General features: G+C 36.3%; 89 protein-coding genes and 1 tRNA gene (1 of these 90 running past the window's edge). 38 read left to right on the forward strand and 52 right to left on the reverse strand.

Going from position 1 to position 90,221, the window contains the following annotated elements; all coding sequences use genetic code 11:
• A protein-coding gene (locus AN34_RS18880; RefSeq protein ID WP_029288093.1) for a lipopolysaccharide assembly protein LapA domain-containing protein crosses the window boundary here: on the forward strand, nucleotides 1-5 show its final stretch. It extends 277 nt beyond the left edge of the window; the window shows 5 of its 282 coding nt (coding positions 278-282); the start codon falls outside the window, past its left edge; it ends in the stop codon at nucleotides 3-5.
• Between the two features lie 134 nt (nucleotides 6-139).
• Here the strand turns inward: AN34_RS18880 and AN34_RS18885 are convergent, their stop codons facing one another.
• From AN34_RS18885 to ispE, 5 genes are all read right to left on the reverse strand, one after another.
• Nucleotides 140-436, reverse strand: coding sequence for a hypothetical protein (locus tag AN34_RS18885; protein ID WP_029288096.1), 297 nt, complete (start codon nucleotides 434-436; stop codon nucleotides 140-142).
• Nucleotides 437-524: 88 nt separating this feature from the next.
• The gene (locus AN34_RS18890) at nucleotides 525-1,244 is read right to left on the reverse strand and encodes a pirin family protein (protein ID WP_029288098.1); all 720 of its coding nucleotides are present in this window, start codon (nucleotides 1,242-1,244) and stop codon (nucleotides 525-527) included.
• Between the two features lie 168 nt (nucleotides 1,245-1,412).
• A complete protein-coding gene (locus tag AN34_RS18895; protein ID WP_029288100.1) occupies nucleotides 1,413-2,582 on the reverse strand; it encodes a PLP-dependent aspartate aminotransferase family protein in 1,170 nt (389 codons plus the stop codon).
• Nucleotides 2,583-2,755: 173 nt separating this feature from the next.
• Complete coding sequence (locus AN34_RS18900; protein ID WP_029288102.1) at nucleotides 2,756-3,172, reverse strand: OsmC family protein; 417 nt, start codon at nucleotides 3,170-3,172, stop codon at nucleotides 2,756-2,758.
• A 124-nt stretch (nucleotides 3,173-3,296) separates the two neighbouring features.
• Entirely contained in the window at nucleotides 3,297-4,100 is an 804-nt protein-coding gene (gene ispE / locus AN34_RS18905) for a 4-(cytidine 5'-diphospho)-2-C-methyl-D-erythritol kinase (RefSeq protein WP_029288104.1), read from the reverse strand.
• Between the two features lie 189 nt (nucleotides 4,101-4,289).
• Between ispE and AN34_RS18910 the strand changes: the two genes are divergently transcribed.
• The 7 genes from AN34_RS18910 to AN34_RS18940 all read left to right on the forward strand — a co-directional run bounded on the left by AN34_RS18910 (nucleotide 4,290) and on the right by AN34_RS18940 (nucleotide 11,908).
• Nucleotides 4,290-5,084: a thymidylate synthase gene (locus AN34_RS18910; protein WP_029288106.1), complete on the forward strand. Its 795-nt coding sequence runs from the start codon at nucleotides 4,290-4,292 to the stop codon at nucleotides 5,082-5,084.
• Between the two features lie 44 nt (nucleotides 5,085-5,128).
• Nucleotides 5,129-5,332, forward strand: a complete 204-nt coding sequence (locus AN34_RS18915) for a hypothetical protein (protein WP_029288108.1) — start codon at nucleotides 5,129-5,131, stop codon at nucleotides 5,330-5,332.
• A gap of 1 nt (nucleotide 5,333) precedes the next feature.
• Nucleotides 5,334-5,606, forward strand: a complete 273-nt coding sequence (locus AN34_RS18920; protein WP_029288111.1) for a type II toxin-antitoxin system YafQ family toxin — start codon at nucleotides 5,334-5,336, stop codon at nucleotides 5,604-5,606.
• A 24-nt stretch (nucleotides 5,607-5,630) separates the two neighbouring features.
• On the forward strand, nucleotides 5,631-6,122 hold the full coding sequence (locus tag AN34_RS18925) for a dihydrofolate reductase (RefSeq protein WP_029288114.1): 492 nt from the start codon (nucleotides 5,631-5,633) through the stop codon (nucleotides 6,120-6,122).
• A 363-nt stretch (nucleotides 6,123-6,485) separates the two neighbouring features.
• Nucleotides 6,486-9,467: a protein translocase subunit SecDF gene (secDF, locus tag AN34_RS18930; RefSeq protein WP_029288116.1), complete on the forward strand. Its 2,982-nt coding sequence runs from the start codon at nucleotides 6,486-6,488 to the stop codon at nucleotides 9,465-9,467.
• Nucleotides 9,468-9,626: 159 nt separating this feature from the next.
• The gene (locus AN34_RS18935) at nucleotides 9,627-10,958 is read left to right on the forward strand and encodes an NAD(P)/FAD-dependent oxidoreductase (protein ID WP_029288118.1); all 1,332 of its coding nucleotides are present in this window, start codon (nucleotides 9,627-9,629) and stop codon (nucleotides 10,956-10,958) included.
• A gap of 89 nt (nucleotides 10,959-11,047) precedes the next feature.
• Nucleotides 11,048-11,908, forward strand: coding sequence for a hydroxymethylglutaryl-CoA lyase (locus AN34_RS18940; RefSeq protein ID WP_029288121.1), 861 nt, complete (start codon nucleotides 11,048-11,050; stop codon nucleotides 11,906-11,908).
• A gap of 290 nt (nucleotides 11,909-12,198) precedes the next feature.
• Here the strand turns inward: AN34_RS18940 and AN34_RS18945 are convergent, their stop codons facing one another.
• From AN34_RS18945 to fbaA, 3 genes are all read right to left on the reverse strand, one after another.
• Nucleotides 12,199-12,621 (reverse strand): GNAT family N-acetyltransferase, encoded by a 423-nt coding sequence (locus tag AN34_RS18945; RefSeq protein WP_029288122.1) that lies wholly within the window; start codon nucleotides 12,619-12,621, stop codon nucleotides 12,199-12,201.
• Complete coding sequence (locus AN34_RS18950; protein ID WP_029288124.1) at nucleotides 12,621-13,103, reverse strand: low affinity iron permease family protein; 483 nt, start codon at nucleotides 13,101-13,103, stop codon at nucleotides 12,621-12,623. Before AN34_RS18950 ends, AN34_RS18945 begins: the two co-directional genes overlap by 1 nt.
• Before the next feature lie 104 nt (nucleotides 13,104-13,207).
• The gene (gene fbaA, locus AN34_RS18955) at nucleotides 13,208-14,287 is read right to left on the reverse strand and encodes a class II fructose-bisphosphate aldolase (protein WP_029288126.1); all 1,080 of its coding nucleotides are present in this window, start codon (nucleotides 14,285-14,287) and stop codon (nucleotides 13,208-13,210) included.
• Between the two features lie 320 nt (nucleotides 14,288-14,607).
• Here fbaA and accD point away from each other — a divergent pair, with 320 nt between their 5' ends.
• Both accD and AN34_RS18965 read left to right on the forward strand, forming a co-directional pair.
• A complete protein-coding gene (gene accD, locus AN34_RS18960) occupies nucleotides 14,608-15,453 on the forward strand; it encodes an acetyl-CoA carboxylase, carboxyltransferase subunit beta (protein WP_029288129.1) in 846 nt (281 codons plus the stop codon).
• A gap of 246 nt (nucleotides 15,454-15,699) precedes the next feature.
• Entirely contained in the window at nucleotides 15,700-17,247 is a 1,548-nt protein-coding gene (locus AN34_RS18965; protein WP_029288130.1) for a M20/M25/M40 family metallo-hydrolase, read from the forward strand.
• A 148-nt stretch (nucleotides 17,248-17,395) separates the two neighbouring features.
• Here the strand turns inward: AN34_RS18965 and AN34_RS18970 are convergent, their stop codons facing one another.
• The 7 genes from AN34_RS18970 to glmM form a co-directional block, all read right to left on the reverse strand.
• The gene (locus AN34_RS18970) at nucleotides 17,396-18,400 is read right to left on the reverse strand and encodes a cytochrome d ubiquinol oxidase subunit II (protein ID WP_029288132.1); all 1,005 of its coding nucleotides are present in this window, start codon (nucleotides 18,398-18,400) and stop codon (nucleotides 17,396-17,398) included.
• Between the two features lie 2 nt (nucleotides 18,401-18,402).
• Nucleotides 18,403-19,734 carry a cytochrome ubiquinol oxidase subunit I gene (locus tag AN34_RS18975; protein ID WP_029288135.1) on the reverse strand — a complete coding sequence of 444 codons (1,332 nt, stop codon included), beginning with the start codon at nucleotides 19,732-19,734 and terminating at the stop codon, nucleotides 18,403-18,405.
• 184 nt (nucleotides 19,735-19,918) lie between these two features.
• Nucleotides 19,919-20,632, reverse strand: a complete 714-nt coding sequence (locus AN34_RS18980) for an MBL fold metallo-hydrolase (RefSeq protein WP_369818099.1) — start codon at nucleotides 20,630-20,632, stop codon at nucleotides 19,919-19,921.
• Between the two features lie 42 nt (nucleotides 20,633-20,674).
• Nucleotides 20,675-20,812 (reverse strand): hypothetical protein, encoded by a 138-nt coding sequence (locus tag AN34_RS21825; protein ID WP_197285560.1) that lies wholly within the window; start codon nucleotides 20,810-20,812, stop codon nucleotides 20,675-20,677.
• Between the two features lie 73 nt (nucleotides 20,813-20,885).
• On the reverse strand, nucleotides 20,886-21,089 hold the full coding sequence (locus AN34_RS18985; RefSeq protein WP_029288137.1) for a hypothetical protein: 204 nt from the start codon (nucleotides 21,087-21,089) through the stop codon (nucleotides 20,886-20,888).
• A gap of 157 nt (nucleotides 21,090-21,246) precedes the next feature.
• Nucleotides 21,247-22,395: a cysteine desulfurase family protein gene (locus AN34_RS18990; protein ID WP_029288140.1), complete on the reverse strand. Its 1,149-nt coding sequence runs from the start codon at nucleotides 22,393-22,395 to the stop codon at nucleotides 21,247-21,249.
• Between the two features lie 87 nt (nucleotides 22,396-22,482).
• A complete protein-coding gene (gene glmM / locus AN34_RS18995; RefSeq protein WP_029288142.1) occupies nucleotides 22,483-23,868 on the reverse strand; it encodes a phosphoglucosamine mutase in 1,386 nt (461 codons plus the stop codon).
• 388 nt (nucleotides 23,869-24,256) lie between these two features.
• Between glmM and AN34_RS19000 the strand changes: the two genes are divergently transcribed.
• Genes AN34_RS19000 through AN34_RS19015 form a run of 4 tightly spaced genes read left to right on the forward strand, consistent with a single transcriptional unit; the run spans nucleotide 24,257 to nucleotide 26,955 of the window.
• The gene (locus tag AN34_RS19000) at nucleotides 24,257-24,988 is read left to right on the forward strand and encodes a bifunctional 2-polyprenyl-6-hydroxyphenol methylase/3-demethylubiquinol 3-O-methyltransferase UbiG (protein WP_029288145.1); all 732 of its coding nucleotides are present in this window, start codon (nucleotides 24,257-24,259) and stop codon (nucleotides 24,986-24,988) included.
• Nucleotides 24,985-25,548: a phosphatase PAP2 family protein gene (locus AN34_RS19005; RefSeq protein ID WP_029288147.1), complete on the forward strand. Its 564-nt coding sequence runs from the start codon at nucleotides 24,985-24,987 to the stop codon at nucleotides 25,546-25,548. Before AN34_RS19000 ends, AN34_RS19005 begins: the two co-directional genes overlap by 4 nt.
• Before the next feature lie 3 nt (nucleotides 25,549-25,551).
• Entirely contained in the window at nucleotides 25,552-26,271 is a 720-nt protein-coding gene (locus AN34_RS19010; protein WP_029288149.1) for a ZIP family metal transporter, read from the forward strand.
• Nucleotides 26,272-26,328: 57 nt separating this feature from the next.
• Entirely contained in the window at nucleotides 26,329-26,955 is a 627-nt protein-coding gene (locus AN34_RS19015; protein ID WP_029288152.1) for a Uma2 family endonuclease, read from the forward strand.
• Between the two features lie 34 nt (nucleotides 26,956-26,989).
• On the opposite strand, the gene AN34_RS21830 is transcribed toward AN34_RS19015, so the two are convergent.
• The 8 genes from AN34_RS21830 to AN34_RS19050 form a co-directional block, all read right to left on the reverse strand.
• Nucleotides 26,990-27,133 (reverse strand): DUF5522 domain-containing protein, encoded by a 144-nt coding sequence (locus AN34_RS21830; protein WP_197285561.1) that lies wholly within the window; start codon nucleotides 27,131-27,133, stop codon nucleotides 26,990-26,992.
• Between the two features lie 113 nt (nucleotides 27,134-27,246).
• Nucleotides 27,247-28,188: an exonuclease gene (locus AN34_RS19020; protein WP_029288154.1), complete on the reverse strand. Its 942-nt coding sequence runs from the start codon at nucleotides 28,186-28,188 to the stop codon at nucleotides 27,247-27,249.
• A 75-nt stretch (nucleotides 28,189-28,263) separates the two neighbouring features.
• Complete coding sequence (gene coaE / locus AN34_RS19025; RefSeq protein ID WP_029288157.1) at nucleotides 28,264-28,866, reverse strand: dephospho-CoA kinase; 603 nt, start codon at nucleotides 28,864-28,866, stop codon at nucleotides 28,264-28,266.
• On the reverse strand, nucleotides 28,866-29,813 hold the full coding sequence (locus AN34_RS19030; RefSeq protein WP_029288159.1) for a CdaR family protein: 948 nt from the start codon (nucleotides 29,811-29,813) through the stop codon (nucleotides 28,866-28,868). The genes coaE and AN34_RS19030 overlap by 1 nt, the downstream gene beginning before the upstream one ends.
• Before the next feature lie 192 nt (nucleotides 29,814-30,005).
• On the reverse strand, nucleotides 30,006-30,329 hold the full coding sequence (gene yajC / locus AN34_RS19035; RefSeq protein WP_029288161.1) for a preprotein translocase subunit YajC: 324 nt from the start codon (nucleotides 30,327-30,329) through the stop codon (nucleotides 30,006-30,008).
• 59 nt (nucleotides 30,330-30,388) lie between these two features.
• The gene (locus tag AN34_RS19040; RefSeq protein WP_369818100.1) at nucleotides 30,389-30,826 is read right to left on the reverse strand and encodes a DUF1573 domain-containing protein; all 438 of its coding nucleotides are present in this window, start codon (nucleotides 30,824-30,826) and stop codon (nucleotides 30,389-30,391) included.
• On the reverse strand, nucleotides 30,826-31,776 hold the full coding sequence (gene nusB / locus AN34_RS19045; protein ID WP_029288166.1) for a transcription antitermination factor NusB: 951 nt from the start codon (nucleotides 31,774-31,776) through the stop codon (nucleotides 30,826-30,828). The genes AN34_RS19040 and nusB overlap by 1 nt, the downstream gene beginning before the upstream one ends.
• A gap of 46 nt (nucleotides 31,777-31,822) precedes the next feature.
• Nucleotides 31,823-32,911: a Glu/Leu/Phe/Val dehydrogenase gene (locus tag AN34_RS19050; RefSeq protein WP_029288169.1), complete on the reverse strand. Its 1,089-nt coding sequence runs from the start codon at nucleotides 32,909-32,911 to the stop codon at nucleotides 31,823-31,825.
• Nucleotides 32,912-33,098: 187 nt separating this feature from the next.
• Between AN34_RS19050 and AN34_RS19055 the strand changes: the two genes are divergently transcribed.
• Nucleotides 33,099-34,889, forward strand: a complete 1,791-nt coding sequence (locus AN34_RS19055) for an ABC transporter ATP-binding protein (protein ID WP_029288171.1) — start codon at nucleotides 33,099-33,101, stop codon at nucleotides 34,887-34,889.
• Between the two features lie 67 nt (nucleotides 34,890-34,956).
• Nucleotides 34,957-35,280: a DUF3276 family protein gene (locus AN34_RS19060; RefSeq protein WP_029288173.1), complete on the forward strand. Its 324-nt coding sequence runs from the start codon at nucleotides 34,957-34,959 to the stop codon at nucleotides 35,278-35,280.
• Nucleotides 35,281-35,365: 85 nt separating this feature from the next.
• On the opposite strand, the gene AN34_RS19065 is transcribed toward AN34_RS19060, so the two are convergent.
• Entirely contained in the window at nucleotides 35,366-35,827 is a 462-nt protein-coding gene (locus AN34_RS19065) for a DUF5362 family protein (RefSeq protein ID WP_029288175.1), read from the reverse strand.
• A gap of 187 nt (nucleotides 35,828-36,014) precedes the next feature.
• Here AN34_RS19065 and ychF point away from each other — a divergent pair, with 187 nt between their 5' ends.
• Nucleotides 36,015-37,115: a redox-regulated ATPase YchF gene (ychF, locus tag AN34_RS19070; protein ID WP_029288178.1), complete on the forward strand. Its 1,101-nt coding sequence runs from the start codon at nucleotides 36,015-36,017 to the stop codon at nucleotides 37,113-37,115.
• A 181-nt stretch (nucleotides 37,116-37,296) separates the two neighbouring features.
• Here ychF and AN34_RS19075 read toward each other — a convergent pair whose 3' ends face one another.
• Nucleotides 37,297-37,914, reverse strand: coding sequence for an HAD hydrolase-like protein (locus AN34_RS19075; RefSeq protein ID WP_036677535.1), 618 nt, complete (start codon nucleotides 37,912-37,914; stop codon nucleotides 37,297-37,299).
• Nucleotides 37,915-37,919: 5 nt separating this feature from the next.
• Nucleotides 37,920-39,296 (reverse strand): magnesium transporter, encoded by a 1,377-nt coding sequence (gene mgtE, locus AN34_RS19080; RefSeq protein ID WP_029288182.1) that lies wholly within the window; start codon nucleotides 39,294-39,296, stop codon nucleotides 37,920-37,922.
• Nucleotides 39,297-39,810: 514 nt separating this feature from the next.
• Here mgtE and AN34_RS19085 point away from each other — a divergent pair.
• A complete protein-coding gene (locus tag AN34_RS19085; protein ID WP_051666723.1) occupies nucleotides 39,811-42,822 on the forward strand; it encodes a SusC/RagA family TonB-linked outer membrane protein in 3,012 nt (1,003 codons plus the stop codon).
• 22 nt (nucleotides 42,823-42,844) lie between these two features.
• On the forward strand, nucleotides 42,845-44,242 hold the full coding sequence (locus AN34_RS19090; RefSeq protein ID WP_029288186.1) for a SusD/RagB family nutrient-binding outer membrane lipoprotein: 1,398 nt from the start codon (nucleotides 42,845-42,847) through the stop codon (nucleotides 44,240-44,242).
• 225 nt (nucleotides 44,243-44,467) lie between these two features.
• On the opposite strand, the gene AN34_RS19095 is transcribed toward AN34_RS19090, so the two are convergent.
• Nucleotides 44,468-44,539 (reverse strand) — tRNA-Arg (locus AN34_RS19095).
• A 264-nt stretch (nucleotides 44,540-44,803) separates the two neighbouring features.
• On the opposite strand from AN34_RS19095, the gene AN34_RS19100 reads away from it, so the two are divergent.
• From AN34_RS19100 to AN34_RS19110, 3 genes are all read left to right on the forward strand, one after another.
• A complete protein-coding gene (locus tag AN34_RS19100; RefSeq protein WP_029288189.1) occupies nucleotides 44,804-46,333 on the forward strand; it encodes a GAF domain-containing protein in 1,530 nt (509 codons plus the stop codon).
• Between the two features lie 6 nt (nucleotides 46,334-46,339).
• Nucleotides 46,340-51,175: a chemotaxis protein CheB gene (locus AN34_RS19105; RefSeq protein ID WP_029288191.1), complete on the forward strand. Its 4,836-nt coding sequence runs from the start codon at nucleotides 46,340-46,342 to the stop codon at nucleotides 51,173-51,175.
• 195 nt (nucleotides 51,176-51,370) lie between these two features.
• Nucleotides 51,371-53,062 (forward strand): glycosyltransferase family 39 protein, encoded by a 1,692-nt coding sequence (locus AN34_RS19110; RefSeq protein ID WP_029288194.1) that lies wholly within the window; start codon nucleotides 51,371-51,373, stop codon nucleotides 53,060-53,062.
• Between the two features lie 47 nt (nucleotides 53,063-53,109).
• Here the strand turns inward: AN34_RS19110 and AN34_RS19115 are convergent, their stop codons facing one another.
• The 10 genes from AN34_RS19115 to AN34_RS19160 all read right to left on the reverse strand — a co-directional run bounded on the left by AN34_RS19115 (nucleotide 53,110) and on the right by AN34_RS19160 (nucleotide 61,738).
• Nucleotides 53,110-53,553, reverse strand: coding sequence for a hypothetical protein (locus tag AN34_RS19115; RefSeq protein WP_029288196.1), 444 nt, complete (start codon nucleotides 53,551-53,553; stop codon nucleotides 53,110-53,112).
• Nucleotides 53,554-53,727: 174 nt separating this feature from the next.
• Nucleotides 53,728-54,093, reverse strand: coding sequence for a hypothetical protein (locus tag AN34_RS19120; protein ID WP_029288198.1), 366 nt, complete (start codon nucleotides 54,091-54,093; stop codon nucleotides 53,728-53,730).
• 107 nt (nucleotides 54,094-54,200) lie between these two features.
• Nucleotides 54,201-54,665 (reverse strand): suppressor of fused domain protein, encoded by a 465-nt coding sequence (locus AN34_RS19125; RefSeq protein ID WP_369818101.1) that lies wholly within the window; start codon nucleotides 54,663-54,665, stop codon nucleotides 54,201-54,203.
• Between the two features lie 284 nt (nucleotides 54,666-54,949).
• Complete coding sequence (locus tag AN34_RS19130; RefSeq protein WP_051666725.1) at nucleotides 54,950-55,900, reverse strand: hypothetical protein; 951 nt, start codon at nucleotides 55,898-55,900, stop codon at nucleotides 54,950-54,952.
• A gap of 23 nt (nucleotides 55,901-55,923) precedes the next feature.
• Nucleotides 55,924-56,325, reverse strand: a complete 402-nt coding sequence (locus AN34_RS19135; protein WP_029288206.1) for a hypothetical protein — start codon at nucleotides 56,323-56,325, stop codon at nucleotides 55,924-55,926.
• Nucleotides 56,326-56,493: 168 nt separating this feature from the next.
• Entirely contained in the window at nucleotides 56,494-56,973 is a 480-nt protein-coding gene (locus tag AN34_RS19140) for a YrhA family protein (RefSeq protein ID WP_029288209.1), read from the reverse strand.
• Nucleotides 56,974-57,062: 89 nt separating this feature from the next.
• A complete protein-coding gene (locus AN34_RS19145) occupies nucleotides 57,063-57,515 on the reverse strand; it encodes an SMI1/KNR4 family protein (protein WP_051666726.1) in 453 nt (150 codons plus the stop codon).
• 20 nt (nucleotides 57,516-57,535) lie between these two features.
• Nucleotides 57,536-58,930, reverse strand: a complete 1,395-nt coding sequence (locus tag AN34_RS19150; protein ID WP_051666727.1) for a PAAR-like protein — start codon at nucleotides 58,928-58,930, stop codon at nucleotides 57,536-57,538.
• Nucleotides 58,923-59,858, reverse strand: coding sequence for a hypothetical protein (locus AN34_RS19155; RefSeq protein WP_029288216.1), 936 nt, complete (start codon nucleotides 59,856-59,858; stop codon nucleotides 58,923-58,925). Before AN34_RS19155 ends, AN34_RS19150 begins: the two co-directional genes overlap by 8 nt.
• Nucleotides 59,859-59,860: 2 nt before the next feature.
• Nucleotides 59,861-61,738 carry a type VI secretion system Vgr family protein gene (locus AN34_RS19160; RefSeq protein ID WP_051666730.1) on the reverse strand — a complete coding sequence of 626 codons (1,878 nt, stop codon included), beginning with the start codon at nucleotides 61,736-61,738 and terminating at the stop codon, nucleotides 59,861-59,863.
• Between the two features lie 796 nt (nucleotides 61,739-62,534).
• Here AN34_RS19160 and AN34_RS19165 point away from each other — a divergent pair.
• Nucleotides 62,535-63,023 (forward strand): hypothetical protein, encoded by a 489-nt coding sequence (locus AN34_RS19165; protein WP_029288221.1) that lies wholly within the window; start codon nucleotides 62,535-62,537, stop codon nucleotides 63,021-63,023.
• A 56-nt stretch (nucleotides 63,024-63,079) separates the two neighbouring features.
• Here AN34_RS19165 and AN34_RS19170 read toward each other — a convergent pair whose 3' ends face one another.
• Nucleotides 63,080-63,271: a twin-arginine translocase TatA/TatE family subunit gene (locus AN34_RS19170; protein WP_029288223.1), complete on the reverse strand. Its 192-nt coding sequence runs from the start codon at nucleotides 63,269-63,271 to the stop codon at nucleotides 63,080-63,082.
• A 211-nt stretch (nucleotides 63,272-63,482) separates the two neighbouring features.
• Here AN34_RS19170 and AN34_RS19175 point away from each other — a divergent pair, with 211 nt between their 5' ends.
• Nucleotides 63,483-64,013 (forward strand): OmpA family protein, encoded by a 531-nt coding sequence (locus AN34_RS19175; protein ID WP_029288225.1) that lies wholly within the window; start codon nucleotides 63,483-63,485, stop codon nucleotides 64,011-64,013.
• A 156-nt stretch (nucleotides 64,014-64,169) separates the two neighbouring features.
• On the opposite strand, the gene AN34_RS19180 is transcribed toward AN34_RS19175, so the two are convergent.
• A complete protein-coding gene (locus tag AN34_RS19180; RefSeq protein WP_029288227.1) occupies nucleotides 64,170-64,553 on the reverse strand; it encodes a hypothetical protein in 384 nt (127 codons plus the stop codon).
• Between the two features lie 332 nt (nucleotides 64,554-64,885).
• Between AN34_RS19180 and AN34_RS19185 the strand changes: the two genes are divergently transcribed.
• The 6 genes from AN34_RS19185 to AN34_RS19210 all read left to right on the forward strand — a co-directional run bounded on the left by AN34_RS19185 (nucleotide 64,886) and on the right by AN34_RS19210 (nucleotide 71,412).
• A complete protein-coding gene (locus AN34_RS19185) occupies nucleotides 64,886-65,512 on the forward strand; it encodes an insulinase family protein (protein ID WP_029288230.1) in 627 nt (208 codons plus the stop codon).
• A gap of 134 nt (nucleotides 65,513-65,646) precedes the next feature.
• The gene (locus AN34_RS19190) at nucleotides 65,647-66,996 is read left to right on the forward strand and encodes a M28 family metallopeptidase (protein ID WP_029288233.1); all 1,350 of its coding nucleotides are present in this window, start codon (nucleotides 65,647-65,649) and stop codon (nucleotides 66,994-66,996) included.
• Between the two features lie 45 nt (nucleotides 66,997-67,041).
• Complete coding sequence (locus AN34_RS19195) at nucleotides 67,042-67,515, forward strand: TspO/MBR family protein (protein WP_029288235.1); 474 nt, start codon at nucleotides 67,042-67,044, stop codon at nucleotides 67,513-67,515.
• 49 nt (nucleotides 67,516-67,564) lie between these two features.
• Nucleotides 67,565-69,862, forward strand: coding sequence for a patatin-like phospholipase family protein (locus AN34_RS19200; protein WP_231625584.1), 2,298 nt, complete (start codon nucleotides 67,565-67,567; stop codon nucleotides 69,860-69,862).
• Nucleotides 69,859-70,389, forward strand: a complete 531-nt coding sequence (locus AN34_RS19205; protein ID WP_029288240.1) for a hypothetical protein — start codon at nucleotides 69,859-69,861, stop codon at nucleotides 70,387-70,389. The genes AN34_RS19200 and AN34_RS19205 overlap by 4 nt, the downstream gene beginning before the upstream one ends.
• Nucleotides 70,390-70,494: 105 nt before the next feature.
• A complete protein-coding gene (locus AN34_RS19210) occupies nucleotides 70,495-71,412 on the forward strand; it encodes an exopolyphosphatase (protein WP_029288242.1) in 918 nt (305 codons plus the stop codon).
• Here the strand turns inward: AN34_RS19210 and AN34_RS19215 are convergent.
• On the reverse strand, nucleotides 71,405-72,085 hold the full coding sequence (locus AN34_RS19215; RefSeq protein WP_029288245.1) for a carboxypeptidase-like regulatory domain-containing protein: 681 nt from the start codon (nucleotides 72,083-72,085) through the stop codon (nucleotides 71,405-71,407). The genes AN34_RS19210 and AN34_RS19215 overlap by 8 nt on opposite strands.
• Before the next feature lie 123 nt (nucleotides 72,086-72,208).
• Here AN34_RS19215 and AN34_RS19220 point away from each other — a divergent pair, with 123 nt between their 5' ends.
• The gene (locus AN34_RS19220; RefSeq protein ID WP_029288247.1) at nucleotides 72,209-72,463 is read left to right on the forward strand and encodes a type II toxin-antitoxin system HicA family toxin; all 255 of its coding nucleotides are present in this window, start codon (nucleotides 72,209-72,211) and stop codon (nucleotides 72,461-72,463) included.
• 2 nt (nucleotides 72,464-72,465) lie between these two features.
• Nucleotides 72,466-72,831 carry a type II toxin-antitoxin system HicB family antitoxin gene (locus tag AN34_RS19225; protein ID WP_029288249.1) on the forward strand — a complete coding sequence of 122 codons (366 nt, stop codon included), beginning with the start codon at nucleotides 72,466-72,468 and terminating at the stop codon, nucleotides 72,829-72,831.
• A 56-nt stretch (nucleotides 72,832-72,887) separates the two neighbouring features.
• Here AN34_RS19225 and AN34_RS19230 read toward each other — a convergent pair whose 3' ends face one another.
• The 8 genes from AN34_RS19230 to AN34_RS19265 all read right to left on the reverse strand — a co-directional run bounded on the left by AN34_RS19230 (nucleotide 72,888) and on the right by AN34_RS19265 (nucleotide 79,233).
• Nucleotides 72,888-73,460, reverse strand: coding sequence for a nucleoside triphosphate pyrophosphatase (locus AN34_RS19230; RefSeq protein ID WP_029288251.1), 573 nt, complete (start codon nucleotides 73,458-73,460; stop codon nucleotides 72,888-72,890).
• Nucleotides 73,461-73,529: 69 nt separating this feature from the next.
• A complete protein-coding gene (locus AN34_RS19235) occupies nucleotides 73,530-73,919 on the reverse strand; it encodes a hypothetical protein (RefSeq protein WP_029288253.1) in 390 nt (129 codons plus the stop codon).
• A gap of 280 nt (nucleotides 73,920-74,199) precedes the next feature.
• Nucleotides 74,200-74,727, reverse strand: coding sequence for an HAD family hydrolase (locus tag AN34_RS19240; RefSeq protein ID WP_029288255.1), 528 nt, complete (start codon nucleotides 74,725-74,727; stop codon nucleotides 74,200-74,202).
• 67 nt (nucleotides 74,728-74,794) lie between these two features.
• Nucleotides 74,795-75,040 (reverse strand): Fe-S cluster assembly protein IscX, encoded by a 246-nt coding sequence (gene iscX / locus AN34_RS19245; RefSeq protein ID WP_029288258.1) that lies wholly within the window; start codon nucleotides 75,038-75,040, stop codon nucleotides 74,795-74,797.
• 143 nt (nucleotides 75,041-75,183) lie between these two features.
• Nucleotides 75,184-75,516, reverse strand: a complete 333-nt coding sequence (locus AN34_RS19250; RefSeq protein WP_029288260.1) for a 2Fe-2S iron-sulfur cluster-binding protein — start codon at nucleotides 75,514-75,516, stop codon at nucleotides 75,184-75,186.
• 40 nt (nucleotides 75,517-75,556) lie between these two features.
• Complete coding sequence (locus AN34_RS19255) at nucleotides 75,557-76,321, reverse strand: Rossmann-like and DUF2520 domain-containing protein (protein ID WP_029288262.1); 765 nt, start codon at nucleotides 76,319-76,321, stop codon at nucleotides 75,557-75,559.
• A 3-nt stretch (nucleotides 76,322-76,324) separates the two neighbouring features.
• Nucleotides 76,325-78,793 carry a cytochrome c biogenesis protein CcsA gene (gene ccsA / locus AN34_RS19260; protein ID WP_029288264.1) on the reverse strand — a complete coding sequence of 823 codons (2,469 nt, stop codon included), beginning with the start codon at nucleotides 78,791-78,793 and terminating at the stop codon, nucleotides 76,325-76,327.
• 5 nt (nucleotides 78,794-78,798) lie between these two features.
• Nucleotides 78,799-79,233, reverse strand: a complete 435-nt coding sequence (locus tag AN34_RS19265; RefSeq protein ID WP_029288267.1) for a cytochrome c maturation protein CcmE — start codon at nucleotides 79,231-79,233, stop codon at nucleotides 78,799-78,801.
• Nucleotides 79,234-79,527: 294 nt separating this feature from the next.
• On the opposite strand from AN34_RS19265, the gene AN34_RS19270 reads away from it, so the two are divergent.
• The 4 genes from AN34_RS19270 to AN34_RS19285 all read left to right on the forward strand — a co-directional run bounded on the left by AN34_RS19270 (nucleotide 79,528) and on the right by AN34_RS19285 (nucleotide 85,399).
• Nucleotides 79,528-80,208, forward strand: coding sequence for a hypothetical protein (locus AN34_RS19270; RefSeq protein WP_029288269.1), 681 nt, complete (start codon nucleotides 79,528-79,530; stop codon nucleotides 80,206-80,208).
• Nucleotides 80,209-80,299: 91 nt separating this feature from the next.
• Nucleotides 80,300-82,309 carry a hypothetical protein gene (locus AN34_RS19275; protein WP_029288271.1) on the forward strand — a complete coding sequence of 670 codons (2,010 nt, stop codon included), beginning with the start codon at nucleotides 80,300-80,302 and terminating at the stop codon, nucleotides 82,307-82,309.
• A gap of 67 nt (nucleotides 82,310-82,376) precedes the next feature.
• On the forward strand, nucleotides 82,377-83,723 hold the full coding sequence (locus AN34_RS19280; protein ID WP_029288273.1) for a hypothetical protein: 1,347 nt from the start codon (nucleotides 82,377-82,379) through the stop codon (nucleotides 83,721-83,723).
• A gap of 71 nt (nucleotides 83,724-83,794) precedes the next feature.
• A complete protein-coding gene (locus tag AN34_RS19285; RefSeq protein ID WP_029288276.1) occupies nucleotides 83,795-85,399 on the forward strand; it encodes a Na+/H+ antiporter in 1,605 nt (534 codons plus the stop codon).
• Between the two features lie 232 nt (nucleotides 85,400-85,631).
• On the opposite strand, the gene AN34_RS19290 is transcribed toward AN34_RS19285, so the two are convergent.
• From AN34_RS19290 to AN34_RS19305, 4 genes are all read right to left on the reverse strand, one after another.
• Nucleotides 85,632-87,053 (reverse strand): Glu/Leu/Phe/Val dehydrogenase, encoded by a 1,422-nt coding sequence (locus tag AN34_RS19290; protein ID WP_029288278.1) that lies wholly within the window; start codon nucleotides 87,051-87,053, stop codon nucleotides 85,632-85,634.
• A 133-nt stretch (nucleotides 87,054-87,186) separates the two neighbouring features.
• Entirely contained in the window at nucleotides 87,187-87,405 is a 219-nt protein-coding gene (locus tag AN34_RS19295) for a CcmD family protein (RefSeq protein WP_029288280.1), read from the reverse strand.
• A gap of 1 nt (nucleotide 87,406) precedes the next feature.
• Complete coding sequence (ccsA, locus tag AN34_RS19300) at nucleotides 87,407-88,069, reverse strand: cytochrome c biogenesis protein CcsA (protein ID WP_029288282.1); 663 nt, start codon at nucleotides 88,067-88,069, stop codon at nucleotides 87,407-87,409.
• Nucleotides 88,070-88,256: 187 nt separating this feature from the next.
• Nucleotides 88,257-88,922, reverse strand: a complete 666-nt coding sequence (locus tag AN34_RS19305) for a heme exporter protein CcmB (protein ID WP_029288283.1) — start codon at nucleotides 88,920-88,922, stop codon at nucleotides 88,257-88,259.
• A 146-nt stretch (nucleotides 88,923-89,068) separates the two neighbouring features.
• Between AN34_RS19305 and AN34_RS19310 the strand changes: the two genes are divergently transcribed.
• Nucleotides 89,069-89,554, forward strand: a complete 486-nt coding sequence (locus tag AN34_RS19310; RefSeq protein WP_029288284.1) for a methylated-DNA--[protein]-cysteine S-methyltransferase — start codon at nucleotides 89,069-89,071, stop codon at nucleotides 89,552-89,554.
• Nucleotides 89,555-89,569: 15 nt separating this feature from the next.
• Nucleotides 89,570-89,956 carry a hypothetical protein gene (locus AN34_RS19315; RefSeq protein WP_029288285.1) on the forward strand — a complete coding sequence of 129 codons (387 nt, stop codon included), beginning with the start codon at nucleotides 89,570-89,572 and terminating at the stop codon, nucleotides 89,954-89,956.
• The last annotated feature ends 265 nt before the right edge of the window (nucleotides 89,957-90,221 follow it).

The following is a 90,221-nucleotide window of genomic DNA, read 5'->3' on the forward strand; positions in this document are numbered from 1 at the left end:
CCTAGAATTTATCAGGGTTGCAGGATATTGAGATTTAAGTAGCTAAGCTTTGATCTCTTAATATGTTGTACTTTGATATTTTTTTCATAGAACATCAGATGCGCTATAAAAAAAAACTCTAATACTTCTGGATTATGAATTAGCTAAGCGCAGTCATAATTTCTCCATACAACAAACCACTTCCACCACCATAGTGCTGAATGATCTTGATACCTGGTTTAATTGCTTCTAATTTTAACTTCAAAGCTTGCTCACATTCCTGATCAATACCATTACCAAGTAATACCAGATCAACAGTCTGTTCTTTAAACACTGAAACGGCTTCTTCATCTGTACAAACACAAATCCCTTTCCATTCTGGTCGAGCGTTAAGTAAGCGATTCATGACGATGGTAATTTCTGTATCTCTGCCGATGTAAAGTATGGTCGTTTGCATATTTTTTTTTAAGTTAAGAGTTACGTGTTAAAAGTCGCAAGCCAAGGTTATAGACCTGTAACCCACAACTTTCAACATATAACTTAAATTATAATTCCATCGGAACATCCATCAGCAATACTTCGGCATCAGCTGTATTTGCTTTAAAACTGATGTGATCTGTATCCCAGATACCAATGGCATCTCTCTTGCTTAATATTTGCCCATTAATCGTTACTTCACCACTAATCACAAAAGCGTAAACACCGTTGCCTGCTTTTTTGATTTTATATTCAGTTTCAAAACTTTCATCAAATTTACCTAATGAAAACCAGGCATCCTGATGAATCCACACATTATCATCTTCACTATTTGGAGATAAAATCTGCTGGAAGTTATTATGGCGGGCAGTAACATCTAAAGCCCTTTGATCATAACGCGGTGTTACATTCTTTTTATTTGGGAATAACCAGATTTGCAATAAGTTTAACTGCACATCAGGTAAAGCATTAAATTCACTATGACTCACCCCTGTACCTGCACTCATCACCTGAATTTCACCAGCTTTAATTTCTGCAGTATTGCCCATACTATCTTTATGCGCAATAGCGCCTGCTAATGGAATGGTAATGATCTCCATGTTATCATGTGGATGTGCGCCGAAACCCATTCCACCGTCAATTAAGTCATCATTTAAAACTCTTAAAACGCCAAAATGCATTCTCTCAGGATTATAATAGTTCGCAAAGCTGAATGAGTGGTGAGCGTCTAACCATCCATGATTGGCATGGCCTCTGGTGTTTTCTTTGTACAAAATAAATTGTGACATAAATTTCCTTTCTTGTTTATGATACAAATTTACATCAGGCCTGGCAGCTGTGCATTGATGTAGGGTAAGAAAGATTTCAGTCTGGAGTCCATAGCTTTTATAAAATTCAGCAACAAAAAAAGCGGCATAAATATAAATTTATACCGCTTTGATTATTTTAATCAGCCATTATGCTTCCAGAGCCTGTTCAATATCAGCTAAAATATCATTTATATGCTCTAAACCTATTGACAAGCGAATAGATCCCTGCTCAATACCAACTATATTCCTTTCTTCCTCAGTCAATTTGCTGTGTGTACTCGTAGCTGGATGTGTAGCAATGGAACGGGTATCTGCAAGGTTTGCAGAGATTGAAAACATTTTTAGTTTATCCATAAAATTACGTGCACCTTCTACACCACCATCAACAACAATGGTTACAATACCTCCGCCCTGCTTCATTTGCTTTTTGGCTATTTCATATTGTGGATGCGACGGTAGAAAAGGATATTTAACCAATTTGATTTTTGGATGTTTCTCTAAATATTCGGCAACTTTCAAAGCATTTTCGCAATGACGATCCATCCGTACAGCTAACGTTTCTAAGCTTTTAGATAAAATCCAGGCATTAAATGGTGATAAAGCCGGACCACTGTGCCGTGCGAACCCTATAACTTCTGCAATCAGTTCCTTATAGCCTAATATGATACCACCCAATACACGTCCCTGTCCATCAATGTATTTTGTAGCCGAATGGATAGAAATATGTGCACCTAATGCAATTGGCTGTTGTAAATAAGGCGTAGCAAAACAGTTATCAACCACCAGAAGCTGATTGTGCTTTTTAGCTAAACCGCCTAAAAAGGCCAGGTCGATAATATCAATACCTGGATTAGATGGTGTTTCCACAAAAATCATTTTGGTATTTGGCTTAATTAAGCTTTCCCAATCTTGTGGCTTATCTAAATCAGCATAATCAAAGGTTACCCCCCATTTAGAAAAAACATTGGTTAACAACTGGTGTGTAGATCCAAAAACAGAACGACTGGAAACAATATGATCGCCAGCTTTTAAGAAAGCACCAAATGTGGTGAAAATAGCCGCCATGCCCGTTGCCGTAGCAAAACCATCTTCTGCACCTTCCAGCAGACACATTTTTTCTATAAACTCCGAAGTGTTCGGGTTAGAGTATCGGCTATAAACATTCCCTTCTTTTTCATTGGCGAATAATGCCCGCATTTCTTCAGCATCATCAAACTTATAACTGGAAGTAAGATAAATTGGTGCCGAATGCTCCTTATGTAAACTTCGTTCAGTTTGTGTGCGGATGGCTATGGTTTCAAAATTTTCTGATTTCATTTTTTGTTAGTATCAAGATTTTAGTATTGATTTTGGGTATCGAAATTTTAGTATCAAGTATTAAGATTTTAGTATCAAGATTTTGTATGGAGTATAGATTTGATATCACGCATTTTCGGCTTTCGTACTTGATACTCGCTACTTGATACTCGCTGCTCTATACTCACCTCTCACTATTTGTTTATTACGTATGTAAAGTTAATTTTTGCTGAACGGCCTAAAATATTAGAAACAGAGCAATACTTTTCAAAAGTAAGGGCTAAAGCACGTTCTACTTTAGCTGTGCTTAAATTGCCATATAAATCAAAATGAATATTGATCTCATCAAAAATAGGCGGCATCTCTTCGTCTTTTCTGGTTGCGTTGATGGCAATTTTAATGTCGTCTAAAGGTTCTTTCTGCTTCGTTAATACATTTACCATATCAATTCCACTGCAACCTCCAAGGCCAACCAATAACATTTCCATTGGCCTAAACCCTTTGCCCTGGCCACCAATTGCAGCTTTTGCATCTAACTCTACGGTAAAACCGCTCTCGTTTTCTGCCTCAAAATTAAATTTCCCGCTCTTGCGTATCAGATTTATGTTCATTTGTTAGTATCAAGTAGTTAGTATCAAGTATCGAGACTTAAAACTAAACATGTAAATTTATTTTTTTAGTATCGAGTATTAAGACCAATTTGCTTTAGTCTTTTACCTTTACTTTAAGCTCTATTTAAATATTATAATAAACTAAGTTATTTTTTTCCAGTTCTTGTAGTTTAACAGGTTTGTTAAAAATGGCAAATACAGATGAGCCGCTACCACTCATTAAAGCGAATGTTGCGCCTGCATTGTATAAACTGGTTTTTATTTGATGAATTTGGGGATACTTTGCGAATACCGATGGCTCGAAATCGTTGATAACCTTATCTTTCCATGTTGTTGGAGACAAATGTATGATTTCTTTTAAAGATTGCAAAGGCTTTTGAGGTTTTACCAGGGCATAAGCATCAGCAGTACTGACATGTATAGGTGGTTTTACTAAAACTTTAAACCAGTTTGATAAATCAACCTCACACTGTTTAAATTCATCACCCTTATTAAAAGCATAGACAGGTTTATTCTCAATAAAAAAAGCACAATCAGCGCCCAACCTGCGGGCATAATTCTCCATTTGATTAACAGATAAACCCAAATTAAACTTTTCGTTCATCAGTTTAATAACAAAGGCACAATCTGCAGAACCACCACCCAAGCCTGCGCCTATAGGAATATTTTTTAAAAGATTAATCTGCTGCGCAGGAATAGCATAATCATTTCTAATTAATTGATAAGCCTTGAAACAGAGATTATCGTTCGCATCTCCGGGAATATCTATGCCATGAATTTTGCATGATGTTTCTGTGGCATCTACAATTTCTACAGCGTCTTTAATATCAATCGGATAAAAAACAGTTTCGAGATTATGATAACCATCGGCGCGTTTCTCGGTGATATTTAAACCTAAGTTAATTTTTGCGTTTGGAAAGGATAACATTCGGATTTGAGATTTGAGATTTGAGATTTTCCCTCAAAGCTAAATAAGTTCTGATGCAAACATACAAAAGTCAGGCTTGTTTAAAAATCTGTTATTGTAGAAAACTAAAAGATTTCGGGATTAAGATTTTTCACATATTTGTACCTAATAATTTATTCACGTTTAAAAGCCTACTTGGGTTTAGGGTATATGAAACAATATTTAGATTTAATGCAGCATGTGCTGGATAACGGTGCTCAAAAGCATGATCGTACAGGAACTGGAACCATCAGTGTTTTTGGTTATCAAATGCGTTTTAACCTGCAGGAGGGTTTTCCGATGGTTACCACAAAAAAGCTGCACTTAAAATCGATTATTCATGAATTGATCTGGTTTTTAACGGGAGATACCAATATTAAATATTTAAAAGATAATGGTGTTCGCATCTGGGATGAATGGGCAGATGCAGATGGAAACCTGGGGCCGGTTTACGGTTCACAATGGAGAAGCTGGCCAACGCCTGATGGACAACACATTGATCAGATCACCAATATCATCAACACCATTAAAAACAATCCTGATTCCCGGAGGATTATTGTTTCCGCCTGGAATGTAGCGGAGATTGAAAATATGGCGCTTCCGCCTTGCCATGCCTTCTTCCAATTTTACGTAGCTGACGGGAAGTTAAGTTGTCAGTTATACCAACGCAGTGCCGATATCTTTCTTGGCGTTCCTTTTAATATTGCATCTTATGCGCTGTTAACGATGATGGTTGCACAGGTTTGCAATTTAGAAGCAGGTGATTTCGTACATACTTTAGGCGATGCACACTTATACAATAACCACATCGAACAAGCCAATCTTCAATTAAGCAGAGAACCAAAACAGTTGCCCACCATGAAAATCAATCCAGATGTAAAAAGCATCTTTGATTTTAAATTTGAGGATTTTAAATTGGAAAATTACGAAGCACATCCTCATATTAAAGGGATTGTGGCAGTATAATCAATACAAACAATTAATGGTTAAAAGAATTATTATATTTGTATATGGAAACTTTTTCAATTAGTGTACCCGATAAAAAAAGCAGTTTAGTGAAACAGCTTTTAAAGGAATTAGGTGTAGTAATTAATACTGAATCAGCTAAAAGCCCGAATAAAACCACACGCACATCTATGGCCAAAACAAGCAAGGGTGAAGGTCTTACAAAATCTTCGAGCCATGAAGATTTAATGCAGAAGTTAAATTCATAGTATGTACGAAATATCTTTTTCAAATCAATTTAAAAAAGATTATAAACGTTGCATCAAAAGAAATTATGATATTTCTCTTTTAGAGGTAACTCTGAAAATATTGAGAGAAACTGGCAAGCTACCATCAAACTATAAGCCACATATTCTAAGTGGAGATTATAATGGCTTTTGGGAGTGTCATATAAAAGGAGACTGGCTAATGACCTGGCTCCAGGATGATGTCAAAAAAGAAATTTACTTAGATAGATTAGGATCTCACTCCGATTTATTTTAATCTCCCCACAATTTATTATCATTAATGAGCAAAATATATATAGTTGTAGCAATAGGCGAGAACTTCGCAATCGGAAAAAACAATCAGTTGTTATGGCACATGCCAGCTGATTTAAAGTTTTTTAAGCAAACCACATCCGGACATACTGTGGTGATGGGGCGTAAAACATTTGCTTCTGTCGGAAAGCCACTTCCAAATCGAAGAAACATTGTGATTACCAGAGATACAGACCTTAAAATAGAGGGCGCTGAAGTAGTAAATAGTTTAGATGAAGCTTTAGAGATTACTAAAACTGAAGAAAAGCCAGTTTTCATCATAGGAGGTGCGGAAATTTATCGCCAGGCTTTACCAAAAACTGATACACTTTATTTAACAACCATTCACCATAATTTTGATGCAGATACTTTTTTTCCTGAAATTAATCGAAATGAATGGGATGTGGTGAGTTCAGATTCACACAAGGCAGATGAAAAAAACAAGTACGATTATACTTTTGAGGTTTTGAAAAGGAAGTAATTCTATCAACTACAGGGAGAACAGAGATTTTCACAAAGATTGCTGAGTCTACTTAGCTGGAAATAGAAATACTTTCCCTGCCAACCTAAACCCGACATAAGCGGCAGCCCCGGTTTTTCTAACGGGTTACAACATCTGTTGGGACGGAACCCAAATCAAATGCTCCTGCTCTTGCTTTTAAATGAATCTGCTAGTATAATTTAAACATTAAAATGGATTCAACGTAACGATTGCATCGGTATTACTCCTTCTTGGAAATTAATCTTAATAAATTATCAGTTAAGGGGTTCTATAATTTAAAAATTTAATTAGATTTGCCGACTTGTTAAAAAACAGCGAAAGACAAATTATTTTAAACAAACAATGCAAGGAAAAGGTTTTATTAAGTTTATAGCGATAGTATTAGCTATCGTTTGTGCGTATGCGCTCTCTTTTACTTTGGTAGCATCCAATGTAGAAAAAGCCGCCAAAGACTATGCGAAGGGTGATTTAGCTAAAGAAAAAGCTTATCTAGATTCAATGAGCACCGAAAAAGTTTATCCGGTTGTTGGATTTACTTATGGTGAAGTTAAAGCTAAAGAGATTAATTTAGGTTTAGACTTAAAAGGCGGAATGAACGTAACGATGGAGATATCGTTAGCGGAGTTGGTTAAATCTTTAGCGGGCAACCCTACTGATGCTAACTTTAACAAAGCAGTTCAAAATGCACAGATTCAATTAAACGCTGGCGGTAAAGATTACATCAAAATTTTTGTTGATGAATTCGAAAAATTAAGCCCAGGTGTTAAACTTGCAGATTATTTTTCTAATCAAGATAATGCATCTCAGTTAAAACCTAGCGCAAGCAATAACGAAGTTGAATCTTTCCTCGAAAAGGAAGCAACTAGTGCTATTGACCGCTCATTTACTGTTTTACGTTCGCGTATTGATGGTTTTGGTGTGGTGAGTCCGAACATGCAAAAACAAGAAGGCAGCAATCGTATCCTAATCGAAATGCCAGGCGTTCAGGACAAAGAACGTATCGCTAAGCTTTTACAAGGTTCTGCTGAATTACAATTCTGGCAAGTATACCAGGTACAAGAAGTTGTTCCTTTATTAGAAAACATCAATAAAACATTAGCAGTTACTTTAAAAGCTGATGCTCCGGCAACCGCTAAAGATACTACAGCTGCTCCTGCAGGTGGTAAATTAGCTGGCTTAGAAAAAGCAGCTGCGAAAGATACCACTGCTAAAGGTGGCAAACTTGCAGGTTTAGGTAAAAAAGATTCTACTGCTGTAAAAGCAGAACTAGCCAAATCAAATCCATTATATGCTGTGCTTAGCCTTCCTGTTTATCAGGGAGAAAACGGACAGCAACAATTGATGCCGGGTGCTGTTGTTGGGATGTCTTTACAAAAAGATACTGCTAAAGTTAATTCATATTTAAGATTGCCTGAGGTTGCTGCCGCGATTCCATCTACGATGAAATTTATGTGGAGCGTTAAACCTAGAGAAGGTTCTAAAGTTTTCGAACTTTATGCAATTAAAGCGGTAAGTGCTGATGGTAAACCTGATTTAGGTGGTGATGCAATCAGCGATTCTAAAGATGATTTCGATCAAAAAGGTAAGCCAGAAGTAACCATGTACATGACCAGCGAAGGTGCTGCGAAATGGAAAAAAATTACTGCTGAAGCTGCTGCTGATGCGAACAATAAAAAATCGATCGCCATTGTATTAGATAACCAGGTTTACTCTGCTCCTACTGTTCAGAATGAAATTGCCGGTGGTGTGTCTTCCATTACTGGTAACTTTACTCAGGCAGATACTAAAGATTTATCAAATATCTTAAAAGCAGGTAAATTACCAGCTCCGGCACGTATTGCAGGAAGCTATGTAGTTGGTCCTACTTTAGGTGCACAAGCGATTCACGATGGTTTAATCTCTTTCGTAATTGCGTTTATTGTGATCTTAATCTTCATGGCGCTATATTATCACCGTGCAGGTTGGGTGGCTAACTTTGCTTTATTGATTAACTTATTCTTTGTTATCGGTATCCTGGTTTCATTAGGAGCTGTATTAACATTGCCGGGTATTGCGGGTATCGTTTTAACAATCGGTTTATCGGTTGATGCAAACATCCTGATTTTCGAACGTGTTCGGGAAGAGCTTGCACATGGCAAAACAGTAGCCAATGCAATTAAAGAAGGTTTCAAGCATGCAATGCCTTCTATCATCGATTCAAACGTTACCTTATTTATATTAGGTGCTATTTTATACGTATTCGGTAGCGGTCCTGTTCAGGGTTTTGCAACCACGTTATGTATTGGTATCCTTTCTTCATTATTTGCTGCAGTTGCCATTTCGAGAGTGGTATTTGATTCATTATTGTCTCGTAAAATCGAGGTTAACTTTGATAATAACTTAACGCGTAATGCATTCAAAAACTTAGCATTCAACTTTGTTGGCCGTCGTAAAATCTACTATATCATTTCCACAATAATTATTGTTGCCGGTATTGGTATGTACTTCAAAAATGGTGGTTTAAACTTAGGTGTAGATTTTAAGGGTGGTAGAACTTATCTTGTTCACTTTGATAAAGCTGTTAATACTGAAGATTTAAAATCAAAATTAGCACCAGTTTTTGATAATGAAACACCAGAGGTTAAAACTGCAGGAGAAGATAGCCAAGTTAAAATTACCACTACTTTCCACATCGAAGATCAGGACATTAGAACTGATAAAGTTGTTGAAGATGCTTTGAATAAAGGTTTAGCTGGTTCTAAGTACGAGATTGTAAGTTCTCAGAAAGTTACGCCGATCATTGCAAGTGATATTGTTAATGGTGCGTTTTACGCAGTATTGATTTCATGTATCTTCATGTTTATCTACATTGTTGTCCGCTTTAAAAAATGGCAGTATGGTTTAGGTGCGGTAATTGCATTGGCACATGATGTTTTGATGGTTTTATCTTTCTACACCATCTTAGACGGAGTAATGCCTTTCTCTTTAGAAATTGGACAAGATTTTATTGCAGCTATTTTAACGGTAATGGGTTACACCATGACTGAAACAGTTGTGGTATTCGATCGTATCCGTGAGAAATTAAAAGAATCTGGTAAAGAAGATTTACATGGTGAAGAACGAAATCAATTAATTAATTTCGCGTTAAACAGTACATTAAGTCGTACCATCCTAACTTCATTAACGGTATTCTTCGTGTTATTGGTGATCTTTATTTTTGGTGGAGATAGTATCCGTGGATTTATCTTCGCCTTATTGATTGGTCGTATCATTGGTACTTATTCATCATTATGCATCTCTACCCCTATCGTAATTGACTTGGGTAGTTCAGCAGAAAAAAAATAAGATTTTAAAATCTTGAATATACGAGCGCTCCGATTATCGGAGTGCTTTTTTTGTACCATCTTTTCAATATCATATTCATTGATATGTCTGTCAAAACTTCATTACTTAAACCTTTTGGGCCTCTTTTTGTTAGATTAGCAAAACAAAAAAGCATAGAGAATGGATTTACAACTTCCTAAAAGTGAATACCCAAGAGTAGTAATTATTGGTGGTGGATTTGGCGGAATTGAGCTGGCTAAACGACTGAAAAACAAACCCTTTCAAGTGGTGATGCTCGATAAACATAATTACCACACCTTTCAGCCACTGCTTTATCAAGTGGCTACTGGCGGACTTGAAGCTGAGTCTATTGCTTTTCCACTCCGAAAAATATTTAAAGGACAGAAAAACCTGATTTTCAGGGTAGCAAAAGTTACCGAAATAAATGCCGTAAAAAATTGCCTTAAAACAGATATCGGCGAAATCAGTTACGATTATTTGGTTCTAGCTACCGGATCTACCAGTAATTTTTTTGGCAATACAGAAATTGAACAAAATTCGATGCCAATGAAATCCATTCCAGAGGCACTGGATTTAAGAAGTTTGATTTTGCAGAATTTTGAAAAGTCGTTGATAGAAACTGATTTTGATAAGAAAAGTGCATTACTTAATTTCGTTGTAGTAGGTGGTGGTCCAACAGGTGTGGAAACTTCCGGTGCAATTGCCGAGCTTAAAAAACATGTAATCCCAAATGATTATCCAGAAATGGATTTAAATCAGGTTAATATTTATTTAATTGAAAATTCACCCGAACTATTAGGCCCGATGTCGCCTCAGGCCCAGGTTAAATCAAAAGAGTTTTTAACTAAAATGGGTGTTCAAGTGATGAATGAGACCAGGGTATTAGGCTATGATGGATTTACGCTTACTTTACAAGATAAAGCGCCAGTTTTAAGTTCTACTGTAATCTGGAGTGCTGGTGTTAAAGGTCAGTTGATCCCAGGCTTAGATTTGGCGGAAGTTGTACGAGGAGGCAGATTAAAAACGGATTCACAAAACCTGATTGTAGGCTATCAAAATATCTATGCCATTGGTGATGTGGCCTCAATTATTGATGAGGATACCCCAAACGGACATCCGGGCGTGGCACCAGTTGCCATTCAACAGGGTCATCATTTAGCAAAAAACCTGGTTAATATCATTGAAAACAAACCCGTAGAAAAATTTAAGTATTTCGATAAGGGTTCAATGGCTACTGTAGGTAGAAACAAGGCTGTTGTAGATATAGGTAAAATTCGTTTTCAGGGCGTCTTTGCATGGTTCACCTGGATGTTTGTCCACCTGATGACGCTAGTAGGTTTTAGAAATAAAATTATCGTTTTTGTGAATTGGCTATGGAGTTATTTTAGTTATGATAGAGGAACCCGGTTAATCATCAGAACTTTTGCTAAAGACAGAAGTGTGGATTATAGAACAGAGACTGCTCAGGTGAAAGATGAAGTTAGTCATTAGTGAAAACTTTTAGTACAAGAAACTGTTTGCTTACTTCTTTTCTTGGCGATAAACTTTGTGCACTTTGCGGTTAAATAACCTGAAAAACCATGAGCTTAAAAAATATTAAATTAGTGGAATGTCCGCGTGATGCCATGCAGGGTTTGCATAGTTTCATTCCGACTGAACTGAAATTGTCATATTTAAACACATTGCTTCAGGTTGGTTTTGACACCCTTGATTTTGGCAGTTTTGTTTCACCAAAAGCCATTCCGCAAATGGCAGATACGGAGCAGGTATTAGAAAACTTAGATTTATCTTTTACTTCAACTAAACTTCTTGCCATTGTAGCCAATTTGAGGGGGGTAGAAAGCGCTGTAAAACATAAAGCAATTGATTATCTTGGTTTTCCGTTTTCTATCTCAGAAACCTTTCAACAGCGAAATACCAATTCAAGTATCTTACAGTCTTTAAACACGGTTGAAGATATGCTGGCTTTATGTGCCATAAACAATAAAAAAGCAGTTGTATATCTATCAATGGGCTTTGGCAACCCTTATGGTGATGAATGGAACTACGAAATTGTAGAAAAATGGGCAGATGTTCTGGTTGATAAAGGTGTAGAAATTTTGTCGCTGGCTGATACAGTGGGTATTTCAACTCCTGAAAAAATAAATCATATCCTACCGAAGTTAATTTCAAGGTATAGCCAGACGGAAATTGGTATTCATTTGCACTCCACTCCTACTGAAAGGTTTGAAAAAATTGAAGCTGCATATAATTCTGGTGTAAAACGAATTGATTCTGCTTTAAAAGGTTTTGGAGGCTGTCCAATGGCTGCTGACGATTTAACCGGCAATCTCGCTACAGAAGAAGTGATTGGCTTTTTAAATTCTAAAGGAGAGAACTTAAATCTGAATATGGATAAATGGGATGAAGCAATGGTTTTATCTGGAAAAATATTTGGGTGATTTTCAGCTTTGACGTATAGCTAAGCACGAAGTAATCTATTGGTGGGTAAATTAATTAAAATCTAGTAGCCGTATTAAGATTGCTTCGTGCCTTTCAATGACGATTCTGCGCCAAATTTCGTCCTCCTAAACTTGATTCAGGATCTTTTCAAGATAAATGCTGAACTAAATCCGATAATTGTCGGATCAGCATGACGATTCGACGAGTGCCGTCGATTCAAAAGATCTCCATGGAAAACACTAAAAAGAGATTGCTTTGTGCCTCGCAATGACGAGTTCTATTTTTTATCTTAAACCTTCTTCACCATTTTAAAATGCTGGATTCCAGCTTCCTCAAATTGTTCTCCTTCTGCAACAAAACCAAATTTCGCATATAAACTCATGGCATCAAGCTGCGAGTTCAAGTAAATATAATGGGCATCTTCAGGTAAATCAGATAAAGCTTCGGCAATTAATGCCCGTCCTACCCCTTGTCCCCTAAAATCTTTCAGTACAGCAAAACGTTCCAATTTATAACCTGCATCGGTTTTTCTCCAACGGCAGGCGCCACAGGGTTGACCATTATGTGTAGCTAAAAAATGTATTGATTCATCTTCATGCTCCCACTCCAGTTCTGGTGGGCAATTCTGTTCATCTACGAACACAATTTTACGTATAGCAAATACTTTATCCAGATCTTCAGGATGAATAACTTTTTGAACTTGCAGACTCATTATTTATGTTGTTTAAAGTGTTTATTCTTATCTAATTTCGCTTCATTCAATGCCTCAGCCACATCGATAGAGTGTGAGCAGTGAATATCAGCCTCTTTTTTGGCAAGTGCAGCAATCGTAACATAAAATTTATGCAACTGATCTAGTTCTCGCTCACTTAAATCCTCAATATCAACCATTCGGTTACTGGCTCCTTGTTGGGCAGCTATCAGTTCATTTAATTTTAATTGAATAGCCTTTCCGTCTTTATTCTGTGCTTTCTGGATAAGAAACACCATCAAAAAGGTAATGATGGTTGTTCCGGTATTGATAACTAACTGCCAGGTTTCAGAATAATGAAAAACCGGACCTGTTACTGCCCATAAAATTACAATTGCTGTTGCTGCAATAAAAGCAACTGAACTGCCTGTAAATTTCGTTGCAGCATTGGCAAATTTCTCAAAAAAGTTATTTTCCTTTTTATCGCTTTTAGATTTTTTCATCAGATAATGTTTGCTTAAAAGTAATTATAAAAACAAACAAAAGCGCCATCAGTTTTTAAACCAATGGCGCTTTCTTGTTATAGAAATGTTAAAGTTTAACCTTCCTACAATTTATCATTTGCATTAATACAATTCAAATCTTCAAATGCAGTAGTTAAACGCTTAACAAATGTCTCTTCGCCTTTACGTAACCAAACGCGTGGATCATAATATTTTTTATTTGGTTTATCATCTCCATCAGGATTACCAATCTGACCTTGAAGAAAAGCTTCATTCTTTTTGTAATATTCTAAAATACCTTCCCAAAATGCCCATTGCATATCAGTATCAATATTCATTTTAATAGCACCATAAGAAATTGCTTCTCTGATTTCTTCCTTAGAAGAACCAGAACCACCATGGAATACAAAGTTAATTGGTTTCTCAGCAGTTAATGCAAATTTCTCTTTCACATAATCCTGAGAATTTTTCAAAATAACTGGTTGTAATTTCACGTTACCTGGTTTGTATACACCATGAACGTTACCAAACGCTGCCGCAACTGTAAAACGTGGCGATACTTTGCTTAATTCTTCGTAAGCATAAGCAACTTCGCTTGGCTGAGTATATAATTTTGAACTATCAACATCACTGTTATCTACACCGTCTTCTTCACCTCCGGTAACACCCAATTCAATTTCGATCGTCATGTTCATTTTCGACATGCGTTCCAGGTATTTCGCAGAAATTTCCATGTTCTCTTCGATCGATTCTTCAGAAAGATCTAACATATGTGAAGAAAACAAAGGCTTACCTGTTTCAGCGAAGAATTTCTCACCATGATCTAAAAGGCCATCAATCCAAGGCAATAATTTTTTAGCGGCGTGGTCTGTATGTAAAACCACGGCAACACCATAATGTTCTGCCAATAAATGTACATGCTTAGCTGCAGATACTGCACCTAAAATACATGCCTGTAATTTCTCATTATCTAAAGATTTACCTGCGTAAAATTGCGCACCGCCATTAGACAATTGAATCATAACAGGCGAATTTACTGCCTTAGCAGTTTCCAATACCGCATTAACCGTATTTGTACCGGTTACGTTAACTGCTGGTAAAGCAAACTGATGTTTTTTAGCCTGCTCAAACAATTCTTGAACGGCATCTCCGTAAATTACGCCTTTGTAGCCTTTTAAACTCATCTCTTGTTAATTTTATTAAGTCCGAAGTTATAAAAAAAAATAACATTACAAGCTTTTGTAACAACAGAATTATTTGCCCCACAATGAAATAAGGCCTCTTTGGTGTATAAAACACATTATCCTTAGTGTAAAAAACACACACAGCTATCTACAATAAGTTACCGATAATAACCGAGGCCATGTTTTGGATGAATCAATAAATTCATTGATTATTGACAATTGACTATAAACCAATGTAGCAAAGACTATTTTTAGTTTCAATAAGGTCTGACTTTATTATATTTTTCGTTTCTTTGCAATCCAATTCTTTAAAAAATTATATGGCTTGGTTTAAGAGAGAAAATAAAGGTATCATTACCACAACAGAAGAGAAGAAAGAGGCACCTGATGGCGTGTGGAATAAGTGTCCAAATTGTAAAAAACCACTACATCAAACAGAATTACAAGAAAACAAATACGTTTGTCATTACTGTAATTACCATTTGAGAGTAGGTTCTAAAGAATATTTTGAAGTTTTATTCGATAACAACGAGTTTAAAGAGCTTTTTGCCAACCTTACTTCTGGCGATCCTTTAAACTTTAACGACAATAAACCTTATACAGATAGAATTGTAGAAAGTCAGGCAAAAACCGGGCTTAAAGATGCTATTCGGGCTGGTGTAGGTAAAATTGATGGACAGGAACTGGTCATTGCCTGTATGGATTTTGCATTTATTGGTGGTTCTATGGGATCCGTTGTTGGCGAAAAAATTGCCCGTTCTATTGATTATTCTATCAAACATAAAATTCCCTTCCTGATGATTTCAAAGTCTGGTGGTGCCCGAATGATGGAAGCTGCATTTTCATTGATGCAGATGGCCAAAACATCAGCAAAACTTGCCTTGTTAAGCCAGGCAAAAATTCCATACATTTCTTTATTAACAGATCCAACTACTGGTGGCGTAACTGCCTCATATGCCATGCTTGGCGATATCAATATTGCAGAACCAGGTGCTTTAATCGGCTTTGCCGGCCCAAGGGTAATTAAAGAAACCATTAAAAAGGATTTACCAAAAGGCTTTCAAACTTCAGAATTTGTGCTGGAACATGGTTTCCTTGACTTTATCGTAGATAGAAGAGCGATGAAAGCTAAAATAGGCGCCTTTATTAAAATGATGAATAATTAAGGTCGTTCAATAGTTCATTGGTCATTATTTCATTTTGCAAATCGACTAATTAACAATTAAAACATTATACTAAAAGCAGGGCTTGAATAACTTCGGTTGATTCAGTCCTGCTTTTTGTTTCTATAATAAACCTATAAGGTTTTAAAAACCTAATAGGTTTATTATGTGCTATCTGCAACATTTCCATTAACATCCATTTCCATAGTCCTTATTCATTAAATTAGCGGATCATTAACTAACCCTATTATGAATAAAAAACTACTCTTACCCACCTTGCTTCTATTTACCTCTTCTTTTGCTTTTGCGCAAGACAAAAAAGTGATCGATAATATTGTAAAAGAGGTAAATGAAAATTCACAACTAGAAAAACTTGCACACGAACTTTTAGATGTTGTTGGACCACGTTTAGTCGGGTCTCCACAAATGAAGCAAGCCAACGATTGGGCAGTAAAAAAATATAGCGACTGGGGAATCTCTGCGAAGAATGAAAAATGGGGTGAATGGGCAGGCTGGGAACGTGGCATTACGCATATTGATTTGGTAAGCCCACGGTTAAGAACACTGGAAGGAACTCAATTGGCCTGGAGTCCGTCTACAAATGGACAACCAATTAATGCTGAAGCAATTATTCTTCCTGCCATTACTGATTCTGTTGCTTTCCAGAAATGGCTACCAAGCGTTAAAGGTAAAGTGGTGTTAATTTCTTTCAATCAACTGTCTGGCCGACCAGAAAAAAACTGGGAAGAATTCGCGACGAAAGATCTATTCGAAAAATTCAAGAAAGAAAAAACCGAAGCTTTGAAATCTTGGACGGCAAGTATGACAAAAACAGGTTACAATGCCAAAACGCTTCCTGTGGCTTTAGAAAATGCCGGGGCAGTTGCAATTGTGATAAATAACTGGTCACAAGGTTTTGGTGTAGATAAAATCTTTGGTGCCAATACTACAAAAGTACCCACTTTAGATTTATCTGTGGAAGATTATGGATTGGTTTATCGTTTGGCTTTAAACGGTAATAAACCAATGCTTAAAATAGAATCCGAATCTAAAAAATTAGGTAATGTACCAACCTTTAATACGATTGCTGAAATTAAAGGAAAGCAAAAACCGAAAGAATATGTAATGCTGTCCGCTCACTTTGATTCATGGGACGGAGCAAGTGGCGCAACGGACAATGGCTCTGGAACCATTATGATGATGGAAGCCATGCGTATTCTGAAAAAGTTTTATCCTAACCCAAAACGCACGATTTTAGTTGGGCATTGGGGAAGTGAAGAACAGGGATTAAATGGCTCCAGGGCTTTTGTTGAAGATCATCCGGAAATTGTTAACAACCTGCAAGCTTTATTTAACCAGGATAACGGAACAGGCCGGGTAGTGAATATTGGCGGTCAAGGTTTTGCCAAATCTAAAGATTATATTACCCGTTGGTTAAATGCAGTACCAGATACCATTAAAAATCAAATCAAAACCATTTTCCCTGGCATGCCTGGGGCAGGTGGATCAGACTTTGCATCCTTCGTGGCTGCTGGTGCTTTGGGTTATTCATTAAGTTCTACCAGTTGGGATTATGGAACATATACCTGGCATACCAATCGCGATAGCTATGACAAACTGGTTTTTGATGAAATCCGTAGCAACGTCATTTTAGCAGCAATTATGGTTTATATGGCTTGTGAAGATGCTGAAAAAACATCAACAGAAAAAGCTACAGATTTGCCGGTTAATGAACGTACCGGAAAACCTGCCACTTGGCCGGAACAAAGAAAAGCGACCAGAAAAGGTGGTCTTTAAATAAGGATTAAATATTTTTAAAAGGGGCATTTGGAAACAGATGCCCTTTTTTCTTGCAGTAACTTTGAATATGCTGTCATGCTGAGGCACGAAGCATCTGTTTCATTGGTTGCAGATGCTTCGTGCCTCAGCATGACAACAAGCGGCATTATTCCTCCTTCTTCTGAAACTTATAAAACAAATACCCAAGAAAAGGAAGAATCAAAACACTGCCTAACAACAAAGCCAAACCTAAACTATAAATGGTTTTCTGCGGACCTATCGTTTCGAAGAGCGAAATGGCATCTCCATTTTTTAAGCGAATAAAATTAGGAAAGTGTGCATAACTGATGGCTACCAGGATCATCGTTACCTGAAAGCCTGCCAAAATGCGTAGAATCTGTGTTTTACCTCTAATTAAAAAATACCACAACAAAACCAATGATAAACTGGCAAGAATAATGGCTATTAAGCCTACGGGATTTTTAAAAACCCAATCAATTAAAGGAATTTTATCAAAATGTGCAGCAATAAAAACCATTGCACCAAATAATACTGCAGCGATGTTCATATATTCGGCTTTCTTAATAAAGCGCCGTTTATCCAGTTCATCTTCCGTTTCACCAATCAGGTAAATAGCGGCCAGAAATCCACATAGGGCAACTGTAAATAGACCTACAGCAATAGAAAACCAGTTTAACCAACTATAGATATATGCAGATTGGAAATCTTTTGCTTCTGTATCAATATGTCCTGAAATTACACTTCCAGCAATAATCCCTAAAAAAAGGGGTGTAATGAAACTAGAATACCTGAAAATCCGATTATAAAGCCATTGCATATCATCTTTTATGGCATCATAATGCCGAAAAACGAAGGCTGTTCCTCGGGCAATAATACCAATAAGCATAATGAGTAAGGGTATATGCAGGTAAACCGACATGGTGGTGTAGATGTGCGGAAAACCAACAAAAAGAATCACAATGGCAATAATGAGCCACATGTGGTTGGCCTCCCAAACCGGGCCAATAGCCTGATACATGGTTTTACGGGTACGACTCCTGTTTTTAGTTGAAGTAAAAAGTTCAATAATTCCGGCACCGAAATCTGCTCCTCCAAGTAAAAAGTATAACAGTATGCCCAAACATAAAAAGGTAATTACAACATATTCCATAATTAATGATTAGCAGTTTTAGATGGAGAATTGTTGTATAATACAGGAACCATTTTAATTTGCCGGTAAAGCAAAAAGGTTACAATAACACTCAGAGATAAATAAATAGCTGAAAAGATGTAAAATGAATAAGCGATTCCTGGCATTGGTGTTACGGCATCTTTGGTACGCATAATGCCATAAATAATCCATGGCTGACGCCCAACTTCTGTAACTACCCAACCAGCTTCCAGCGCTACATAACCCAAAGGAATGGCAAGTACAAATAATTTAAGTAGCCAGCGTTTCTCTAACAGCGATTTCTTTCTAAGCAAATGAATAAAATAAACCAGTGAAATCAATGCCAGCAGGGTTCCTATTCCTACCATCATCTGGAAGGCATAATGGGTGATTGCAACTGGTGGTTGCTCATCTTTAGGAATTTGATCAAGGCCTTTTACCTCTGCCTTAAAATCACCATGAGCCAAAAAGCTTAAGGCTCCGGGGATTTTTATTGCTCCTTTTACCGTTCTCTCCTTTTCATTTACAATTCCACCAATAAGCAGCGGTGCGGGCTTTTCGGTTTGATAAAGCGCTTCCATAGCGGCGAGCTTCGCCGGTTGCCGTTTAGCCACATCTTTAGCAGATATATCGCCACTTAATGGCTGTAGCAAAGCACCTATACAGGCAAATACCGCAGCAATCTTAAATGCCTGTAAATGAAATTCCTTGTTTTGATTCCTCAAAATCATTAAAGCGTGAACGCCTGCTACAGCAAATCCGGTAGCGGTAAATGCAGCCAAACACATATGTAAGGCTTGAGAAAACCAGGCCTTATTAAACATGGCCTGTATAGGATCAACATTAAGGTATTGACCATTTATAAAATCAAAGCCCGCCGGACTATTCATCCAGGCATTTGCAGCCACAACTAAGATTCCAGAGGCTAATCCACTCACCCCTACCACCATTCCGGTAAACCAGTGAAACCATTTATTTAATTTGTCCCATCCATATAGAAAGAAGCCCAAGGCTATCGCTTCGATAAAAAAAGCCGTTCCTTCAAGCGAAAAGGGCATCCCAAAAATTGGGCCTGCATGTTCCATGAATTTGGGCCATAATAAACCCAATTCAAATGATAGCATGGTACCAGATACTGCGCCAGTAGCAAAAAAAATCGCAACGCCTTTACTCCAGGCCTTCGTAAGGTTTTTGTATACCTCATCATTTGTTTTTAACCATTTATAATGCGATACAGCCATAAAAAATGGCATTACCATACCAATGCAGGAAAAAACAATGTGGAAGCCTAATGATAAGGCCATTTGGGAGCGGGCAGCTAAAAAATCATCCATATCTGAAATTGGATTTGGTGTATTGCAAATATAGAAGATATGGGTTGAGTTGATGTTAATTTAACCGGGCTGGTTAGATTTATTTTAAATATAGAATGTTTATAAATTGAAAAAAGATTTTGCCCCATACAACCACAGTTTAGCAAATTAGTTTAAAATCAATTTGCTAACCTGTTGCCATAATTTAAGCGCCCTTTAATTCATCATAAGCGGCTGACAGACTTCTTTGAATCCCCTCACCCTGCCATTCTTGAGCGTTTGGAATAGACGTAGCTTTTAGAATATTATCTTTAGTTTTTCCAGCCTTAATTTCACTACTAACAAATGTGAGCAAATTTTGAAGATAATTTTGAAAGGCCTTTACGTCAGCTTTGTTCCCTGTTATTTTTTCAGGCTCACGACTATGCCCAAAGATAAACATCGTATCATGATCAAATTGACGATAAATTTTATCCAGAGCAGTGATCCAATTGCCAATATGTGCACCATTTTCTCTATCGATATATGGATATTTCCGATTAGAAACCAAATCACCTACATGAACGATATTAGCATTTTCAAAATGATAAATGGCATCACCATTGGTATGCCCTGAACCATAATAATAAGAACTGATCTTTTCATCACCAACGGGTGCTTTCCAACCTGTTCCAAAAGTGGTATCTGGCAGCAACTGCTGATCTAAGCTATTGGCCTTCTCAGCAGCTCTCTTTTGATTTACTAGAGAATTTTGATGCGCTACTACTTTTTCTGCTAAGCCTTTGAAGGCAATGTTACCCGCCGTGTGATCGCCATGATGATGCGTATTAAGAAGGTATTTAAATGGCTTTTCTCCAAGTTTTTTTAACTCCTCAATTACATGTGGAGCCGAAGCAGGAAATTGCGCATCAACCACCACAAATCCACTTGAAGAATTTAACCAGCCAATTGTTCCACCCTGTTATGTAAAAACACCTACATTGTTTCTAAGTGTTTTGAAATTGTAACTCAACACTTGCTTTGCAAAAACATCTGTTTTGTAAACTGAAAGCAAGGCCATGGCTAATGCAGAGCTTTTGATAAAATTTCTTCTTTCCATTTTGAACGGTATAAAAAAGCCACAACATTTTTGCTGTGGCTTAAATTTAATTATTCTTTCAGAAAATTAAGTTTTAAATTCCTGATCCTGGAGTAGTTCCCGGCTCATGGCCCGGACCAAATGAATTATTTTTACGACCTTTATCTTTGTCAAATAAGTTGGTTGCAACTTTTGATGATTTGTTATCATCTAAATTCCTGTTCTCCTTAATATCTTCAGCTGTTTTATCTAGCAAATCATTCTCAATGATTTTGCCTTTTTCTTTATTATTTTCCATAGTGGTTTTTAAATTGATGTATTATAGGAACACATGAGAAATAATATTGTTTTAATAGCAATATTCACCAATGGTGACTTACTTAATACAAGAAAAAAGAACAAATAAAAAAAGTCCCGAATTACTTCGAGACTGTTCCTATTTGGTTAATGATATTTTAGGCTAAAGCATTTTGCTTCACCACCATTTTAACTTTCTCTATCACGTAGTCCAATTCTTCTTTCGTAGTATATTTACTAAAAGAAAAACGTACCGAAGGGCGATTTGGATCAGCTTTGATACCATTCAACACGTGTGAGCCAATATTAGAACCAGACGAGCAGGCACTACCACCGGAAGCACAAATCCCGTTAATATCCAAATTAAACAGCAACATATCGCCCATATCCATTTCAGGGAAAGAAACATTTAGTACCGTATAAAGGCTTTTATCTGCATCAGTTTCTCCGTTAAAACCAATTCCTGGAATTTCTGCAATCAATTGAGCCTTCATATAATCTTTTAAACCTTGAATATGATTCTGATGCTCTTCCATTTCTGCATAGGCAATTTCCAAAGCCTTTGCTAAACCTACTATCCCATAAACATTTTCAGTTCCTCCACGCATGTTACGCTCTTGTGCACCACCATAAATCATTGGTGGGATTTTAATATTGCTGTTTACGTATAAGAAACCTACACCCTTAGGTCCGTGGAGTTTATGTGCAGCACATACAATAAAATGCGCTTTCAGTTCACGTACATGATGAAAATAGTGTCCCATCGTTTGAACGGTATCGGCATGGTAAATGGCATTATATTTTTCACAGATATCACCCACTTTTATCATATCCGTTAGGGTACCCAATTCATTATTGGCATGCATTAAGGAGACAAAAGTACGCTCGTTATTTTGCAAAAGCTCCTCTAGGTGTGCATAATCAACATTACCCTTCTCATCAATATTTACAAAACTCAGTTTATCTATCTCACCATTTTTCAACATCATATTTAAAGTATGTTCTACCGCATGATGTTCAATTTTAGAGGTAATGGCATGTTTAATTCCATAAGCTGAAATGCCGCAACGAATAGCTGTATTGTCAGCCTCAGTTCCACCAGAAGTAAAAAATATTTCAGAAGGTGATGCACCTAAAAGATTAGCGACAGTTTTCCGGGCTTTTTCTACCAAAGTTCTTACCTCACGCCCCAGCGCATGAATGGCTGATGGATTACCATAATAGTTTTCCATCACGTTACTCATTTCGGCAATTACTTGTTTATCTAATGGTGTGGTAGCCGCGTTGTCTAAATAAATCCTTTTCATATTGTGATTATCACCTTTTAAATGATTTCATCTTTTGGGATGACCTCATGAATTAATTTTACTCTTTAATTATTGCCTCTATTTTAGTTACAAATGCAATATTTCCTTGATATCTGAAATAATTTTATTTGCCAGACTTTCCGCAATGGTTTCATTTTCTGCTTCGCTATAAATACGGATAATCGGTTCGGTATTAGAACGGCGCAAGTGCACCCATGTTTTATCGAACTCTATTTTTAATCCATCAATGATGCTGTAAGGCTGTTTTTTGTATTTCTCTTCAACTTGCTTCAACAAATTGTCAATATCCATTTCTGCTGTAAGAGTAATTTTATTTTTAGAGATATAATATTGAGGATAGCTTGCTCGTAGTACGGAAATAGATTTTCCAAATTTAGCCAAATGCGTTAAGAATAAAGCGATCCCCACCAAAGCATCTCTACCGTAATGCGATTCAGGATAAATGATTCCACCGTTTCCTTCACCACCAATAATGGCGTTGCTTTCTTTCATTTTATTCACCACATTTACTTCACCAACCGCTGAAGCATGATATTCAGAGCCTGCTTTTTCAGTTACATCACGGAGGGCCCTGGTTGACGAAAGATTAGAAACCGTATTGCCTGGTGTATTTTTTAATACATAATCGGCTACAGCAACCAAAGTATATTCTTCTCCAAACATACTTCCATCTTCATTTACAAAACACAAACGGTCTACATCAGGATCTACCACAATACCTAAATCTGCATTTTGTTTTTGAACCTCCTTGGAAATCTCTGTCAGGTTTTCTGGAAGCGGTTCAGGATTATGAGGAAAATGACCATCAGGGGTACAATACAATTCTGTAACCCTGGTTACCCCTAATGCTTTCAGCAAGGCCGGGATAAAAATACCACCAGTTGAGTTAACAGCATCTATTACCACCTTAAAATCAGCTTTCTTAATTGCTTCAACATCTACCAATGGCAATGCCAAAACTTTATCAATGTGCTTTTGCAGGTAAGTATCATTTTGAATAACCTTTCCTAATTTATCTACATCGGCAAATTCAAACGCAGCGCTTTCGGCAAGTTCCAAAACTTCTATTCCATTAGCATCACTGATGAATTCACCATCTGCATTAAGTAATTTTAGTGCATTCCACTGTTTTGGATTATGACTTGCAGTTAAAATGATCCCACCGCCAGCCTTTTCATCAGGCACGGCAATTTCAACTGTTGGTGTAGTAGATAAACCTAAATCGATTACCTCTATGCCCAGGCCTTGTAAAGTACCTATAACCAAATGGTTAACCATCTCACCCGAAATACGGGCGTCGCGACCTAATACGATTCTTTTAATCCCTGTTTTTTGAACTACCCAGCTTCCAAAAGCAGCTGTGAATTTCACAATATCAATTGGTGTTAAGCCATTTCCAGCTTGTCCACCTATGGTTCCTCTTATTCCTGAAATCGATTTTATTAAAGTCACTTATTGTATCTAATAATGAGCACCAAAAATAAGAAAAAAAACAAGATAGCGGGCATCCTAAAGGCTTCTCAAAAGTTAATTTACATTAAGTTTATATCTATTTATACGATGTATTTAGTGGGCATATGATCATTTTTTAAAATAAATGGTCATCCGTTTGGTTCATTAATTACTTATTATAAATTAACTGATTAAAATATATTTGCAATATTGTTGCAAAAAACAACACACTATACAACAGGCAATAGTAAAATCTTATATTTGCAGAAATTTGATAATTAAATGATTACAGAACATCCTATTAATGGCTTTGGCAATAAATTAATGTGCGGTGTTTAATCCAATTTTATCTAAGTTTGCATCCTTTTAATAAACAAACAGCTTTTTTATGCAGCGCAAATGGTTTCAATATTGGTTTAATTCACCATATTATCATATTCTTTATCAACAAAGAAATGACGCTGAAGCTGAATTTTTTATTGATCAGCTAACTCATTTTCTGCATCCAAAACCTGATTCTAAGGCCCTTGACATTGCCTGCGGAAAAGGAAGACACTCCATCTACCTCAATAAAAAAGGATTAGATGTTACTGGGATAGATTTATCAGAACAAAGTATAAAGTATGCCCGGCAATTTGAGAACCATAAACTGCATTTTCTGGTGCATGATATGCGAAAACTCTTTTACATCAATTATTTTGATATTGCCTTAAATCTTTTCACCAGTTTCGGTTATTTTGATACTGAAAAAGAACATGTTGATGCTTTAAAAACATTCAGGAAATGTCTTAAGCATGATGGAGTTTTGGTTTTGGATTATTTTAATACTGAAAAAATCCTGAGAAATCTTAATTCCTGCGAAGTGAAATCCCTTGATGGAATTGCATTTAATATTTCTAAAAATGTGATCGAGGGAAAAATTATCAAAAAAATCAATTTTGAAGATAAAGGGAAGACCTATAGTTTTGAAGAGCGTGTTCAGGCTTTTAGTTTTGAAGATTTTGAGCGGATGATTTTAAAAGCCGGAATGACTATCCATCACACATTCGGCAATTATGAATTGGAAGATTTTAATCAAAACACATCAGACCGGTTAATTTTAATCTGTAAAAAAGCATGATAGAAAGCATACAGCAATTTGATCTGGCTTTATTTCTAAAAATCCACCAGGGGCTCTCCAATGGCTTTTTAGACTGGCTGATGCCCCTCATGCGCAATCGGTTTTTCTGGTCGCCACTTTATGTTTTTATTTTAATTTTTTGCATTAAACAATACAAGAAACAGGGATATTATATCATTGGAATGATTCTGTTTACATTTGCTTCAGCTGATTTAATTTCTTCCAGATTAATCAAACCATGGATTTCAAGGGTTCGGCCATGCAATGATCTAACCATAGCCAATGAAATTATTCACCGTGTACCTTGCGGAAGCGGTTTAAGCTTTCCTTCGGCACATGCAACCAATCACTTTGCTATTGCCGTATTTTTAATTTGCGTTTTTTACAGTAGATGGAAACCCATTTTGCCACTCGGCTTGTTCTGGGCCTTTATTATTAGTTTTGCACAAGTATATGTCGGCGTTCATTACCCTATTGATGTTACTGCAGGCGCACTGTTAGGAACCTTAATTGGTTTCATCTGTTCAAGAATGTTTAAAAAATTACAACCTGATTTTTAAGCTATGGAAATCTGGAAACTCTGCGTGCTTTTCTTCTGTGCCTTTTTAGGTGGAACAGCTATATTTTTGGTTAAAAGTGACAAATCTAAGTTGCTAAAACTGATCCTATCTTTTAGTGGGGCCTATTTATTTGCTATAACCGTATTGCATTTAATACCCGATGCCTTTAGCGGGCCTGACAAAAGTGAAATCGGGATTTTTATTCTCGTGGGTTTTCTTTTGCAGGTATTTCTGGAACAATTCTCTGAAGGTGTGGAACATGGCCATATCCACAAGCATCACGATGGGCAGGTATTTCCGTTCGGCATCATGATTAGTTTGTGTTTACACGCATTTTTAGAAGGAATGCCTTTGGCAAAAGAACAACATAACGAATTAATTTTTGGCATTTCCTTACACCATATCCCTGCGGCATTTGCTTTAGGAAGCATTTTAATGCAAAATCATTTCAAAAAAGGAAGTATCATTCTATATCTGATCATTTTTGCAATTATGGCTCCTTTAGGCTTTTATGTAAGTATGGGCTTAAGTAATGGCAGTATTGGAGGCGTAGAGGCTTATTTTAATAAAATTATGGGTGTGGTGATTGGAATATTCCTTCATATATCTACAACCATTTTATTCGAATCCAGTGCCGATCATAAAATTAACCTGCGTAAAATGATCGCTGTTTTATTGGGAATAGGTGTCGCTCTAATTGGTTTCTTTGCGGGGCATCACTGATTAGGAAGACAACCAAAATTTATTTTCATCATACCCATATTTTGACTAACTTACTGTATGGATGAAATTGTAAATGAGCCTGCCGTAGAATATAAAAAAAGGAAGTATAGTGTTCAGGAATACCTGGAAATGGAAAATGCTTCACAGGAAAAGCATGAATATTTTGAGGGAGAGATATTCCCACTTCACAGGGAATTTAGGGCTATAGGTGTAACGTCTATATCTGGAGCACTTAGTCACAACTTTATATTCTCCAATACTTTTGGTTTTCTTAGTCGTAAATTATATGGATCAAAGTGCATTCCTTTTGGCAGTGATATGAGAATGAACATCCCTGAAAACTCACTTTTCACCTATTCTGATATATCTATTTACTGCAATGAAATCAAACACCTGGAAGAAGATGAAAATACGGTACTCCTGCCAACCGTTATCATTGAGATTCTTTCTCCTTCTACAAAAGATTATGATAGGGGTAGTAAATTTAAACTGTATAGAGATATTCCGTCATTGAAAGAATATATCATGATCGATTCCACAGCCATTTCAGTTGAAGCCTTTCATATTAATGAGCATCAAAACTGGGAATTGAAAGAATATAGTAATATGGATGAAAGTCTGAATTTTTATAGCTTTGGCTTTGATATTCAATTAAGGTGCATTTATCAGCATGTTAAATTTTAGATAATTGAAACGGAAAACTCGAATAGTGAATTAACTATTTCTTCACCTTCTTTTTACCATATCCCCAAGGGCAATGTTTACATTTATTTTTACAGCAATAACCTCGCTTTAAGTGGTAGGTTTCGGTAAACACCATCAATCCATCTTCATTAAAATAAAAATCTTCCCCTTCTTTCATATTGAATTTTGAATGATTGAGTTTTGAATGGGTGAATAATTGAATGAATAAAAACTTTACTTTTACTTATGCTAAAATTCTCAAATCTACAAAATCTTGTAAAATTCAGTTAATTAGTTCAATATCTTCACCTCTAACCTATCTTTAAAATATTCTTTTAACTTTTTTCCATCTCCATGCAAGGTCCAAATTTGTTTGGGTTGTACATTTTCGATAGTTTCCAGTATCGCATCCCAATCTGCATGATCAGAAATATAAAGCGAAATACCATTTTGTTGCTGCAGATTTTTCCATCCTGAAGCAAAAGCCCTCACCACATTAATGGCTTTATGATAACTATGGAAAACCATCGGTGGTACAATATAAACCTGATGTTGCTGGTTATTCTTCATCACTTTACGATCGTACATTTTGTACCTGCCCAACGCTATGCCGTAATCTTCGTAGATTTTAACAAATGGCATGATGCTATGATGCACCATAATATTTTTAGTTGGACAGTGATGATTTAGCAGTTGGATGATCCTTTGACTTTTACCTAATGCATAAGCACCAAGCATGATATTTGAATTGGTATCATTCAATTTCTCTATCTCTGTAACTGGAGAGGGATGTTTAGTTTCGGGATTAGCAAACGTACTTTCCGTAATTAATACATCAGCCTTTACAAACTCAAAAGGTTCACAAGTTGTATCCGGTTCTATTTTATAATCTCCGGTATACAGATATTTAACACCCTGATACTCCATTAAAACCTGTGCAGAACCTAATATATGCCCGGCTGAATAAAAGGTAATGGAAACCTCCTTGATCTTAAATGATTCGTGATAAGCTTTAACATAAAAATCTACAGCGGCAAACTTACGGTAACGGTGTTTCATAAAAGATTCGGTAGCAGCCGTACAATATACATGCTCACTACCGCCAATAGCATGGTCGCCATGTGCATGAGAAACCACAGCCTCTTTTACAGGTTGCTGGGGATCTAAATAAAAATCGCCATAAACACAATATAAACCAATTGGCGTAATGGTAATGAAATCGTCTAAAATCATTTATAAGATTTAAGGATTAGACAGGATTTTGGAATATAAAAACACATCTTATTTAGGTTAAGTAGTATTGAAAGTCTAATATGCCTTTGCAGCTATTAAAAACTGTTTATGTAGCGTTAGAACTTGATCAATGATTGAATTCTTTTCGTCGTTCAAAACAAAATGATCTGCCATTCTTGTCTTTTCTTCATCGCTCATTTGCTTGTCCATTCTTGCCTTTACCTGATCTGCAGAAACCTGATCACGATGCATTACCCTGGCTAACTTTAAATCATGTGGAGCTGTTACCAGAATAGAAGTATCACACATTTTATAAGAGTCACTTTCAAAAAGCAAAGCTGCTTCCTTCAATATGTAGGACACCTTTTGATCAATTTGCTTTACCCATTCTTCAAAAGCCCTAAATACTGCCGGATGAACCAAGGCATTCAATTTAACCAATTCTGCTTCATTGTTAAATACAATACCGGCCAGGTGCTTTTTGTTGAGTTCCCCATCTGGTGTATAGCTTTCTTCGCCAAAGGTAGCGATCACACCATCAACCAGCAATTGATCTGATACCATAATTTCTTTTGCTACGGTATCTGCATAAAAAACCGGAATGCCTAAAACTTCAAAGACCTTACAAACGGTTGTTTTTCCACTGCCTATTCCACCTGTGATGCCTATTTTATACATTATTTTTCTACTACAAAATCTACTTTAGATGGATTGATATTGATTAATTTACAGTAATCCGGAAACTCCGTAATTTTTACTGTAAACTGCTTGTGTGCTAAATCCTGCCACTCATTAACATCAACAGTGGCGGTAATGAAGTTATCATTTACCTGACTATAATTACCCAACGCAACTAAAAATGTTACCTTAATTTTCTTGGGATAAAGTTTTATGCTGTTGTAATTTTTATTGTTAATGATCTTTAAAGGCACCTCAATTGTTTTTTCTGTAAATTCATCAACCGGAAGCTTTACTTCTACCGATGAAGGATAAATACTTACATTTTTTTGAGGACTATGCTGCAAACCAATCCTCACCGTAGTACTTCCCTGAATCTTACTTAGCTTTAAAGTATCCGTGGGCCAGATGGTAATTTTACTTAATTCTTCTGCCGGGCCAGCTACCTTTACATATTGAGGATTTAAGATGATATCACTTGATATTCCGTACTGATTGATGAAATCCAGTTTGCTAACCAATTGAATCGATACCTTTTTTACTGTTCTTTTGGTGAAATCAAAATATAAGGTATCTGGCTTTACAGAAATCACTTTTTGCGTGCTTTCGAGTTGCCTGTTAACATTGTATAACTGATCTGAAAAAGTTATAAAATCCTTCGTGTTGAGCTGACTTAAGCTTACGGATATGGATGGCGGGCTGATACGCAGACGGGAAAAGATCAATTGCCATCCGGTTCCTTCTACCTGTAAATCAACTGTGTCTGATTGTAATGGATAAAATGCCCGCTTAGTGGGTGTATTTTTGAAAACCAGCACTGTTTTAGCGGTATAGATATACTTGTTGTTCAGTGCCATAAAAAGCCATGCTGCTATTGCCAGAAACAAACAAGCCAAGAGCGTAAAAACACGTCTTTTCTCTATTTGGGTTAATCTAATAAACGGCATATTTAACGATCTAAATGACAATGGGACAATGATCCACTATTAACAATATCGCCAAATGTAGTAAAACTAAACAGGTGCTCAAATAGAAATAGTACAAAGAAATGAAAGAAGCGTTGTTTAAGCTTTTAAAACTGACTAAAAACAAAAAACCGTCGATCTGTAGATGCGACGGTTTTTAAAAGTCTTATTAATTTAAACTTTAGCAGGTGTAGTTACTGCTTTTGTAGCATCTAATGATACTGCAGATTTATCGAAACGAATTTTAACGCCACCTTCTACTTCAATTAAAAAGGTAGTATCATTTAAGTCTGCAATACGTCCGTGGATGCCTGCAGTTGTGATAATTTTATCACCTTTTTTCAATTCTGCTACTAATTTTTTATGTTCTTTAGCTTTTTTAACTTGTGGACGAATCATGAAAAAGTAGAAAACCACCATGATTAATACCATAGGAACAATTGTACTGAGCATACTGCTACTTCCACCTGCTGCCTGTAAAATTACTGTTAATGTCATTTCTTATTGATTTGATTTATTTAATTAATATTTAATCAGCTAATTGCTTAGCTGCTGAGTTATTTTTTCACCCTTACATCACCCACCAGGTGTACTGTAGATATAGCTGGGTTCGCATTTGAGTTGACAGTGATTACTTTATCTTGCATACCTTCTTTACCTGCGCTATTGAAAACCACTTTAATAACGCCTTCTTTACCAGGTAGAATTGGTTCTGTTGGCACTACCGGAACAGTACAGCCACAAGTTGCCGTTGCATTTGAAATAATTAAAGGGCTTTTACCCGTATTTTTGAACTTAAATTCATGTGTAACTTTTTCACCCTGATCTATTTTTTCAAAATCAAATATTTCTCTTTCAAACACAATTACTGGTGCATCTGCTGATGCAACTGTATTACTCTTTGAGCCAGTTGCTTGATCAGTTGAGTTATTTGCATTGCGACATGCTGTAAAAGAAAGTGCAGCAATCGCCAGGATAAATATCTTTTTCATCATTATTCTTCTATTAATCCGCGACCGATTTTCTTAATGGTATTATTTTTCTTTAAGTCGCCTAAAATTTTGTCCAAAATACCATTTATAAACGAATTACTTTTCGGTGTACTGTAATCTTTTGACAGTTCCAAATATTCATTAATGGTTACTTTAACAGGAATGGATGGGAAATTTAGCAATTCGCAGATAGCCATTTTCATTAGAATCGTATCCATTAAGGCAATACGCTCCGATTCCCAATTTTTAGTTCTTTCTGCAATCATTTCCTGGTACTTCACGTCATTTTGCAAGGTATGAACAAATAAATCCTGTACAAACTTACTGTCTTCAACCCAGTCTGCGCTAATTTCAGTTAATTTGTTTTTGAATGGATCATCGAAGGTAAAATTCTTTAAAGTTTTAGCTACCATTCCTTTCATCACTTCGTGATCTACCTGCCAGTTGATAAATTTCTCTTCAAAAACCTGTAAAATAGCCTGGTTTTTTAAGATGATTTTCCTGAAAATATATTTGATGATGTCTTTTGATGATTCTAAGCTTTCATTTGGATCTGCAAGATAATCTGCATATTCTTTAGATGCTTTTAAAGAATTAAAAACCGTTTTACGAATTTCCGGATCAAAACCCCAATCTACTTTGTACTTTTTAACCGCCGATACGTATTCAGGGTTTTGCTGCATTAAAACACTAAACTTATTGTGAAGCAGTTTTAAGTTTGGATTTAAATCCTCTGCTGTTTTTAGATGTTTATTTGCACGCTCTGCGGCATCGTTGGCCGTAAATTCGGTTACTTCTACCATCAGTGATAACATCCAGATGTACATTTCGTACACGCTATCGATGCTTTGCATTAAAAGTTTTAGGTCTCCTTTAATGTCTTTTTTGTCTGCCATGTGCCATGCAAAAATATTTTGCAAAGCTTTGATCCTTAAGTGCCTTCTGTTTAACATGAATGTAAGAACGAGTGCGGTTTTTAAAACCTGTTTTTAATAATTATTAATATGATGATTTGATTTTTTTAATGTCGGCAATCCGTTTCTCAGCGATTCGGTTAGCGGCAATATTTGTTGATATTTTTTCTGATTTGCTTAGCTTGATGACACTCCTCGTAGCATCGTAAATATTTTCAGTGAGCTGCACTGTCCGCTTTTTTCCAAACCCTGTCCATTCAGAATAACAGGCAATTAATCCGCCTGCATTGATAAGGTAATCAGGGGCAAACAAAATTCCTTTTTTAGAGAGTAATTCACTATCCAAAACTTCATCTTTAAGCTGATTGTTCGCAGAACCTGCAATTATAGCAAATTTCATACGCTCAATGGTTTTGTTATTAACCGTAGCACCCATAGCGCAAGGTGCATACACATCAGCATCAATACCAAAAATTTTATCGGCCTCTATAGGTTTTGCCTTATATTTACGGGCTACGTAAGTGAGTTGCTCCTGGTTAATATCGCTGATTAAAACTTCGGCATTTTCCTTTCTTAACAAGGCCACGAGGTGTTCACCAACATTACCAATTCCTTGTACTACAATGGTTCTACCTGCAAGCATATCCGTACCAAAAACTTCCTTTACACTGGCTTTAATTCCCAAATAAACACCCTGAGCAGTAAAAGGAGCTGGATTTCCTGCACCACCAATTGATTCGGGAACGCCGGTAACGTAATTGGTTTCCATGCGAATATATTCCATATCCCTGGTATTGGTTCCCATTTCCTCTGCCGTAATAAACTCGCCATTTAGATTTTTAATAAATCTTCCATAGCTACGCATTAAAGTTTCGGTTTTGTCTTTTCTGGAATCGCCAATAATTACGCCTTTTCCACCGCCCAGGTTTAAACCGGTAATAGCAGCTTTGTAGGTCATTCCTCTAGATAAACGTAAGGCATCTTCCAAAGCCTCGCCCTCAGTAGCGTAACTCCACATCCGGGTTCCGCCTAAAGCAGGACCTAACGTGGTATCATGAATGGCAATAATTGCTTTTAAACCAGTATCCGGATCATTACAAAAAACCAATTTTTTGTGCCCATAGGCACTCAATTGAGCTAAAATGGATGAATCGGATGGAGAATTTGCTGGCATATTTAACGATCGGCTAACTTCCTGCAAAATTAAAATAAAAAAACCATTAATACATCTATTTAACTTAACTATAACAAAATTAATTTCGCTCTAATCTTCTATTAATCCCCAAAGGTTTTAAAAACCTATACAATTAACGCTATAATTTTTAGGGTTGAGATAATGAAATTACCTAAGTTTGTACCACATGAAACATCTGCGCAGGTTAAATAAGTATTTTCTAAAATATAAATGGTGGATTATCCCCGGAAGTATTTTCGTAGTCATATCTAATATTTTTGGCGTTGTTCCTGCTCAGGTAATTGGCTATGCGGTAGATTTAATTACTGAAAATATACAAATCTACAACCTCTTTAATGGTTTTGATCGGCAAGAAATCGTTTATAGCATATTTAGCAGCAACCTTCTTTACTTTGGAATTTTAGTGATCATACTTTATGTTTTGAGGGGATTATTCCTGTTTTTCATGCGTCAAACCATCATTCTTATGTCCAGACATATTGAATTCGACATGAAGAACGATATCTACCAACATTATCAGGAATTAAGTTTAGGTTTTTACAGGAGAAACAATACCGGCGACCTGATGAATAGGGCTACGGAAGACGTGAATCGGGTGAGAATGTATGTTGGTCCGGCCATTATGTATACCATTAATACCTTTGTTTTATCCGTGTTGATTGTATGGTCAATGTTTGATGTAAACTCCAGACTAGCCATTTATTGCCTTTTGCCCCTCCCCTTCCTGGTGGTGATTATCTATTATGTAAACACATTGATTTTTAAAAAAAGTGGTAAAATCCAGGAAAGGCTTTCTGCCCTATCTAGTTTTGTACAGGAGCGTTTTTCAGGCATCAGGATTATTAAATCATATGTGAGGGAAGATTATACCAGAAACATGTTTGAAATTCAAAGTAATGATTACAAGAAAGATTCGATGAGTCTGGTAAAGGTTTCTGCCCTGTTTTACCCAACAATGATGCTCTTGATTGGGCTTAGTACCATTCTTACCATTTACATTGGTGGCATTCAGGTAATGAATGGCAGCATCACCGCTGGTAACATTGCAGAATTTATCATCTATATTAATCAGCTTACGTTTCCAGTTACTATGCTGGGCTGGGTAACTTCATTAATCCAAAGGGCGGCGGCCTCACAAAAAAGAATAAATGAATTTTTAGATATTCCATCCGATATCCAATCTACAGAACTTAATGATAGGGAAATCAATGGACACTTAACATTCGAAAATGTAAGTTTTACCTATCCGGATACAGGCATTGAAGCGTTGAAAAATTTAAATTTTGAAATTAAAGCTGGAGAATTTGTAGCCATAATTGGCAAAACCGGTTCAGGAAAATCTACTTTAGCCAACTTAATGATGCGCATGTATGATGTTCAGGGTGGATCTATTTCAGTTGATGGAAATGATTTAAAATCTCTAAATCTAAAAAACTACCGCAGCCAGATTGGCTTCGTACCACAAGAAGTTTTCTTATTTTCTGATACGATACGAAATAATATTGCCTTTGGTTTAGATCAGGTTACGGACGATGAAATTTATGATGCCGCTAAAAATGCCTCCGTATATCACAACATTATTGATTTTGATGAAAAATTTGAAACGATGCTTGGTGAACGTGGAATAACATTGTCTGGCGGGCAAAAACAACGTGTTTCTATTGCCAGAGCTTTAATCAAATCGCCAAAAATTTTAATATTTGATGATTGTCTTTCTGCCGTAGATACCAAAACAGAAGAAGAAATTTTAAATAATCTGGGTAAAATGATGAATGGCAAAACCAGTATTTTAATCGCACATCGAATTTCTACAATTAAAAATGCAGATAAGATTCTGGTACTTGATAATGGAGAAATCATAGAGCAAGGCACACACAGCGAATTACTTAGCTTAAATGGGAGTTATACAGAACTTTATAATAATCAACTTTTAGAAGAAGAATCACGAAGTATTTAATTTTATTTTGAACTTTAAATATTTGCTTTATATTTACCGAAACCAAAAACCAACATCAATACCAACCATGGGAGAATTCGACAACAAGGAAAGAGAAGAAGTTTTTTCAAAGAAAGTAAGAGCAGGCAAGAGAACTTATTTCTTCGACGTGAAGGCTACTCGCTCAGGTGATTATTATTTAACAGTTACCGAGAGCAAGAAAAGATTAGAAGACGGTGTATTCGTTAAACATAAGATTTTCTTGTATAAAGAGGACTTTGAGAAATTTACAGAAGGCTTAAATGAAACTGTTGATTACATTAAATCTCATCAGGATGTGGTTGAAAAACGTTATGAATATTCTGAAAATGGAGAACATAGCACCAAAACATCTGACGATTTTTCGTTTTAATTTAAATATATAAGAAAGCCTTTGCGAAAACAAAGGCTTTTTTTATGCATTAAATTTTCAGTAATCTAGAATTGATAAACAGTGTTTATGCTACAGCTAGTCCTGCTCCTACTAAAAATATTAATAAAAAGTAGCCAACAATTACAGTAATTGTAATGATTCCCCAAAATTTAAACAACGATTTTACATTTTGCATTGCGGTGTTTAAACTTTCCTGATTTCCAAATAGCACGCCTTGTTTTCCATTGTTGGAGATTCTAAACAGTAACAAGCTTGGATAGAAATAAAACAGCCCTAAAATTAGATAAACAATGGTTATAGCGGTTGAACTTCCTTGCCCTAAAGTACCTAATTGTTTGGCCAGCATTGGATTGCTTGCAATCATTGATGGGATCGAAAACGAAATTAAAACCAGCAGTGCTGAAAACACAAATCCAACAATCGATAAAAATTTCGCCCATTTGGTGATATCATAAAGGTAACTACGCATTTCTTCTGTTACCACTAATTTCACTTCCTGAGGTACACCCTCCTCTAAATCTTCCATATTAATAATTGTAATTTTGGATAAACTTAGATAAAATATCCATCTGCTACAAATAACCTGCTTTAATTAAAGAGTTTAAAAGCTTATCTTTGCCGCCTGAAAAAGGTGAAAGGTGAAAGGTGAAAGGTGAAAGGTGAAAGGTGAAAGGTGAAAGGTGAAAGCGTAAATCGTAAATTAAAAAATATAAATGGCATTACAATGTGGTATAGTTGGTCTACCAAACGTAGGTAAATCGACGCTTTTTAACTGTTTATCCAATGCAAAGGCGCAAGCTGCAAACTTCCCTTTTTGTACTATAGAACCCAATGTTGGTGTAATTACGGTACCGGATGACAGGCTAACCAAACTGGCCGAGCTGGTTAAACCTAACAAAGTACAGCCTAATACTATTGAAATTGTAGATATTGCAGGTTTAGTTAAGGGAGCATCGAAGGGTGAAGGTTTAGGTAACCAGTTTTTAGGAAATATACGGGCTACAAATGCGATCATTCATGTTTTACGTTGTTTTGATGATGGTAATGTGATCCATGTTGATGGTTCAGTTGATCCTATCCGTGATAAAGAAATTATTGATACAGAATTACAGCTAAAGGATTTGGATACGGTTGACAAGCGCATCCAGAAGGTAGAAAAAATGGCTAAAACTGGTGGTGATAAGGATGCAAAACGCACTTATGAAATATTATCAGTTGTAAAAACACACTTAGAAAATGGCAAATCTATCCGTACTGCTTCTTTAGCACAAGAAGATTTCGACTATATTGAAGACTTGGGCTTATTAACTCAAAAGCCAGTAATGTACGTTTGTAATGTAGATGAAGCTTCTGTAGTAACCGGAAACAAATACGTTGATCTGGTAAAAGCAAGCGTAGCTGATGAGCGTGCCGAAGTGTTGGTTATCTCTGCAAAAATTGAATCTGAAATTGCAGAATTGGATAGCTATGAAGAACGTCAGGAGTTTTTAGCTGATTTAGGCTTGGATGAATCTGGCGTAAATAAATTAATTCGTACAGCCTATAAATTATTAAACCTTTATACTTATTTCACTGCAGGTGTTCAGGAAGTTCGTGCATGGACCATTACCAAAGGTTTTACTGCTCCTCAGGCTGCAGGTGTAATCCACACTGATTTCGAAAAAGGCTTTATTCGTGCAGAAGTAATTAAATATAATGATTTCGTTACTTTAGGTTCAGAAAATGCTTGTAAAGATGCTGGTAAACTAGGTGTTGAAGGCAAAACTTACGTGGTAGAAGATGGAGATATTATGCACTTCAGGTTTAACGTTTAATAATCAAGAGTTAGTGACTTTAATAATCAAAAGTTACTAACTTTTATTGTCAACCGACTGGGAAAATTAGTAACTCTATCTTTAATAATCAAGAGTTACTAACTTTTACTGTCAACCAATTTGGAAAGTTAGTAACTCTAATGTCTAAATATTCCTCGACATTAACAATTCAAATACTGGCCTAAATCTCCAATCCATAAGCCGCAAGCTGCACCTTAGTATCTTCATAACTGGTATGATAAATCCCTTGCAATCCTAAACCTTCAGCTACCTGAACAAAAAGCATCCGGTCATCAATATATAAACTGGTCGCAACATCACTTTGCGAAATATCTATCGCAACTTTGAAAATATCAGCATCGGGTTTACGGAAGTGTACAAAACTGGATGATACAAAGAAATCTACAAATTCATTCAATTTAAAGGTATTGATTCGGTATTGATTAAGTTCTCTGCCCTCATTGCTGATTACTGCAACCTTTAAATTGTATTTCCTCTTCAAATCGCAGATTAACTGAATCATTTCTGGATAGGGCAATGATTTTTTGAACATAAATTCTTTAAAATCATCATAAGTAAAGTTCCGTGGTTTAAAAAATACGATCCGTTCCAGATATTCATCAAGTGTTAATTTTCCAACCTCGTAAGTATCAAAGGTTAAATGGTGACGTTCTTCTAAATCAACTGAATCTAAATCAAAAAGCACTGAGGCTTCTCCCCTGGCGTGCCTGTCCCAACCATTGGTAAGCAATACGCCACCAATATCTGTAAAAAGTGTGGTTATTTTCTTTTCCATCATTCTGTTTATAATAAAACTCCTTTTAAAATTAATACGGCTACGCTAAAGTAGATAACAATACCGGTTACATCCACCATGGTTGCCACAAATGGTGCTGATGAGGTTGCCGGATCGAGCTTAAGCTTTTTAAGAATAATGGGCATCATAGAACCGATTAAACTCCCCCATAATACAATACCAACCAGTGTAAAAAATATGGTGGAAGCGATTAAGAAAAAATGTGGCCCGTAATCATATAGGTGAAGTTGTTGCCAGGTGATGATGCGGATGAAGCCTATTGTTCCTAATATTACGCCAAGCATGGTTCCAGAAATCAGCTCGCGGCGCATTACACGCCACCATTCTGCAATAGTTACTTCTCCAAGTGCCATCGCCTGTATAATCAATGTTGAAGCCTGCGAACCACTATTACCACCACTACTCATAATTAAGGGAATAAATAATGAAAGTACTACAGCCTTTTCGAGTTCTATTTCAAAGTGCTGCATCGCTGTTGCGGTTAACATCTCCCCTAAAAAGAGTACAATTAACCACCCTGCACGTTTCTTTACCAATTTTAAAATCGGAATATCTAAGTAGGGTTCATCCAAAGCTTCTGTACCACCAATCTTGTGCATATCTTCAGTATACTCTTCATTAGCAATCCAAAGGATATCATCAACTGTTACAATCCCCAAAAGGATATTATTTTCATCCACAACAGGTAAAGCAACCCGATTATTCATCCTAAAAATGTTAATGGCATCTTCCTGTGGATCATTTGCCTTTAAAGCGATAAAACGTTTGTCGGTTAATTCCCCAATTATCGAATCCGGATCTGCCAGTAAAACTTCACGAATTCTGATATCATCCAGCAATACGCCATCTTTATCGATTACATATACCACATCAATAGTTTCGGAGTTTTTTCCATAACGACGGATATGAGATAGCACCCTTGCTACAGACCATTCTGGTTTTACAGCAATATAATCTGGCGTCATTAACCGGCCAATACTATATTCGTTATAACCTAAAAGCGCAAGTGATTCTTTACGCTCTTCGGATGGTAAAAGAGAAATCATTTTCTTTACCACATCACCTTTCATCTCGCCAAAAAGTGCGGTACGATCATCAGGTGGTAAATCTTTTATAATTTGATTTAACTTATTACCTGAAAGCTTTTTAATGATCCGTTCCTGGGTAGGAAAATCGAGAATACGGAATACGTTTACAGCCCTGTTGAGGGAAATGGTTTCAATGAATTTGGCTGCACATTGTGGAAGTTCATCAATCAATTCTTCTACATCAGAGATATTCAGCCCATCAAGATATTTCTTTAAGGCAATATCGTCTTGTTTTTCAAGTAGTTCCTGAACCTCTTCTACAACCATTTCTTCCATAAACAACTATTTAATTTAATACATGCCAAAACCTCTGTTAGCGGTTCGCAAAGGTGCATTTTTATTTTTTAAAAAGCCAATGGTGCATCTTTTAATTCATGATGTATGTGGTCTAAATAATCGCTAAAAGCCTTTAAATGAAATGATATTGATCTTCAAACATGAGGATTTAATAATTCTTTAATATTATGGACATACCGATATCGCCGCCTCAAAAATTTGGAACTACTTTTCATTTTCTACTTCACCATTAAAGTATGGTTTTGATTTTTCAGGCAAAAAAAATTATAGATCGTATTACCATGTTAAAAGTGTAAGCTTCATTGTTGAGAATGCTGAAATTATGAAATTAAGGATTAATAGGAGTTCATTATTGTACACATTTTATACTTCCATCCGATGCTTTTAACATTTGCGTAACATTCTTGTTAAATTATGGTTAATACCTGATAAAATCCTCAAATGATCTGGATTGTAAGTCACTTAAATTTGAGCAGACTAACAACCAAACTACATGATAACCAAACTCAAAACTGCCTTTCTTGCAGTAGCTATGCTCTGTTTTATACAGTTGCAAGCTCAAACGTCTCTCATTAGTGGTACAATTACAACTGCTGATGGAATGCCCATACCCGGCATTTCAGTTAAGGTAAAAGGTACATCCCAGGGCGTATCAACAGATGCTCAAGGAAAATTTTCTATTAAGAGCGCTAATCCATCTGTACTCATCATTAGCGGAATAGGCTACCAGACCAGAGAATTTGCCTATACCGGGCAAAGTACGTTGTCCATTGAGCTCAAAGATGATCAGCAGAACCTAAACGAAGTAGTGGTTACCGCATTGGGCGTTAGGCGTGAAAAACGTAACCTTACTTACAGTTCGCAAGAGGTAAAAGGAGAACAACTCACCCAAACTAAAGAACCCAATCTAGTAAATGCACTGGCGGGTAAAGTTTCAGGCGTACAAATTACCAGTTCATCCGGTACACCAGGCAGCTCATCCAGAATTGTAATTAGGGGTGCCAATTCCCTTTACGGAAATAATGAAGCTTTAATGGTAATCGATGGTATTCCTGTAAACAATGATGAAACAGGAAACCTGAATTCAGGTCCGGGAACGAATAGAATAGCAGATTTGGATCCTAATATTATTGAAAGTATCAACGTTTTAAAAGGAGGAGCAGCCACGGCACTTTATGGTTCTGATGGTGCAAAAGGTGTCATAATTATCACTACAAAGACCGGAATGCAAAACAAGAAACCTACATTAAGTTTTTCATCTTCATTCTCTCTAGAGACACCATTGTTACCGGAGATTCAGAATAAATATTCGCTAGGATCAAACGGGGTGTACTTTGATGGCGTAAATCAAAAAACAAGTACCTCTTGGGGAGCAAGAATGGATACCCTCAAAATAAACGGGCAACCGGCAAAGGTTTATGATCAATCAGATTTATTCTTCAGAACCGGCAAAACCTATACCAATACCATCGGCCTAAATGGTGGTGGTGCATCAGGTACTTATTTCCTATCCTATACCAATCTTTCGCAAGATGGTACGGTACCACAAACCTCCTTTGACAGAAATACGGTTTTTGGAAAATTCAGCACACAAATACTTAAAAACCTTGACGTTACTTTTTCTCTTAATTATGCCAACACTAAAAACAATAGATTACCTGAAGGTTATGCTTTAGAGAGTCCGGTTTGGACAATCTTTACCGCACCAGTCTCTTATGACCTTCAACCTTCACTTAATTCAGACGGGACACAACGGTTATACCGTTTTTCAAGAAACAATCCGTACTGGGTATTGGATAATATTAGCAACACATCAGTAGTTAATCGGTTTTTACCCACTTTTAATGCCAACTATAAGCCATTGAGCTGGTTAACCATTACAGAACGTTTTGGTGCTGATGTATATACCGAACAAGGGAAGTATCATGAATCTTTACTTTCTGTATCAAATCCCAATGGTAGGATAGTAAACAGTAATTCAAATTTCAGACAATATAACAATGACTTAATTATCGGAGCCAATCACAGCTTTGGCGATTTTAATATCGATGCCATTTTAGGTAATAATATCATCTCTACCTATTATGAAAATGCTTATGCCAACGGACTTGGGATTACTGTTCCCGGATTTGATAACATAGGATCTACTTCTACGGTTAAATTTACGGAAACCAGCTACTTAAGTAGAAAAATAGGATTTTATCTACAATCTAATATCGATTATAAAAGGTTCCTGATTCTTTCTCTTACCGGACGGTATGACGGAACTTCTGTATTGGCCAAAAACAATAGCTTTTATCCTTATGGATCTGCAGCTACAAGTTTTATTTTCTCTAATTTCTTTTCAAAAGAAGTTTCCGATATCATGAGTTTTGGAAAGTTAAGGGTATCATATAGTACCGTTGGAAATGCCAGTATTGGCCCATATAGCCTGCTTACACCTTATGAATCACAAACAGTAAGAAACATCGCCTTTCCATATCAAGGTCAATCGGGCTTTTTGATTAGTACGGTATTAAGTGATCCTAACTTAAAAAATGAACGGATTAACGAATTTGAGGTAGGCCTGGAAACTGGTTTCTTTAAAAACCGTATAGGTTTGGAAGTAACTTATTTCGATAAAAAGACCGTAAACGGAATTATTCCTAACGTAGCACTTGCGCCTTCAACAGGATTTAATTCAACCAGTGTAAATACCGCATCCATGCGCAACAGAGGCATAGAAGTACTTTTAAATGCTAAACCCATTAAAACAGAAAATTTTAGCTGGGATTTGACATTAAATTATAGCAGAATCAGAAATAAAGTATTGTCTATCTATAATAACCTGAACCAGATTGGTAATGGTTTTACCTTTATTCTGGCCAATCAACCTTATGGTGTAATTTATGGAACCCGTTATGCCAGAAACAGTGAGGGCAAATTATCCATAGGTGATGATGGATTACCATTCGCAGCAGATGAGCAAGGCATCATTGGTAACATTAATCCGGATTGGATGGGCGGCATTATCAATAACTTTAAGTACAAGCAATTTACCTTAAGTTTCTCTTTTGATATGAAAAAAGGTGGTGATATTCAGAATAATGTTGATGGCTATGGCTATTTTTACGGTACACCAAAAGTAACTGAAAACCGTGAACCACGCGTAGTAGAAGGCGTTAATGCCACCACCGGGTTACCCAATACAGTGTCAGTTTCTGGCCAGGCTTATTACCAAAGAATTAATAGTATCCTCGAATCCGTAATTCAGGATGGTACTTACGTTAAATTAAGAAATGTAAGTTTTGGATATAATTTCAAACCAACCTGGCTTCAAAAAACACCATTTAAAACGATGGGCATACAGGTTACAGGTAGAAATTTATGGATTTACGCACCACACTTTACTGGTGGAGACCCTGAGGTAAGTTCATTTGGCTCTTCCAATGGTTCGCAGGGAATTTATTCCTTCTCTACCCCTACTTCTAGATCAGTAGATTTTAGTTTGAAGTTAACACTGTAAGCACCACATAGCAATAATCAACATGAAAAAGATATATTATATTCTAAGTTTTGCATTGATCACAGCTTTTGCTGGCTGCAAAAAATATATAGATGTGAATAATGACCCGAACAGGCCAATTGATGTTAAGGAATCGTTAATGCTTCCCCCTATTCAAATGCTTATTTCGCAAAACATAAATGCATCTGGTGATGGAAACCTGAGTGTGATTCTTCAGCAATACCTGCAGGTGATGGCCCTAAACCAGGTGGCTCCTAATTTTGGCACTTATCAAATGTATAATGTAGATATGGATGGCGATTGGAATAGCATATACGTTCGTACCTTAAATAACCTCAATTTGTTGGGTACAAAAGCAACCACCAATGGTAATTTAAATTATGCCGCGATTTCGAAAATACTCAGTGCCTATACTTTAGGTTATACCACAGATGCTTTTGGCGATATTCCCTACAGTCAGGCTTTTAAAGGAAAAGAAATACTTACCCCTGTATACGATTCGCAACAGCAGATTTACATACAAATACAGCAGTTATTGGATGAAGGCATTGCAGATATAGACAAAAAGGCGGGTTTAGCTCCTGGCGCAGATGACCTTATCTATCTTGGCAATATGGCGAAATGGAAAAAGCTGGCCTATACCCTAAAAGCACGCTACTACATGCACCTTACCAAGGCACCAGGTACAACTGCAGCAGCACAGGCACAACTTGCTTTAACAGCACTGAGCAATGGTATGCAAAGTAACGACGACGATTTTAAAATAGCATTCAGTGGTGCTGCAGGTGCTGAAAATCCATGGCAGCAGAATTTTCTACCAAGCAGTACATTCGTTCTGGCAAATACTTTTGTTGATCAGCTTAAATTGAGAAATGACCCCAGACTCAGCAAAATGGTTAAACCTGCCGTTCAAACGGGTTTATACACCGGCAGGCAGATTGGACTTGAAGAAATCGGCAGTTTGGAATCCTATTCTATTCCGGCAGATTTTTATGCCGGCGCCAGTGCAAGTAACTATCTGGTTAATTATACGGAGGCTGCTTTCTTAAAAGCTGAAGCTACTTTGATCATTTCAGGAGCCAATGCCGCACAACCATTTTATGTGGAGGGTGTTCAGCGCCATATGGAAAAATTAGGTATAAATACAACTGACATCAACAATTATTTGGCTACAAGAGGATCACTAAATGCTAGCAATGCCATAAAATTAATTATGGAGGAAAAATCTGTGTCTAATTTTCTAAATCCAGAAAACTACACAGACTGGCGTCGTACCGGATTCCCTGTTTTATCAAAAGTAAAAAATGCATTATCAGAAATTCCGAGGAGGGTTTTGTATCCAAATTCTGAAATCATCTCCAATCCTCAACCGCAGCAAAAAGCTAAAATTACAGATCGCCTATGGTGGGATATTAATTAAAAATATTTTTTAACCAATTATTATGGAGGTTGCGTCATTGATAAAATGATCAACCTCTTTTTTTAGTAGAAAATAAATATTGGTCTAGCTAACTTTAAATAAGTTATTTTCCTCATGAAAACAGGATAAGAAGTAGCAATTAAAAATAATCAGCAGTGATTGACTTGGAAAAAGAAAGGGAGACCAGCTGATCTCCCATCTATATTTTACAACTAAAAGTTATAGTGTTCCCAGAGGGATTCGAACCCCCATCGGTGGTACCGGAAACCACAATTCTATCCATTGAACTATGGGAACTTTGAGCGGCAAAGATATAACTTGCCATCCAATTTTGATCTATTTTTGAAAAAAAATTAGTCTGATGTTATTTTCCATCAACCTTTATTGGCATTTTAAGCCCATCTCCTCAAATGTTTATACCTTATGTACCTACTGTGTTCGTCATAACCAAGATAAATCAATATTTTTACTGGCTTATAAATCAGAAACTGAATTGTGCTGGTGCTTCATAACATTAGTATAATTTGAAGAAAACAGACAGATACATAAAACAAATAATAAATGGCTGAAAACAAAAATTACGATTCACAATTCTGCGGAAACCTCGCCATACACCAGACGAATTCTATACAGGATTATGGCTATTTGTTAGTGATAGATCAGGCAAACCTTGAAATTATCCAAGGCAGTGAAAATATAGAACACATTTTAAAAAAGAAAATACAGGATTTACTGGGAGAGACTTTAGCCGCATTTCTAAATACGGAAGACCTGGCACACCTGAAAGCAGAAATCAGCAAAGGTGAACGGAGTAGATTGCCATTTCATTTCAAATTAAATCTGCCTACGGGTGCAATACCTTTGCACATACTGGCACATGTTAAAAAAGAATTTATCATTCTGGAGATAGAACAAGAAGCTGATGCTGCTGAAAAGAGTTTTACAGAAGTTTTTCAGGAAGTTCGTTCATTTATTTCTACCATAGAAAAAACGGCTAGTGTTCGTGAAATTTGTGAAGCCAGTATCAAGGAGATCAGACGTATTTCTGGCTTTGATGGCATTCGCATGTATAGCTTTGATAAAAATTGGAACGGTACAGTCATCGCAGAAGAAATTACCGGCGAGCTGGAGCATTATATCGGACAAACTTTCCCTGCATCTGATGTACCTAAGCAAGCCCGTGCACTTTATATCAAAAACCCTTACAGACTTATTCCAAACAGGCTATATCAATCATACCGCTTATACCCGGTGATTAATCCGATATCAAATGGTTTTTTAGACCTTTCTGATTGCAACCTGCGCAGTATTGCTGGTGTGCACCTCGAATATATGGCTAACATGCGGGTTACTGCTTCCATGTCTATCCGTGTAATGGTAGATGGAAACTTATGGGGGCTTATCTCCTGCCACCATCAAACCCCAAAATACCTGAGTGTAGAAAACAGATCCATATTTGAGTGGTTAAGTATGGAAATTTCGCATCGGATATCATCTGTAATTATGCAGGAATCGCTCACTTATTCCACAGAATTGCTAAAGAAGAAAGCCCAAATCACAGAAAATATTTTCTCAAAAGGCAGTATTGTTAGAGGATTAACTGAAGATCAAAACCAAAATCTGCTCTCTTTGTTTAACGCTACAGGATTTTTGGTTCACTTTAACGGATTAATATCTAAAGTAGGTGTGGTACCTGCAAATGAAGCATTAGACAACCTGATTCTGTGGATTGAGGGAAAATCATTTGTAAATGTATTCGCTACTAATAACCTTAGTGATGTATATGAAGATGCCAACCATTATTCTGATATTGCCAGCGGATTACTTGTTATACCGATTAATCCGAGTCAGGGAGATTTTATCGTTTGTTTCAGACCCGAAGTAGTTAAACGCATAAAGTGGGGTGGCGACCCCAACCAGGCCATAAACTTTGAAAAAGATGGCAAAAGTTACCATCCGCGAAATTCATTTAAGCTTTGGCTGGAAACGGTTCATGGCCAATCTGAAGAATGGTTGGAACAGGAAATGGAAACGGCAGAATCATTAAGGAATTTCCTTTTTGAATTTGGTGCTACACAGCTATACAATTAGTGCACAATGACTGAAGAGAAAACAAAAGAAGGTTTAAAAAGATACGATAAATACATTGTTGCCATTGGAGCATCTGCAGGCGGATTAGAAGCTATTCATGAGTTTTTTGATCACATGCCGGCTAATGCGAGTTTCTCCTTTGTGGTGATTCAGCATTTATCATCAGATTATAAAAGCCTATTAGTAGAGCTTGTGGGTAAGCACACCCACATGAAGGTATTCGAAGCAGCAAATGATATGACCATTCAACAAGATTGTGTATATATCATCCCCAATAATAAGCTCATGACCGTAAGTCATGGCAAATTAAGACTTGCTGATAAATCGCTGATTAAAGCACCTAATACCGCAATCGATCATTTCTTGTATACCCTGGCTAAAGATAAAAAAGAAAAAGCCATTGCCATAATCCTTTCTGGAACCGGAACTGATGGAACTAAAGGGATACAGGCCATTAAAGAAAATGGAGGAATGGTAATTGTTCAGGACCCTGCCTCAGCGAAATTTGATGGAATGCCCAATAGCGCCATCTCCTCTGGAAATGCAGATTTTATTCTTTCTCCTCCCGAAATGAGCCAGGAGCTCTTCAACTATGTAAATGAAGAACCGGTTAATGTGCTGGAGAATGGAAAAATAAATGAACAGTTATTAGAAGATATATTTAAAATCGTTCATCAACAGAGTGGTAACGATTTTAACCTCTATAAAACGCCAACCATCATCCGGAGAATTGGCCGGAGAATGAATGAAAATAGGATTAAATCGCTGGATGATTATGTTGAATTTTTAAAAACAAATAAAAAAGAACCCGGAATCCTGGCTCAGGATTTCCTGATTGGCGTAACTAAATTTTTTAGAGATGATAAGGCTTTTGAAGCCTTTAGCGAACAGCTGAACAACCTTATCGAAAAAAAGAGCAATGGCGATAACTTAAAAATATGGGTTTGTGCCTGCAGTACCGGCCAAGAGGCTTACACCGTAGCGATCCTGGCCAATGAGCTTGTAGAAAAATCAGGAAAAAAGATCGACATTAAAATTTTCGCAACAGATATTGATGACAAGAGTATCGAAATTGCCGCTAAAAATCAATATCCTGAAAGTATAAGCAAGGAAATCCCTGCTCAATATTTCAAAAAGTATTTCATTCAGGATGGAAAGTTTTATGGTGTTCTTCCATTGGTACGTAAAATGGTGGTTTTTGCTAAACATGATGTAATTAAATCACCACCATTCATCAAAAATGATATGGTTACCTGCAGGAATATGTTGATTTATGTGAACAATATCCTTCAGGAAAAGATATTATCAGTATTTCATTTTTCACTGATCAAGGGTGGCTATTTGTTTCTGGGCTCAAGTGAAACTGCTTCCTCGTTAAAGGATGGTTTTACAGAAATATCTGGCAAATGGAAGATCTACCAAAAAACAGGAAACATCAATTACGCCAGTTATAACACATACAATACAGGTACCAGATCTCAGCTGGAAAAGGATAAGAAGAAAAATATTGCGGCAGACTTTGCAATGAGTCCGATAGAAAAAAGTTTTAGCAACTTTTTAACTAAAGACCTTGGCTATGCCGGAATATATGTAGATAAATCTTACATCATGCAGGATGCCATTGGCGATTATCGCCAATACCTTTCCTTACCCGAAGAGAAAATAGAATTAAATATTTTAAAAATGGTGCCCAAAGAGGTATCCATTATTCTAAATACAGCCCTCCGCAAAGCATGGAAAGATCATATTCCTACACATTTAAAAAGGGTTCGTTTTAATAAAAAAGACCACGAAACTTATTTAAACATCTCCATTCAACCACCAGAATTAGACAATAGCCTTAGCTTTACGCTAATTATTTTTGGTGAAAGTACAATGGAAACCATTCCTGAAAAGGATGATCATGGTATGTTTGAAACCCATGATGGAAACCAAAACGAATATATTTTTGAACTTGAAGCCGAATTAAACGAAACCCGAAATAACCTTCAAATGGCTGTAGAAGAAATGGAAACCACTAATGAGGAACTCCAGTCTACCAATGAAGAATTGCTTTCGGCCAATGAGGAACTTCAATCCAGCAATGAAGAACTTCAATCTCTGAATGAAGAATTACATACCCTAAATACAGAACACCAGATTAAGATCAAAGACCTGGTAGACCTGAATGATGATCTGGATAACTATTTCAGGAGTACAGATATCGGACAGATTTTCGTTGATGCGGGCATGTTCATTAGAAAATTTAATGGTGCAGCTATTGGTATGGTTAACCTGATTGAGGCTGATATTGGCCGTTCGATAGCACATATTTCTAACAATATTAAAGCGCAAAATCTCAATCAAGATATCCAACAGGTACTAAAAGATGGGCATGTAATCGAAAAGGAAGTGCAAACGCATAATGGACACAGTTGCCTCATGCGCATTATGCCCTATATCAGAAAGGATAGAAAAACAGATGGCGTAGTGATCACTTTCGTTGATATTTCTAAACTAACTGAACTAAATAATATTATCAGCGGTGTATTTAATGCCAGTTTGAACGGGGTATTGGCTTTCAAAGCGGTGCGGAACAAGCAACATTTTATTACCGATTTTGAATGTATTTCCTTTAATCAGGCTTCGCTTCATATTCTAAAAAGAACGCACGAGTCTTTATACCAATCAAAAATACTCGAGAACCTGCCAGAGCTTTCTGGCAGTAACCTCATGGATAAATATATTGGCGTTGTAGAAAAGGGAATTACGCTGCAAATGCAGTTTAAATTAAATGATCAGACCTGGCTTGAACTTGTGGCGGTTAAAATGTCTGATGGTTTTGCAGCAACCCTAACAGATATTACCAAGCAAAAAGTTGCAGAAGAAAAACTGAAAAGAAACTACAATGAGCTGCTTGGAACCCGAGAAAACCTGAAATATTTAAACGCTGCATTGGAACAGAAGGTACAGGAAAGAACCATGCGCCTATCAGAAAGTGAAACCCGTTTTAACCTTGTTGCCCAGGCCACCAATGATACCATTTGGGATTGGAACCTTGCCGACAACACCATGTGGCGAAGCCAGAATTTCACCAGGATGTTTGGTTATGAAAATGTACCTGAAAATCAAAACATTTCTTTCTATTTTGATATCATTCATCCTGATGACAGACAAAGCGTTAAGGATAGTGTTTACAGTGCGGTAAATCAAGGAACCGAGCAATGGACTGCCCAGTATAGGTTAAAAAAGGCCGATGGCAGTTTTGCCACTATTTTAGATAGAGGAAGCATTTTACTGGATGAAAATCAGGTACCTTACCGAATGGTGGGTTCTATACTGGATATCTCGGTTTTGGCGGATACTGAAACAAAATTAAGTTCTACAGAGCGAAAGTTCAGAAAGATATTCGATTCTAATGTAATTGGTATGATGTTCTCGAATGTTGATTCAGGAAAAATTGAAACAGCAAACCGAAGCTTTTTAGAAATGCTGGGTTACACTGCTGAAGATTTTGCACAAGGTAATATCAACTGGAAATCACTTACACCGGATGACTACATGCCGATCAGCAAAATTTCGGCAGAATTATTAAAATCTAAAGGTTTTTGCCCTCCATTTGAAAAACAATACCTCACCAAAAGCGGGAAGAAATTAGATGTATTAATAGGCTCTGCTATTCTGGATGATGAAAACCGGAGTGATGCCGTAACCTATATCATTGATATTAGCAAGCAAAAACATAATGAGAAAAGACGGAATGAACTTCAACACCTGATCAAAAAACAGCAGGATGAGTTTTACAGTATTTTCAAAAAAGCCCCGGCTTTAATTAGTATTCGCCGGGGTAAAAACCTGGTGTTCGAATTTGTGAATGAATCTTTTGCAAACTTTGATGGTGGCGAAAGTTACATTGGCGAAACCATGAAACCCGATTCACAATTTGCCAACCCCGAGCTTAAAGCCATAGAGCAACAGGTAATGGCAACAGGTAAAACATTTATTGCCAATGCTTATTTACTTCAGCTAAAAGATAAGGCATCAGGAAAAGTAACAGACAGTTGGTTTGATTTAATCCTTAATCCGGTATTTTCTGCAGATGGTGTAATTGATGGTATATCTTTCTTTGGCTTTGAGGTAACCGATTTAATCATTGCACAAAGAACCACCAGGGCCCTCATGAATAAAAAGGATGAATTTATGAGTATAGCCAGTCATGAATTAAAAACACCAATTACCAGTATAAAGGGCTATCTTCAATTTGCGATGAAAATGGCAAAAGAAGAGAAATTTGGCCACATTCTGGAATTTGTAAGTAAAGCCAACCGGCAAATTGGTAAACTAACCAGGTTAGTTGATGATTTGCTTGATGTAACTAAAATTCAGGCAGGTAAACTTACCTTTACCATCTCTACTTTTAATATTGAAGAGGTTGTTGCAGAAGCTGTTGATGGCGTACAGGGAAATCTTGGTAAACAAACCATCTTTACAGATATAGATGATGTATTAATCTCTGCTGATAAGAACAGAATAGAACAGGTAATATCAAATTTTCTTTCTAATGCGCTAAAATATTCGCCAGATGGAAAAGAAATCAGAATCGCTGCGAAATCAAACGGAAAAATCCTTAGGCTCTCTGTAAAAGATCAGGGAATTGGTATTCCAAAAGATAAGGCAGAATTAATTTTCGATCGCTTTTTCAGGGTTGATGAGTCTTCCAATCATTTCTCCGGACTTGGCCTTGGTCTCTACATTTCTGCACAGATTATAGAGCGGCACGCCGGGAAAATTGGAGTAAACAGTGAAATTAACTCCGGTTCTGAATTTTGGTTTGAGATTCCGTTAAAGCACCCATCAGCATGATAAAAATTAAATAATGATAAAATAATATTTTATAAATCAATCCATAGCATTTGCTGTTATTTAGGATAGGTTTCATCCAATTATGATTAAAAGAACAAACCTTACCAAATACAGTATGCAAAAAATATTATGGGTTAACATCCTTTTGCCACAGTTAAGAATAAGCAAACCATTTAAAATTGCTTATTGCAGCTAATGGATATTTTAAGCAGAAATTATTTTAATGTATCAAATCTTAAAAAACTTGATGAAACCAACAACATAGCGTTTGTTAAACCCACCAATTGTGACTATAAATTAGATCGCAGTATCTGGCTGCTCCTCGCCTTTTTTGGCTTGTTAAAATTTAGTATCCACTTATCTGGCATTTCCAATTATGGTCTTCATGCAGATGAGTTGTATTACATTTCACTCAGTGAAAAGTTTGCCTGGGGCTTTCTGGATATTTCTCCATTCGTTACCTGGATCGCAAAAGCCTCATCTGCTCTATTTGGATCTTCGATTATTGCATGGAGAATCATTCCTTGTATGTTCGCCTCGGCAACCGTTATGCTCACTGGTTTAATGGCGCATTACTTGGGCGGCAAAAAGCTAGGCATTACCATTGCCTGCTCTGCTATTATTTGTTCACCTGCGTTTCTTGCTACGTCATACCTTTTACAACCTGTTGTTTTTGATGAATTTTTCTGGGCGCTTCTGGCCTTTTCCATACTGAGGTATCAGCAAACTCAAAAAACAATGTTCTTATACTTCACCGCCTTAACATTGGGTTTTGGAATGCTTAACAAGTATACCATTGGCATGTACCTTGTCGCTATTTTACTGGGGTGCATAATGGTATACGCCAAGAATTTAAAAATGAACTGGCGCATCCTTCCTGGCCCGCTTTTGCTTTTCATATTGATAATGATGCCTAACCTGGTTTGGCAGTGGGCATACGACTTTCCTATTTTCGGTTACCTAACGTTGGTGGGTACAAAAGCACTTTCATTTGATGTATTGGATTACATCTTTCAATTGTTTTTCTTTCATGGTGCTGGTGTAGCCGTATGGACAGCTGGATTTCTCTTTCTTTTAATGAAGAAAAATGAAAGTAAGTTTAATTTAGTATGGCCCATTACACTGGTGATCCTCGTTATTTTACTTGCATTTTTAAAAGGTAAACTTTATTACGGATTGGGGATGTTTCCTGTTTTATTTGCTGCCGGGGGCTGCTGCTGGGAAATGATTCTTTCAGCTAAAAAGCAAGCAAAATTTATATTTGTAGCCACTATTTATTTGTTTGGTTTGCTTTGCTTGCCGCTGGTGATTCCCATTTTGCCGATTTCGATTTGCAGGCAATACATCAAAAAAATGGTTTCTTATACGGCCTTCTCCCGACCTCTAGTTTGGGAAGATGGAACAAGTGGTACCATTCCTCAATTTTTTGCTGATATGTCTGGATGGGAAAGCCTGTCTGGCGATATCAACAAGGTTTCGGGTAAAGAACAGAATAGAAAACCCATTGCTGTACTAACCAACAGTTATGCGATTGCAGGCGCACTGAAATATTATTCAAAGTTATTAGCCCCGCAAGTAATCTCGGCCAATAATAGCTTCATGCTCGAATCTCCAAATAATCTTCCTTCTGGCACCATCCTTTACCTATCCAGAGATGCTAAAGAAATGGTAGCTAAAATGGCTCGTCACGTATCACTCTACAAGCAATTAAAATTGGAAAACTCACATTTGAAAGGAGTCAATATTTATATCCTATCTGATGTAAATGAAGTCTTCAGAAAAAAATATACACAAGACAGGAGGCAATTTTTTCATTCCGAAGAATTGATAAATCCTAATAAAACATCTACACTTTTATCAAACCTTATAGGTTTTAAAAATCGGTAAGTCTACTTATTCATAGCGATAAATAAGAGATAACCATTTTGCTCTAATTAGTTGAAATATTTATAAGTTTTTTTAAGGATTTCAAATAGTTCTATCGGCTCTTCGTTTACCATAGAGGCTTCATAGATACTTTCTTGCAAATCTAGCCTATCCTGGTTTAGTATAAATTTGACAGCATAATAAATCGCCATTGAGGCTCTTGCCTTGGAGAAGTATAAAAGAGCTTCCTGAGTATTACCTCTTTCATCCAAATCATAATATTTTTCATCAAATTCCTGGGCTATATCAAGAATTTTTAGCATATCTGGTATTTCGAATGTTGAATTTATTTCTATTTTTTCTATAACCTGCGACATAAACACATGATATTCCAAATGGGCAGCATGATATGAATAATTACACGTTAGGATCATTATTTTGTTAAGCTGATTTACATTCACTTTTGTGATGTCATTCGCAAGTTCAATATTTATATTTTCTAATCTCTCCATTATGATACAGCCTCTGCAAAAAAAAATGTTTAAGACATCATATAAACTACTATTTCATTTCTCAATATTTTCTCCTAATGCGAATTAAGTCTAATCTTAAAAAATAATTTATAGTTCTTAGCGGTAAAAATCACACGATCGAAGCTATCTCGAGAATCGCACACATAAGCTAGGCTAAAGCACATCAATAAAATCCTTTTTAGATAGTTTATCATTTAATTCTAAATTAAATGAATAATTTTCATCATAAAATATAATGTGAGCAGTTGATGGCATAAATTCCCTACAATAAAGCGAGCATTTATAAAGCAATAGATAGTCTTCAGATTCGAGCATAAATGTACTGCCATCTTTATCTAATTTTCCTTCTAATACATCTTTATCATTTTGAGTTATAGACCAAGTAAAAGAATATTTTCTGCTTTCATCTTCAATTTTATTTATAATAACTTCCTTCCAATTTGTTCTCAAAGCCTCAATAAATACATCTTTATCAACAGCCCAATCTGGTTTTGCTAATGGTGAAATAAATATCTTCATTTTTTATTTTAATAAAATATAAAAAATTACTGTAATCGTCCTACAACTTATAATTAGCAGAATACTAATAGCATAAACAAGTGGTTATAATTAGTGATAGTATGATTTTAAGTCACAGAACTTCTCAACGGGTTCAAATAATTTAACTGTTTTATTTCAAATAATTCTTCTAATTTCTCTATTCCAAAATTCCATCTATAATTTCGCTCTTCTAAAGTAATCGGGATCAGCCAAAAAAATGAAATTAATTCACCATGTAACTCAACTTCTTCAAACTCCTGCCCATCAAGATATGGTCTAGAGATAAGTCCATGATCGCAAATTGAATTTGGTTGCCATGGTCTTCCAAAGTTAACAGTGTCATCTAAACCTAACGGCTTAGATGTGATATTATAATAAGCAATGGCAGTAAGAATTTCAGCGATTTCATTGTTTTCAGTTAGGAAAAATAAATGTAGTTCTATGGGTGATTTTGCATTAACTGACATTCCAACTGTTGCATATGTCCACATACTTCTATTTGCATTTGGAGGTATAACCATTATAGTAAATTTTGGATTTTCTAAAATTATTGGTCACTTTTCCAGGGTAATAAAGTATTCATTTTCAACTGCCCATTTATTATAATATTGTTCTGTAATATTTTTTAACCAGTTCATATTTTTTATCAATTTAATCGAGGCCTAATTCCTTCTTCTTTTCAGTATATTTTATTACGCTCTCTAATCTTTCCATATGATTTATATTTATGGTTTTAACTTCCAACAAAATCGCCAAGGGTTTATTTAGCACTAAAATCAAAAGCACAAACGTTTGCTTGTGCTTTTAATATTAATCAAAAAATTATTTATTTTTTTTAATCTAACAAACTCCAGTTATTGCCTTTTTTAGCAGGCGGGATGACATCTAATCCAAACGTTAAACCCGGGTTATCATTTACTAATTTTGCCTTACATTTTAAAACCAGTTCATCTTCCTCGAAGGGGATAATGGCATCTGGCAATTGGTTAATCTCCAAGCGCATTAAATCATGTTTAGCTTCATAAGCAGGCAAACCCAATTGCTTTCTAATGGCCAGCCAGGTTAAAATCTCTACCGGAAAAATGAAATAATCAGAACTAGAAAATTCTGGTCCATCCTCTCCTCCATATTCATCCATAGTTACATCCTCATCAGATTGTTTAATATGAAAATCACAGAGCTGATTGATCAAATTAGCTAATATATTAATATCAGCAGTGTCCCAATCATCCATTGCTGCCTGGTAAACACCCATATCTTCAGGATAGTGCAGTTTACTTTTATCTAGAACGATATCTTGCCATTTGCAAAACAGCATTAAAATAAACCAAGGATGTTTTGCCCAGGCATTTCCGCCTGTGTAATGTTTACTGTATAGCATTTTAATTAAGAAATTGCCATAGGCCTTGGCCTGATCGACCCAGCCCAAATACATCAATTGCCCCAAATGCATGGTGCTATATTGAAATAGTACAGCAGAATGATAAGTTGGAGAGGTACTGCCTAAAGCATAATGCCAATTATTCGCTTCCACAGTAAGACTAGTATTCTTAGAAATTAAATTAAAATTTAATTTCTTTGTCTGTATATAATTATCTAAAAATTGCCACAAGTAAAAACTGGCAAGTCTTTCAAAATTCAACCCTACAGAACTTCTGTGCTTTTTATCTTTTAAATATCCTTCGAGGTCTTCTAAAGGCTCTTCAAAATGAGAGTCTAAGCTTTTCTTAATCTGAAATTCTTTCTTTTTTTTTGTGTAGGCTATTGCTTTTACTAAATCATCCATAATCGTTATACTATATTCTAAAATTAAGGTTTTAACCAGTCTCTTTTTTCCGTACCTAAAAGATTACCATCTTTATCAACATATACATCATGTTTCTCCACATCAATTGATTTGCCCTGTCTTTTGGCTTGTCTAAGTGCTTCCTGTGCTTCTTCCGCCTCTTTAGAACTTACACCATCGGTATAACCATCATCTTCTCTTGCCGCACGATTTAACCTATCATTGGTATAATCTTCACCACCCATTTCCCGTTGTGGCTTTGATAACGGTATATCCTTTCTAGCACCATCTGCCCAAAGGCGTTCCTGCTGGGTGGTTTTTACCTCTATCTTTTTCATGGCCCCGGTTTCCGAATTACGGGCTACAATGTCTACGCCATTACCAGATTTGTTCTGTACCCTATAAAATTTATCAAAGCCATTCATCGGATGGCTTTGTCACGTAAAGGAATTTTAACAGGAAAATCCTATCATTTTAAATTTACCATTCTATAAGCTTGAAGGGTGATGCTACAAAAATAAAAAGAGGCTGTATCATTTTTTTTTTTTAAAATGATACAGCCTCTTCTAAAAAATTCTGTTTAAGACATCACATTAATTACTATATTCTTCCTCAATATTCTCTCCTAATGCAAGTTTGAGTATAATCTCAAAAAATAATTCATTATCGTCCGTAGAGAAAATAACATCTTCGAAACGTTCTCGGGATCGATAGCTAAAGCTTTCATCGCTTAACGACTGTACAAACAAATACATCTCCGATTCTGCGTAAAATAAATAATCAACAAAATCATGCCATTCTTCATTTGCTTCTATTAAACCATAAACAAACCGATTTTGATAGCCTTCAACAGGTAGTGTTTTAGTCCCATACAGCACAATACCATCATTATCGATTCCGTTTGTTTGTGTTAATATTTTCTTGTATGCTTCAGCTAATTCCACTTTAAACATTTGCCTTATCTTACTTTCTAAATCATTGATTTCTTCAGTAGTTGCAGGTGATTGAAGCTGATCGCCATATTTTAAATGCTGTTCCTTTATCGCAGAAATAATATTTTCTAATTTTTTCATAATATTAAATTATAAAACAAACTAATTATAATAAGCTCCTAAAAGTAAAAGCTCCATTAGGAGCTTTTAGATATTTGTTATGAACATTCTTACACTTTCGGAGCAGGTGTGGTTTCTAATATTTTTAAGAAATCAGCAAAAGACTCCGCAATGAAATAAGTATTTAATTCATCAGTAGATTCTTTAAAAAAATATGTATGGTCATAATACCATATGCCGTCATTCTCCCCGTCAAATACCAGTAATAAAAAGCCTGAACCAATATCATTTCCTATTAAAAAAGATGACTCTGCTATATCATCTCCATACTCTTTATTAATTCTGACTATATCTGCGGCCTTTTCTTTTGTATCTATGCCAAAAAAATAGCCCATTGGTATTGCTTGATTTATTTCTTTGACATAAAAAAATCCGTTTTCAATATCAGCTCCATTGTTCTCAATTAAAAAATTTCTATAATCAACTGGTAACTCAATTGAAAATTCATCTTCCAGATAAGCTATGTTTTTTGGATCACCATTTTGAAATTTAATCACTTCCATAATCTTTTTTTTTAAATATATTATTTTTTTCCAAAAGCCACTTTTTTTCCATTTGCCACACCACCTTGATGTGTAAATCTATCGTGTATAGTACGATCAACCTCCTGCATCGTTTTGCCATCTTCATGATGATGCCATACAGTTTCTTTTTTATCTAATTTAGGCGGTTTTTTGTTTGATAATTTTTCAGCATCTGAATAATCAGTGGTATAATTTCCTTTTTGTTCTCCTATATCGACAGATTGTCTTGAATGAGGACCAAAATCTGGAGAGCCATTGATATAACGTACTTTATTTCCTTCCCAATCAATGTATCTCCAAGTTCCATCATCTAGCACCTCAATTTTTCCTCCTTTTCCAAACCATTTGGTAATATCTGGTGAATGCAATGGCTTCTTTAATTTTAAGATATCATCCATAAGATTTGTAATAACCTTTGGTCTGCTCCCCACCTTAAAAATCCCTTTCACTTTACCTGCCAAAGCTTCCAGCTTCATAGCACTCTGCAATTTAGCGATTGCCGCGGTTATTCCTGCCATTCTATCGGCACCCAGAACAAATTTACCTGCAGAGGTTACCCCCTTTACGGCAGCGCCCGCACCTTTAGTACCCACTACTGCTTCCAGCACACCTTCATAAACTTCGCCAACCACCTCACTGCGTTCTTCGGTGGTACCATTTACCACCTTCTTATCCCATCCGTCAGCTATGGCATCGCCAATGGCCTCATGCGTGGGCGCCAGATCAGTACCAAAAACCGAATCAAAATCTTTCAGCCGTTGATCAGGTGTAGACATTTGCCCTACAGGAGATTGTGTGCCATAACCCACTACCGCTATGCCTACCATTTTAGTTAGCCCCTTTGCGGTTTCTACCGGATGGCTTACCATTTGCACCAAACCATTCCATGTGCCCTTTAATCCTTGCCTAAAGCCACGGCCAACGCCTTGTGTTACATCTGCGCCACCATCGGTAAACAGATCCAGTATAGGGCCAATAGGCGAGGTTAAGGCTGCGCCCAATATCCCATCCAGCAGTGGGATGCCATCTACCCTACTTTCTTTATCGTTTTCCAATGCAGCCATTGCTTCATCTACGCTAGGAAATATTTCTATGGTACCCCCCGCCTGGCATTTGCAATACGAAGAAAACAACAGTGGTGCCTGCCCCAATACTTTTTGTGCGCCATCGTGTGCTTTTAGCCAATTCGGGGCTACCGGCATGCAGGCACTCCCGGTAATGGAACATACCCCAAAGCTGGGAATATTCACCACCGGAATATTATCAGTTACAGTGGCTATTTGTAGTTTACTTACCGCATGTTTTTTCGGGGTAGTAAGCAAGGGTAAAACAGTTGCCCCCTTATCACACTTTAAGATTACGCCATGAAAGGCATACAAATCATCCTTAGCCATGTGTTACCTCCTTTTCTGTTGCAGAAATAATCACCTCTTCTTCCTTATACCAACCTTTGGCTACTATGGTTTCCAGGTAACTGTTTGCATAAGTTAAATGGGTTACCTTAAGCGCATCTGCAGTTTTAAAACGGTATTGCTCAGCAAAATCTACTTTTAAGCTATCATCGCTATCAAAATTCCCGTTCAGGGTATGCATCCAATTGCTTAAATGCTGCTTTTGATACATTGCTTCATCTAATCCGCCCAGCCGTAACCAAGCCAAATCACTACCGCTATCCTGTGCAGGTTTGTACAACCAGCAAGCCTTTAAGGGCAAAACGGCTTTATTGCCAAAATAACCGGGTATGTGAAGCGGTTCTGCAAGCTGATTAAAGCCGGGCTGGCTGTTGTGAAGGTTAGCAGCCTTATAAGCACTGATGATGGTTCTGATTACCGCGTTATGTGGGATTATTTTTTGTAAGAAAAGCGTATTTGAAAGATTTCTTTCAAAAAAACGCTGGAGGTTTGCAGCCTGCTTTTTATCTTTTACGTGTGTAGATATTTGTTTTTTCTTCTCTTTTAAAAACAGTGACTGGCTAATGGGATAAAGTGTATCCAGTACATGGCCCTGCTCATCCATATAAATTTCGATTCTTTTGATACAATTGAAAAACAGGTAAATTTCTGGCAGACAGTTTAACGACCAATCGCATTGAACGTTGTTCATTAAAATACTCCACTTTTGGATTTTGGAATGCTCCAACTGTACACCAATGGCAATATCACCTGTAATATGGTGCGTTACATCACGGTTTGCCAGCCAGTGTTTATGCTTATATGTGAAATTAAAAAGTTGTTTATCAGTGCCAATAACCGGCGGAAAAGCTTCTGAATCCAGTTCAGCGTTGCTTTTACCTATTCCTAAGAAATCATTTAACCAGCTCATTATTAATTCGAGTTAATAATTTTTGAACTCAGGTTAATTTCTTCCGCACCATCTATATTAACTGTTTTGCCCTTCATATTGGTAAGGCCTTCGGCATCTTTACCTAAATCAACCAGGGGCGCCGTATTTTCGATGCTTTCTTCTCCTTCTACCGTAATTTTTTTCCCTTTAATGTCGATGGTTTGCGTAGCAGCAGCGGTTTGTTCTGGAGTAGCACCTTCTGCCGGAGCCAGATTCCCCATGGTAATTTTTGGCGATTGAATATCGATACTAGCCCGCCCATTGATGCTGATGTTCTCGCCACTGATGGCAATATTCCCCTCCTTATCAAGGGTGATGGTACTTTTGCCACTTTGGATCACAATTTTATTTCCCGCCTGTGCGGTAAGTAAAGCCTGTCCGTTTTTAATATTCACAAAATTAGCCGCACTGGTGCCCATATTCAGCGCATGGTTTAAATCATCAAAAGTTAAAGCACTGCCTTTTCTCGAAGTTAAACCCTTCGTATTACTGTTCTTAAAACCACTACTATCGCCACTTTTGCCATGGTAGACACTGCCCATCACTACAGGACGTGCTACGTTTCCTTCTTCAAAGGCAATCACCACCTGGTCGCCTATTTCGGGGATGATATGAAATCCACGATTTTTTCCGGTATCACCACTCCCCGCATTTGGGCTTAATACCCGTAGCCATTCGGTAGGATCGTTGATTTGACATGCCCATTTAAACTTCACCTTAATCCGACCCTGTCCCTGCGGATCATCATTAGCCAATACATCAGCTAGCTGCATATCCGGATAGGGCTTTTCATAATTTTTCACCAGGATCCGTTCAGTATCAGCTACCACCCCTTCAAACGTATTGTGATATTTCCCTGTCCCATCAAAGTTATGGGTAACGCTGGTAATTAAAAACCGACCCAGGCTTTCTGTTAAAAAAGCAACCTCCTGCCTGATGCTCATGGTAATTTCGGCGATGGTACCGATACCCAATGCTGCATTATCACCACTAGCATTTACCTTTAAAAGGTCGCTGATGTGTGCCTTTTCTTCATTCTCTACATGCCTTTTAATATCGCTGCTATTATCCACCCTGATGAGCGATGGCTGATTAAAGGTTTTGCTGTACATCAGGTTAGAAGCTTTGATGGCATGTGCCAGATCGGGATTGCCGTCCGACTGTCCAGTGCTTTCGCTTTCCAGCATTTCATCCTGTTTAGGGTTATAGGCAAAGCGTTTGTTCCTGATAGGGGCAACTTCCATGGCATATTGCAGGTTATGCACATCGCGGCCATAAAATAAGGCAATGTCTTTCTGCACATCGGGTTTACCAAAATTCAGTTGGTGCCCATCATAATACAGCCATTCGTGGTATTCGCCTGATAGGCGGTTTAAAAATTCCCAGTCACTTTCTTTGTACTGGATCAGGTAATCTATGCTGGCCTCTCGGCTGGCATTCGCTACAATTTTTAAATCATTAGCGGGAGTATCAATAGTGGCTAGTTTTACAATTTCATTTAAATCTTTATCCAGGTAAGATCCCAAATCTTCGCCCCTGTCTATTAAAATGGTTGGGCTATAGCCACTCACAATTAATACCCCATGGTAGCCATGGCTTTGGGCCAGTTCTACACGGGTAACCAAACCAGAAAATTGCTGCATCTGTTCAGCTAAATAGCCAAAGGAGGCTGTCAGGGTTTTACCGACGAAATCACGACTATCATCCAGGTTAATCAAACCCGGCGCACCCATCTGGTCGTGGTTAAACCGCAGCTCAAAATAATGATGACTATTAAAGGCTTGCTGTAAACTAAAAGAGGCAAAATGAGTTATTGCCTGGTCTTCTATATTAATTTCGGTGATGAGTTGGTTTTCCATATGATTTAGATATTCATCCATTCAACTTTAACATATCCTCAGCATTTTATATTAAATTATTTTATTGAAAATGAATGAGTTGCTGCTAAAATTAAAATTGATTATTTGGTTATGCTATAATTAAGCCTCGACCAAATATTAAGCCAATGATCATCTATATCGCTCATATATAAGCGCTAACTCATACATCTGTTTTAAAAATATTTATTGAAATGCATTTAAATGCAGATTTTAAAAAAGTAAAGGGATTGTATTTATTTTAAAATAATTTTAGTATTACTTATCATACAATTTACCAGCTTAAATATTGTGGAACTTTTGGGGCATTGTGTTGCACTTTCTCCACAACATCCGGTAATTATAAGCTCAAATCATCTGTACCATTACAGAAAATTTGCAGTTGGCCTGTTTTGAAAAATTAACCTTGCAATAGCTGGTAATTTACAAGAACTGAAAACAAGCGATAAAAGATAGTGCCTATTAGAATATTTTACTGTAAAAATACCTTACAGCAAGATTATTGATCAATCTGAACTAAAGAAATCATCCGCTTAACTATAAACGATCTCTCTAAGCTATAGACCATTCTACTAAATTATTTTGTAGATTAGATTATAGTTATTATCTTGCCTCCGCAGAATAATAACTAATATAATTTTCACTTAAAACAGAGTTCCAATCAATTAAATTTATTTACAATATTCCTGGGTGAGCGGTTTGGAGCCGTATCTTACATTATCTCTGTAAAGAGTTAGTTGTTGTTCTGCAGCACCCAGGTTTACTATTTTACAAAGTTATGCAGAACGACAACGGTAAAAAACAAATTAAACAGTTCCCAAATCAGGTTGTAGCTGTAAATGAATTTAGGAAATTTATCGAATCCTATTTTGAGATGAATAGTTTATCAGAAGTTAACAGAATGCTTATTGAAATGCTAAGCGCATCCACCGGACCTGACCCTCGATCGGGTAAACACACACCAATTAATATTGCTAACGCACTTTATGATGTTAATAATATTATAAACCTGGTAACGCATACAAAACCTTTGGCTAATGAAAAAGCCTTTCAGCATTACGCCAAAAACATCAGTTATGAACTACAAGCAGTTGGTAATTTTGATATTGCACACCTCTCTGAATGGTTGTATTTTGGATTAAATGCTTATATCTTTCAGGATGAAGATTTTGAAGGGATTTCTTTAGCCTTTGCTAATGAAATTATTTCGGCTTATAAAAAGCTTTATGATTGGTTTAATGATGCCCATGAATGGATAAATTCTTAATAAATAAGCCTTATAGGTTTTAAAAATCTATAAGGCTTATAGATAATGGTAAAAATTTATTTAGCGTTTTCATTAACCGGGGCTGGGATAGGTTCATCTTGCTGGCCCTGTTTAAATTCTTTAATTCCTTTTCCTAAGCCTTTCATCAGTTCAGGAATTTTCTTTCCGCCGAACAATAGTAATATGGCTACGCCAAGGATAATCATTTCCGGGCCACCCAGTAATGCAGCGATAGTGAAATCTTTCATAGGTTCTATGTTTTAGTATTTTAATATACGCTAGAAATTCACTTTCGGTTTTTTAACCTGTAATTGTATTTTCGGGGTAAATATAATATTGATCATTTAAACCCCAATTTTTCGAGAACATAAGTTCTTTAAAAAAGAAGCGTTATAGCTATAATCGGAATTTTGTATGTTTGATTGGAACACTAAACTTCATCCCAAAAACTAAGAAAAAATGAACATCAGCAAAAACATTTTATTTACTACACTCATCGCATTATCAACATTAAGCATTTATTCATGCAAAACAAAAAAACTGGCAGCCAAACCAGCACCTGCACCAGTAGCTAAACCAGCTCCACCGGTAGAAGAGAAAAAACCAGCACCTGCCACAGAGAAAGAACCAGAAGCAGCGCCATCTGACAAACCTAATTTCAACTTAGATAACATCCAGTTCGAATTTAATTCCTTCGTACTAAAAACTTCATCTTTTTCTATTTTAGACAAAGCAGTTGCAGAAATGAAAAAAGCGCCAAACACCCAGTTTATATTAAATGGCCATTCTTCTGCCGAAGGCTCTCCTGAGCATAACATGTCTCTTTCGATAGATCGTGCCAATGCCGTTAAATCATATTTTGTTAATGCAGGTTTAAATGCCGATCGTTTTACTATCGTTGGCCATGGCGAAAAAGAACCCATTAGCACCAATAATAACGAAGAAGGCAGAACTTTAAACAGAAGAACAGAAATCAGAATTAAAAATTAGTTTATTTAGCGCTTATTCTCTTCTAAAAATAATGTTAAACAGGCAATATGTTATGCGCCAAAACTGCATAACTATTGCTTGTTTTATTATCTTTTTATATATTCATTTCAAATACAAACATAAAGAGCTAAGAACTTTATCTGCTGGATAAAAAGTTTAGATTATTGTTTTCAAAAATTTAGTGGCATCAGCCTTTGCCATTTTCATAATATCTTCCACCTTCCTTAATATTATTGCTAATTCATTTTGCGATAAACTTTGATGTTCAATCATTTTTAAAGGCCTTTCTAATAGCTTATTTAAACCCATAACATAAATAGTAGAAAGCGCATAATGTGCAGTTGCTTTAAGCTTATCTATATGGCCCAGATTTAAATGATGCTTTAAATCTACTATATGTTCATTAATAAGTATTAAAAATTTTTCAGTTATTTCCTTTTCAAACCTAATGTCACCCTGACTAATGTCTTTAAGAATAGTTAAATCTATCACAGTATATGACTTATTTAGTTTTGAATCAATAGATAAAGAATTAACCATCTGTTTACAAATTATGTTATGATTGCGGCCATTTCTACACGATTTACAGGTTTGGAAAGGGGAGAATTTAATCTAAAAATTCCTTAAACTCCCTCTATGTATTGATTAGGTAGTTCATTTTATTTTAGAATAAGCTAAGCTAAACATACTTTATCACGAATAATTAATCATACATATAATGAATAAAATGAATAAATTTAATACTTTTTAAAAACCATGTTGTTCACAAATTCGTACATAAGCGCGTTCAATGATAATTATGCCCATCTGGCGCTTTTGGCTATAAATCAGTTGAATGAACAGTTAATTATGAATATAAACACACAAAACAAATGAACACTATCAAAAAAATTGCCCTTCTCTCTTTAATTATCTTTTCTGCATTGGCCAGTAATGCACAAAATGGCATGCATGAGCCCATTAATTATTCGTTAAAAAATGGTATGAAAATTATCATATCAGAAAATGTAAAATCTCAAGGTGCTTTTTCTAGCTTTACCTTAAATACAAAAGCATTTCAAAATAAAAAAGATGGTATTGTAGAATTACTCAATGCTACTTTAAATGAAAGCGTTTCAAAAAATGATCAAATTTTATTTAAAGATAACAGCGGTAGGTTAGCGACTAATAATGCCCAGCTAGAAAAAGGATTAACAGAAATGGCTACCATTATCCAACATACTGATATTAACCAAAAAACATTTGATAGCGGCAAAGCTGCGTTACTGGCAAGCTTGAAAAAACAAGATTACGATTATGATCAAACGGTAAATGAAAATTCCATAAATGCTATATCTCTTTCAGATTTAAACGCTTTTTATAACGAAATTTCACCTGAAAAAACATTTTTAACCATTGCTGGTAATGTTGAGATGGATACCGCAAAAGCAGCCGTAAAAAAAGCTTTTGGTAACTGGAAAAAGGCTGAAAAGCAAGAAACTGCTGCAATAGCGAAATAATTTGATCACTTCAAAAGAAGCTTCCTGGTTTAAATCAGGAAGCTTTTTTTATGCTCAAAATGTTACATGATTTCATCCTGATCCAGTTTAAATTGATTAAACATTCAATATCTTAGCGCATCAATCATCTCACTATGAAAAAGACTTACGCCATACTATTATTCTCCTTTTTAATCACTTCTATTCATGCGCAAACAATTGTTAGCCGCAATAAAGACATTGATGAAATGGTTAAATCTGTCAGTCAGGATTCACTGAAATCATATATTGCTAAAATGGTTTCTTTTGGTACCAGAAACACTTTGAGCGATATTAAAAGTAAAACGAAAGGAATTGGAGCAGCAAGAAATTGGGTAGTAGGTAAGTTTAATCAATTTGCAAAACAAGGTGATGGCAGACTCACTGCATATTTAGATACCATTACTTTTAAACCTGATGGAAAACGGGTAGACCAACCTACGCTATTGGGAAATGCAGTTGCTATACTAAAAGGAACCGATCCAAATGATAAAAGGGTTTATGTGGTAAGCGGCCATTTGGATAGTCGTGTTACAGATGTAATGAACCGAACCAGTAATGCTCCCGGAGCAAATGATGATGGTAGCGGTGTGGCTGGTGTAATAGAGGCGGCAAGAATTATGAGCCAGTATAAGTTCCCTGCAACAATCATTTTTGTAGCCGTTAGCGGTGAAGAGCAGTCTTTATTAGGTTCTGGATTTATGGCTGATAAGGCTAAAAGAGAAGGTTGGAATGTAGATGCCATGCTAAATAATGATATGATTGGCAGCAACAATAGTAGTGAAACACAAATTATAGACAATACCAGGCTACGTGTATTTAGCGAAGGCTTGCCTGCTTATGAACTGGATAAAAATGCGAAAAGCATCAGACAGTTTGGATTGGAAAATGATGGCAAAAGCCGTCAGCTGGCCAGATACGTTAAAGAAGTTGGCGAGCGCTATGTAGATCAGCTGGAAGTTAAACTCATTTACAGAAATGACCGCTTTTTGAGAGGTGGCGATCATACTCCTTTTGTAGAGAATGGTTTCACTGCCGTAAGAATCACCGAAATGAATGAAAATTTCGACCATCAACATCAGGATTTAAGAACTGAAAATGGTATTAAATATGGCGATTTACAAGAATTTATGGATTTTGAATACCTTAGAAAAAATACTGGTGTAAATATCGCAGTCTTGGCTAATTTAGCCAAAGCACCTTCAGCCCCCTTAGAAGTTAAAATAGATGTTAAAAACCTAAGCAATGCTTCACAATTATATTGGAAAGCACCAGTAAGTGGCAATTTAAAAGGTTATTATGTGCTCATGCGTGAAACCAGCAGCCCGGTTTGGGAAAAGAAATTCTTTACCTCTGCCACTAAAATAACACTACCCTACAGTAAAGATAATTATTTATTTGCAGTACAAAGTGTTGGCAATGAAGATAATGAAAGTTTGCCAGTTGTTCCTGGCATTGGCCGTTAGAATACCTTTAAGCATTAACTCAAACTTTAACCTTAATTTTATGCCATGAGATTTAAGCCTTTAGCATTTATATTGAGCATCCTGATTACTTTAAGTATTGGTGCCCTTGGTGGTTTTGCCACTGCCCAATCTGTTAAAACCTGGTATCCCTTATTAAATAAGCCTTCTTTTAATCCGCCAAACTGGCTCTTTGCTCCGGTTTGGACTAGCCTTTATATCCTAATTGGAATTGCAGCCTACCTGGTTTGGGTAAAACGTGATCAAGTTCAGCACTTTCCCAGAACGGTAGCTATATATTTCATTCAGCTTATTCTAAACCTGGCCTGGTCTTTTATTTTCTTTTACCTGCATGAAATTGGTTTCGCACTCGCAGAAATTATTGTGCTACTCATTGTTGTGATTCTGAATGCAGTGATGTTTTATAAAATTGATAAATGGGCAGGTTTACTATTTATCCCTTACATCCTTTGGGTAAGTTTTGCATCATTTTTAACTTATAACCTATTCATATTGAATTAATTTTAAAAGAAAATCTTATTTTAGAAGAGTGGTAGCTTTTAAAAGAATTTTGCTGATACTCTTCGTTTTATGCTATACCCAATTGCATGCGCAAAAGGTGGGCCTTGTTTTTAGTGGTGGTGGCGCAAAAGGTTTAGCACATATTGGTACTTTAAAAGCCCTGGAAGAAAATCATATCCCCATAGATTATATTACCGGAACATCAATGGGTGGCATTGTTGGTGCCATGTATGCCGCAGGCTATTCACCATTGGAAATTGAGAAAATAGCTTTAAGTGATGATTTTCAGAACTGGGTAAATGGTCGTTATACAAGTGATTATACCTACTATTTTCAAAAAAATGCACCAAATGCATCTATGCTTACAGCTAAGGTAGCGATAGATACAGGCTTCCATTTTAGTTTTCGCTCCAACCTGATTAATGATATTCCTTTAAACTTTGCCTTTCTTGAACTTTTTTCACAGGCATCGGCTGTATCTAAAGATGATTTTAATAAGCTTTTTATCCCCTACCGCTGTATGGTGGCCGATGTACTTTCTCAAAAAAGCATTACCGTAAGCAAAGGAAGTTTAGCCGAAGCCGTTCGCGCCACAATGACGGTTCCTATTATTTACAGGCCCATTAAGTTGGATGGAAAATATGTTTTTGATGGTGGTTTGTATAATAATTTTCCGGCAGATGTAATGGAAAAAGAATTCAAGCCAGATTACATGATTGGTGCCAATGTATCATCCAAAACCTATAATGAATATCCTAAAAATACCGACGATCGATTAATGAACCGATTTTTGGTTTATATGTTTCTTTCCAAATCAGATTCTACCATCATAGGTAAAAATGGTGTTTACATTCAACCTGAACTTGCAGAATACACCGCTACTAATTTTGCTCCTGTTAAAGAGCTTATTAAAAGAGGGTATGATGCAACGATGGCAGATATGCCCCGAATAAAACAATTAATTAGCAGAAGAGTAAGTGATGAAGAACTGGCCCGTAAAAGAGCCGTATTTAATTCAAAGAAACCCGATTTTAAGTTCAGTAGCGTCTCAGTATCTGGTGTAAATAACCAGCAGAAAAAATATATCGAACGGCTGTTTAAGAGCGATCAACTGACCTTCAATCTCCAAGATATCAAACGTGGATATTATAAATTAGTTGCCGATCAAACCTTTGAAACCGTTTACCCTAAAATATCCTACCAGGCGGCTACGGATAGTTACACTTTTGAGGTAGTGGCTCAACCCAAAAAGAGCTTTAAAATGGAATTGGGTGGCAACATCTCTACACGTCCCATTAGCAATGTTTTCCTGGGTGCCGAATACAATTACCTAAACCGAAAAGCTTATACCTTTGGAACAAGTTTCTACTCCGGACGCTTTTATGAGTCGGTACAATTAAATGGCCGGATAGATTATCCTACGAAATTGCCGTTATTTCTGGCGGCAGAAATGACTTATAACCACTGGAACTTTTACAATACCAGCCAGATTTTTATCGAAAATCCACGCCCCATTTATATCGAACAATCTGACCGCAAGATTGATCTGATGATGGGTGTTCCTTTAAATTATAATACTAAAATTGTACTGCATTCTACCTTTATTAATAACAACGATCGGTACAGCCCGAATAATACTTTTGCTGTGGGCGATTTACTCGATCAAACCATTTTTAATGGCTTCAGGGGCTCACTTAATTTGGAGAAAAACTCTCTAAACAGAAAACAATATGCCACCAACGGACAAAACTTTTCTTTAAGCTTTAATTACACCACCGGCAGAGAGAACTATACGCCTGGTAATATTTTCCGCAATACACTAGGTTATGTTAAATCACCGGAAGTGAGCCGATTGCATCATTGGGCGAGTATTAAGATCACACAGGAGAACTATTTTCTGCACCTGAAAAAATATACACTGGGTTACATTGTAGAAGGTGTTATTTCAAATCAACCCTTGTTTAACAATTATTATTCAACTTTATTGGTCTCTCCTGCTTTCTACCCACTGCAGGATAGCCGTTCACTTTTTCTGGATAGATTCAGGGCTACCACTTATGCCGCCGGTGGGATTAAAAATATTTACAGCCTAAAAAAGAATATTGATTTGAGAGCTGAAGCCTATTTATTTTTACCACATAAAGAATTTGAACGCGTTGGCTTACAAGATGTTGATTATGCAAAGGCCATTACAAAAATTCGCTATTCTGCAACAGCTGGGGTAGTTTATCATACGCCACTTGGCCCGGTAAGCTTAAGTTATAATTTATATAATGATGCAGTTAAAAGAAATGGTGTATTATTGCATATCGGTTATTTAATTTACAATAAACGTTCTATCGAATGAAACAATTTATCTTATTTTGCTCGCTCTGTTTAGTTGCTTTGATCAGCTCTGCACAAACCGCAACCATTAACAATTTCCTGGTGAAGGAAAATTTAATAAAAAACAATAAGCTTGCCATAATAGCTGCCGATTCGCTTAACGTTCCGAATGAGAACATTAATGGAACCTATACCTTTAGCGTAAGTGGTTTTACCCAAATTCTTAAATTTAATGATGGCATTGCGGTATTGCCACTGCCTATAGATAAATCTACTTTTGTTTACATTAAACACCAAAACGATTTTGGTACGCATAGCAAACTCGTATATGTATACAAAAAAGATAATGACCTGAATCCATATACCATCAATAGTTTATGGCTATTCATTATTCCGATAGCACTCGTAATTATTGCCTTTGCTTTTAGAAAACTCATCATTTTTGTGGTGATTGCATTTCTGGTTTTTGTGTATTTCAATCACAGTTCAGGTTTAAATATCTCTACATTCTTTGAAAGCATATTTGATGGATTAAAAAATCTGGTGTGAAATTAAATTTAAGTATTTTCTAACTTGTACAGTTTTTGACAACTTTACTTTAAGGCTGCCATTAAAAGTTGTTAAGCGTACATATATCAACACAATTTATTAAATATGCGTATAGCGGTTATTGATATGGGCACCAATACCTTTCACCTGCTGATTGCAGAAATCAGCGATCATAGTTTTAAGGTGCTTTATAAAACCAATGTTCCGGTTAAATTGGGCGAAGGCCGTATCAATGACAACATCATTATTCCAGAGGCCTTTGACAGGGGAATTAACTGTCTTAAAAACTTTAAGGAAACCATCCTAAATTTCTACGTAGAAAAAGTAAAAGCCATGGCTACATCAGCAGTTCGTAGCGCTGGCAATGGAAAAGATTTTGTTCATTCCGTAAAAGAACAGGTTGGAATAGAGATAGACATTTTATCCGGTGATGAAGAAGCTTTGTTAATTTATAAAGGCGTAAAATTAAGCGGTGCGATAAATGATTTATCCTTAATTATGGATATTGGTGGCGGTAGTGTGGAGTTCATCTTATGTGATACAGAAAAATTAATTTGGAAGAAAAGCTATAATATTGGTGCCGCCCGCTTGATGCAAAAGTTTTTTAAGTCTGATCCTATTTCTGATGAAGATAAAAATAACATCCTCACTCACATACAACATGAATTAACTGATCTGTTCGAAATCTGCAAGCAGTACCAACCTAAAACACTAATCGGATCAGCGGGTGCTTTTGAAACCTTTGCCGAGCTGATGAGCAGCGCTAAAAAATCCGTTATTAATTTAGATACCCTCAAATCTTATCAGTTCGATTTTGATGAATATATTAACCTCTCTATTAAGTTGATTAACTCTACGCATCAACAGCGGGTAGAAATGCCGGGTATCATTCCGTTACGTGTAGATTTAATTGTGATCGCCACATTAATCACCAATTATGTTCTGGGCAGACTTAAAATTAACCAGCTTAAACTATCTACTTACGATTTGAAATTTGGGATTCTTGCAATAGCATTTATTTAAGGGTTAATTTTTTAGCTGGCATAATTACCTTTCCCATAATGATTGAAGCTTGTTGTAACGTTAAATCATTTTGTTTAACCTTATTGTAATCAAGTGTCATTGTCGCAGAAAAGCGTGCGCTCTCTACAGAAAGCACATTGCTTTTAAGATCTAAACCATATTTAAAAATGAATTCATATCTACCCTCTTCATCTGTTATTGCATGATATTTGGTATTCAAAATAACCACACGAATTCCAGACATTGGCTTTTTATCTAAACCTAAAACTACTCCTGATATCCTGTTCACAGTATTTGGCTTTTTATCATCTTTTTTACCTGCAGTCTGTACTACAATTTCAGTAGCCACAAGTGGAAGAGCAGCACTGGCATCTTGAGCAAAAATTGATACACCAATGGCCAATACACCTAAGTATTTCATCCAGTTTCTATTTGCTGGCTTAACTAATAAATAATGATTTAACTGATTAAGTTGTGTAACCGTTAAACGACCACATATCGAAGTGCTGGCCTGAGTTAATACAGAAATAATTTCTGCATTGGTATAATTTGTAAAGTCGATCACGTTTTTTGAACAAGCTGTACAGAAACCGAAATCTGATCTTTTTTCCATCTTGTCCCAATTCTGAGTACAGTGTTCTGCAATGGTAACTTGTGCTGTTGAGTTTTTCATGTTGATTGATTTGTAAACATGATGAAAAAGAAATCAGGATTCCATAAGTTATTTAAAATGATTTAATCGTTTTGCAATTAGAAAAATAATACAGATATTTGTAACTATAATTTAGTTACAATATTGAGCAAAATAGAAAAGCTTATTGCCAGATTCTTATCAAAACCTAAAGATTTAACTTGGGAAGAATTAATTATAGTACTTAGATTTTATGGTTTCGAAGAATTGCCAACAGGAAAAACAAGTGGTTCCAGAAGAAAATTTACTGATAAAAATAAAGACATTATAAGTTTACACAAGCCTCATCCAAAGCCTATTGTAAAATATTATTTAATTGAACAAGTATTGGAATATCTAAAAGAAAAAGGGAAACTTTAAAAATGATCGATAATTTAAAATATAAAGATTATACCGCAACTGTTCATTATAGTGCTGACGACGAAGTCTTTTTCGGCAAAGTTGTGGGCATAAATGATCTCCTTACTTTTGAAGGTTCATCAGTTAGCGAACTTAAAGCTAGCTTTGCGGAAGCTATTGAAGATTATTTGGAAACCTGTCAAGCATTAGGCAAATCGCCAGACAAAACTTATAAAGGCGTGTTTAATGTTAGGGTACCTTCAAGTCTGCATAAACAAGTTGCGCTTTCTGCATCACAATACAAAATGACCTTAAATGATTTTGTTAAAACAGCCTTATCTTATGCTGTTAACCATAAAAGCGATGTAGTGGCTGAGTCAACAAAATAAAAAATGAGTAGGTTTAATTTGATAATTTAATTTTTATTCAAATAAAGGATTAGCATTTATAAACCTAAGAAGTTTTGGAGTTCTTGATATAATTTTTCAGTAGGCAAACCCATTATATTGGTGTAAGAACCTTCAATTCGCTGTACCACAACTAATCCCCACCAGTCCTGCACACCATAACTTCCTGCTTTATCATAAGGTTGATAGTGATCAATATAAAAATCAATTTCTTCACTGGTAACTGGTTTACAATAAACTTCAGTCCGGTCATAAAAAGAATATACCTTATCGCCCTGAACTAAAGTTACACCGGTATAAACTTCATGTTTGCTTCCTGATAACTTAGCCAGCATTTCCTGAGCATGTGCACGATCTGTTGGTTTACCCAAAATTTCGCCATTTAAGGCCACAATGGTATCAGCAGTAATCACAACTTCTTCAGCAGCATCAAAGGCTTTTGCTTTCTGCGCTGCAATATACACTGCAATTTCGGCTGGTTCTAAGCCTTCTGGATAGCTTTCATCTACATCTTTAAGTAAGACTTCAAAGTTTAAGCCCATTAAGGTTAGAAGCTGTTGCCTGCGTGGAGATTTTGATGCGAGTATAAGGGGTGGAAATGTAATTGCCATAGCTTATTTTTCTGCTAAAATAATAAAAGCGACTAAAAGCCGCTTTTATTATTAAATGTTTTTAACAGATTAATTACTTCCACCCTGCATGCGTTTTTGCATTTCAGCACGCTGCTCTTTCTGCCAGGCCTCATAAGTTTTTTTCTGATCATCTGTTAATACCGCCGAAACTTTGGTATCGTTATCAGCACGAAATTTCTGCATCTTCTCTCTCATTGCATCGCGATCAGCTCCTTGCATTTCTTCACGCATTTTCTTCATGGCCTCAGCCTGCTCCGTAAAAACAGTGGTTAGCTTTGTTTTCTGGTCATCACTAAGCTTTAATTTTTCATCTAATTGTTTTACCCGCTCTTCAGGTTTCATCATCATCACACCTCTACCCTGGCCACCACCTTGTTGGGCCTGAGCAAAACCAGCTATCCCCAGCATTAATCCACAGATCATCAATAATTTTTTCATCTCGTTGTTTTTTGAAGTTTATACAGGTTGGAGTATTGACAGGGATCAAAGTTTAATCGAAGGATGTAACTTCAATGTTGCAAATAAAACAGATCAATCTTTTAAGTGCAATTCTGCCACAGACAATGGATTAGATTAAATTTTCGTCATTGAGAGGAGGAACGACAGCCTGCCCCGAACTTTAGGGGAAGCAATCTATTTAACAAAGGAAGATTGCTTCACGCCATCATTAAGCCCAGCCCTTCAGTTCGCAAGGATAGGTTTACCCTAATGATGGTATTTACCTACCAGAATCAGCGGCATTTGGATTTTCATCAAACCATTTGCCCTGTACTTTCATTACTTTTTCTATAATATCACGTGCGGCAGTTTTACCGCCATTATAAGGCGAAATGAATGTTGAAAGGGCCTTAATTTCCTCTACCGCATCAGCAGGACAAGTTGGAAGGCCAACCAGCCGCATCACTTTTAAATCAGGAATGTCATCACCCATATAAAGCACCTCTCCAGCAGTGATATTTTTACTTTTCAGGTATTGATTGAATACGGAAACTTTATCGCCAGCACTCAAAAAGATATCGGTAATGCCCAAATTGAAAAAACGCTTCCTCATGGCAATACCATCTCCGCCAGATATAATGCAAAAATTATAACCCTTCTTTACTGCGAGTTGCATGGCATAGCCATCTTTAATATTGAAAGTACGCAGGGATTCACCGCTATCTGTTACCTGCACAGATCCATCGGTTAATACGCCATCAACATCAAAGATGAAGGTGGTAATTTCTTTTAATTTTTGGAGAAACATTTCAGTTACAGATTATGGGTTACGAGTTGAAGGTCTAGGCCTAAACCTTCAACTGGTAACTGGTAACTTAATTTTGATTATCTCTCCATTCGTAAACCCAGGCAGATTGAATTTGCTCTAAATGTCCTTCGCTGCTTTCTTCACGGGTTCCTTTAAAGTTTGGCAATTCCAAAACCCATTCTAAAAGCTCGGTAAAACGAATGCGATAGATTTTCGCTTCAGAAAAATCGTCGCCAAATTTTTCATATAAAGACATGGCAATATCTTCATAATCATTCCAGTAAAAAGGTAAGGCAAATTTATCGTTGTTCATGTTGTTTTAAGGTTAAAAGTTAAGGGTTGAAAGTTAAAAGTTTAGAGTTACGAGTTATAGGTCTGGAGTATTGCATCTATAGCTTCATCATTTTCAAAAGAATTCTGCAGACTCGAGACTAACGACTATTGACTCAGACTAATCTAATGTCCCATAAAGCCAGATTGATCTGGAATGGTTACTTCAATATCTCCATTGATGACTACGCACTGGCAACCCAGACGGGAAGTAATTTTAGGGCGAACGGCTCTATCGATGAAATCTTCTTCTTTATCAGAAATTTCCTCAATATTATCCATACCCTTTGTTACGTAAACATGGCAGGTACTGCATCCGCAAACGCCTCCGCAATTGTGCTGAAGGTCAATTCCATGATCCAGACAAACATCTAAAACTGATTCCCCCGCAGCTATAGGCAATTCTATAGACTCGTGATCAGCTTCTTCAAAATTTATTTTTAGTTTAAAAATGCTCATAATTATATTGCAAAAATAGTAAGCTAAAGCGGTAAATATGCTATTTAAGCATTAATTTTATGCTATCGCTTAAAGTTTGATAAATGTGCTGCAATTCTGGCATATTGTTTAACATGCTAAAATGCTTGTTTAATGTAGTTTCATCTGCTCTTACTGCCGGACCAGTTTGCACTTTCTCAGGCAAATTAACCATCACTTTATCAGCAGTTTCTTTAATTAACGGTCTGATGATTTCGAAATCCAAATCGTTTTGCTGAAGCAACTGATGAGCCAATGTATACATATGGTTGGTAAAATTACAGGCAAACACGGCTGCGAGATGTAATAACTTTCTTTTCTCTCCACCCAAATGATGTACCTTTTGGCTTAATTTTGAAGCCAGGTTTTGTAAAACGCTTAAATCAGATGCATTTGTAGCTTCAATACATAACGGAATCTCTTCAAAAGAAACTGCCTTTGTTTTAGAGAAAGTTTGTAAAGGATATAAAACGCCTGCACGTTTAACTTTCGAAGATAATGCCTGAATATCTGTTGTGCCAGAGGTATGAACGACAAGCCCATTTACAGTCCTTAATTGATCAGCAATACTTTCAATGGCATCATCTTTAACTGCTATAATGTATAAATCAGCATCCGTTTTAATCGCCTTTAAATCATTGACAGATTCACATTGAATAAAATCAGCTAATAATTGAGCATGATTCAGGCGCTGGCTATAAATCTGAACAATCTCTTCATCCTTGCTTTTTAATGCCTGGGCAAGATGAGTCGCTACATTTCCCGAACCTAATAAAACAATCTTCATGATTTATGCGATTTTCGCTTCTTTTCTTCTTCTGAAAATGGAAAGCAGAAACCCAATCACCATTACAATGGTACCCGCCCAGTATAAATTAATAAATGGAAATTCAATCGCTTTAAATACTACCCAATCCTTGGCTTGCTGAGGTTTTTCAAAAATCTGTAATTCTACCTTTTTCTCGTCAGGTAAAACTTTAGAGAAACGGAATTTAAGATCTAAACCCTCTACTTTACGTGCAAAATCGAAAGTATTGTTCCCTTTGATTAAGAACATCGGCTCTGCGGTATAAATTTTTCCAGCAGAATTAATTTCTAAAGGCAAACCTACAGCATAATCTCCCTGTGCCAATACCAGGTCTTTAGCCACTGGTTTATTATTTAAAGCTTTTACGGTAACTATACCACTAGAGGTATGGATGGTATCACCAACAGAAACTTTTACAATTCTTGGTTCCTTATAGTTTTCATCATCAGAATGACCTTCATGATCGGCATGATTAGACTGCTTGATTGCAGCACTTGTAATGTGTGTGTACACATCATAAGTTAAATAATGTTTGGTATCAGGTGAAGCAATTAATCCCATTTTTTCATTATCCTGTACGTGAGGATGTAAATTAAAATCTTCTTTAACCTTTCCTGTTTCTTTATCTAAAACTTTAAAATTAAGGGTATAAATCGTATTTGGTGCCTGGGTAGTATCACTCACATAAGTTACCGTGTACTTGCCCATTTCTTTGGGCTCGTTTTTGTATAACATGATGTTTTCACCTGGCTTCTCTGTTTTTTCAAAGTCTTTTACCGGAATAAAATTATTGGCATTGATAGACAGTGGCTTATTGGTTGCTGCAGAAATTAATGCCCCTAAAATTAAAAAGGCAAAACCGATGTGTGCCACAGCTGAACCAGCAAGTTTAGCTTTACCACCAAATGCCTGATACAAGATTGCCGAATTAGACAATACTGCAAATAAACAGCTAAAGGTGATCAGAATATACATGGTGTTGGTGTAGATGTCTGCTACCCAAACCAAACCTGCAGTTAACACCAATGAAAATAAAATAGCCGAAACCAGGCTGCTATAGAACTTACGTGGATCAGTCCGTTTATATTTTAAATATTGAGAAAAGCCAGAAATTAACGTAATGAGTACGGCAAATGGTGCCTGCCATTGATTATAGTATTTCACTGCATCAATTGGCGGAGAAAAATTGGTTCCGAAAGCCTTATTAAATACGGGAACTGAAGTAGAGAAAATGATCTGAATACAGGCAACAGTAACCACTAAGGCACCAATAAACATCCAGAATTCTCTAGAATAGGTCTCTTCATCTTTAGTAGTGATGGGTAATTCTTTCCACCTCACTATAATAAGGGCTATCGCAATTACTGCAAATACCACATTATAAAGAATTAGGTGACCAAACATGCCCATGTCTGTAAATGAGTGAACAGAGGTATCACCTAAAATCCCACTTCTAGTTAAGAACGATGCATAAAGCACCAATAAGAAACTTAAGAATACTAATGCAATAGCAGTGAAATAAGCATGACCAGTATTTTTATAGGCGATCATTACGTGTACTGCACCTATCAGCGTTAGCCAAGGAATTATAGAGGCATTTTCTACCGGATCCCAAGCCCAGAAACCACCAAAGTTTAAAGCTTCATAAGCCCAAAATGAACCCATGATGATACCTGTTCCTAAAATCATGACAGCAAAAAGCGTCCATGGCATTGCAGGCTTAATCCATTCTTTATATCTTTTTTGCCAAAGGGCAGCAATACCATAAGCAAAAGGAACCACCATACTCGCAAAACCTAAAAACAGCGTTGGCGGGTGAATCACCATCCAATAGTTTTGAAGCAATGGATTTAATCCTCTTCCATCGGTAATAAATTTTAAATAATTGGCAAAATTCTCTGGATTGGCGAAAACCACAGGAGCCATTGCTTTCAAATCAAGAGAATCTCTTAAAAGGATAAATGGCGAACTTCCGATCCGCTCACCTAAAATTTCGACACCCAATAGCATGGATGTTAAAAACACTTGTGAAAATGCTACGACTGTCATTACCGGTCGCTCCCATGATTTGGCTTTCCAAATCAGCAATGCACCTAAAAGAGATTGCCAAAAGGCCCAAAGCCAGAAACTTCCCTCCTGACCTTCCCAAAAGGCAGATACAATATAATAAATAGGTAATTCTTTAGATGAATGCCAATAAACATAACTATATTCATTGTAGTGACCTAAAATCAGATAGAACAACGTTGCTCCAATACCAATGATACTGGCCCAGTTAATTAAGAATCCAATTCTTCCTAAATTGCGCCAGGAATGATCTGCTAAATCTTTAGAGCGGGTAGCGAGGAAATATGATATGGTTGAAAGTAATGATGCACTAAATGCCAGCACAATAAAAAACTGTCCGATTTTACCCGGCAGCAGGTTCTCACCTACAAATTGAATATCCATTAAAATTAATTATATTTTTTCTCGCCGTACTTACCCACTTCTTTAACCTTACCATCCTGATTTATTTCGACCAGGTTATCATTATACTTTGATGGACACTTCATTAGAATTTTTGAAGCGTAAAATTTATCACCATCCATTTTACCAATTAACACCAATTTTTCTGATTTTTCGAAATCCTGTGGCTTGGTGCCATTGTAAACAACTTCTCTGATTTCGCCTTTTTCATCTTTCATGTGAAAAGCAAAATGATTGGCATCCTTAACAGCATCATAATACATCCCTTTAGATTTTTCCCAATAGCCCATTACGTGTTCTTCTTTTTGAGAACTAGCGGCCTCTTTAAAATTTGAGTAAGTATCTGTATTGGCATTTAAGCTAAAAAGAATCCCCACAGAAATTGCAATAGTAATTAATCCAATGATTGCACTTTTTTTCATGTTGTGTTATTGTAGTAAAAGCTGGCAACAAAGATAGAAAAATAGCCATAGCGAACATTCTTTTACCGTTTTCGTGTCGTTATATTGACAATTAACTGATGATATTATAAGATCACTTAAAATCTTAGAAATTATCAGGCGATCATGATTTTGGTATGATATTAATTACAATATGTGGAGTTGAAATTATCTTTAACCTTCGAATAGTTGCTCATAAAATTCAGTTAAATGTTTATGTTTGGCGATCAGATAATTGTTATTTTTAAATTTCAGGTAATCCAAATCATTACTTCTATGAATCTCAGGCAGTTCTATAAACTTTTATTATTTGTTCTATTGATTCCTGCATTAAGCTCCTGTTTCGAAATTGTAGAGGAAATAAACATGCGTAATAACGGAACTGGCGATGTAACACTTACCATTAACCTTAGCCAGAGTAAAACTAAAGTGGCATCTGTAATGCTGCTGGATAGTATTCAAGGATATAAGGTTCCCAGTAAGCAAAAGATCCAATCAGAACTGGCAGAAGCCGTTGCTTATCTAAAGAAAAGTGAAGGAATTTCGAACGTAAAGAGCAGCAGTAATTTCACCAATTACATTGCCACCATCAGCTTTACCTTTAAAGATGTATCTAACATCAATAACATTACTAAAAACATCCTGGCCAAGCAAAAAATAAAAGCCACCAATACATCCTCCTATAGTTTTAATAAAGCGACTAAAGTATTTTCAAGGAAGTACCAACCGGTGGCTAATGCAAAATCTGAATTTAACAAACTTAAAAATCAGGATAAAGCGGTTTTTAATGGTGCCATGTACACCAGTATCTATCGTTTTGAGTCTCCTGTAACAAATGTAACCAATCCGGCATCAAACCTGTCAAAATCAAAAAAGGCGGTGATGTTAAAAAGCAGTATCATAAACTTAATCAATGGAAAAGTTAACGTTTCCAATCAAATACAACTCCTAAAATAATCTAAAAAACCTCCATGATTTCAAACTCTTTACATAAAAGAAAATATATCATCATGACAGGTTGCTCACCTTTGAAAACAAATTTATATAAATGAAAAAACTTCTCCTTGCACTCTCCCTCCTATTCCTTTCCAGTTTAACTTATGCTCAGGATTTGGTTAAAAAAATTCCCGCAAATGCCTTTACTGTGGCTACTATAAAAGGTGATAATGTATTTAAACTGATGTTTGTAAAAGATTTTAATGAATCTTTTGTAGGTAAAAAACTATTAACAGAGACCTCAAAATCGCTTGATAAAAATTTCACCAGTGTAGAAGACTTTGGAATTAACCTGGAGAAAAATATGTATTATTTTAATCAGCTGAGTGATAGCATTACTTATAATTGCTTCCTGATTCCGCTTAAAGATGCCTCACGATTTGAGAACCTGATTACAGATAAAGAGAAAAAAATTAAAGTTGATGGCGAGATCAGAACCATGATTTTACCTGATAGCACAAGCGTAATCAAATGGAACAACAACATGATGTACTTCGTTACAGGAAGCATCAATAGCTCTTTTTTTGCTGATTCAGTAAAATCTGCACGCTATGGTATTAAAGATATTCGCTATCAAGACGAAATTTCAATGGCTGATAGCACCATGGCGGCAACAGACTCAACCTATGTCACCACAGAAGCGCCAATGGTAGAAGAAGTGATTGCACCGCCTGTTTTAAAAGAAAAAGTGCAGAAAAAAACAGCAAAGAAAAGCACTGCTAAAAATAAATCGGTAAAGAGAAAAAAGGGCGTTAAATCTAAAAAAGCACCAAAAAAGGTTAAACATAATGAATATGATTCAGCTGAATATGCAGTAACCGATTCAGTTGGAATGGCTTCGCTTCCAGCTACAGATGACCAATATGATCAATATCAACAGGAACGAGCGGAACAGGAAGCAAAGAAAAAACAACTGGCACTTGAATGGATTACTGTTCAAGCAAATCAAATTTTCAATGGCAATTACGAATCTATTGAAAGTAATAAATCATATGCTGCAAGTCTGGATAAAAATGCCATTGCAGAAGTTTGGGTTTCAAGCTTGCAGGATGTTTATAATTCCCTCTCCCCTGCATTTGGTAGCTATGGTAAAGCTGGAGTAATGAAGGGTTACGGAAGTTTAACTGCCAAACTATTTATGGATAAAAAAAGCTTCCGCATTTCTACAGGTCTGGAATTAGCAAAAGAGCAGGCTGATTCGTACAAAAAAATCATGAACAGGAAATTGAATAAAAAATTTCTGAAATATGTAGATAGTGAAAAGGCAATTGGCTTTATGGGATATGCCATTGATACGAAAGCTTACTTAGAGGAATTACCGAAATTGATGCAACAAACCTATGGCTCATTTTTAGGCACTAATAAAATGGACGAAGAAATTGCACTGGGTTCAGAATTATTTTCACTCCTACTGGATGAAGAAGCCGTAAGCAAAGTAGTAAAAGGCGATGCTTTATTTATAATTAATGGCCTAAACAGTCGTGATGTGAGTTACACTACATATGATTACGATGAAGATTATAATCAAACAGAGGTAACCAAAACTAAAAAAGAAACCCTTCCTGATTTTCTTTTTATGTTTTCATCGGAAGACCAGCGTTTAATGAATAAGCTCATTAAATACGGAATAAATAAAAACAAGGTTAGTGTGAGCAATAACATCTATAAAATTGAAGAAAAGAAAAGTCCGATAGATATTTACTTCATGATTAAGGATGGCATTGTGTTTTTTGGAAATTCATTAACCGAAATGCAAAGCATTAATGATAACAGTTTCCGTGCAAGCATTAGCAACACGCATAAAGCTTTATTAACCAAGAATAATTTTAGTTTCTTATTTAATGCAAAGAACCTGGTTGGTAAAGTACCAAATGAGGAAATAGGTGTTGAAGAAACAGCAAAAAAGTTTAATGAAACACTGGGCAAAATGGGTAACGTTTATATGAAGTCGAACCCAATTAAAGGAAACCTGGTTTCAGCAGATATTAGTGCTGAAATTCCTAACGGACATGAAAACGCTTTGAGATATTTGTTTACTTTAATTGAAAATGCCGCAAAATAGACCAATGGCGTTTTTAGTTGGCTGAAACCAATAAAAGAATGACAGATGAACGAATGAACCATTCTCTATGAAGAAATTTCTAAAAATAACAGCAGCAATATTTTTATTGCTGCTTATTTTTTTTGTTGGCTTGTTTAAATACAGGCAATATAACGCCAATCAGATTTATGTTCCAAAAGAAGCTACTGCAATCATTAAAATTAGTATTGATGAGATCTATAAAAGTCTTGCCACAAATATGCTTCTGAATATTGGATATTATTTGAAATCAGACACCAATAAAAAACCAGAGATAAGCAAAGGCAACTTTAACCATGGATTAAAAATACCTGCAAGTATATACTTTTACACGATTAAGGATCAACCAGAAATGGCACTATTTTCCCATTTTAAAATTAAGCAATTTAACGATTTTGAGACTTTTATTAAAGACAAGTTTGGGTTTAAAATCCTGAAGAAAAAAGATGGAATTACCTTCGCAGGATCAAGATTAAGGAATGTAATGGTTTGCTATGATATGAACAGTGTTGCTGTAGTTATCTCTGCTGAAGTAAGGGATTTTAATGCTGTACTTGTAGATGTTTTGAAGGAAAAAAACTTTCAAAAAATAGGCAATGGTAAATTTAAATCCATAACAGAATCAACCCATCATATTACCTATTTTGATAAAGAAAACAATTTCACAACTGATTTCAATCATGGAGAAATAAATATTGAGGCTGCTATGGCTAATCAGGTAATTATTCCGGCTAGCAAACCTTTGCATAAGAAGTTCAACAGGGAAAGTACGGCCACGGCCTGGCTAAATGCTGATTTTGTTAAAGCACCAAATAAAAAAATACAACTTAAAAACAGCACTTTAGAACGAGATAGCTTGTTGAAATATTACAAAGGTTATCTTGATTTTGAATGGACAAATACCATAACACAAACTGATTCTATTATTACCTATGAATACAATGATGATTTTGAAAAAACAGCTAAAGTAACCTTACAGAAACGTAGCGTACCTAACCTTATACTCAACATCGAAGCAAATCAAAATCTTTTAAACAAATATCTTAGTGAAAAACAGGTAATCAACCTGGATAGTGGAACAATAAGCAACACGGTATTTCCGCTCTATAAAGTTTTTGTAGGTGGAGATCAAAATCAGCTTCAACTGACAACCAAAAAAAATAATAAAAGGGATAGTATTAAAGTCCCTGCGAATGAATTCTTTTCATTAAACGTTGATTTTGTAAAATTAAATGCATCCTCAAGTATTCCAGGTTTAAGGCAACACTTAAAGCTTTTTAAACACCTGGAATTAAATGGAACATCAATTGCCACGAAACAGATAAAATTGAATGGAAAAATCACGTTAATAAATACGCAGGTAAATGCGCTATATCAGCTGATCAAAAACTTCTAAATATGCGCCTGCTTTTTTTACTTTCCAACTTCTTTTATATTTAATTAAATTTAGGTTAATATCTCCTTTACATGCTGCACGATAATTTAATTCTCATCCTGGTTTTATTGCTCGGGGTAACCCTTCTGGTTATGATTGGCCAGAAAATTAAGATTTCATATCCCATTTTTTTAGTTCTCGCGGGTTTATTTATTGGCTTTATTCCAGGAATGCCCCATATCAAAATAGATCCAGACCTCGTATTCTTACTATTTCTTCCACCACTGCTTTACGAAGCAGCCTGGTTTACTTCATGGAAAGCATTCTGGGAATATAAGGGTGCTATTTTCCTGATGGCAGTTGGTTTGGTATTTATCACATCAGTAGCTGTAGCTTACGCATCTGTGGCCTTTATCCCCGGGTTTACCTTAGCGTTGGGCTTTTTACTGGGCGGTATCGTTTCACCACCTGATGCTGTTGCTGCCGCCGCTGTACTTAAAGGGATGAAATTGCCTAAAACCGTTACCGCACTTTTAGAAGGAGAAAGTTTAGTGAATGATGCATCTAGTTTAATTGTGTTCAAATTTGCACTAGCTACAGTAACTACCGGAACTTTCATTTTACAGGATGCAGCTGTTAACTTTGTTTCTGTTGCAGGATTGGGTATCGTAATTGGGGTAGCCATAGGTGGAATATTCTATGCCATTCACCGCTGGTTGCCAACCACCGAAAACATCGATACCGTACTTACTATGCTCACCCCCTATTTTATGTATATCGTTGCTGAGCATTTTGAAGCCTCTGGCGTTATGGCTGTCGTTTCGGGTGGGCTATTGCTTTCCAGCCAGTCGCATGTGATTCTCACTTCTAACTCCAGAATAAAAACAGTTTCGGTTTGGTCTGCACTTATTTTTTTACTCAATGGCGTGGTGTTTATTCTGATTGGTTTAGCATTACCAGACATTGTTGGCGGTTTAGGTCCGGATTACCCCATTACAAAAGCAATAGGTTATGGGTTTGGCATCAGCTTTTTAGCACTTGTAGTTCGTTTTATCTGGCTATTTTCAACAGCAAGAATTACTAGTTTTTTCAATAAAAGAACCAGGGTACGTTATCAGGATTTGACCTGGCACTCATCATTGGTAATTGTGTATGCAGGTATGAGGGGCGTTGTATCATTAGCGGCAGCACTTTCTATTCCAGTCTTGATTTCTGACCAGACAGCTTTCCCATTAAGGAACCTGATCTTATTCATCACTTTTGTAGTCATCTTTGTTACACTGGTGGTACAGGGATTAACACTTCCCTTTTTTATTAAGTTATTGAAAATACCAGAGCCTAAACATAAACTTTCTGAACAGGAACAAACCAACCAAATCAAGCTAAAGTTAATTGATCTTTCAATGGAAAAATTAGTGGCAGATTATCAATACCAGTGTACGCACAATGAATTGATGGTTAATTTAAAGGCTGAATTACAACATTCTTTAAACGAAAAGAAAGATACACTTCAGGCATATAGAAAAGGTGAAATAAATAAGCAGGATTTAAAAGCTTATAAAGAAATTTTACTTGCTTTGATTCAGGTTCAGCGGGATGAACTACATCATTTAAAAAGCAATAAAAACTATGATGATGATATTATAAGGAAGGAAGAATGGAGACTTGATCTCGAGGAATTGAGTATTACTTCGTAAGTGTAGTATTTCTTTTTATACTTTGCGAAAATATGCTCTAATCCTTCATCAGTAGTATTCGGGCAATCTCTCATGTGGGTCTTTATTTGCAATGAGATTGCTTCGTGCTTTGCTGCAAAGACGATCTCTCATAAGTCTCTGCTACAAAAAACAGAACCACACATTTCCAAAATAAAAAATCCTTGCAAATGATACATCTGCAAGGATTTTCAGCTTTTAGCTTTAAACCTTATTAAGGCCAAACGCCTAAGTTCATGTATGAAACAGCAATTTTATCAATTGAATTAACAAAGGCAGCTGTTCTCAACGTTTCTGTACCAGGTTTTACTTTTAAGGTTTCACGAATTTCATGATAAGAATGAATCATGGTATCTTCTAAACCAGAGTTTACCAATTCCATTTCTGAAGCACCTTTAACAATCATTAAACGGTGTTCAGGAAGAATGGTTTTCCCTGTTAAATTTTCTAAAGTTGCAATCAGGTTAGCGTTAGAATTAGCCGCATAACGGTTTTCCATACGTCCGAAGGCTACGTGAGAAAGGTTTTTTAACCACTCGAAATAAGAAACCGTAACACCACCTGCATTACAATACATATCAGGGATAATGATCCCTCCCATTTCAGTAAAAATCACCTCAGCTTCTGGAGTAGTTGGGCCATTTGCACCTTCAGCAATAATTTTTGCTTTAATGTTACGGATGTTCAATTCAGTAAACTGATTTTCTAAAGCAGCAGGTACAATGATATCACATTCCTGCTCTAAACCTTCCATAGAATTTCTAAAATCTGTAGCACCTGGAAAGCCTAAAATGGAACCTGTGTTTTTACGGTGTGCAAAAACCTCATCCACATTTAAACCGTTTGCATTGTAAATAGCACCCTCGTACTCGCACAAACCAACAATAGTCGCACCAAACTCAGCAAGGAATTTGGCAGAATGATAACCTACATTACCTAAACCTTGTACAACTACTCTTTTATCACCTAAACCAGCTTTTAAACCAATTTTTGCCATATCTTCTGCAACGTCTACACATTCGCGAACGGCATAAGCAACTCCACGTCCGGTAGCTTCTTTACGGCCACGAATACCATGTAACGCAATTGGTTTACCTGTTACACAACCTAAAGCATCCAGCTGACCCGGATTCATCGTCATGTAGGTATCCGCAATCCAGCTCATTTCGCGCTCACCAGATCCATAATCCGGAGCTGGAACATCAATGCCAGGACCAATAAAATTCTTTTTGATTAATTCGGTTGTGTAACGACGGGTGATGGTTTCTAATTCAGCTACACTATATTGTTTGGTGTTGATTTTGATACCACCTTTTGCGCCACCGAATGGCACATTTACGATGGCACATTTGTATGTCATCAAGGCTGCAAGTGCCATCACTTCATCCTCATTAACCATCTCGCTATAACGAATACCACCTTTGGTTGGACTCATATGATGCGAGTGCTCTACACGCCAGGCATCAATTACTTCAAAACCGTTTCCTCTGCGAATAGGAAATTGGAAACGATACACACTATTACATGCTTTAATCTGGTTCAATAAACCTTCGGGGTGATTGGTGAATTGAGCCGCACTGTCAAAGTTCTTACAAACATCTGCAAAGAACTTGTTCTCGTCTGCTAGATTAGCCATTATTTATCTTTTATGAATTAAGTATGCCGCAAAATTGCCTAAAAAAACAGCATATATCCAAATGAAAAAAGACTTAGTGTATAGCAAACACCAATTGCAAATGGCTAAAAAAACAGCTTTAAACTGTTTAAACTTAGTTTTTACCCGTATTTTCTTTTTCTATTTTTTTTAATCTTTTATCAATGGAAAAAAGATAAGCCAATAAACCGACTAAAATGATCACAATACAGGTAACCACTACATAGATTTTACCATCGCTGCGCAGTCGATCTGCCATTTCCACACCATTATCCTGAGCAAATAATTGTATTGCGGTTAGCATCAATGTCAGGGATAAAAATATCTTCTTCATGTTAATTGTGTTGTTGTTTAGTTTCTATGGAACGTATTCTAAAACGGATAGTGTATATCCAGTAACCGATCAAAATCCAGCCTAAACATGCAGGATAAAATACCATGCGCATACGGCTGTCTAAATCATAGCTATTAAAACCTGGATTACCACCGTTACCAGGGTGTAATGAATCTTTTAAACGTGGTAGCACAAAAAGTAAAACCACCATCATTGGAAAGGCAAAAATGTTATAAATGGCTGAAATTTTAGCTCGCTTTTGCTCTTCATCTATGGCATTACGAAGAATGAGATAAGCGAAATAAAGCAATACAGAAATGGCTGCAAAATTTTGTTTAGGATCGAAACTCCAGAATTGCCCCCAGGTATATTTCGCCCAAATGGCACCTGTAACCAAGCCTAAAAGCCCAAAGATAATACCAGCATTAACACTTTCTACTGCTTTAATATCATCGATTTCGCTTTTCGAACTTAAAGATTTTATACTGTAAAAAACTGAAATGGAGAACAAAACGATCATGGCAAACCACATGGGTACATGGAAATACAAATTTCTAATCGATTCATTTATAATAGGCAAACGCGGTACGCCCATCAATATACCTGCAATTGCAGTATAGATGACGAGCACCGAACCTAATATTTTCCACCAAGTTTTATACATATCTTTTTATAATTTTTATGAGTGAGTTCTGAATGAGTGAATGTTAGTTAAGAGCAATTAAATTGTTCTATAATTCAATCATTCTCTCATTTTTTAACTTAATTTTTAATGAGTGAGTTTTGAATGAATGAATGTTAGCCATGTAGCAATCAATCATTCCATCATTTGATTATTCATTCATTCTATTTTAATCCCGCCAAAGGTAAGGAAATAACAATAAAGAGGTGGCAACGGTAAGCACATTTACCAACAACAGCATGCCAATTTCATCATAACTATTTTCCCAGGGCAAGCCATCTACCGCATTTTTAGCCAGTTTGATTAAAAGAATCAATACAGGAATGATAATCGGAAAACTGAGAATCGCCATGAGCATCCCCCCATTACCCGCTTTACTGGCAATGGCTGAAACCATGGTAAAAACCGTAGAAAAACTGATACTTCCCATCATTACAGCCACATAATAAAGCAATAAATCAGGTGGTGTAAATGTATCAAAAACCATCGTGTAAAATCCCAATGCAATAGTGGTTAAAATCAACATCAATAAGGTATTATACACCGTTTTAGAAATTAATATTGCTGCAGGACTTGCCAGAATATAGTTATACAATTGCTGGCCTTTACTTTCCTGCAGAAAGCTTTTGGAAACACCGTTTATAGAAGCAAAAAGTATAATGATCCAAAACAATGCATTCCAGGCAAGCTTATCGCCAAGGCTTACAAAAGATAGGTAACAGGTAAAAATAGTGGAAACTACATATAACAATATGCCATTGATGGTATATTTGGATCGCCACTCTAACAGTACTTCCTTTTGTATCAAATATTTAACCTCTTTGGCCAGTTGCATAACCGCAAAGATACTTTTATTGATAAATATTGAATATTTTAATTGTTGGATTGTTGTAATTTTGTCTAAATTTTTAGTTGCAGATTCACAGTTGATAATTATTCATATTCTTTAGCAACTTAAACCAAAATCTGTGGGCTTAAATAATGGAAAACCACTATGCATCAGTTATAGAATCGCCAATAGGCAAATTAACCATCCTGGCCGATGATGAATTTGTGCATGCCGTTATCTTTACTGAAACGGATATTAGAGACTTAACAGAAAATGAATTGACATCAAAAGTAGCTTTACAGTTTGAAGATTATTTTAAAGGTAAATTAAAGGATTTCGATTTCCCTATTAAGCAAAAAGGTACAGATTTTCAACAACAGGTTTGGCAAAACTTAATTGCAATCCCTTATGGAGAAACTACATCATACGCGAAGTTTTCTAAACATCATCCATTGGCCATCCGAGCCATTGCCGCAGCCAATGGTAAAAATAACATTGCAATTGCGGTTCCATGCCATAGGGTTATTGGAAGCAATGGCAAACTGGTTGGTTATGCAGGTGGTTTATGGAGAAAGCAATGGCTCTTGCAACATGAAAGGGAAGTAGCGCAGAAGGGACAAACCACACTTAAATTTTAATCAGATAATTTGAAGATGACATTACAAAAAGCCGAAACCAATAATTATTTAAAAGCCATAAGATTGATCAATCTGGATAATGATGATTGTACTTTTGAAAGCGGAAAAATTCCAGTACAACAACACATTAATGCCAGTTATTTTTTCGCCAAAACGGATGTTTCAAGTTTGGAAGGTATTCCCCATCCCGCGCCTCGCCGTCAATATGTGATTACCTTAAAAGGAAAATTAAAATTTGGCGTAACGAATGGAGAATCTTTTATCATTGAGCCCGGAATCATTTTAATTGCCAATGACACAAGAGGAATCGGACATACCTGGAAAATTATAGAAGGTGAGGAATGGGAAAGAATTTATATTCCATTGGAAGACGATACCGACGATTTATTTATTACAGACTAATCTTCCAGATTTTTATCATTGTAGCAAATCCAAAACCTCATATTCACCATGAGGTTTTGGATTTGCAGATTATGGCTTATGATAAGGTGCTATTAAATGAATGACCCCGAAGCAGAGCTATCGGGGTATCGCATAATTTAAAGACTCAAGCTCAACTGATTTCTATTCAACATCTTGTAAGATGATTTATCCTCTCCCTGATTTTGAATATATTTCATAATAACTGTTTCATTTGCATATTGCCCAACAGTATTGACATAATAAC

Origin of the sequence: Pedobacter sp. R20-19, from assembly GCF_000708265.2 — a bacterium.
Classification (GTDB): domain Bacteria; phylum Bacteroidota; class Bacteroidia; order Sphingobacteriales; family Sphingobacteriaceae; genus Pedobacter.

What these genes read in the sequence shown, in the direction of transcription:
- AN34_RS19240 (WP_029288255.1), bottom strand. Translation starts at nt 74,727, where the DNA reads ATGTTTCTCCAAAAATTAAAAGAAATTACCACCTTCATCTTTGATGTT.
- AN34_RS19170 (WP_029288223.1), bottom strand. Translation starts at nt 63,271, where the DNA reads ATGAAAGATTTCACTATCGCTGCATTACTGGGTGGCCCGGAAATGATT.
- AN34_RS18925 (WP_029288114.1), top strand. Translation starts at nt 5,631, where the DNA reads ATGAGCAAAATATATATAGTTGTAGCAATAGGCGAGAACTTCGCAATC.
- AN34_RS18945 (WP_029288122.1), bottom strand. Translation starts at nt 12,621, where the DNA reads ATGAGTCTGCAAGTTCAAAAAGTTATTCATCCTGAAGATCTGGATAAA.
- AN34_RS18890 (WP_029288098.1), bottom strand. Translation starts at nt 1,244, where the DNA reads ATGTCACAATTTATTTTGTACAAAGAAAACACCAGAGGCCATGCCAAT.
- AN34_RS19100 (WP_029288189.1), top strand. Translation starts at nt 44,804, where the DNA reads ATGGCTGAAAACAAAAATTACGATTCACAATTCTGCGGAAACCTCGCC.
- AN34_RS19185 (WP_029288230.1), top strand. Translation starts at nt 64,886, where the DNA reads ATGAACACTATCAAAAAAATTGCCCTTCTCTCTTTAATTATCTTTTCT.
- AN34_RS19165 (WP_029288221.1), top strand. Translation starts at nt 62,535, where the DNA reads ATGCAGAACGACAACGGTAAAAAACAAATTAAACAGTTCCCAAATCAG.
- AN34_RS19215 (WP_029288245.1), bottom strand. Translation starts at nt 72,085, where the DNA reads ATGAAAAACTCAACAGCACAAGTTACCATTGCAGAACACTGTACTCAG.
- ispE (WP_029288104.1), bottom strand. Translation starts at nt 4,100, where the DNA reads ATGTTATCCTTTCCAAACGCAAAAATTAACTTAGGTTTAAATATCACC.
- secDF (WP_029288116.1), top strand. Translation starts at nt 6,486, where the DNA reads ATGCAAGGAAAAGGTTTTATTAAGTTTATAGCGATAGTATTAGCTATC.
- AN34_RS18900 (WP_029288102.1), bottom strand. Translation starts at nt 3,172, where the DNA reads ATGAACATAAATCTGATACGCAAGAGCGGGAAATTTAATTTTGAGGCA.
- AN34_RS19060 (WP_029288173.1), top strand. Translation starts at nt 34,957, where the DNA reads ATGGGAGAATTCGACAACAAGGAAAGAGAAGAAGTTTTTTCAAAGAAA.
- AN34_RS18990 (WP_029288140.1), bottom strand. Translation starts at nt 22,395, where the DNA reads ATGAAAAGGATTTATTTAGACAACGCGGCTACCACACCATTAGATAAA.
- AN34_RS19230 (WP_029288251.1), bottom strand. Translation starts at nt 73,460, where the DNA reads ATGGCAATTACATTTCCACCCCTTATACTCGCATCAAAATCTCCACGC.
- AN34_RS19290 (WP_029288278.1), bottom strand. Translation starts at nt 87,053, where the DNA reads ATGGCTAATCTAGCAGACGAGAACAAGTTCTTTGCAGATGTTTGTAAG.
- ychF (WP_029288178.1), top strand. Translation starts at nt 36,015, where the DNA reads ATGGCATTACAATGTGGTATAGTTGGTCTACCAAACGTAGGTAAATCG.
- ccsA (WP_029288282.1), bottom strand. Translation starts at nt 88,069, where the DNA reads ATGTATAAAACTTGGTGGAAAATATTAGGTTCGGTGCTCGTCATCTAT.
- ccsA (WP_029288264.1), bottom strand. Translation starts at nt 78,793, where the DNA reads ATGGATATTCAATTTGTAGGTGAGAACCTGCTGCCGGGTAAAATCGGA.
- AN34_RS19225 (WP_029288249.1), top strand. Translation starts at nt 72,466, where the DNA reads ATGATCGATAATTTAAAATATAAAGATTATACCGCAACTGTTCATTAT.
- AN34_RS19285 (WP_029288276.1), top strand. Translation starts at nt 83,795, where the DNA reads ATGCTGCACGATAATTTAATTCTCATCCTGGTTTTATTGCTCGGGGTA.
- AN34_RS19295 (WP_029288280.1), bottom strand. Translation starts at nt 87,405, where the DNA reads ATGAAGAAGATATTTTTATCCCTGACATTGATGCTAACCGCAATACAA.
- AN34_RS19145 (WP_051666726.1), bottom strand. Translation starts at nt 57,515, where the DNA reads ATGGAAGTGATTAAATTTCAAAATGGTGATCCAAAAAACATAGCTTAT.
- AN34_RS19255 (WP_029288262.1), bottom strand. Translation starts at nt 76,321, where the DNA reads ATGAAGATTGTTTTATTAGGTTCGGGAAATGTAGCGACTCATCTTGCC.
- AN34_RS19190 (WP_029288233.1), top strand. Translation starts at nt 65,647, where the DNA reads ATGAAAAAGACTTACGCCATACTATTATTCTCCTTTTTAATCACTTCT.
- AN34_RS19175 (WP_029288225.1), top strand. Translation starts at nt 63,483, where the DNA reads ATGAACATCAGCAAAAACATTTTATTTACTACACTCATCGCATTATCA.
- AN34_RS19160 (WP_051666730.1), bottom strand. Translation starts at nt 61,738, where the DNA reads ATGGAAAACCAACTCATCACCGAAATTAATATAGAAGACCAGGCAATA.
- mgtE (WP_029288182.1), bottom strand. Translation starts at nt 39,296, where the DNA reads ATGGAAGAAATGGTTGTAGAAGAGGTTCAGGAACTACTTGAAAAACAA.
- accD (WP_029288129.1), top strand. Translation starts at nt 14,608, where the DNA reads ATGGCTTGGTTTAAGAGAGAAAATAAAGGTATCATTACCACAACAGAA.
- AN34_RS19305 (WP_029288283.1), bottom strand. Translation starts at nt 88,922, where the DNA reads ATGCAACTGGCCAAAGAGGTTAAATATTTGATACAAAAGGAAGTACTG.
- AN34_RS19315 (WP_029288285.1), top strand. Translation starts at nt 89,570, where the DNA reads ATGACATTACAAAAAGCCGAAACCAATAATTATTTAAAAGCCATAAGA.
- AN34_RS18975 (WP_029288135.1), bottom strand. Translation starts at nt 19,734, where the DNA reads ATGGATGATTTTTTAGCTGCCCGCTCCCAAATGGCCTTATCATTAGGC.
- AN34_RS19205 (WP_029288240.1), top strand. Translation starts at nt 69,859, where the DNA reads ATGAAACAATTTATCTTATTTTGCTCGCTCTGTTTAGTTGCTTTGATC.
- AN34_RS19210 (WP_029288242.1), top strand. Translation starts at nt 70,495, where the DNA reads ATGCGTATAGCGGTTATTGATATGGGCACCAATACCTTTCACCTGCTG.
- AN34_RS21825 (WP_197285560.1), bottom strand. Translation starts at nt 20,812, where the DNA reads ATGGAAAGAAGAAATTTTATCAAAAGCTCTGCATTAGCCATGGCCTTG.
- AN34_RS19120 (WP_029288198.1), bottom strand. Translation starts at nt 54,093, where the DNA reads ATGAAGATATTTATTTCACCATTAGCAAAACCAGATTGGGCTGTTGAT.
- AN34_RS19150 (WP_051666727.1), bottom strand. Translation starts at nt 58,930, where the DNA reads ATGGCTAAGGATGATTTGTATGCCTTTCATGGCGTAATCTTAAAGTGT.
- AN34_RS19140 (WP_029288209.1), bottom strand. Translation starts at nt 56,973, where the DNA reads ATGAAAAAATTAGAAAATATTATTTCTGCGATAAAGGAACAGCATTTA.
- coaE (WP_029288157.1), bottom strand. Translation starts at nt 28,866, where the DNA reads ATGTATAAAATAGGCATCACAGGTGGAATAGGCAGTGGAAAAACAACC.
- AN34_RS18920 (WP_029288111.1), top strand. Translation starts at nt 5,334, where the DNA reads ATGTACGAAATATCTTTTTCAAATCAATTTAAAAAAGATTATAAACGT.
- AN34_RS18935 (WP_029288118.1), top strand. Translation starts at nt 9,627, where the DNA reads ATGGATTTACAACTTCCTAAAAGTGAATACCCAAGAGTAGTAATTATT.
- AN34_RS19010 (WP_029288149.1), top strand. Translation starts at nt 25,552, where the DNA reads ATGGAAATCTGGAAACTCTGCGTGCTTTTCTTCTGTGCCTTTTTAGGT.
- AN34_RS19275 (WP_029288271.1), top strand. Translation starts at nt 80,300, where the DNA reads ATGAAAAAACTTCTCCTTGCACTCTCCCTCCTATTCCTTTCCAGTTTA.
- AN34_RS19015 (WP_029288152.1), top strand. Translation starts at nt 26,329, where the DNA reads ATGGATGAAATTGTAAATGAGCCTGCCGTAGAATATAAAAAAAGGAAG.
- AN34_RS19155 (WP_029288216.1), bottom strand. Translation starts at nt 59,858, where the DNA reads ATGAGCTGGTTAAATGATTTCTTAGGAATAGGTAAAAGCAACGCTGAA.
- AN34_RS19030 (WP_029288159.1), bottom strand. Translation starts at nt 29,813, where the DNA reads ATGCCGTTTATTAGATTAACCCAAATAGAGAAAAGACGTGTTTTTACG.
- AN34_RS19130 (WP_051666725.1), bottom strand. Translation starts at nt 55,900, where the DNA reads ATGGATGATTTAGTAAAAGCAATAGCCTACACAAAAAAAAAGAAAGAA.
- AN34_RS19105 (WP_029288191.1), top strand. Translation starts at nt 46,340, where the DNA reads ATGACTGAAGAGAAAACAAAAGAAGGTTTAAAAAGATACGATAAATAC.
- AN34_RS19235 (WP_029288253.1), bottom strand. Translation starts at nt 73,919, where the DNA reads ATGAAAAAATTATTGATGATCTGTGGATTAATGCTGGGGATAGCTGGT.
- AN34_RS19280 (WP_029288273.1), top strand. Translation starts at nt 82,377, where the DNA reads ATGAAGAAATTTCTAAAAATAACAGCAGCAATATTTTTATTGCTGCTT.
- AN34_RS18915 (WP_029288108.1), top strand. Translation starts at nt 5,129, where the DNA reads ATGGAAACTTTTTCAATTAGTGTACCCGATAAAAAAAGCAGTTTAGTG.
- AN34_RS19075 (WP_036677535.1), bottom strand. Translation starts at nt 37,914, where the DNA reads ATGATGGAAAAGAAAATAACCACACTTTTTACAGATATTGGTGGCGTA.
- AN34_RS19265 (WP_029288267.1), bottom strand. Translation starts at nt 79,233, where the DNA reads ATGAAAAAAAGTGCAATCATTGGATTAATTACTATTGCAATTTCTGTG.
- fbaA (WP_029288126.1), bottom strand. Translation starts at nt 14,287, where the DNA reads ATGAGTTTAAAAGGCTACAAAGGCGTAATTTACGGAGATGCCGTTCAA.
- AN34_RS18895 (WP_029288100.1), bottom strand. Translation starts at nt 2,582, where the DNA reads ATGAAATCAGAAAATTTTGAAACCATAGCCATCCGCACACAAACTGAA.
- AN34_RS19135 (WP_029288206.1), bottom strand. Translation starts at nt 56,325, where the DNA reads ATGAATGGCTTTGATAAATTTTATAGGGTACAGAACAAATCTGGTAAT.
- AN34_RS21830 (WP_197285561.1), bottom strand. Translation starts at nt 27,133, where the DNA reads ATGAAAGAAGGGGAAGATTTTTATTTTAATGAAGATGGATTGATGGTG.
- AN34_RS19110 (WP_029288194.1), top strand. Translation starts at nt 51,371, where the DNA reads ATGGATATTTTAAGCAGAAATTATTTTAATGTATCAAATCTTAAAAAA.
- AN34_RS18950 (WP_029288124.1), bottom strand. Translation starts at nt 13,103, where the DNA reads ATGAAAAAATCTAAAAGCGATAAAAAGGAAAATAACTTTTTTGAGAAA.
- AN34_RS18885 (WP_029288096.1), bottom strand. Translation starts at nt 436, where the DNA reads ATGCAAACGACCATACTTTACATCGGCAGAGATACAGAAATTACCATC.
- AN34_RS19005 (WP_029288147.1), top strand. Translation starts at nt 24,985, where the DNA reads ATGATAGAAAGCATACAGCAATTTGATCTGGCTTTATTTCTAAAAATC.
- AN34_RS19050 (WP_029288169.1), bottom strand. Translation starts at nt 32,911, where the DNA reads ATGCCAGCAAATTCTCCATCCGATTCATCCATTTTAGCTCAATTGAGT.
- iscX (WP_029288258.1), bottom strand. Translation starts at nt 75,040, where the DNA reads ATGAACAACGATAAATTTGCCTTACCTTTTTACTGGAATGATTATGAA.
- AN34_RS19000 (WP_029288145.1), top strand. Translation starts at nt 24,257, where the DNA reads ATGCAGCGCAAATGGTTTCAATATTGGTTTAATTCACCATATTATCAT.
- AN34_RS19055 (WP_029288171.1), top strand. Translation starts at nt 33,099, where the DNA reads ATGAAACATCTGCGCAGGTTAAATAAGTATTTTCTAAAATATAAATGG.
- AN34_RS18965 (WP_029288130.1), top strand. Translation starts at nt 15,700, where the DNA reads ATGAATAAAAAACTACTCTTACCCACCTTGCTTCTATTTACCTCTTCT.
- AN34_RS18910 (WP_029288106.1), top strand. Translation starts at nt 4,290, where the DNA reads ATGAAACAATATTTAGATTTAATGCAGCATGTGCTGGATAACGGTGCT.
- AN34_RS18985 (WP_029288137.1), bottom strand. Translation starts at nt 21,089, where the DNA reads ATGGAAAATAATAAAGAAAAAGGCAAAATCATTGAGAATGATTTGCTA.
- AN34_RS19020 (WP_029288154.1), bottom strand. Translation starts at nt 28,188, where the DNA reads ATGATTTTAGACGATTTCATTACCATTACGCCAATTGGTTTATATTGT.
- AN34_RS18970 (WP_029288132.1), bottom strand. Translation starts at nt 18,400, where the DNA reads ATGGAATATGTTGTAATTACCTTTTTATGTTTGGGCATACTGTTATAC.
- AN34_RS19085 (WP_051666723.1), top strand. Translation starts at nt 39,811, where the DNA reads ATGATAACCAAACTCAAAACTGCCTTTCTTGCAGTAGCTATGCTCTGT.
- AN34_RS19250 (WP_029288260.1), bottom strand. Translation starts at nt 75,516, where the DNA reads ATGAGCATTTTTAAACTAAAAATAAATTTTGAAGAAGCTGATCACGAG.
- AN34_RS19065 (WP_029288175.1), bottom strand. Translation starts at nt 35,827, where the DNA reads ATGGAAGATTTAGAGGAGGGTGTACCTCAGGAAGTGAAATTAGTGGTA.
- AN34_RS19040 (WP_369818100.1), bottom strand. Translation starts at nt 30,826, where the DNA reads ATGATGAAAAAGATATTTATCCTGGCGATTGCTGCACTTTCTTTTACA.
- AN34_RS19195 (WP_029288235.1), top strand. Translation starts at nt 67,042, where the DNA reads ATGAGATTTAAGCCTTTAGCATTTATATTGAGCATCCTGATTACTTTA.
- nusB (WP_029288166.1), bottom strand. Translation starts at nt 31,776, where the DNA reads ATGTTAAACAGAAGGCACTTAAGGATCAAAGCTTTGCAAAATATTTTT.
- AN34_RS19310 (WP_029288284.1), top strand. Translation starts at nt 89,069, where the DNA reads ATGGAAAACCACTATGCATCAGTTATAGAATCGCCAATAGGCAAATTA.
- AN34_RS18940 (WP_029288121.1), top strand. Translation starts at nt 11,048, where the DNA reads ATGAGCTTAAAAAATATTAAATTAGTGGAATGTCCGCGTGATGCCATG.
- yajC (WP_029288161.1), bottom strand. Translation starts at nt 30,329, where the DNA reads ATGACATTAACAGTAATTTTACAGGCAGCAGGTGGAAGTAGCAGTATG.
- AN34_RS19270 (WP_029288269.1), top strand. Translation starts at nt 79,528, where the DNA reads ATGAATCTCAGGCAGTTCTATAAACTTTTATTATTTGTTCTATTGATT.
- AN34_RS19180 (WP_029288227.1), bottom strand. Translation starts at nt 64,553, where the DNA reads ATGGTTAATTCTTTATCTATTGATTCAAAACTAAATAAGTCATATACT.
- AN34_RS19090 (WP_029288186.1), top strand. Translation starts at nt 42,845, where the DNA reads ATGAAAAAGATATATTATATTCTAAGTTTTGCATTGATCACAGCTTTT.
- AN34_RS19115 (WP_029288196.1), bottom strand. Translation starts at nt 53,553, where the DNA reads ATGGAGAGATTAGAAAATATAAATATTGAACTTGCGAATGACATCACA.